102 protein-coding genes and 2 pseudogenes (2 of these 104 cut by a window edge) are annotated in these 115,343 nt (G+C 40.8%); 79 read left to right on the top strand and 25 right to left on the bottom strand.

Going from position 1 to position 115,343, the window contains the following annotated elements; all coding sequences use genetic code 11:
• The 5 genes from NAF01_RS15090 to NAF01_RS15070 all read left to right on the top strand — a co-directional run.
• Positions 1-1,078 carry the 3' portion of an aspartate aminotransferase family protein gene (locus NAF01_RS15090; RefSeq protein ID WP_250800728.1) on the top strand. Its footprint begins 284 nt before the window's first position, so only the last 1,078 of its 1,362 coding nucleotides appear in the window; its start codon lies beyond the left edge, outside the window; the stop codon is at positions 1,076-1,078.
• Between the two features lie 93 nt (positions 1,079-1,171).
• Positions 1,172-2,941, top strand: a complete 1,770-nt coding sequence (xsc, locus tag NAF01_RS15085) for a sulfoacetaldehyde acetyltransferase (RefSeq protein ID WP_250800727.1) — start codon at positions 1,172-1,174, stop codon at positions 2,939-2,941.
• Between the two features lie 258 nt (positions 2,942-3,199).
• A complete protein-coding gene (locus NAF01_RS15080) occupies positions 3,200-4,660 on the top strand; it encodes a sodium:solute symporter family protein (protein WP_250800726.1) in 1,461 nt (486 codons plus the stop codon).
• Between the two features lie 15 nt (positions 4,661-4,675).
• Positions 4,676-6,340, top strand: a complete 1,665-nt coding sequence (locus NAF01_RS15075) for an amidohydrolase (protein ID WP_163140853.1) — start codon at positions 4,676-4,678, stop codon at positions 6,338-6,340.
• Between the two features lie 145 nt (positions 6,341-6,485).
• A complete protein-coding gene (locus NAF01_RS15070) occupies positions 6,486-7,967 on the top strand; it encodes an APC family permease (RefSeq protein ID WP_250800725.1) in 1,482 nt (493 codons plus the stop codon).
• Between the two features lie 52 nt (positions 7,968-8,019).
• Here NAF01_RS15070 and NAF01_RS15065 read toward each other — a convergent pair whose 3' ends face one another.
• From NAF01_RS15065 to NAF01_RS15055, 3 genes are all read right to left on the bottom strand, one after another.
• Positions 8,020-8,907, bottom strand: coding sequence for a selenium metabolism-associated LysR family transcriptional regulator (locus NAF01_RS15065; protein WP_250800724.1), 888 nt, complete (start codon positions 8,905-8,907; stop codon positions 8,020-8,022).
• Between the two features lie 59 nt (positions 8,908-8,966).
• A complete protein-coding gene (locus tag NAF01_RS15060; protein WP_250800723.1) occupies positions 8,967-10,010 on the bottom strand; it encodes a YeiH family protein in 1,044 nt (347 codons plus the stop codon).
• A gap of 116 nt (positions 10,011-10,126) precedes the next feature.
• The gene (locus tag NAF01_RS15055) at positions 10,127-11,056 is read right to left on the bottom strand and encodes a DMT family transporter (protein ID WP_250800722.1); all 930 of its coding nucleotides are present in this window, start codon (positions 11,054-11,056) and stop codon (positions 10,127-10,129) included.
• A gap of 101 nt (positions 11,057-11,157) precedes the next feature.
• Here NAF01_RS15055 and NAF01_RS15050 point away from each other — a divergent pair, with 101 nt between their 5' ends.
• Complete coding sequence (locus NAF01_RS15050; RefSeq protein WP_250800721.1) at positions 11,158-12,549, top strand: MocR-like pyridoxine biosynthesis transcription factor PdxR; 1,392 nt, start codon at positions 11,158-11,160, stop codon at positions 12,547-12,549.
• A gap of 1,126 nt (positions 12,550-13,675) precedes the next feature.
• On the opposite strand, the gene NAF01_RS15045 is transcribed toward NAF01_RS15050, so the two are convergent.
• From NAF01_RS15045 to NAF01_RS15035, 3 genes are all read right to left on the bottom strand, one after another.
• Positions 13,676-14,866 (bottom strand): CynX/NimT family MFS transporter, encoded by a 1,191-nt coding sequence (locus NAF01_RS15045; RefSeq protein WP_250802487.1) that lies wholly within the window; start codon positions 14,864-14,866, stop codon positions 13,676-13,678.
• Between the two features lie 213 nt (positions 14,867-15,079).
• Positions 15,080-15,595 (bottom strand): PadR family transcriptional regulator, encoded by a 516-nt coding sequence (locus NAF01_RS15040; RefSeq protein WP_250800720.1) that lies wholly within the window; start codon positions 15,593-15,595, stop codon positions 15,080-15,082.
• A 185-nt stretch (positions 15,596-15,780) separates the two neighbouring features.
• A complete protein-coding gene (locus NAF01_RS15035; RefSeq protein ID WP_250800719.1) occupies positions 15,781-16,515 on the bottom strand; it encodes an SDR family NAD(P)-dependent oxidoreductase in 735 nt (244 codons plus the stop codon).
• Positions 16,516-16,708: 193 nt separating this feature from the next.
• Between NAF01_RS15035 and NAF01_RS15030 the strand changes: the two genes are divergently transcribed.
• From NAF01_RS15030 to NAF01_RS14975, 12 genes are all read left to right on the top strand, one after another.
• Positions 16,709-17,293, top strand: a complete 585-nt coding sequence (locus NAF01_RS15030) for a TetR/AcrR family transcriptional regulator (protein WP_250800718.1) — start codon at positions 16,709-16,711, stop codon at positions 17,291-17,293.
• Positions 17,294-17,368: 75 nt separating this feature from the next.
• A complete protein-coding gene (locus tag NAF01_RS15025) occupies positions 17,369-17,704 on the top strand; it encodes a DMT family transporter (RefSeq protein WP_250800717.1) in 336 nt (111 codons plus the stop codon).
• Positions 17,704-18,018 carry a DMT family transporter gene (locus NAF01_RS15020; protein WP_250800716.1) on the top strand — a complete coding sequence of 105 codons (315 nt, stop codon included), beginning with the start codon at positions 17,704-17,706 and terminating at the stop codon, positions 18,016-18,018. The genes NAF01_RS15025 and NAF01_RS15020 overlap by 1 nt, the downstream gene beginning before the upstream one ends.
• 123 nt (positions 18,019-18,141) lie before the next feature.
• A complete protein-coding gene (locus NAF01_RS15015) occupies positions 18,142-18,591 on the top strand; it encodes a MarR family winged helix-turn-helix transcriptional regulator (RefSeq protein WP_250800715.1) in 450 nt (149 codons plus the stop codon).
• Positions 18,592-18,667: 76 nt separating this feature from the next.
• Positions 18,668-20,044, top strand: a complete 1,377-nt coding sequence (locus tag NAF01_RS15010; protein WP_250800714.1) for an FAD-dependent oxidoreductase — start codon at positions 18,668-18,670, stop codon at positions 20,042-20,044.
• Positions 20,045-20,083: 39 nt separating this feature from the next.
• A complete protein-coding gene (locus NAF01_RS15005; RefSeq protein WP_250800713.1) occupies positions 20,084-20,299 on the top strand; it encodes a hypothetical protein in 216 nt (71 codons plus the stop codon).
• Positions 20,300-20,321: 22 nt separating this feature from the next.
• Positions 20,322-21,569, top strand: a complete 1,248-nt coding sequence (locus NAF01_RS15000) for an MFS transporter (RefSeq protein ID WP_250800712.1) — start codon at positions 20,322-20,324, stop codon at positions 21,567-21,569.
• 13 nt (positions 21,570-21,582) lie between these two features.
• Positions 21,583-22,080, top strand: coding sequence for an arsinothricin resistance N-acetyltransferase ArsN1 family A (locus NAF01_RS14995; protein WP_250800711.1), 498 nt, complete (start codon positions 21,583-21,585; stop codon positions 22,078-22,080).
• A 440-nt stretch (positions 22,081-22,520) separates the two neighbouring features.
• Positions 22,521-22,865 (top strand): ArsR/SmtB family transcription factor, encoded by a 345-nt coding sequence (locus NAF01_RS14990; protein WP_250800710.1) that lies wholly within the window; start codon positions 22,521-22,523, stop codon positions 22,863-22,865.
• Between the two features lie 14 nt (positions 22,866-22,879).
• Positions 22,880-24,175: an arsenic transporter gene (locus NAF01_RS14985; protein ID WP_284709485.1), complete on the top strand. Its 1,296-nt coding sequence runs from the start codon at positions 22,880-22,882 to the stop codon at positions 24,173-24,175.
• Between the two features lie 16 nt (positions 24,176-24,191).
• Positions 24,192-24,611 carry an arsenate reductase (thioredoxin) gene (gene arsC / locus NAF01_RS14980; RefSeq protein ID WP_250800709.1) on the top strand — a complete coding sequence of 140 codons (420 nt, stop codon included), beginning with the start codon at positions 24,192-24,194 and terminating at the stop codon, positions 24,609-24,611.
• A gap of 416 nt (positions 24,612-25,027) precedes the next feature.
• Positions 25,028-25,390, top strand: coding sequence for a DUF5661 family protein (locus NAF01_RS14975; RefSeq protein WP_250800708.1), 363 nt, complete (start codon positions 25,028-25,030; stop codon positions 25,388-25,390).
• A 154-nt stretch (positions 25,391-25,544) separates the two neighbouring features.
• On the opposite strand, the gene NAF01_RS14970 is transcribed toward NAF01_RS14975, so the two are convergent.
• The 4 genes from NAF01_RS14970 to NAF01_RS14955 are packed head-to-tail and all read right to left on the bottom strand — an operon-like array spanning position 25,545 to position 30,178.
• Positions 25,545-25,943, bottom strand: coding sequence for a hypothetical protein (locus NAF01_RS14970; RefSeq protein WP_197249497.1), 399 nt, complete (start codon positions 25,941-25,943; stop codon positions 25,545-25,547).
• Between the two features lie 5 nt (positions 25,944-25,948).
• Positions 25,949-27,343 (bottom strand): sensor histidine kinase, encoded by a 1,395-nt coding sequence (locus NAF01_RS14965; RefSeq protein WP_250800707.1) that lies wholly within the window; start codon positions 27,341-27,343, stop codon positions 25,949-25,951.
• Positions 27,340-28,011: a response regulator transcription factor gene (locus tag NAF01_RS14960; RefSeq protein ID WP_250800706.1), complete on the bottom strand. Its 672-nt coding sequence runs from the start codon at positions 28,009-28,011 to the stop codon at positions 27,340-27,342. The genes NAF01_RS14965 and NAF01_RS14960 overlap by 4 nt, the downstream gene beginning before the upstream one ends.
• Before the next feature lie 40 nt (positions 28,012-28,051).
• The gene (locus tag NAF01_RS14955; protein WP_250800705.1) at positions 28,052-30,178 is read right to left on the bottom strand and encodes an MMPL family transporter; all 2,127 of its coding nucleotides are present in this window, start codon (positions 30,176-30,178) and stop codon (positions 28,052-28,054) included.
• A 181-nt stretch (positions 30,179-30,359) separates the two neighbouring features.
• On the opposite strand from NAF01_RS14955, the gene NAF01_RS14950 reads away from it, so the two are divergent.
• The 4 genes from NAF01_RS14950 to NAF01_RS14935 all read left to right on the top strand — a co-directional run bounded on the left by NAF01_RS14950 (position 30,360) and on the right by NAF01_RS14935 (position 32,964).
• Positions 30,360-31,148, top strand: coding sequence for a hypothetical protein (locus tag NAF01_RS14950; protein WP_163140767.1), 789 nt, complete (start codon positions 30,360-30,362; stop codon positions 31,146-31,148).
• On the top strand, positions 31,149-31,601 hold the full coding sequence (locus tag NAF01_RS14945; RefSeq protein WP_163140764.1) for a hypothetical protein: 453 nt from the start codon (positions 31,149-31,151) through the stop codon (positions 31,599-31,601). It begins immediately after the preceding gene.
• A 24-nt stretch (positions 31,602-31,625) separates the two neighbouring features.
• Entirely contained in the window at positions 31,626-32,192 is a 567-nt protein-coding gene (locus tag NAF01_RS14940) for a cysteine hydrolase family protein (protein WP_250800704.1), read from the top strand.
• An 82-nt stretch (positions 32,193-32,274) separates the two neighbouring features.
• On the top strand, positions 32,275-32,964 hold the full coding sequence (locus NAF01_RS14935; RefSeq protein WP_250800703.1) for a YetF domain-containing protein: 690 nt from the start codon (positions 32,275-32,277) through the stop codon (positions 32,962-32,964).
• Between the two features lie 24 nt (positions 32,965-32,988).
• Here the strand turns inward: NAF01_RS14935 and NAF01_RS14930 are convergent, their stop codons facing one another.
• Positions 32,989-33,726: a YqcI/YcgG family protein gene (locus tag NAF01_RS14930; RefSeq protein WP_434964687.1), complete on the bottom strand. Its 738-nt coding sequence runs from the start codon at positions 33,724-33,726 to the stop codon at positions 32,989-32,991.
• A 99-nt stretch (positions 33,727-33,825) separates the two neighbouring features.
• Here NAF01_RS14930 and NAF01_RS14925 point away from each other — a divergent pair, with 99 nt between their 5' ends.
• From NAF01_RS14925 to NAF01_RS14915, 3 genes are all read left to right on the top strand, one after another.
• Positions 33,826-33,984: a hypothetical protein gene (locus NAF01_RS14925; protein ID WP_250800701.1), complete on the top strand. Its 159-nt coding sequence runs from the start codon at positions 33,826-33,828 to the stop codon at positions 33,982-33,984.
• A gap of 162 nt (positions 33,985-34,146) precedes the next feature.
• Positions 34,147-34,989 carry an STAS domain-containing protein gene (locus tag NAF01_RS14920; RefSeq protein ID WP_250800700.1) on the top strand — a complete coding sequence of 281 codons (843 nt, stop codon included), beginning with the start codon at positions 34,147-34,149 and terminating at the stop codon, positions 34,987-34,989.
• 175 nt (positions 34,990-35,164) lie between these two features.
• Positions 35,165-35,881, top strand: a complete 717-nt coding sequence (locus tag NAF01_RS14915) for a YwaF family protein (protein ID WP_250800699.1) — start codon at positions 35,165-35,167, stop codon at positions 35,879-35,881.
• Between the two features lie 423 nt (positions 35,882-36,304).
• Here the strand turns inward: NAF01_RS14915 and NAF01_RS14910 are convergent, their stop codons facing one another.
• Positions 36,305-36,463 carry a hypothetical protein gene (locus NAF01_RS14910; protein ID WP_250800698.1) on the bottom strand — a complete coding sequence of 53 codons (159 nt, stop codon included), beginning with the start codon at positions 36,461-36,463 and terminating at the stop codon, positions 36,305-36,307.
• Positions 36,464-37,072: 609 nt separating this feature from the next.
• Between NAF01_RS14910 and NAF01_RS14905 the strand changes: the two genes are divergently transcribed.
• The 11 genes from NAF01_RS14905 to NAF01_RS14855 all read left to right on the top strand — a co-directional run bounded on the left by NAF01_RS14905 (position 37,073) and on the right by NAF01_RS14855 (position 48,703).
• Positions 37,073-38,605: a glutathione ABC transporter substrate-binding protein gene (locus NAF01_RS14905; RefSeq protein ID WP_250802484.1), complete on the top strand. Its 1,533-nt coding sequence runs from the start codon at positions 37,073-37,075 to the stop codon at positions 38,603-38,605.
• 74 nt (positions 38,606-38,679) lie between these two features.
• Positions 38,680-39,603, top strand: a complete 924-nt coding sequence (gene gsiC, locus NAF01_RS14900) for a glutathione ABC transporter permease GsiC (protein WP_250800697.1) — start codon at positions 38,680-38,682, stop codon at positions 39,601-39,603.
• Between the two features lie 12 nt (positions 39,604-39,615).
• Complete coding sequence (locus NAF01_RS14895) at positions 39,616-40,512, top strand: ABC transporter permease (RefSeq protein ID WP_048007855.1); 897 nt, start codon at positions 39,616-39,618, stop codon at positions 40,510-40,512.
• 15 nt (positions 40,513-40,527) lie between these two features.
• Positions 40,528-41,517: an ABC transporter ATP-binding protein gene (locus NAF01_RS14890; protein WP_250800696.1), complete on the top strand. Its 990-nt coding sequence runs from the start codon at positions 40,528-40,530 to the stop codon at positions 41,515-41,517.
• Positions 41,510-42,478 carry an ABC transporter ATP-binding protein gene (locus NAF01_RS14885; protein ID WP_250800695.1) on the top strand — a complete coding sequence of 323 codons (969 nt, stop codon included), beginning with the start codon at positions 41,510-41,512 and terminating at the stop codon, positions 42,476-42,478. Before NAF01_RS14890 ends, NAF01_RS14885 begins: the two co-directional genes overlap by 8 nt.
• Before the next feature lie 210 nt (positions 42,479-42,688).
• Positions 42,689-43,597 (top strand): sugar phosphate isomerase/epimerase family protein, encoded by a 909-nt coding sequence (locus NAF01_RS14880; protein ID WP_250800694.1) that lies wholly within the window; start codon positions 42,689-42,691, stop codon positions 43,595-43,597.
• 5 nt (positions 43,598-43,602) lie between these two features.
• The gene (locus NAF01_RS14875) at positions 43,603-44,664 is read left to right on the top strand and encodes a Gfo/Idh/MocA family protein (RefSeq protein WP_250800693.1); all 1,062 of its coding nucleotides are present in this window, start codon (positions 43,603-43,605) and stop codon (positions 44,662-44,664) included.
• A gap of 1 nt (position 44,665) precedes the next feature.
• Positions 44,666-45,553 carry a sugar phosphate isomerase/epimerase family protein gene (locus NAF01_RS14870; protein WP_250800692.1) on the top strand — a complete coding sequence of 296 codons (888 nt, stop codon included), beginning with the start codon at positions 44,666-44,668 and terminating at the stop codon, positions 45,551-45,553.
• A gap of 230 nt (positions 45,554-45,783) precedes the next feature.
• Positions 45,784-46,938 (top strand): ROK family transcriptional regulator, encoded by a 1,155-nt coding sequence (locus NAF01_RS14865; protein ID WP_250800691.1) that lies wholly within the window; start codon positions 45,784-45,786, stop codon positions 46,936-46,938.
• Between the two features lie 28 nt (positions 46,939-46,966).
• Positions 46,967-47,983, top strand: a complete 1,017-nt coding sequence (locus tag NAF01_RS14860; protein WP_163140721.1) for an asparaginase — start codon at positions 46,967-46,969, stop codon at positions 47,981-47,983.
• Positions 47,984-48,016: 33 nt separating this feature from the next.
• Positions 48,017-48,703: a copper homeostasis protein CutC gene (locus tag NAF01_RS14855; protein WP_250800690.1), complete on the top strand. Its 687-nt coding sequence runs from the start codon at positions 48,017-48,019 to the stop codon at positions 48,701-48,703.
• Positions 48,704-48,829: 126 nt separating this feature from the next.
• Here the strand turns inward: NAF01_RS14855 and NAF01_RS14850 are convergent, their stop codons facing one another.
• The gene (locus tag NAF01_RS14850) at positions 48,830-49,618 is read right to left on the bottom strand and encodes an HAD family hydrolase (RefSeq protein WP_250800689.1); all 789 of its coding nucleotides are present in this window, start codon (positions 49,616-49,618) and stop codon (positions 48,830-48,832) included.
• A gap of 325 nt (positions 49,619-49,943) precedes the next feature.
• On the opposite strand from NAF01_RS14850, the gene NAF01_RS14845 reads away from it, so the two are divergent.
• Both NAF01_RS14845 and NAF01_RS14840 read left to right on the top strand, forming a co-directional pair.
• Positions 49,944-50,117, top strand: coding sequence for a hypothetical protein (locus tag NAF01_RS14845; protein WP_250800688.1), 174 nt, complete (start codon positions 49,944-49,946; stop codon positions 50,115-50,117).
• Between the two features lie 431 nt (positions 50,118-50,548).
• A complete protein-coding gene (locus NAF01_RS14840) occupies positions 50,549-52,453 on the top strand; it encodes an endonuclease MutS2 (RefSeq protein WP_250800687.1) in 1,905 nt (634 codons plus the stop codon).
• 752 nt (positions 52,454-53,205) lie between these two features.
• On the opposite strand, the gene NAF01_RS14835 is transcribed toward NAF01_RS14840, so the two are convergent.
• Positions 53,206-54,630: a Na+/H+ antiporter NhaC family protein gene (locus tag NAF01_RS14835; protein ID WP_250800686.1), complete on the bottom strand. Its 1,425-nt coding sequence runs from the start codon at positions 54,628-54,630 to the stop codon at positions 53,206-53,208.
• Between the two features lie 282 nt (positions 54,631-54,912).
• Here NAF01_RS14835 and NAF01_RS14830 point away from each other — a divergent pair, with 282 nt between their 5' ends.
• The 4 genes from NAF01_RS14830 to NAF01_RS14815 all read left to right on the top strand — a co-directional run bounded on the left by NAF01_RS14830 (position 54,913) and on the right by NAF01_RS14815 (position 60,841).
• Positions 54,913-55,236 (top strand): heterocycloanthracin/sonorensin family bacteriocin, encoded by a 324-nt coding sequence (locus tag NAF01_RS14830; RefSeq protein ID WP_350457439.1) that lies wholly within the window; start codon positions 54,913-54,915, stop codon positions 55,234-55,236.
• 147 nt (positions 55,237-55,383) lie between these two features.
• Positions 55,384-57,303, top strand: a complete 1,920-nt coding sequence (locus NAF01_RS14825; protein ID WP_250800685.1) for a putative thiazole-containing bacteriocin maturation protein — start codon at positions 55,384-55,386, stop codon at positions 57,301-57,303.
• Entirely contained in the window at positions 57,300-59,246 is a 1,947-nt protein-coding gene (locus NAF01_RS14820) for a TOMM precursor leader peptide-binding protein (RefSeq protein ID WP_250800684.1), read from the top strand. Before NAF01_RS14825 ends, NAF01_RS14820 begins: the two co-directional genes overlap by 4 nt.
• A gap of 23 nt (positions 59,247-59,269) precedes the next feature.
• Positions 59,270-60,841, top strand: coding sequence for a SagB family peptide dehydrogenase (locus NAF01_RS14815; RefSeq protein ID WP_250800683.1), 1,572 nt, complete (start codon positions 59,270-59,272; stop codon positions 60,839-60,841).
• Positions 60,842-61,119: 278 nt separating this feature from the next.
• Here NAF01_RS14815 and NAF01_RS14810 read toward each other — a convergent pair whose 3' ends face one another.
• From NAF01_RS14810 to shc, 3 genes are all read right to left on the bottom strand, one after another.
• The gene (locus NAF01_RS14810) at positions 61,120-61,692 is read right to left on the bottom strand and encodes a DUF4240 domain-containing protein (protein WP_250800682.1); all 573 of its coding nucleotides are present in this window, start codon (positions 61,690-61,692) and stop codon (positions 61,120-61,122) included.
• Positions 61,677-62,036 carry a hypothetical protein gene (locus NAF01_RS14805; RefSeq protein WP_250800681.1) on the bottom strand — a complete coding sequence of 120 codons (360 nt, stop codon included), beginning with the start codon at positions 62,034-62,036 and terminating at the stop codon, positions 61,677-61,679. The genes NAF01_RS14810 and NAF01_RS14805 overlap by 16 nt, the downstream gene beginning before the upstream one ends.
• 257 nt (positions 62,037-62,293) lie before the next feature.
• Positions 62,294-64,156, bottom strand: coding sequence for a squalene--hopene cyclase (shc, locus tag NAF01_RS14800; RefSeq protein ID WP_250800680.1), 1,863 nt, complete (start codon positions 64,154-64,156; stop codon positions 62,294-62,296).
• Positions 64,157-64,265: 109 nt separating this feature from the next.
• On the opposite strand from shc, the gene NAF01_RS14795 reads away from it, so the two are divergent.
• Both NAF01_RS14795 and NAF01_RS14790 read left to right on the top strand, forming a co-directional pair.
• Positions 64,266-65,348 carry a DUF2515 family protein gene (locus tag NAF01_RS14795; protein ID WP_250800679.1) on the top strand — a complete coding sequence of 361 codons (1,083 nt, stop codon included), beginning with the start codon at positions 64,266-64,268 and terminating at the stop codon, positions 65,346-65,348.
• A 7-nt stretch (positions 65,349-65,355) separates the two neighbouring features.
• A complete protein-coding gene (locus NAF01_RS14790) occupies positions 65,356-65,724 on the top strand; it encodes a CBO0543 family protein (RefSeq protein ID WP_250800678.1) in 369 nt (122 codons plus the stop codon).
• A 183-nt stretch (positions 65,725-65,907) separates the two neighbouring features.
• On the opposite strand, the gene NAF01_RS14785 is transcribed toward NAF01_RS14790, so the two are convergent.
• Complete coding sequence (locus NAF01_RS14785; RefSeq protein WP_250800677.1) at positions 65,908-66,708, bottom strand: cupin domain-containing protein; 801 nt, start codon at positions 66,706-66,708, stop codon at positions 65,908-65,910.
• 526 nt (positions 66,709-67,234) lie between these two features.
• Here NAF01_RS14785 and NAF01_RS14780 point away from each other — a divergent pair.
• From NAF01_RS14780 to NAF01_RS14765, 4 genes are all read left to right on the top strand, one after another.
• Positions 67,235-67,381: a hypothetical protein gene (locus NAF01_RS14780; RefSeq protein WP_250800676.1), complete on the top strand. Its 147-nt coding sequence runs from the start codon at positions 67,235-67,237 to the stop codon at positions 67,379-67,381.
• Positions 67,382-67,606: 225 nt separating this feature from the next.
• A complete protein-coding gene (locus NAF01_RS14775; RefSeq protein WP_250800675.1) occupies positions 67,607-68,362 on the top strand; it encodes a DUF2087 domain-containing protein in 756 nt (251 codons plus the stop codon).
• 18 nt (positions 68,363-68,380) lie between these two features.
• Complete coding sequence (locus NAF01_RS14770; RefSeq protein WP_250800674.1) at positions 68,381-68,731, top strand: GIY-YIG nuclease family protein; 351 nt, start codon at positions 68,381-68,383, stop codon at positions 68,729-68,731.
• A 200-nt stretch (positions 68,732-68,931) separates the two neighbouring features.
• Positions 68,932-69,576 carry a hypothetical protein gene (locus NAF01_RS14765; RefSeq protein ID WP_250800673.1) on the top strand — a complete coding sequence of 215 codons (645 nt, stop codon included), beginning with the start codon at positions 68,932-68,934 and terminating at the stop codon, positions 69,574-69,576.
• Between the two features lie 60 nt (positions 69,577-69,636).
• Here the strand turns inward: NAF01_RS14765 and NAF01_RS14760 are convergent, their stop codons facing one another.
• Positions 69,637-70,893, bottom strand: coding sequence for a dicarboxylate/amino acid:cation symporter (locus NAF01_RS14760; RefSeq protein WP_250800672.1), 1,257 nt, complete (start codon positions 70,891-70,893; stop codon positions 69,637-69,639).
• A gap of 240 nt (positions 70,894-71,133) precedes the next feature.
• Between NAF01_RS14760 and NAF01_RS14755 the strand changes: the two genes are divergently transcribed.
• The 12 genes from NAF01_RS14755 to NAF01_RS14700 all read left to right on the top strand — a co-directional run bounded on the left by NAF01_RS14755 (position 71,134) and on the right by NAF01_RS14700 (position 82,539).
• On the top strand, positions 71,134-71,949 hold the full coding sequence (locus tag NAF01_RS14755) for a lipase family protein (protein ID WP_250800671.1): 816 nt from the start codon (positions 71,134-71,136) through the stop codon (positions 71,947-71,949).
• Between the two features lie 42 nt (positions 71,950-71,991).
• Complete coding sequence (locus NAF01_RS14750; protein WP_250800670.1) at positions 71,992-72,837, top strand: lipase family protein; 846 nt, start codon at positions 71,992-71,994, stop codon at positions 72,835-72,837.
• 457 nt (positions 72,838-73,294) lie between these two features.
• The gene (locus NAF01_RS14745; protein WP_250800669.1) at positions 73,295-74,185 is read left to right on the top strand and encodes a Vgb family protein; all 891 of its coding nucleotides are present in this window, start codon (positions 73,295-73,297) and stop codon (positions 74,183-74,185) included.
• 171 nt (positions 74,186-74,356) lie between these two features.
• The gene (locus NAF01_RS14740) at positions 74,357-74,959 is read left to right on the top strand and encodes a TetR/AcrR family transcriptional regulator (RefSeq protein WP_048008510.1); all 603 of its coding nucleotides are present in this window, start codon (positions 74,357-74,359) and stop codon (positions 74,957-74,959) included.
• 14 nt (positions 74,960-74,973) lie between these two features.
• A complete protein-coding gene (locus NAF01_RS14735; protein ID WP_250800668.1) occupies positions 74,974-76,455 on the top strand; it encodes an o-succinylbenzoate--CoA ligase in 1,482 nt (493 codons plus the stop codon).
• A gap of 4 nt (positions 76,456-76,459) precedes the next feature.
• Positions 76,460-76,876 (top strand): MaoC family dehydratase, encoded by a 417-nt coding sequence (locus NAF01_RS14730; protein ID WP_197204539.1) that lies wholly within the window; start codon positions 76,460-76,462, stop codon positions 76,874-76,876.
• Positions 76,876-77,874 (top strand): 3-oxoacyl-ACP synthase, encoded by a 999-nt coding sequence (locus tag NAF01_RS14725; protein WP_250800667.1) that lies wholly within the window; start codon positions 76,876-76,878, stop codon positions 77,872-77,874. The genes NAF01_RS14730 and NAF01_RS14725 overlap by 1 nt, the downstream gene beginning before the upstream one ends.
• Positions 77,875-77,980: 106 nt before the next feature.
• On the top strand, positions 77,981-79,159 hold the full coding sequence (locus tag NAF01_RS14720; RefSeq protein ID WP_434964686.1) for a substrate-binding domain-containing protein: 1,179 nt from the start codon (positions 77,981-77,983) through the stop codon (positions 79,157-79,159).
• A gap of 39 nt (positions 79,160-79,198) precedes the next feature.
• Positions 79,199-79,972 (top strand): ABC transporter ATP-binding protein, encoded by a 774-nt coding sequence (locus NAF01_RS14715; RefSeq protein ID WP_250800665.1) that lies wholly within the window; start codon positions 79,199-79,201, stop codon positions 79,970-79,972.
• The gene (locus NAF01_RS14710) at positions 79,950-80,654 is read left to right on the top strand and encodes an ABC transporter ATP-binding protein (protein WP_048008516.1); all 705 of its coding nucleotides are present in this window, start codon (positions 79,950-79,952) and stop codon (positions 80,652-80,654) included. The genes NAF01_RS14715 and NAF01_RS14710 overlap by 23 nt, the downstream gene beginning before the upstream one ends.
• 20 nt (positions 80,655-80,674) lie before the next feature.
• On the top strand, positions 80,675-81,544 hold the full coding sequence (locus NAF01_RS14705; RefSeq protein WP_048008517.1) for a branched-chain amino acid ABC transporter permease: 870 nt from the start codon (positions 80,675-80,677) through the stop codon (positions 81,542-81,544).
• Between the two features lie 53 nt (positions 81,545-81,597).
• Entirely contained in the window at positions 81,598-82,539 is a 942-nt protein-coding gene (locus NAF01_RS14700; protein ID WP_434964685.1) for a branched-chain amino acid ABC transporter permease, read from the top strand.
• Positions 82,540-82,803: 264 nt separating this feature from the next.
• On the opposite strand, the pseudogene NAF01_RS14695 reads toward NAF01_RS14700, so the two are convergent.
• Positions 82,804-83,169: pseudogene (locus NAF01_RS14695) on the bottom strand (Rrf2 family transcriptional regulator); the annotation flags it as partial.
• A 131-nt stretch (positions 83,170-83,300) separates the two neighbouring features.
• On the opposite strand from NAF01_RS14695, the gene NAF01_RS14690 reads away from it, so the two are divergent.
• On the top strand, positions 83,301-83,765 hold the full coding sequence (locus NAF01_RS14690) for a hypothetical protein (RefSeq protein ID WP_048008518.1): 465 nt from the start codon (positions 83,301-83,303) through the stop codon (positions 83,763-83,765).
• Between the two features lie 69 nt (positions 83,766-83,834).
• Positions 83,835-84,524, top strand: a complete 690-nt coding sequence (locus NAF01_RS14685; RefSeq protein ID WP_250800664.1) for a DUF3231 family protein — start codon at positions 83,835-83,837, stop codon at positions 84,522-84,524.
• A gap of 126 nt (positions 84,525-84,650) precedes the next feature.
• On the opposite strand, the gene NAF01_RS14680 is transcribed toward NAF01_RS14685, so the two are convergent.
• Positions 84,651-85,490 carry an isocitrate lyase/PEP mutase family protein gene (locus tag NAF01_RS14680; protein ID WP_250800663.1) on the bottom strand — a complete coding sequence of 280 codons (840 nt, stop codon included), beginning with the start codon at positions 85,488-85,490 and terminating at the stop codon, positions 84,651-84,653.
• Positions 85,491-85,761: 271 nt separating this feature from the next.
• Positions 85,762-86,265: a DinB family protein gene (locus tag NAF01_RS14675; RefSeq protein ID WP_250800662.1), complete on the bottom strand. Its 504-nt coding sequence runs from the start codon at positions 86,263-86,265 to the stop codon at positions 85,762-85,764.
• Between the two features lie 187 nt (positions 86,266-86,452).
• Between NAF01_RS14675 and NAF01_RS14670 the strand changes: the two genes are divergently transcribed.
• Positions 86,453-87,505, top strand: coding sequence for a tetratricopeptide repeat protein (locus NAF01_RS14670; protein WP_250800661.1), 1,053 nt, complete (start codon positions 86,453-86,455; stop codon positions 87,503-87,505).
• A 68-nt stretch (positions 87,506-87,573) separates the two neighbouring features.
• Here NAF01_RS14670 and NAF01_RS14665 read toward each other — a convergent pair whose 3' ends face one another.
• The gene (locus NAF01_RS14665; RefSeq protein WP_250800660.1) at positions 87,574-88,155 is read right to left on the bottom strand and encodes a biotin transporter BioY; all 582 of its coding nucleotides are present in this window, start codon (positions 88,153-88,155) and stop codon (positions 87,574-87,576) included.
• Between the two features lie 110 nt (positions 88,156-88,265).
• Between NAF01_RS14665 and bioD the strand changes: the two genes are divergently transcribed.
• Both bioD and bioA read left to right on the top strand, forming a co-directional pair.
• A complete protein-coding gene (bioD, locus tag NAF01_RS14660) occupies positions 88,266-88,970 on the top strand; it encodes a dethiobiotin synthase (protein WP_350457438.1) in 705 nt (234 codons plus the stop codon).
• Complete coding sequence (gene bioA / locus NAF01_RS14655) at positions 88,963-90,324, top strand: adenosylmethionine--8-amino-7-oxononanoate transaminase (RefSeq protein WP_250800659.1); 1,362 nt, start codon at positions 88,963-88,965, stop codon at positions 90,322-90,324. Before bioD ends, bioA begins: the two co-directional genes overlap by 8 nt.
• Positions 90,325-90,339: 15 nt before the next feature.
• Here the strand turns inward: bioA and NAF01_RS14650 are convergent, their stop codons facing one another.
• Positions 90,340-91,383, bottom strand: coding sequence for a GIY-YIG nuclease family protein (locus NAF01_RS14650; RefSeq protein ID WP_250800658.1), 1,044 nt, complete (start codon positions 91,381-91,383; stop codon positions 90,340-90,342).
• 812 nt (positions 91,384-92,195) lie between these two features.
• Between NAF01_RS14650 and NAF01_RS14645 the strand changes: the two genes are divergently transcribed.
• The 4 genes and pseudogenes from NAF01_RS14645 (at position 92,196) to NAF01_RS14630 (ending at position 94,497) form a co-directional block, all read left to right on the top strand.
• Entirely contained in the window at positions 92,196-92,642 is a 447-nt protein-coding gene (locus tag NAF01_RS14645) for a YaiI/YqxD family protein (protein ID WP_250800657.1), read from the top strand.
• Positions 92,643-92,677: 35 nt separating this feature from the next.
• The gene (locus tag NAF01_RS14640; protein WP_048008527.1) at positions 92,678-92,869 is read left to right on the top strand and encodes a hypothetical protein; all 192 of its coding nucleotides are present in this window, start codon (positions 92,678-92,680) and stop codon (positions 92,867-92,869) included.
• Positions 92,870-92,985: 116 nt separating this feature from the next.
• Positions 92,986-93,588, top strand: a pseudogene (locus NAF01_RS14635) (glycoside hydrolase family 30 protein); the annotation flags it as partial.
• 429 nt (positions 93,589-94,017) lie between these two features.
• Complete coding sequence (locus tag NAF01_RS14630) at positions 94,018-94,497, top strand: hypothetical protein (RefSeq protein WP_250800656.1); 480 nt, start codon at positions 94,018-94,020, stop codon at positions 94,495-94,497.
• A gap of 336 nt (positions 94,498-94,833) precedes the next feature.
• Here NAF01_RS14630 and NAF01_RS14625 read toward each other — a convergent pair whose 3' ends face one another.
• Positions 94,834-95,514: an EcsC family protein gene (locus tag NAF01_RS14625; RefSeq protein WP_250800655.1), complete on the bottom strand. Its 681-nt coding sequence runs from the start codon at positions 95,512-95,514 to the stop codon at positions 94,834-94,836.
• A gap of 294 nt (positions 95,515-95,808) precedes the next feature.
• Between NAF01_RS14625 and NAF01_RS14620 the strand changes: the two genes are divergently transcribed.
• The 10 genes from NAF01_RS14620 to NAF01_RS14575 all read left to right on the top strand — a co-directional run.
• Positions 95,809-96,066, top strand: coding sequence for a hypothetical protein (locus NAF01_RS14620; protein WP_250800654.1), 258 nt, complete (start codon positions 95,809-95,811; stop codon positions 96,064-96,066).
• A gap of 189 nt (positions 96,067-96,255) precedes the next feature.
• Entirely contained in the window at positions 96,256-96,657 is a 402-nt protein-coding gene (locus NAF01_RS14615) for a (deoxy)nucleoside triphosphate pyrophosphohydrolase (RefSeq protein ID WP_250800652.1), read from the top strand.
• A 115-nt stretch (positions 96,658-96,772) separates the two neighbouring features.
• A complete protein-coding gene (locus NAF01_RS14610; RefSeq protein ID WP_250800651.1) occupies positions 96,773-99,670 on the top strand; it encodes a DEAD/DEAH box helicase in 2,898 nt (965 codons plus the stop codon).
• A gap of 310 nt (positions 99,671-99,980) precedes the next feature.
• Positions 99,981-101,660 (top strand): hypothetical protein, encoded by a 1,680-nt coding sequence (locus NAF01_RS14605; RefSeq protein WP_250800650.1) that lies wholly within the window; start codon positions 99,981-99,983, stop codon positions 101,658-101,660.
• Position 101,661: 1 nt separating this feature from the next.
• Complete coding sequence (locus NAF01_RS14600) at positions 101,662-103,251, top strand: hypothetical protein (protein WP_419761192.1); 1,590 nt, start codon at positions 101,662-101,664, stop codon at positions 103,249-103,251.
• Positions 103,248-108,317 (top strand): FtsK/SpoIIIE domain-containing protein, encoded by a 5,070-nt coding sequence (locus NAF01_RS14595; protein WP_250800649.1) that lies wholly within the window; start codon positions 103,248-103,250, stop codon positions 108,315-108,317. The genes NAF01_RS14600 and NAF01_RS14595 overlap by 4 nt, the downstream gene beginning before the upstream one ends.
• Positions 108,318-108,449: 132 nt before the next feature.
• Positions 108,450-109,328, top strand: coding sequence for a DUF4007 family protein (locus tag NAF01_RS14590; RefSeq protein ID WP_250800648.1), 879 nt, complete (start codon positions 108,450-108,452; stop codon positions 109,326-109,328).
• Positions 109,325-112,765 (top strand): hypothetical protein, encoded by a 3,441-nt coding sequence (locus tag NAF01_RS14585; protein WP_250800647.1) that lies wholly within the window; start codon positions 109,325-109,327, stop codon positions 112,763-112,765. Before NAF01_RS14590 ends, NAF01_RS14585 begins: the two co-directional genes overlap by 4 nt.
• Positions 112,766-112,777: 12 nt before the next feature.
• Entirely contained in the window at positions 112,778-113,620 is an 843-nt protein-coding gene (locus tag NAF01_RS14580; protein ID WP_231593947.1) for a phosphoadenosine phosphosulfate reductase domain-containing protein, read from the top strand.
• A 172-nt stretch (positions 113,621-113,792) separates the two neighbouring features.
• Positions 113,793-115,343, top strand: partial view of a hypothetical protein gene (locus tag NAF01_RS14575; protein ID WP_250800646.1) — the 5' portion only. The gene runs 45 nt beyond the window's last position; the window shows 1,551 of its 1,596 coding nt (coding positions 1-1,551); the start codon lies at positions 113,793-113,795; its stop codon lies beyond the right edge, outside the window.

Below are 115,343 nucleotides of genomic sequence, written 5' to 3'. Positions count from 1 at the left end.
CCAGTTATCTGCAAAAATTAGTGAATTGCTGGGGGACTCCTATAAAACCTTTTTCTCAAATAGCGGTTCGGAAGCAAATGAAACCGCATTCAAAATAGCGAGGCAGTATCATAATCAGAATGGCAATCCCGGTAAATACAAATTTATTTCGCGATACCGTGCCTACCACGGTTCAACTTTAGGAGCATTAAGTGCTACTGCACAGGCCAACAGGAGAGTGAAATACGATCCTGGCATGCCGGGATTCCTGCATGTTCCGCCTCCTTACAGCTATCGCTGTCCATTTGGGGAGGATGTGAAGGATTGCGATAAAGTTGCAGCTGACATGATCGACCAGGTCATCCAATGGGAAGGTGCCGAAACGGTTGCTGCGGTCATAATGGAGCCTTTCATTTCAGGCGGGGGGGTTATTATCCCAACTCCTGAATATCTGCAGAGGGTGGCACAAATCTGCAAAAAACATGATGTCCTGCTGATAATGGATGAGGTTGTATCCGGATTCGGGCGAACGGGCAAAATGTTTGGATTTATGCATTCGGATGGTGTTCAGCCCGATATCGTAACGATGGCTAAAGGGTTGACCAGCGGCTATCTTCCGCTTGGGGCTACGGCAGTTCATTCCAGAATTTATGAGAAGTTTAAGGAGCAGGGTACAGATAACCACTTCCGCCATGTATCAACCTATGGAGGACATCCGGCAAGCTGCGCAGTAGCATTGAAAAATATCGAAATCATAGAAAGAGAGAATATTGTCAGCAGGGTAGAGGTGCTGGGTGAAAGCATTTTAGGCAGCTTAAAAGAGCTGCAGTTTCATAAAAATGTAGGCGAAGTCAGAAGCGCCGGTTTCTTGTATGGCATTGAAATGGTTGAAGACAAGGAAACGAAGCAGCCGGCATCTGATCAATTAATGGCAAAGATCATTTCACTATGTAAAGAAAAAGGCCTGATTATTGGAAGAAACGGTGATACTGTGCCTGGTTTCAATAATGTCCTTATTATAGCTCCGCCGCTTTCATCTGCAGAAGAAGATTTAAGATTTGTTGTTGAGACTGTCGAAAGTGTATTTAAGGAACTTTAGACAAAAAGTTTAATCTGGATTAGGGCTCTTTAGACAGGGATCCTATCCATTTAAATATACGAAATTTCATTATTCGGAAAGGGAGTGCCCGTAATGGCAAAAGCAGAAAAAGAACTAGCAGAAATCAAAACAAGAAAGGTGAAAATGACACCAAGTGAGGCTATTGTAGAAACATTAGTCAAGGAAGGTGTCAAACATATTTCCGGAATTTTGGGGTCAGCTTTCATGGATCTATTAGACTTGCTTCCAACTGCCGGGATCCGATTCATCGGCGTGAGGCATGAGCAAAGCGCAGCCCACATGGAAGATGCCTATACCCGGGTAAGCGGAGTTGCCGGGGTAGTAATTGGCCAGAATGGGCCAGGAATCACGAATATGGTAACGTCTGTTGCAGCTGCAAATCAGGCTCATACACCTATGGTTGTCATTTCTCCTTCAGCAGGAACACCGACCGTCGGATGGGACGGTTTCCAGGAATGCGATCAGGTTTCAGTCTTTAAAGCGATTACAAAGGAAACCGTTCGGGTCACACATCCGGGACGGGTGGCGGATTGCCTGAGGACTGCCTTTAGAATTGCTTATGCAGAGAGAGGTCCAGTGTTATTTGATATTCCGCGGGACTATTTTTATGGGGAAGTGGAAGATGTAATCCTAGAACCTCATCAGTATCGTGTGGATAATAGGGGCTGCGGATCATTAGAACAGATTGATCAGGCTGTGGAATTGCTTGCATCTGCCAAAAATCCTGTGATCATTTCCGGCAGGGGGACAGTGGATTCAAATGGTATAGAGGCTGTGAAGGAAATTGCCAATCACTTGACGATTCCTGTAGCTGTTTCCTATATGCATAATGATGCTTTCCCGGCAAATGAACCTTTAGCGGTAGGACCTATTGGGTATATGGGGTCAAAAGCAGCTATGAACACATTAAAGGATGCAGATGTGGTGCTCGCTATCGGCACCAGATTATCTGTATTTGGAACATTGCCATGCTATGACATTGATTACTTTCCGAAAAACGCAAAGATTATTCAAATCGATATCAATCCCCGCAATATCGCGAGGACCCATCCAGTAGAGATCGGGATCATTGGAGATGCAAAAGCAGCTTCAGTTGAAATCGCCAAACGGCTAAAAGAAAAAGTGCCAAATAAGCAATTCAATTCTGAGAGAATGGCAAGAGTGGCAAATGAGAAAGAGCAATGGGAAAAAGAGCTTGTCGATCTGGCAATGGTGGATGGAAATCCTATCAATCCGCGCAGGGCACTCCTTGAGCTTACAAAGGTCCTTCCGGAAAACGCAATTGTAACTACAGATATCGGGAATGTATCTTCCACTGCAAATGCCTATTTAAAATTCAATTCCGGCCGCAAGCATGTTGCAGCCTTAACATTTGGGAATACAGGCTTTGCCTATCCGTCAGCATTAGGTGCAAAGCTTGCAAATCCGAATAGCCCTGTAGTAGCCATCGTAGGGGATGGTGCATGGGGAATGAGCCTGCATGAAGTAAGTACGGCGGTTGAGGAGAACATTCCAGTAGTTGCATGTGTTTTTAATAACAATGCCTGGTGTGCGGAGAAGAAAAACCAAGTAGATTTTTATAATAATCGCTTTGTAGGAGCGGATATCCAGAATCCTGACTTTGCAGAGGTTGCAAGGTCCATGGGGGCACAGGGAATTAGTGTGGATAAACCTGAGGATGTTGGGCCAGCTATTCGCCGTGCAATAGAATCCAATAAACCGACAGTTATTGATATTCAGGTGGATGGCACGCAATTGGCACCTCCTTTCCGCAAGGATGCGTTAAAGATGCCGACTCGTCTTCTGCCGAAATATGCTCACCTTGATCATAAAAACTGGTAGGTAAAATAGAAGGAGCTTAATTGATTTTTGATTAAGCTCCTTTTTAAAAGATAGTTGCGTTTTTTGGAGAATGGCAGTTTAGTGCTGATATGAGAAAATTGTTATGACGCGAACTGACCGCTATAGTGGAAAAGCAGCCGATAAAAATAAAAATTGACCAATAAATAGTAAAGTTGACCGATATATCGAATTGAGTTGAAGATGTTCAATGTATTGCTGTCAATAATTTACAGAATATTGAGAAAAAGGAGGCAGTCGATGAGCTGGTATTTTGGATATATTTTAGCGTATTTCATATTCATGTTCGCAATTGGAATCTATTATTTTACAAAAATTAAAACCTCTGACAGTTATTTGATTGCAGGCTGGAATATGGGTTTTTGGAATATTGTCGGAACCATCATCAGCACGAATTGCGGTGCTGCCGTTTTTATTGGCTGGATTGGAATGGGATTCACAATGGGCGTATCTGGATTTTTTAAATTTGCCTTACCAGCCATGCTTGTCAGTATGCTCTTGATCTTCTTTTTTAGCCGTCCATTAAGAAGACAGAGATTATATACACTTGCGGACCTTTTTAGTGAAAGGTTTGGATCAAAAACCGGTATCATTCCATCCGTGTTATCTGCTTTCATATATTCTGTTCCCACAACTGCCCTGCAGATTGTAGGGATGAGTACCGTATTCAGCATTGCTTTTAATATGAACGTGAAAACGGGAATTGTGCTTTCTTTCATTCTGATCCTCGGCTTTACGATTTTAAGCGGCTTAGTAGCGACAATTGTAACGGATGCCATTCAAAGCGTGATCCTAATTGTAGGGATTGTAATGCTCGCATATGCAGCCCTGCAATTTGGCGGAGGAATGGAGCACATTCTCAGTAGCACGCCGAAAAATTTTTTAACACCGCTTGGGGCGAATGGCCTTGGGGATGTACTGCTTTTTGCCCTTTCTGTGGCTCCGTTCTACTTAGTTTGGCAATCCACATGGCAGCGGATTTTTGCTTCTAAGACAGAAGATATTGCCATTAAAGCAGGCCTGACCGGTTATGCCATTACTTTATGCATTTCTGTGCTTCCATATAGTATAGGAATTATGGCAAGGCAATTTGTGCCAGCCGATATTCACCCAGATTTAATTTTCTCCTATGTAACCGTGGAAATGCTTCCTCCATATATTGGAGGCATTATTCTAATCGGACTCCTATCAGCACTTATGACAGGTGCAGACTCCTTCATTTTACAAGGAAGCTCTAATATTACTCAGGATTTGTATCACCGGCTATTAAATCCCAATGCAACAGAAAAGCAAATGATGTTTGTTTCCCGCTTGAGTGTAGTGATTATATCGGTATTATCACTGTTAGTCGCCTTTGCATTAACAGATATTGTCAGTATGTATCAATGGGCACTCAGGCTGTCAGCAACAACTCTTGTATTTCCGTTTCTGGCCATTATGTTCTGGAGGAGGACAACCAACACCGCTGTCATTTCGAGCATGCTCCTGGCCTGCTTCACGACCATTCTATGGCCTCTTCTCCATTCAGGAATCGATCAGACCATACCTGGCTTTATCATGTCCTTTTGTTCGCTTGTCATAATTAGTTTCTGGACAAAACATTCACCATCAGAAAATGTAAAGGCTGTTTACTGGGAAGACCTCCCTTCAGCAAAAAGAAAGATAAACGATATCAATTCAGCAGAAAACAAGGCTGTCTAATAAGGAGGGATAAGGGTGAGTATCCTTATCATAAAAAATGCAAATATTATTACGTTTGATCAACAAAACACTAAGGCAAAATCATTGCTTGTCAGGAATGGCATCATCGAAAAAATTTGGGATAAAACCGAACCGGACCGTTCGGAAATTCCAAATAGTCTTGATGTCGAGATCAAGGATTTAAAAGGAGCCACGCTGCTTCCGGGGTTTATTGACACACATAGTCATTTATTAATGTACGGGCAAATGCTGAATTATGTTGATTGCAGATCCCCGCGGAATAAAAACATTGGTGATATAAAGCGAGAGATAGCAGAAAGGGCGGGTAAAGCGAAACCTGGAGAATGGGTCATGGGGTGGGGGTATGATGATACCCTCCTGGAGGATAAAAGGCATCCGGACAGGTGTGATTTAGATCATGCAGCTCCGAACAATCCCGTTTTTATCCGGCATATTTCCGGACACTTTGGTGCTGCCAATTCCAAAGCTCTTGAAATGGCTGGAATCGATGAAAGCATTTCGAATCCGCATGGCGGGTACTTTACACGCGATAATAATGGAAGGCTGGACGGTGTCATTCACGAAATTCCCGCTCTGGAATTTATTTTTCCATTCCTGCCTTCCCCGTCAAGCGATGAACAAATTAAAAATATAGAGAATGCGGCAAAGGTGTACCTGTCTAAGGGGATCACCACATGTACAGATGCCGGCGTGGGCCTTGACAGAGGAATAGAAGAATTAAATGCGCATATAGCGGCCATTAATTCAGGGAAGAATCCGATGAATATGCGGCTAATGATCCTGCATCATCTTTTAAGAGATGGCAGTGCTTTTTCCGGTTATACTGCCGATCAGCTGGACCTTGAATTAAAGAGACGAACTAAAAACAGAGTTTCTCTGGATAGTGCTAAATTATTTCAGGATGGATCCATCCAGGGACTTACAGGTGCACTCCGCGAACCTTATCATTCTGATGAATCTGTATACGGTGAACTCTTGCATGATCAAAACAAATTTGCAGAAGAAATGCTGGATCTCCATAATAGAGGGTTTAGGATTGCGATTCATGGAAACGGAGATCGGGCAATCGAATCTATCCTTGAGGCCTTCGATTATGTTCTGTCAAAAAGTCCGATGGAAGACCACAGGCATCGCATTGAACATGTACAGACTGCAGGCAGTGATGACCTTGATGTCATGCAAAGATTAGGTGTGGCTGCTTCCTTTTTCATCAATCATGTTTATTTTTGGGGAGATCGGCACCGCAGGATATTCCTCGGTGAGAAGAGAGCGGCAAGAATTAATCCTTTGGCTGATGCAGTTGACCGCAATTTGCTGTTCACACTGCATTCTGATTGCCCAATTACTCCCATTTCGCCCCTGTTTTCCATATGGGCGGCTGTGAACCGCATCACTTTAGAAGGGGATGTTCTTGGTGCTGATCAGAAAATTGATGTTCTGGATGCTTTAAAAGCGATGACGTCTTACGGGGCAGCTCTGAACTTTGAAGAAGATTCCGCAGGCACCATTGAAGAAGGAAAAAGAGGAGATTTTGTTGTCCTGGATGCCGACCCTCTTACTTGTCCAGCAATGGAATTAAAGGATATTCCTATATTGGCGACCATTATTTCCGGTAAGGTTGTGTGGGAGAATACAGAAAAAGCTTACACTCATTCATAGAAAACCGCTATTCAAAAAATCCTCAATACTGAAGCAAAAGCAGGGGTCAGCTTTTTGCTCCAATTTAAGGATAAGGCATTAGCTCAACAAGATTAAGCAGTTCTTAATAGATTTTGAGAGAAGCCTTAATAATGGAGGGGAAAACATGGAAGAAAGGGTACAGCTGGAGAAAACGTTTAAACCGCAATGGGTGTGGGCTATCGCGCTCGGTTCTGCCATTGGCTGGGGAGCCTTTATTCTGCCGGCAGAATGGATGGGGAAAGCAGGGCCAATTGGTGCAGTGATCGGGTTAACCATTGGTGCATTACTAATGATGGTCATTGCTGTCAGCTACGGGGTTTTAATTGAAAAGTTTCCTGTTTCAGGGGGTGAGTTTGCTTATGCATATATTGGATTTGGGAGGAAACATGCCTTTATTTGCGGATGGTTTCTGACTCTTGGCTATATTTGTATTGTAGCTCTGAATGCGTCTGCATTGGCATTGCTCGGAAAGTTTATGCTTCCCTCGCTGACAAACATCGGACTGTTATATGAAATAGGCGGCTGGCAGGTATATTTGGGTGAAGTATTGATTGCGACTGCAGCACTTCTGATCTTTGCCTATTTTAATATAAAAGGTGCTTCCATTTCTGGCAGTCTACAATATATATTCTGTATTATCCTCGTTGCCGGTGTGTTTCTGCTCACCATCAGCATGATTTTAAGTCCATCTTCAGACCTGTCAAATCTTCAGCCTTTCTTTAAACCGGGGATTCCTGCCCTGACTGGAATTATCGCAATCATCGCGATTGCTCCATGGGCATATGTAGGGTTTGATAACATTCCGCAGGCCGCTGAAGAATTTAATTTTCCTCCTAAGAAGGCATTCAAGCTTATCATATATTCGTTAATTGTAGCTTGTGTCTTATACTCCTTCATGATTATTGCAACAGCAGTGGCAATGCCATGGCAAAACCTTGTTGCCGGAAAGCCGATTTGGGGGACAGGTGATGTCATCTCTGATACGTTAGGTGCCTTCGGAGTGCTTCTTCTCGCAATATCCCTTTGTATGGGTGTATTCACAGGCCTTAACGGATTCTATGTATCTTCCAGCCGTTTATTGTTTGCGATGGGGAGAGCTAAAGTAGTTCCTAAAGCATTTTCCAGGCTTCACCCGAAGCATGGCACCCCTTATGTAGGGATTCTGTTCACATGTGCCCTTTGCCTGTTTGCTCCATGGTTTGGGCGTCCAGTCCTATTATGGATTGTTGACATGTCAGCAACAGGAGTAACCATTGCCTACTTTTATACTTGTTACACAGCCTATAAGCTATTCAGCTGGACAGAAGCAGCCGATGGAAAAATGGTCTCGCCCGGCAAAAAACTGGTTGCTATGATAGGAGCGCTAAGCGGGCTTGCATTTCTTGGCTTGCTGCTCGTTCCCGGATCTCCCTCAGCACTAGGAGCACCTTCACTGATCGCCTTAATCGTTTGGTCAGTATTAGGATTAGCATTCTATTTATATAAAAGGAAAGAATACAATCAAATACCTAAAAGTACACTTGATTATTATATTTTAGGCAGTACAGATACAAATGGAATGGAAGATAAAACGGATAGCCAGGTTAATATTAAAATTGACGCTTAATTAACAAAAGCTCAGAGTCTGCGGCTCTGAGCTTTTATATGTCTTTAATCCCTCAATGTCTCGATGAGATATATTCCATCAGCTTCCTGCTGGTATGTTTCAGGGCTTCCTCATGATAGATCATGTAAAAGTCCCGCTGCATTGAAATTCCGTCTATATGTAATTGTTTTAAAGTTCCCAGCCGAAGTTCTTTTTTCACAGCGGATTTTGAGATGATGGAAATTCCTAATCCTGCTTCGACACATGTTTTTATGGCTTCGGTGTGCTTCAATTCCATAATGACATTCAATTTGGATGCATCTACATGGCATCTTCTAAAGGAATCCTCCATCACTTGCCGTGTTCCTGATCCTTTCTCACGGATAATAATAGGAACTGACAGGAGCTCCTCGATGGTTATATTGTCCGTCTTAATGAATTTATTTTCAGGGGAGGCTATGATAATCAGCTCATCTTTGGCAAAAGGAACTTGTTTTAAGGCTGGATAGGAGAGCATGGATTCAATGAACCCTAAGTTAATTTCATGATTTAATAGTTTCTCAACAATATGCCTGGAATTATATACATTTAAATGCAGGCTGACTTTTGGATAGAGACTCGAAAAATCGGCTAATAAAAAGGGGAGTACATGCTCCCCGATCGTTAAGCTGGCTCCGACCTTTAAGTCCCCATGTACACTTCCCTTTAATTCTTCCAGTTCATTTTCAGTTTCATTCATTAAAGCTATCAGCTTTTTGACTTTATGATAGAGGATTTCCCCTGCGGGTGTCAGCGAGATTTTTTTTGTTGTCCGTTCAAAGAGCTGACAGTCCCACTGTTCTTCGAGTTGTTTGATTTGAAGGCTGACACTTGATTGAGAGAGGTGAAGATCTTTGGCAGTCTGGGAAAAACTTTTATTATTTGCTGTGACATAAAATACTTTCAGATAGTCGAGGTTCATGGATATCCTCCTTCAAACATGTAACTTCCCTCTATCTATTGTAATCGATTAGGGGGCATTTAAAAAATTTTATATAGTAAGAGCAGCAGCGGGGTTATGGCAAGAAGACCCAGGAAGCCTGCAATGGCAACAGCAACAGGTTTAAAGCCAACTTTCACAAAGTCTTTCCATTTAATATTAAGCCCCAGCCCTGCCATACCCATTGCGAGGAGGTAGGTGCTCAGTAACAAAAAGATGCTGATGATGCTGCCGGGTATGGAGAACATAGTATTGATCAGGCTGGTAAGGAGAAATCCGAAAATAAACCATGGGATTGGCAGCTTCCCTATATTGCGGCTCTTACTGCTGTTTTTTCTGCTGTAAACAAAGCTTATGATAAGGGCAACTGGTATCAGCAGCAGCACTCTTCCCAGTTTTACAAGAATGGCAGAGTCACTGCTGACATCTCCGCCCGGAACCCCTGCCGCCACTACATGGGCAAGTTCGTGCAGTGTTGCCCCGGCTAAAACACCATATTCCTGCTCACTGATAGGCAGCAAGGGAAATAAAACAATATACAAAATCGCCCCAATGGTCCCTAAAACCGCTATGCATGATACTGCCACAGCGGTTTGCTCTTCCTTGCTTTTGACAATTGGGGCGATCGCAATTATGGCTGCCGCTCCGCAAATAGCAGTGCCTGCAGCAAGTAAAGCTGACAATTTCTTATTGATTCTGAACACTTTGCCCAAAAGCAGGATCAAACTCATGGTAAAAACGATGACTACTACATCGATGAGCATGATGGAAAAGCCTGCTGATATAATTTCCTGCAAATTCAGCCTAAAGCCCAATAAAATAATCCCTGCACGAAGCAATACCTTGCTTGAGAACTGTACACCTGAATGAGCGTCCACAGGAACAGAAAGCGTATTTCCCCAAATGCCTCCCAGCAGAATGGAGAGGATCATGATTCCGAGAATGGAGAAAAAGGGAAGATGGGCAATTTGTCCAGCCAGAACCGCAAGGAAAAGGGTCAGGGATAATCCTTTCGCAAACCCGATAGCCTTTTGTTTTTTTTTAGGTTCTTCTATTACATATTCTTGAATTTTTTGTGCTTCCATAGCGAGATCCCCTTTCGTTCATTTGATATCTTAACCGTATCATAGGAAAGGAGAACCGCTTCACCGATTGTTTAATAAGGCTTATTGGATTTCTTAATGATTCAAAATGGTATGGCTTAAGCCCCTTTTTGCTGCAAAATAATGATTTCCTCATCTTTTTCTTTCATTGATAGGAATAGTACTCCTGCCATGATGAAAACACCGCCAAGCAATTGATAGCTTCCGAAGGTTTCTTTTAGCCACAGGAAGGATACCAAAGCTGCCACAAGAGGCTCAATGCTGGATAACAGACTGGTTTCTGTGGGGGAAAGATACTTCAGACTCCCTATATAGAGCAAAAAGGAGAGAGTGCTGATCACTATGATGCTGATTAACATAGATAATTTACCAAAATTAAGGGCTCCTGCCAAGTTGGCAAAGCTGAATGATGGCATCAGCAAATATAGGACTATTCCTCCCAGAAGCATTCCCCAACCGATGATTGTCATCGTTCCCCAGGTTTTAATAAGAGAAACAGGCTGCAAGGTGTAAAAGGCAAATCCAAGCGCTGTTAGAAAACCAATCCATAAAGCCTTATTTGATAAAAGAATCTGGTCCAGAGATCCGTTGGTAATAAGCAGGAAAATTCCTGAAAGAGCTGTGACAATGGCAAGCAAATGGATCTTGGCTGGCCATCTTCGCGACTCAATTGCGACATAAATCGTGATCAGCACCGGGCCGGCAAATTGAAACAGGGTGGCTGTAACGGCATTGCTCACCTGTATGGTTTCAATAAAAGCATATTGCCCTCCAAGCATTCCCAAAACAGCAAAAAGAAGAAGCTGTATCCAGTGGCGGGGATATTTCCAAATCGCAAATACATTTACTTTCCGGCAGGATAGGAAAATGAGCGTGAAGATGCCTGCCGTAATTAATCTGATAACTAAATAATCGCTTGATGATAAGCGGGTTTCCTGAAAAAACCACTGGAGCATTGGACCAGATAATCCCCACAAAGAAGCTCCGCTTATGATCATGGCCAGTCCCAGCCTGCGTGAAATGCTCATGTTGTATATCTCCTTACTGTTTTTGTTATTATCATGTATTATAGATAATAACTGGTGTTGTTAGAAGGGTCAGATTATTAATATTAAAGGGGGTCAGATTAATGTCCGAGTTAACTCCAAATCTAGACTTTACCAGCAGTGAGCCACTATATGTGCAATTATATAAATATATTAAAAACGAAATTAAGACAGGCAATCTGACCGTAATGGCAAAGCTCCCTTCGAAAAGGAAATTTGCCAGATATCTTGAGGTCAGTGAGAACACAATTGAATCTGCGTATGAACAGCTTATGGCTGAAGGTTATATTGAATCGAAGGCGCGTAAAGGGTATTTCGTGTGTGCAGTTGAACAACCCGTCTTTTCTTCAGCAAATGAAGAGCCTCTCGCTGAAGAAAAGAAGCATATTGACGGTAAGTACCTATATCATTTTACTCATTCCGGAGTGGATATCAGGACGTTCCCATTTTCTGTGTTCCGGAAATTAACAAATCAAGTACTGGCAAAGGATAATGGTGAGGTTCTATTGCTTGGCCATCCTCAAGGAGAGCTGGAGCTGCGGAACGAGATTGCGAAGTATCTTTATAAATCCAGGGGAGTAAACTGTTCCCCCAGCCAAATCATTCTTGGTTCAGGAACACAATATCTAATGAAAAGTTTATTGCAGCTGCTTGAAGGAAGTATTTTTGCAGTCGAAAATCCGGGATATCACCGCAAGCTCGTCATCTTTGAAAAAGGAATGGAAAATGTGAGGGACATTCCACTGGATGAAGATGGACTTATTTTATCAAAGCTGAAAAAGTCAGGAGCAAATATCGTCTTTGTCACTCCATCGCACCAATTCCCATGCGGTATGATTATGCCTATTGCCAGAAGGATGCAGCTTTTACAATGGGCAAAGGGAAAGCCTGGCCGTTATATCATTGAAGATGATTATGACAGTGAATTCCGTTACACAGGCAAGCCGATTCCAGCTCTCCAGGGATTGGATAAGGATGAAAAAGTCATTTATATGGGCACATTCTCAAAAGCCCTGCTTCCCTCTTTAAGGATTAGTTATATGGTCCTTCCAAGGCCTTTGCTGAAAATTTATCAGGAAGATTATTTCTTTTATGCTCAAACTGTTTCCCGGATTGATCAGAAGATCTTGATAAAATTTCTTCAGGAGGGTTACTGGGATAAGCATATCCAGAAAATGAGGGTCGTGTATCGTAAAAAACGTGACAGTCTCATGACAGCAATTTCGAAGTATTTTCCTCCTTGTGCTGAAGTAATTGGACAGGATTCAGGCTTGCACATCCTAGTCCGTCCAAATAATGGGATGACCGAACAAGAACTTATTAAGAAAGCTGCTGATGCAGGGGTTAAAGTATACCCGGTATCGCAATTTGGTATGAATGAAGGACATACCATACTGCTGGGTTTTGCCCTGATGTCGGAGGAAGAGCTGGAAGTGGCCCTGCGGCATCTTTCGGAAGCCTGGTATAGCAATTGAAGTATTCCCTGCAGCAGGCAGCGCCCTATCAAAATAGTTATAAGCGGATACGGCGGAGCCAGCAGCAGGTTTGGACGAAATTAGTGTGCTTTAGTCAGAAACCGGTCCAGCTTCGGACACAAACAGCAGGAAAATCCGGACCAGAGTCAGAACCCGGGTCAACTTCGGACACAAACAGCAGGAAAACCTGGATCAGAGACCGAACCCGGGTCAACTTCGGACACAAACAGCAGGAAAACTTGGATCAGAGTCCGAACCCCAGTCAACTTCGGACACAAAAAGGAGAAAAACGTGGGTCAGAGTCCGAACCCCAGTCAACTTCGGACACAGAAAGGAGGAAAACCTGGATCAGAGTCCGAACCCGGGTCAACTTCGGACACAAAAAGGAGAAAAACGTGGGTCAGAGTCCGAACCCGAGTCAACTTCGGACACAGAAAGCAAAAAAACGGAGGTCTGAGTCAGAACCCGGTCCAGCTTCGGACACAGAAAGGAGGGAAACCTGGATCAGAGTCCGAACCCCGGTCAACTTCGGACACAAAAAGGAGAAAAACGTGGGTCAGAGTTCGAACCCGAGTCAACTTCGGACACAGAAAGGAGGAAAACCTGGATCAGAGTCCGAACCCGGGTCAACTTCGGACACAGAAAGCAGAAAAACGTAGATCTGAGTTCGAACATGGTCCAGCTTCGGACACAAAAAGGAGAAAAACGTGGGTCAGAGTCAGAACCCGGGTCAACTTCGGACACAAAAAGGAGGAAAACCTGGCTCAGAGTCAGAACTCCGGTCAACTTCGGACACAGAAAGGAGGAAAACCTGGATCAGAGTCAGAACCCGGGTCAACTTCGGACACAAACAGCAGGAAAACCTGGATCAGAGTCAGAATCCGGGTCAACTTCGGACACAAACAGCAGGAAACCCTGGATCAGAGTCCGAACCCGAGTCAACTTCGGACACAGAAAGCAGAAAAACGGAGATCTGAGTCAGAACCCGGTCCAACTTCGGACACAGAAAGGAGGAAACCCTGGATCAGAGTCCGAAACCGGTCAACTTCGGACACAGAAAGGAGGAAACCCTGGGTCAGAGTCAGAACCCGGTCCAGCTTCGAAACGAATTGAAAGATTACTAGTATTAAGCACTGGTTGAAGCGGTCTTTTTCTGTTTTTGGTCTCTTTCTTGCAAAACAAATTGATCACGCCCCGCTCCAATTCCGGATATTGTAAAGATTGCAGTTATTACCAAAAGCAAGGCCAGCGGAATGGTCCATGACTGGAACAGGTCATATAGTGAGCCAATGAGAATCGGTCCAGCTGCGGCGAGAAGATAGCCGACGGATTGCGCCATTCCTGAAAGACTGGCAGCCTGTTTTGCATTTTCAGCACGAAGGCCGATCAGGGTTAAGGAATGGCTGATCGCAGCGCCTAGCCCGATTCCGATTAGAACGATACTGATGTTAGTGATGATGCCATTAACATTTAAAAGCAGACCTGTAATGCCGGCAAAAGTGAAAATGCCGATGCCAAGGGCAATCCCTTTTTGGTTAGGAAGCCGATCGGCAAGAACAGGGATAATAAAATTAACAGGAAGTCCTGAAAACTGGAGAACCGTTACCATCCATCCAGCTGCGGCGATTTCCCGTCCCTGGCTATGAAGAATTTCAGGGAGCCAGGTAGTAGCGCTGAAATAGACCATTGATTGCAATCCCATAAACAATGTGACTTGCCAGGCGATGGGAGAGGTCCACATGGAAGACTTTGGTGCAGATACAGCAGATACTTCCGTTTTTTTCTTTTTCTTTTTTAGCTGAGGAAGCCAGACAATGATGGCAATTAAGATCAGGACAGCCCATGCTCCAAGCGAGAGCCTCCAGCCTACCCCAATACCCTCAGCAAGCGGGACACTGAAACCTGGGGCAAGTCCTGCACAAATTCCCATTGAAAATGTATAAATTCCTGTCAGCAGGCCAACCTTCTGCGGGAATTTTTCTTTGACCATTCCCGGAAGAAGGACATTGCAAAGACCTACCCCTAATCCTATTAAAATAGTTCCTATGTACAGCGGAGGCAGCATTCCTGCAGAACGGGCCGCAATGCCGGCTCCTAAAATCGTTAACCCCAAAAGAATGCTCCAATCACTGCCAAGCTTTTGGGCGATCCTCGGCACAAAAGGGGAGAGCAGAGCGAAGGCAACAAGCGGCAAGGTGGTCAGAAGACCTGCTGCACCATTGGAAATTCCAGTCTCATCCCGTATTGCCCCAATCAATGGCCCGACTGATGTAATAGCAGGGCGTAAATTAAAAGCTACAAAGATAATTCCAGCCATTAGTAAAAGGTTTTTTTTTGAATCCATTTTTGCTGTAGTTCTCAACTCAAGACACTCCCTATAGGTATTTCGAACATCCTTCGTTTTGCGAAAAAACAATATTCAGAATAGTATAAGTGCTTTCGAGTGAAAAGTACATAGCTTTTGGGGGAATTGGTAAAATTTTTACAGGGTGTTGGGTTGATATTAAAGAAGGTAAGTGGATATACCCCCTTACCTCTCATCCGGAGACTCTACTACTTGGAGAATCTTTGTCAGCCAGTTCATGTAAAATTCATTTAAGCCCTTATAATGTTCCTGTATCAGATTAGGGATGACCGCCTGGTAGTCATGCTTTACTTTGCTCTCTGCCTTCAAGTCGGAAATCCAGTTTTTTATATGTTCAGCTGCTTCGGGAACTTGGGCTGATTGAACAAACAATAGGGCCGGATAAAGGGAGCGCGGTTCAGGCATCCGCTTTTTAAACACCTCAATGATTTCATCTGAAAGCTGATTTTTTCCTTCTTCAGTAATTTGATAGACAGTCCGGTTTGGCCGGTTATTCACCTGTTCCTGCTTTTCCGCCTGGATCCACTTATGCTTTTCGAGTTTGCGGATGGCGTGATATAAATTGCCGTCCGTAACGGGGAATAGGTGATCCCATTTGTGTTCTAAAATGACTTTTTTCATTTCATATGGATGATATTTTTTCTCTTTTAACAGACCGAGAATGACAATTTGGATAGACATGATTGGTAACTCCTTTTTAGACAATACCTTTGCTCGAATACAGGATATCATACCCTAATGTCATTTTAATGCAAGCAGCATTGGATTACCAAGCGGAAGAACAGGAGGAAAAGCTGCTGTGTCATAACGTGGCAGATGAGGGAACACAAAAAAAACTGTCCCGCAGCGGGAACAGTTTTTTGTGTTTATTGTGCAGAGAAACCGCCATCAATAACAAGTTCTGCTCCTGTAATATAAGAAGCATCATCTGAAGCAAGGAACAATACAGCACGTGCTACGTCATCAGCCTCACCAAGTCTTTGAAGCGGAGTCGCCTGAATTAGTCTTTGCAGCACTTCACTGGATTCTGACAGATTTTCTGTCATCGGCGTTTTAATGACGCCAGGGAAAACGGCATTAACTCTGATCCCAAATCGGCCGAACTGTGTGCTTGCCGCTCTGGAGATGGCTCTGACAGCACCTTTTGAAGCAGTGTACGTGTTTGTTCCCATTCCCACCATGGCTGTGTAGCTGGAAATATTCACAACGGCACCGCTCTGCTGTTTGACCATTTGCGGCAAAACATGCTTCATACCTGCAAATGGCCCGAACCCATTGATCCGCATCATGAGATCCCAATCTTCAATTGTCACATCATTCATATGCTTCTCACTTGAAATGCCCGCATTATTGATAAGAACATCGATTCTTCCATGATCGGCAACAATTTCTTCCACTGCCTTTTTCCAATCATTCTCTGACATGACATTCAGCAATTTGCCTTCCACTGCCTCATTTTGGCTGACAACGTCCAAGAGCTCTTTATTAATGTCCGCTGCAATAACATATGCGCCTTCCTCAACTAAAAGCTCAGTCATGCGTTTTCCCATTCCTGATGCTCCGCCAGTAACTAATACAATTTTATTATCGAATTTACCCATGATAATGCCCCCTTGGATTATCTTTTTAAAATACGTTTACAAAACAAGTATAATCGATAATATACTTTGTGCAAAGTAATTAGTTCTGGAAAATTACCAAGCTTTAAGGGCTTTTTCATTATTCTTGATAGAAAGGAAAAAAATCGGTATAATGAATGACAGTCAGTCATTTTTGTGTAAGGAGGCTAAATTCATGCAGGATAGGCCAGATGATAAATACAGCAGAATACTGAGCGCTTCTATAGAGGTTATTTCTGAAAAGGGACTTGAAAAATCCTCGGTATCTGAGATCGTTAAAAAAGCAGGGATCGCTCAGGGAACGTTCTATTTATATTTTTCTTCAAAGAGTGATTTAGTTCCTGCGATCGCCAATTCACTCCTCACGAAGATTCTGGAACGGATGAAGAGGAAGGTGCAGGGTACAGAAAGCTTCTGGAGCACTTTAGATGCCGTAATTGATGAGACTTTTAAGGTTACCGATGAACATAAAGATATCATAGTACTTGTTTACTCAGGACTCGCTTTCAATCATTCCCTGGAAAAATGGGAAGAGGTATATCGGCCATATTACGAATGGCTTGAAATTGAAATCAGCAAGGCAGTTCAAATAGAAGAAATTTATCCGGACATTAATGTGAAATGGACCTCAAGGACCATCATTAACCTTATTGAAAATGCTGCTGAAAGATATTATATTGGCCTCGAGCAGGATGAGTCCCTGACGGTTTATAAAGAGGAGCTTTTTAAATTTATCAGGAAATCATTAGTCACGGACTAAAATTATTGGACTGCTTCCAATAATTTTTATTTAAAGAAAAATGACTGACTGTCATTCAGAGGGGGATGAGAATAAATGAAATGGATGTTAGTATTTACTGCCGGCATCCTCGAAGTGATGTGGGCTTCAGGTCTAAAATATGCAGATTCATTCCTGGATTGGACGATTACCACTATGCTGATTGCAGCAAGTTTCATATTATTGATCCGCTCATATAAGGTAATTCCTGTTGCAGCGGCTTATACCGTATTCGTCGGGATTGGAACAGTAGGCACCTATATTTTAGGTGTGTTAATGGGGGAGCCTTTTTCGGTAATTCAAGTATTCTTTCTGGTGATATTAGTGGCAGGAATTATGGGCATGAAGAATTTTACGAAACAGGAAAATACTGAAGCGGGAGGGGAATCTTAATGGCTTGGGGATTATTGGTCCTGGCGGGGATCGAAGAAGTAATCGCCACAATTGCCATGAAATATATGGATGGAACGAGAAAGAAATGGCCGATCGCTGTAATGACAGTTGGTTTTATTTTCTCTTTCTTCTGTTTATCTATGGCTATGCAAAGGATTCCAGCTGGTGTGGCTTATGCTATTTGGACTGGAGTGGGAAGCATTGGCATAACACTCGCCGGTTTGTTCTGGTTTAAAGAAAGATTCGGATATAAACAGTTTTTGGCCCTGGCTTTTATCTTAATTGGAGTAATTGGTCTGGGAATGACATCTTAAAAAGACTTTAAGCTATAGAAGAAGCAGACCTGAATGCTGGTCTGCTTTTTTGGTAAAAAATAAATAAAAATTAGTTGCAAATTACAAATAAAATACATATAATGTAACCAAGAGGTGAAAATAATGGAAAATCTTCGCAGTTTGTTTCAAGTAATGACTCGCCGTTTTGGCTTACTCAATAAAAATTGCTGCAGTGTAGGCGGATGCGATATTTCCCTCATTCAAAGCCATATTCTTTATGAGATTGACAATCAGCATTATCCGTCCATGCAGCAGATTGCAGATACCTTAGGGACGGATATTACAACTTTCAGCAGGCAGGTTCAATCTTTAGTGAAAATGAACTTAATTAAGAAAACGCCGGACCCTGAAGATAAGAGAATCAGTATTCTTTCGCTTACCGCTGAAGGCAGATTTATTGCAGGTTCAATTGATCAGCAGATGAATGCATTTTTACATGAAGTTTTTTCACAAATGAATGAGTTTGAAAAAGAAACAGTCATCCGCTCAATTCATTTGTTAAATAATGCGATGGCAAAGTCCAATGCATGCTGTAAGCCAATTCAGGGGTAAAAATTCCCCTGGATGTAATACTTGCATTTTGCAAGTAAAATCAATCAACCTAAATCTGAAGAAAAGAGGAGAAAGCATGACTAACCAAAATGATCTTGTAAAAGGATGCTGCACATCTAAGAAAAACGAATTAGAAAAGAATTCACAAAGCAAGGGGAAAGCTGAAGCGCTGCCTGTAGCAATAATTGGCGCCGGACCTGTTGGGCTGGCAGCTGCTGCACACCTGGCAAGCAGGGGGCAATCATTTATTTTGCTCGAAGCGGGCAAGCAAGCGGGAGCCAATATTAAAACCTGGGGACATGTTCGGTTATTCTCACCATGGCGATACAATATTGATAAAGCTGCAGCCAGTTTATTAAGCGCAAATGGCTGGGTACAGCCGCAATTGGAAGCTTTGCCTACCGGAGAGGAACTTGTTGAACACTATCTAAAGCCGCTGTCCAGCTTACCTGAAATAAAGCCTTTCATTCACCTTAATACGAAAGTTTTATCAGTTGGCAGAAAAGACACCGATAAAATGAAAACCGCAAACCGGGAAAACAGTCCCTTTGTTATCCATGCTGAGCAGAATGGAGAGTACAAAACATTCGAATCGAGAGCAGTAATTGATGCTGCAGGTACCTGGGGTAATCCAAATCCGGCTTCATCAAGCGGAATTTGGCTGGCTGATGAGAAGGAACTGAAGGAAAAGATATTTTATGGAATACCCGATGTATTAGGGAGTGAGCAGCAGCGCTATCGGAATAAGCGAGTTGCAGTTGTCGGCGGAGGTCATTCAGCGATTAATGCCTTGCTGGATTTAGCTGATTTGAAAGAGTCTTATCCCGAAACGGAGATTTTATGGATTATGAGAAGAAATCAGGTTGAGGATGCTTACGGAGGAGAAGAAAAAGATGCACTTGCAGCACGCGGGCGCCTCGGAAGCAGAATCCATCAATTGGTCGATAAAGGGCAAGTGAAGGCCGTTACCCCATTTCGTATCCAGCTGGTCAAAGAGTCGACGGAAAAGGGGATCGAGTTAATAGGCAGCCAAAACGGGAATATGAGAAGCCTGTATGGAATCGATGAAATGATTGTCAATACAGGAAACCGCCCGGATTTTTCTATCATAAGTGAACTTCGTACTTCCATCGATTCTGCAACTGAAAGTGCAGATGCATTGGCACCATTAATTGATCCTAATATTCATAGCTGCGGTACGGTTCGTCCCCATGGAGAAAAAGAATTAAGACAGCCTGAGAGAAATTTTTATATTGTGGGTTCAAAAAGTTATGGCCGTGCTCCAACCTTCTTGATGGCGACAGGCTATGAGCAGGTTAGGTCAGTGGCAGCTTATCTAAGCGGTGATATCGCTGCTGCAGAAAAAGTGGAGCTGGATCTGCCGGAAACTGGTGTATGCAGCGTTAATTTTAAAAGTTCCTTTGAAGAGTCTGCATCATCCTGCTGTAATTGATTCGCTGCTCCTTAAAATGTAATTGAAAAGGTGATTATAATGACCATAAATCATGCCGGAGCACTCAAGAAAGAATATTTTATTTCCTATATGAAATTAATTATGAATGCTTTCGGATGTTCTGTTGAGGAAGCAAAAGATAAAACGTTTGAAAGGCTGTTTCGATTGCAGGAGATTGAAATGGGGCAGGAAACGTATGAACAATTTATTTTGGCTTATCGGGATTTAATTAAACATTCGAATGATAAATTTTAATAACCGGAGAGGATGAATCCTGGTGACTATTAAAAATCACTTATCTTCACAGCCAATTATAATAGTCGCCTTCGTCACAGCATTAAGTCTCTTAGGTGATTCCATGCTGTATATTGCCTTGCCTATTTATTGGGAAACTGCTGGGCTTGAATCTATTTGGCAAGTGGGTGTGCTCCTTTCCATAAACCGTTTCATACGATTGCCTTTTAATCCAATTGCAGGCTGGATATATAAACACCTTTCATTAAAGGCCGGCCTGATCATTGCTGTCCTGTTAGGCGGATTCACAACGATAGGATATGGTGTTTTCGAAGGATTTGCGGCCTGGGTAATCCTCCGTGCTTTATGGGGAATTGCCTGGTCATTTTTTCGGATAGGAGGATTGTCGGTTGTTGCTGTTTATGCAGAAAACAATAAGCGTGGAAGTTCTATGGGTTTATATAACGGGCTCTACCGTACAGGAAGCCTGGTCGGAATGCTGGTTGGGGGCTTGCTCGTTCCGATTATAGGCTTGAGTACGGTTTCAATTGCATTTGGATTATTGTCCCTGTTGGGGCTTCCTCTAATGCTGAGTTCTAAAATTAATCAAGTTGAGGAGACACCCGGAAAGATTGATACAATGGCTGAAGAGAAGCCTTTCATTGGCAGGACAGCATATAAAGCAGCGATTATTGTATCAGGCTTTCTCCTTGCCATGCTATATCAGGGAATAGTGACATCCACAATGAGCTCCTTGATTGAACATTTTTACGGAGAGAGTATATCAATATGGAATGTGGTTGTCAGTGTTACTTTTTTATCTGGCCTAATCCAAGCGGTAAGGTGGACATGGGAACCCTTTCTGGGGAAAACAGTGGGGCACTGGTCTGATGGGGCGCCGGGGAGGCTGCCGATTTTTATTGTTTCGCTGATTTTTGCAGGGGGTGTCTTTGGCTTGGTATCTGCTAAACTTCCATTATGGCTTTGGATAGCAGTTACTCTTTTAGTGATGGCCGGTGCTACTATTTTATCAACCATTCTGGATACAATTGCCCTGGACACAGCAAAAACTGCAAACGTGGTTTCTTTCCTTACGGTATACACCATCTTTCAAGATGTAGGGGCAGCTTTAGGACCTTCAATTAGTTACATAGTAATCCAATTAGAAGCTGGTTTTACATTTTTATATTGGAGCGGTTCGTTCATACTGCTTATTTTAGCTGCGATTTGGACAGTTTTAGCCAAGAGGTTAAACACTTTCATAAAAAAAGAGATTTGTGAATCTTATTAGCGGGGGAACTGCAATGATCAGGGAGACTGTTGTTCGTTTAGCGAAGAAGACAGATTTGGAAGAGATTATGGAGATTTATAATCAGGGAATAAAAGACCGCATTGCTACATTGGAAACAGAGGAAAAAGATCTTTCCTATATGGCAGACTGGTTTGACCAGCATCAGGGACGATTTAGTGTGCTTGCCGCAGAAAAAGGGGGTCAAGTAATCGGCTGGGCTTCTCTGAATCGGTACAGTAACCGCTGTGCTTATAATGGAGTGGCAGATATCTCAGTCTATATTTCCAGGGAATTCAGAGGCAAAGGGGCAGGCGGGAAGCTGCTTTCTGCCCTCGAAAAGAAAGCAAGAGAAAACAAGTTCCATAAGCTGGTTTTGTTTACTTTTCCGTTTAATGGCCTGGGACAGGGACTCTATAAAAAAATGGGGTATCGCGAAGTTGGCATATTTCAAAATCAGGGTGTTTTGGATGGAGAATTTGTTGATGTGATGGCTATGGAAAAACTCCTTTAAATAGAAGTGCGGCTATTAGTATAGCCGTTTTTTTGTCGGGTTTTTCTATATGTTCGGTGGGCTGCCAGATTAGGATAACTCAGATTTCCGGATTGTTAGTCCGAAGCTGGACAAAGTTCGGACAGGAACACTAGGATTTCCGGATTGTCAGTCCGAAGATAAACAAGGTTCGAACAGGAACTCCCGGATATCTTCCTTCCCTGTCCGAATGAATGGAGAGTGGCCCCGCACCTCCCGTGAGCAGTCCCTGTCTGAAAGTGCATGAAGTAAGGCAGCCACACAAGTAAACTTCTCCTTTTTCAAAACAGGCAAACCAAACGAATACTGCTAAAATAAAAAAGCAAACTATATGTAAAGTTATTGTAAATATGAAAAAAACCATTTGCTTATATAAGCAAATCATTATATATTAATATGTGCAAAGCGGAGGTGATGAGATCATGATAGAATCCACAGTCGAAATCGGCAAGGCAGCATCCATTTTAAAATTATTAGGCGATAAAACACGGCTCACAATGGTGAAGCTATTAAATAACCATGATTGCTGTGTATGTGAATTTGTGGAGATTTTTAAAATGAGCCAGCCAGCCATTAGCCAGCATCTTCGGAAACTAAAAGATGCAGGTGTGGTCAGGGAAAACAGGAGGGGTCAGTGGATTATTTATTCATTGAATCAGGAAAGTGACTATTACCCGCTGGTTCAGAATGTGCTTGATCACCTTCCAAGCCAGGATTGTTTATTAACAGAATTGGAAGAGCAGGGATTGCGAAGTTCCTGTGAGTAAGAGGGGGGAACACATTGACTCAAATAATTTTAGCTTCGGTGATTTTCTTGGTCACCCTCATATTAGTCATTTGGCAGCCAAAAGGTCTGTCCATCGGCTGGTCCGCATGCGGCGGAGCTATCCTCGCTTTAATAGCCGGTGTGGTGGATTTCAATGATGTTATAGATGTTACATCCATTGTCTGGAATGCCACATTAACCTTTATTGCCATCATCATTATATCGCTGATTTTAGATGAAATCGGGTTTTTCGAATGGGCCGCTTTACATATGGCAAGAGCGGCTAAGGGCAGCGGAGTGAAGATGTTCATTTATGTTTCCATTTTGGGAGCGGTTGTCGCAGCATTCTTTGCGAATGATGGAGCGGCACTCATTCTCACGCCAATTGTCCTTGCGATGGTGAGAAACCTTCAATTTGAAGAAAAATTGGTTTTTCCGTTTATTATCGCAAGTGGATTTATTGCAGATACAACGTCTTTGCCATTGGTTGTCAGCAACCTGGTCAACATCGTTTCCGCTGATTTTTTTGGCATCGGCTTTGTGGAATATGCGTCCCGCATGATTATTCCGAACTTCTTTTCACTGGGTGCCAGCATTTTGGTTTTATTCTTATACTTTAGAAAAAGCATACCAAAGAATTATGATTTATCTCATTTGAAAAAACCAGCAGAAGCAGTTAAAGACAGCAAAATGTTCCGATTGTCCTGGCTTGTTTTAGGAATCTTATTAATAGGCTATTTTGCCAGTGAGTGGATTGGTGTCCCAGTCTCATTCATCGCAGGCATTGTAACGTTGTTCTTTCTGATCATGGCGCGGAGAAGCCCAGCCGTGAATACGCGCACGGTCATCAAGGGTGCACCTTGGGCTATCGTATTCTTTTCGATTGGCATGTATGTAGTGGTTTACGGACTTAGAAACGCTGGTCTTACAAATGTTTTGGAAGATTTAATTCAAATGACAGCTGACCAGGGACTATTTGCAGCAACAATCGGAATGGGATTCATTGCAGCCATCCTTTCTTCTGTCATGAACAATATGCCAACCGTTATGATTGACGCTTTGGCCATTGCTGAAACCGATACAAGCGGAATCATCCGTGAAGCCCTTATCTATGCGAACGTGATTGGATCGGATTTAGGCCCGAAGATCACGCCGATTGGATCCCTCGCAACTTTGCTGTGGCTTCATGTATTGTCCCTGAAGGGAGTTAAAATCTCATGGGGAACGTACTTTAAAACAGGGATCATACTAACGGTCCCAACACTGTTTATCACATTAACCGGATTGTACATTTGGCTAATGATTATCTAAAAAGGAGAATCTCAATATGACTAAAAAAACGATCTACTTTCTATGCACAGGCAACTCATGCCGCAGCCAGATGGCAGAAGGATGGGCAAAACAGCATTTAGGTGAAGAATGGAATGTTTATAGTGCAGGGATTGAAGCACATGGCTTGAATCCGAACGCTGTAAAAGCAATGAAGGAAGCTGGGATTGACATCTCCAAACAGACTTCTGATATCATTGATCCTGAAATCCTCAATAATGCCGATTTGGTTGTCACACTTTGCGGCGATGCAGCTGATAAATGCCCGATGACACCTCCACATGTAAAACGCGAGCATTGGGGATTTGATGACCCTGCGAAAGCAGAAGGAACAGAAGAAGAAAAATGGGCTTTCTTTCAGCGTGTACGGGATGAAATCGGCGCTCGGATTAAAACATTTGCCGAAACAGGAAAGTAAATAATATACTTGAAAACATCTAAAAGGGGGAACAGGCATGAAAATCACAGACAATGCGCGTGATGAATTAAGAAAAATGCTGGAAGAACAAAATGCCGGCAGCGTCCGCATCTTTTTTGAAGGCTATGGCTGAGGACAGCCAAGAATAGGACTGGCTCTGGATGAGCCGGAAGCAGATGATATTATTGTCACAATCAATGAAATCAAAGTAGCAATCGACCCGATTATTGAACCAAACACCGAAGATCTTGTTTTAGAGCGGAGCGGTAACGGAAGCGGGATCTCGATGATCGGTAATACAGGAAGATGCTGTTAGGAAAGGGCCTTTTGGGCCCTTTTTAATTTTGTTCAAGTCCATGCTCCTAAAAAAATCATTCACATACATTATGGTATCTGGCAATGAGAGGTGAAAGTTGTTGTATTACTCTTATAATCCTTACGGGTATCACTTAGGCAGAGGACATGTGAATCATCAGTCTTTTCCAAATACCAGCAGACAAATGGAAGGATTTTCCAAAGAAGAGGCCGCAGCCATTGCACTGCTATTGGGAATCGATTTTACGAAAACACAGTTTGATTTGAATGAATTCTGGATGGGTGTCAATACAGAACTGGAACATGGAAAACGATCAAGGGAGACTAATGTTACTGGAGATGATCCGCTTCTTACAGGGAAAATTGCACTGGCACATCTTAACGAGTTTCCTGACTATTATAAGAGATTAAAAGTTTTGGAAGCGGAAGCTAAAGCCTATTGGAATTCATTGCAGCAAGGCTGACTAAAGAAAAGCGCAAGCGCCTTGGTCACCTCCGACACCTCGAGGGGGGGCAGGCTGCTTGCGCTAGACAGTTCTCAAAGTTAAAATTTCTCCTTTCTTATCATTTTAAAAAAGCAATGCAGCCTCCAAAAGAGGATTGCATTGCTTTTATAATTTACTGTTCCGATGTTTTTTCAGTTAAAAAGGTAATCGCCACAAAAAGTGCAAAGGCAAACAACAGCAGGGTTCCGCCGACAATAAAGAAGACCAGAACAAAGGTATCTCCTAAATTAAACGGATTTAAAGTATACATCCACATGCCGATAGTCAGACCAAGTGCTCCTGCCATTCCAAGGATGCTGTGAATGGATACGAGCTTTTTATATTTTACGCGGTAGACTTTATAAAAGATTCCCCAGGCAAAGACGGAAAGCCATCCTACCAGCAGGATGTGGGCATGAATGGGCCTTAACGAATAATCCATCTGCCCGGACATATGCGACCCAAGGTAGGTTCCGATAATGCCAAAGATAGCTGCAAATCTTATTAATCTAATACTCCATTTTTGTTCCATAATGTTTATTCCTCCCGTTGTTTCTCCCTGAAAAATGTAATGGTAAAGGTGGTGCCTTCGCCAGCCTTGCTGTCTGCCTTGATTTCCCCATTATGCAGCTCAATGATTTGTTTTACAATCGATAGCCCGAGTCCTGTGCCATCTTTTTTCCTGGCCGAGTCCACCCGGTAAAAGCGCTCAAAAATCTGGCTGATCGCATTCTCTGATATTCCAATCCCGGTATCTTTAAAAACAGCTTCAATTGCTGTTTGGGTTTGAGACAGGCTGATCAGAATGCTGCCACCATGCGAGTTATATTTTATCGCATTTGTCAGAAGGTTGTCCCAGATATTCACCAAAAGCTCCGGGTCCCCCTTCAAACTGACGGGCGCGAGCTTGTAGGAGATCTCGATTTCTTTTTCCTCCAGCCGCCATTGATGTCTTCGGATGGTTTCCTTGATCTGTTCGTCCAGTTTCACCTCCGAAAGCTTCATCGGATAAGATTTCTGGTCAAGTGAAGTCAAAAGCAGAAGCTGTTTGGTCAGATTGGAAAGCCGCTTTGACTCCTGATCGATAATCTGTACATATTCGAAATGTTCTTCATCTGACAGTTTCTGTGTCTGCAAAAGTTCCGCATACCCTTGAATATTCATAAGAGGCGATTGAAAGTCATGGGACACATTGTTGATGAATGACTTGCGGGCCTCATCATTGTGCTGCAGCTGATCCTGCATGCGGCTGAAGCTTTCCGCGAGCTGTCCAATTTCATCCCTTCGTTCAATATTCAACGGGAAGTTGAAATTCTCCCGGGTAATTTCCTTGGTCGCCTCCGTCAGCTTCGTAATCGGCTTGATCAGATGCTTGGCGAACCAGATCACCCCGGTAATGCTGACAACGGCAATAGCGACAAAGAACCACGCGAAGATCATGTGAATGTCCGAGAAAAGCAGCTTATTATCGGGACGGAGAAATAGCCCGTAATTCTGGTTGTCCATGGTAAAAGGGACGCCGACCGTATTTTCAAGGTCGTTTGAAAAATGGCCCATCATCAGAAATTGGCCGGCAAAGCTATCCATCCCATGATACACTTTCTGATCAGTGAGTACCTTTTCAGCTTCTTCAGGCAGATCTGTTTTATTGAAAGGCTGCCCGAAGAATTCTCCATCTCCGGACTCACTCACGATATAGAGCTGATAGCCGAGCTTGCTCATCGAATTTAAGTACGTTTCATACGTGGAACCGGAGGAATGCATTTGTTCGAGGCCATTCGCGATTTCCTCTGCAATCACGACATTGTGTCTGTCGATTTTTCCTTTTGTAGAAGCCATATAGACCCAGTTGGTTAAAAAGAAGGAAAGCAGGATACTAATGGCTAAAATCACAAGTGTAGCTGCAATAAATTTCCGGTAGAGCGTCTTCATTTCGTTTCCTCAAGCTTATACCCGATGCCGCGGATGGTCTGAATCTCAACGGTTGCCCCGTATTTTTTCAACCGGTCCCGAATTCGGTTGATGTGGGTATTTAATGTCTGTTCGCTGCCTTCATAATCCGCACCCCATGCCTGTTCGATCAATGCGGCCCTCTGTGTTATTTTATTTTTGCGGGCCGAAAGCAGGCTCAGGAGCTCAAATTCCTTTAATGGAAAAAGGATGGTCTCCTGATTGATTTCCACTTCAAAGCTTTTTCTGTCAATGGTTAGATTACCGGCTTTAACGACTGTTTCCATCGCCCGCTCGGCTCTTCTTAACACCACGGCTACCCGGAAAAGCAGTTCCTTCACTTCAAACGGCTTGACGATATAATCTTCAGATCCGGATAGGAAGCCCTGTTCTTTATCACTGAGCTGTCCCTTTGCCGTCAGGAGAATAACAGGGATTCCGAAGTCGTCAGTCAAAACTCTGGTGAGTTCGAATCCATTCATGCCAGGCATCATGACATCGACAACAGCTAAATCTGCCGTCTGCTCTTCCAGGAGCGCCAATGCTTCTTGAGCATTATTTGCACGCAGAACCTGATAGCCTTCATGATTCAGATGAATCGTAACAAGCTTCTGTATATGAACATCATCATCTACGACTAGTATTTTCATAGCAGGGCCTCCTTAAAGGGAATAGGGAGGGACCCTCACTCTATTCCGAAATTTTTTCCCGGGAAGTTTCCTTATCTTTTTCGAAAAATAAGATTAATGCCGGAAGCAGCATCCCCCTCACAAGGAAGGTATCAATCAATATTCCCATGGCAACGATGAAGCCAAAGACGAATAAGTCCGCGATTGGCATGGTCATAAGGGCAGCAAAGGTAGCAGCCAGAATGAGGCCTGCGGAAGAAATAACGCCGCCTGTATTGCGGATGGAAATTTCAAGAGCGTCCTTCACCCGGTGTTTCTTCCTTTCCTCCATAAAACGCGAAACCAGGATGATGTTGTAATCAATCCCCAATGCTACAAGGAAAATAAATGAATAGACAGGAACACGCGAACTGATGGCTTCAAAGCCGAATAATACATCAACCAGGAAAATCCCAAGCCCTAAAGCCGAGACAAATGAGAGCAAAATAGTTGCCATCATATAGATCGGCATCCTGATGGATTTCGTTAGCGCAAATAACAGAGCAAGTATCAGGACCGTTTCAAGCAGGACAATTTTCATTATATCATCGCTGTTGACATCCTGTTCGTCCACTATTTTCGGAGTGACCCCGCTATAGTAGGACTCAGCTTCCACACCAATTTCTTCTAATAGCTCAGGTGTGTCGTCACGCAAATCTTTCATAAAGGATATGGCTTCATTTGAATATGGATTGATGGATAGGGCGACACTCATTTTTGCCGCCTTGCCGTCTTCTGATAGGGCAGACAGGCGGACAGAGGCAACTTCATCAAATTCCTGCAGCTTTTCACTTATCGCTGCTGTATCATTTTCAGCCAATTGCTGATCACTGACAACCAGAAGTGTCGAAGGAGCCAGCTCGCCTTTGTCATATCTGGCTTCGACTATTTCATAGCCGACCCGTGATGGCAGGTCCTCCGGGAATTTCTTGACGGTGTCGAATTCATAAACAAGGTTAAAAATATTAAACGCTGTGATGAGCATGAAAATGCCGACAATTCCTCCTGAGAGGCCGGGCTTGTTCACAACGAATCTGGCAATGGGTCCCCAGACACTATGTTTAACTTCTGTTTCAGCACCGTATTTAGGAACCTTCGGCCAGAACGCCTTGCGTCCGAACAGGGTGAATAAAGCTGGAACCAGTGTAACGGAAGCCAGCATGATAAAAAACATCGCTGTTCCAAAAATCGGGGCAAAGTTCTGATAATCACGGAAATCCGCGAAGAACAGAACCAGCATGGCAGCAAGAACCGTTCCACCCGCAAAGAAAACAGGTTCGCCGGTTGCCCGCATGGCATGTTTCATGGCTTCATATTTGTTTTCGAAATGGTTAAGCTCCTCACGGTAACGGGAGAAAACAAATAATGAATAATCAATCACGGCAGCAAACAGCAAAATGCTCATGATGGAGGTCGTCTGGTTATTGATCTCAAGTCCGCCGGCACCCATTAATGCAACACTCTGGTTCACGACCTGGTAGACGATCACTGTTGCGAGAAGCGGAATGATGGCTAGCAATGGTGAACGGTAAATGGCTATAAGCAGGACAAGAATGATGACAACAGTGGCAATCAGGAGTACAAAGTCCGCCTGTTCGAACAGCTTGACCGTATCTCCGGCAATACCGGCTGGACCTGTGATATAAAAGGAAGTGCTTTCGAGATCCTCCGCAATTTTATTGCCTGCTTTTGAGGCATGATCATTGATCTCTGCATACTGGTCATTGCCAAGGCCCTGTTCAAGCTCCATCGGAACAATCAAGGTAGTCTTGTCCTCAGAAATGAAAGAACCGAGGGCTTGCGGCGGAAGCTTGCTGATATCGATAATCGTCTTGACTCCATCGATGTCTTCTTTCATGATTCCTTCCAGAATCTGTTTAGCTTCGTCGATTTCAACCTCGCCATTTTCATTATGGAAAACCAGGATGCCCGGAGTTCCTTGTTTGTTTGGAAAATATTCTTCTGTTTTATTCTGGGCAATTATGGATTTCGCGTCATCAGGAAGCGACTGGAAATTATTTGTTTTATAATCTCCAAGCATCGGACCTGCACTTAAGCCGATCATCAGCACAAGCCAGCCGATAATCGTAATCCACATTCCCCGTTTGGTGGAAACCCAATCTGTAACCCCATGCAGCAGTTTTTTCACATAAATGCCTCCTAAAACTAATTTCAAGGATTATCTTACAAAATGAAAATAAACTTTATATCAACTTTCGTTTACAGTTTCATCAAATACAATGCTAAATGACTCTGAAAGATGTATGAAAAGATCCTTCTTGATGGAAAATACCAATAATGGTTTTTTCAGATAAAGCTGGGGTGGATTTATGCCATATACATACAAGAATCAAAAAGCGGTTCCTAAGCTTGCGTATTTAAGTATTTTTGGAACCTCACAAATTCATTTGAGAAATCCCTATGTAGTTGCTATGTGGTCTGCAGTATTTCCGGGCTACGGTCATCTGCTGTTAAATAAATATCTTAGGGGCTTTTCCCTGGTTATTTGGGAATTATTTATAAACCAAATGATTCATTTGAATTCAGCCATGGTTTATAGCTTCATCGGAGATATTCAAAAAGCAAAAGATGTAATAGATATCAGATACATGCATTTGTATATTCCTGTATATATTTTCGCCATCTGGGATAGTTACCGGACAACTGTAGACATGAATAAAATTTTTCTTCTGAACGAAAAAGACGCAAGCACCATAGAGAGATTAGTGATAAAACCATTCGAGATCAATTACCTGGATAAGAGAGACCCCATAGCCGCTATTTTATGGTCGTTGACCATCCCAAGCCTTGGCCAATTATACATTCATAGAATCTTTGGCGCCTTTTTTACATTGGTTATGACGGTTGTACTTGTCCATTTTTCTCATTTTATCGAAGCATTCCATTACCTCCTAATAGGAGAACTTAAGAAATCATCTCAAGTTTTAAATGCACAGTGGCTGCTTTATTTGCCATCATTTTATTTTTTTACACTTTATGATACCTATATGAACGTTGTTGAAAACAATAAATTATATGATACCGAGCAGAAGAAGTTCTTAAGAAAGTATTATCAAACAAATTCATTTCATTTACAGAAAGGCATTAAGGTGAAGTAAATGCAGGTATTTGCAACATTTGACCATTCACCCTATCTTGAACTTGCAATCAGGAAGCTGGAACAGCAGGGGATAACTGACATATATTCGGTCCCACTGGATAACCGGACGGAGGATCCGGGGATGTTTGACACAATTCACAAGTCAGATGGAGTATCACTTATAAATAAAGGGATGGTACTGGCGGTAATGTTCTCAGTTGTTGGAGCCAGCAGAGGATTTATATTGGAATGGGGACCAATTTATTGGGGATTGATTGGGGCTGCGGTTGGATTTCTGCTTGGCTTTGCAATTGATTTCACACTTATTAAGCTAAGAACTAGAAATAAGCGGCTGTTAAAAGGAGTAAAGTCTGAGGTTATTTTGATTATTGGCTGCCATGAAGAAGAAGGAAAACAGGTTGAAGCAATCCTCTGGGAGCATTTTGCAAACGGAGTCGCCAGAGTAAATTAACGATCCTTTTAGGAGGGAAGTGAAATGAATAGATTTCCTACTGCACCAGCATTGTTGGTTTTGGACATGCAAAAGGGATTTGACGACCCATACTGGGGGAAGCGGAACAATCCCCAGGCTGAAAACAATGCGTTTCGCCTGCTGACAGAATGGAGGAAGCGGAAGTGGCCTATTTTCTTTTCAAAGCATTTGTCGCTTGACCCGCAATCGCCTCTTTATCACAAAAATGAAGCGGGAATCCAATTTAAGGACCTGCTGGCTCCAAAATCAGGGGAACAGGTTTTCACAAAGAATGTGAACAGTGCCTTCATCGGCACAGAACTTGAAATCCAATTGCGGCAGCAGCAGATCAAATCTGTTTTTATCACAGGCCTGTCCACACAGCATTGTGTATCAACTACAACGAGAATGAGCGGAAATCTAGGGTTTATAACTTATTTGGTGTCAGATGCGGTTGCCGCTTTTGACATCACTGATCATAAGGGAGTTGTCCATTCGGCGGAGACTGTGCAGGAATTGGAGCTCGCGGCATTGCATAAAGAGTTTGCAGTGATTGTGACGGCTGATGAAGTGATAAAAATGTTGACTTAATATTGTAGATTGGCTGTATTGCTCCAGGGAGGTTATAAGGCTCTTTTAAAAAAGGTATATCTTGAAAGGTGTGTGGCTTAAAATGTCAGTCAATGAGACGATACTCCGTGTAACCATCTCGTTTTTGGTGTTATTTATGCTGGCACGGCTGATGGGGCGGAAGGAAATTGGGCAAATGACCTTTTTCAATTGGGCTTCAGCCATCGGAATCGGGTCTATCGCCGGAAACCTTGTCGTGGATGACAGTACCCCCATCAAAGATGGAGTAATCGCACTAATTGTTTGGACGGCCTACACCGTAGCATTGGATATCATCGACCTCAAATCGAAACAGGGAAGGTCAGTTACAACAGGTGACCCATTGATTGTTATAAAAGAAGGCAATATTATGGAAGCCGCTCTTAAAACAGCAAGGGTGGACCTGGATGAGCTTCAGGCGTTATTAAGGCAGAAGGATATATTCTCCTTTAAGGATGTCGATTGTGCCATCCTGGAGTCAAACGGAGATCTGTCTGTTTTGAAAAAAGAGAGTCAGCAGCCAGTTACGAAAATGGATTTAAACATTCAGAGCATAAAAAATGTTCTCTTTCCATTACCCACAGATGTTATTTCAGATGGAAAGATCAATTCAGAAAATCTGTCTAAATTACATTTAGAGAAAAGCTGGCTTGAAATGGAACTGCAAAAAGCAAATATCCTTTCAGCAGAAGATGTTTTCTTTGCACAAGTACAACGCGACGGTACTCTATATATCGATAGAAGAAACAAATAGAGAACAGAAGTCGCTTCTGTTCTCCTATTTATGCTTGAACGTCCCCAGCAGGCGATGAAAAGGGCATTTGGAAATGGTTGAATCATCATCGCGAAGAAAATATTGTTTCCATTCAAAATTATCTTCGGCGCCATAACTGTTCAGATCAGGATGGATGCTGATAGTGTCATATTTTTGGAGCCGTTTGCGAACCTGATTTCTAATGCGGGATGCAAATGTTTCCTTTTTCATGAACTCCTCCAAAACCCATCTTGGCGTAATGGCAAGCATCATTGTATCAAAATGGCGGCTCTGCCTATTTTTATGCGCAGGAGTGGCACAATACATAAAGTATTTTTCCCCATGAAAGCAGAACTCCCAAAGCGGATCGTGCGGGTCTATAGGGATTCCGTTTGGCCACTCCACTTCATCTATTTCAGACAGCCCAGTCAGCTGATCCCAAAAAAGCTGCTCATATTCCTCCACACTCAAATTATCCTTATGTTTATAAAAAATGATCAGTGAAGTGTAGCTTCCGTAATCTCTTGAGTGTTTTGTGAATTCTTTCAGGATGGATGCTGTCAGCTGGATGGTGGCCGAATCTCCTGGATCGTCCGCAAATCCATAACGAAGCTGATTTTTGGCAAACCCGATGGTTGCAGGGATGCAGGGGAAGGGTTTTTCTTTGTCGGTCATCTTGGTTTGAAATTTATCTAAGGCATTCAGCTGCCAATCTTCTAGACTCTTCAGGCTGGAGGAGCTGGCAGTATATAAATGGCTGATCTTAGTCACCCCCTCTAACTCCTACACTATATTCAGAGTGGGATAAGGCGGGTGAGTGTCCATGGTGAAAATGGGCGGACAGAGGTGGGGGGCAGGGATTTGCTTGAGATGGGGATGAGGGGGGAAGGAAGGATTTTGATAGTCATGGCGGTTTATGTTGACCAAAAAGCAGGTACGTGCAGGAAAATGGTAGTTAATCAAAAGGCAGGCGAAAAAGCAGGAGGGGATTACAAAATGGTAGTTAATCAGGAGGAATAACTTCAAGTACTCTTCCTATAGAAAAAGGAGCAGGTAATCATAAATAGTCCTAAAAAATTTATTCAAAGGTTTATTCTATAAAACAACCGGGTAAAGTGATGTGTTTAGGACGAAGCGGACTCAGTATTAAAGGATTAAATCCAGGTGCTATAGGGGGAGAACATGAACAATCAGATGCTTCTTTTAGGGGAAAAGCTTTTAAAAGAGAAGGACACAATAGCGAAAAAACTGCATAAGGATCGAATGAGCGACGTCGAAATGACAGAAACAGAGAGAGTACAGGCTGAGAATATGGAAACGCTCATTGTTCAGATTCGTGCTGAGTTTATTGAATTGTTCGGTGTAGCTTTGCTGAATCATGAGAACAAAGACGAAGCTATGGACAAGATTGAAAAATGGTGCAAGGAGACAGGCAAGTATTTCTTTAAGCTCGGAATCCCTTTGGATGAAGCTCTAAAGGATGCGGGATATTATCGGAAATATATCTGGAAAGAACTAGAGGAAACGATGATGGAGCATAAAATGACAGCATCAGAGGTTATAAAGGTTGTCTATTTGATAGACCCCCTTCTGGATCATTCCATTCATTGTTTCAGCATGGCTTATGTCCAATACCATCAGTTAACCCTCGAGAATGCAAAGCAGGCTTTCCTTGAGTTATCTGTCCCGGTTGTACCCCTATCTAAAGGGGTGGGCATCCTGCCGCTAATTGGCAATATTGATACAGAGAGAGCACGGCTTCTGATGGAAGAAACATTAAAACAATCTGCACACCTAAAGCTGACTCATTTAATTTTAGACCTTTCCGGTGTCATGATTGTCGATACCATGGTTGCAGATCAGCTGTTTAAAGTAATTGAAGCCTTATCGCTTGTCGGCGTTAGGACCATCATTACAGGAATCCGCCCGGAAGTAGCACAGACGATTGTTACGCTAGGCATTAATCTGAATGGCGTTCAGGTAAGGGCCAATGTGTATCAGGCATTTGAAGAATTGCATGGGTAAAATTGAACAAAGCAGAGGAATTCGGATTTGAATTTCCTTTGCTGTTTTTTTGTTGTAAACCTTTCTGCAGTGGTCATCAATTCAATTTTTCCGCATATGAACCGTGTTAATTTTCCCAGCCGTGAATACAATGAATCAAACAGCACTTCAATGAATATTGAGGGGTGATGACATCATGTTTTCGGTAACGGGAATGCAGGGTTTTGAAATATTTTCGCTTATGCATCTGGTTACGTTGTTTCTTTTCTTTTTTACGGCCTGGTGGCTGGTGTATTACAGGCAGGCGCTCAGGGCTTATCGGAAAATCATGAAATGGACGCTGTTTTTTACGCTGCTTGCCTGTGAAGTGACGTATCATGTATGGCTGGTCCTGACAAATCAGTGGGATGTGTCAAATCTGCCTCTCCAGTTATGTTCCCTGAGCACTTTTATTGCACTTTTCCTATTTTTAAAGCCTAATCAAAAGGCTTTTTGGCTGCTTTATTTTATTGGTACAATTCCTCCCATTTTAAGCATGGTGACACCTGATATGGTTTACCAATTTCCTCATTACCGCTACATCAAATACTTTCTTCATCATTCAGCTATTCCTTTGGCCGTACTATATTTTATTTTGTTTGAAGGATACAGGGTGCCGAAAAAAGCGGTGCTGACCGGCTTTTTAACACTCAATGTGATTGCGGTGCCAGTCTTCTTTTTAAATCTGCTGCTGGGGACCAATTTCTTCTATTTGGCGAGCCCGACAGAAACCAAAACCCTTCTGTCATTTTTTGGTAATGGTGTCTGGTATTATATAACGCTAGAAGCAGCTGCGCTATTTGTCTTTTTTATCACTTTTTTACCGATGCATTATTTGCAGAGAGCAGAACAAAAAAGAGTTCGGGACAATTAAAAGCTGTATCCTGCTGGCGGGCAGGATTACGGCTTTTTTTATCGCAGTCTAACGGGCAGTATGACCCCCACTTCAAGACTCAGAGGACTCAAAGGAGGATAAGCGGGGGTCAAACTGCCCAATCTAGCTGCAGCTCCTAGGGGCTCGAGGTCATAAGCCAATCAGCTGGTGGGAAGAAAGGCACTTCCCTCCAGCTGCTCGTCTTATGCTTGTCACCCCTGGGCAAGTCGCCTCGCTTTATAATGTAAAGGCCCGATTGGTGAGATACAGTGAAACTTGCCGACGCGCAGGCAGAGGCTTAGTTGAACCAATCGGGTTCGTAGTGTCGATTGATCGAAGCGCTAGCGGAGATCTTAGCGACACTAGAACGCGACTAACAATCATTGGGAGATAAGGAAAACCCCCACTGTTTGAAGTTTCACTTTATCGCTTATTCTGTTCCTTTTCTTTTTCATACTGCCGCTGCGGAGTCATTTTGGAAATGGCATCATCCACGACTTCCTGTGCTTTCTTCGCTTCCCGATCCTGTTTTTGTGCTTCCTCCTGAATGCGGTTTACATCCTGCGTGGTATTTTCGCTCATATTATATGCCTCCCTTTTTCCTATATGTTTTTAATGTTTCCTTTTTAAAAGGAAATAAACAATCCGGATAGAGATGAAAACGAAAACAAAGGTGCTCTGACAGTTACCCACATGGTTTTTGCAACGGATTATGGGATTGAAGCTGCAGCAAACGATGAAGCATTGACACTTTATCCGCAGGAGAGAAATAAATAGAACAAAGCTGCTTCATTAACTCTTAATAAATAGGAACAAAAGGCGATTCCATATTAGCGGCCTATTGTGTTGGTTTAGTTCGAAACAGAAGAAAAAGGCAGACTGAGATGGAAACAAATATTTTTATACTTTTCAGAATTTTATATTGTAATTATCGCATCTTGGTTTTATAATAAATTTAATTATTTTCATCAATGGAGAAAATAATTAATAAATACTTAAAAAATTTTATTTTTTACTTAATTTTCTCTGTATTTATTAACATGATGAAAATAATATAAAGAGATTTAATAATTCTTTATTTAAATCTCTTTTTTCATCCAGAGATAACTAGATAAAAAACTGGTTAAGAGGGGGAAAGGAATTGAGAAGATTACTAGGTTGGAAAATCTTTGTGTTCTTTTGATTTCATTAATGCTGATGGCTGGCTGTTCCAGCGAAGAAAGCGGCGGAACTTCGGAAAAGGAGAATTCGGGTAAATCAGCAAGCGGCAAGGATCAGGAGTTAGTCATTGCTGTTAATGAAAACTTCATTTCAATGGACCCGCATAATACGGGCGATACGAATTCAAATTCCGTCCAGACTGCCATGCTGGAGGGATTGCTGGGATCGGATGAAGAGGGACAAATCATTCCGCAGCTGGCTGAGGAATACAGTGTCAGTGATGATGCACTGGAATATACGTTCAAGCTTCGTCAGGGTGTTACCTTCCACGATGGAGAGCCGTTTAATGCAGAGGCGGTTAAAACCAGCTTTGAAAGGATTATGAAGGATGAAAGCCTTCGTTTAAACAGCCGCGGATTTAATCTTATTACCAGCATTGATGTAATGGATGAGTTTCAAATTAAAGTCACTTTAAAAGAACCCTATGCTGGTATGCTGACAAGATTTGTTTCCGCTAAAATCCTAAGCCCGAAGCTGATTAATGACTCTTCCAGCGATATCGGCAAAACACCAGTTGGCACCGGTCCATTCAAGTTTGTGGAATGGGTTCAGGGGGACCATTTAACAGTTGAAAGATTCGATGATTATTGGAATAAGGCCGATCGTGTGAAAAAGATTACGTACAAGCCTGTTCCGGAAAATGGCTCTCGTGTAGCTATGCTGAAAACAGGCGAAGCACATGTAATCTATCCGGCGCCAGTACAAAACTTAAAGGAATTGGAGAGCAATTCAGATGTTGAAATTCATAAAATTCCTTCGACGATTGCCCGATATGTATCCATTAATACGATGAAAGAACCGTATGATGACGTACGAATTCGCCAGGCCATTAACTATGCTGTGAATAAAGAGGCATTTATAAGTGTTGTCAATTCCGGCTACGGCTTGCCGCTGGACTCGATTATTCCAAACAAAACCCAGTTTTACGCCAAACAGGAAACCTATGATCACAACATTGAGAAAGCAAAAGAATTAATGAAAGAAGCTGGGTTTGAAGATGGCTTCAATGCTGAAATTTGGGGGAACACCAATTCAGACACATTGAAGGGAATGCAGTTTATCCAGCAGCAGTTAAAAGAAATTGGCATTACGGTAGAGATTAAATCAATGGAAGAAGGCACATTATCAGATGAGATTTATGGAGCTCAGACACCGGAAGAAGCAAAGGTGCAAATGTGGTATGTCAGCTGGTCTGCGTATCCATCCGACACCACTAATGCAACGAAGCCATTGTTCAGCAGCAGCTCATTCCCGCCGGATGGAGCAAATACGGCATACTACAAAAATGATGATGTAGATAAGTGGATTACAGAGGTAAATCAAACAGCAGATCCTGACAAGCAGGCAGAAATCTACAACAATATTCAATCAACCATCTACAAAGATGCACCTTGGATTTTCTTAGGTGTAGATGAGATCCTTGCAGGTTCAAGATCTAATGTAGAGGGTGTCTTCATTTCTCCAACAGGCGGAATCAATGTCACAGACGCGAATCTTAAGTAAAAGCAAGGCAAGCAGAAGAGGCAAAGGCAGGTAATCTCCAATGCCTCTTCCTTTCTAAGAAAGGGGTTTTCATTTTGCTTCAATATATCTTAAAGAGAATCCTGGAAATGATCCCGATCCTATTTATTGTTTCCATATTAATCTTTTTCTTCACTCATTTAATTCCTGGAGATCCTGCCAGATTAGTTGCCGGAAAGGATGCAACTCTTGAAGAGGTTACTATTATCAGAGCGGAGCTGGGGCTCGATAAACCGATTTGGGATCAATACATTACATACATGAGCAATTTGTTTCAAGGAGATTTGGGGACTTCCTTAAAGACAGGTCTTCCGGTTTCAGAAATGTTTGCTGACCGCTTTATGCCCTCCATCTATTTAACATTCATGAGTATGGGCTGGGCATTGGTGCTTGGTTTGTTAATAGGCACTTTATCAGCAGTATTCAAAAATAAATGGCCGGATTATCTCGGGATGGTCACAGCCGTTTCGGGTATTTCCATGCCGGGATTCTGGCTTGGTTTGATTCTTATTCAGATTTTTTCTGTCCAGCTCGGATGGTTTCCAACAGGTGGAGCAGAGAGCTGGAAAAGCTATATATTGCCTTCTATCACTTTAGGGGCGGGAATCATGTCCATGCTTGCCAGATTTACACGGTCATCTTTACTTGAGACGTTAAGAGCCGATTTTATCCGGACTGGAAGAGCAAAAGGATTAAAGGAATCTGTAGTTATTCCAAAGCATGCACTTAGAAACTCATTAATTCCTGTCGTAACCATTGCCGGGCTGCAGTTTGGCTTCCTGCTTGGGGGATCAGTGGTAGTAGAAACTGTATTTAGTTTTCCGGGGATGGGACGATTGCTGATTGACTCCATTGCCTTCAGGGACTATCCAGTCATCCAGGCCGAACTATTGCTTTTTTCCATTGAATTTATTCTCGTTAATTTAATAGTAGATATCATGTACAGTATGCTGAATCCGAAGATACGCTACGTTTCCTAGAGGAGGGGAATCATGGAAATCATAAAAGAAGTAAATGCCTATACCCCAGTGATTCCAAAGAAAAAATACTCACCTGTTAAAGAATTTTTTAAGAATTGGAAAAAGCAAAAAATGGCATTTGGGGCAAGCATTTTTATCCTGCTGCTAATCATCATCGCCATTATTGGACCCTATATTGCACCCTATGATCCGTATGAGCCCGATTATAATACGACGCTGCAGGGTCCAAGCAATGAACATTGGGCAGGCACGGATGAATACGGCCGCGATATTTTCAGCCGTTTGCTCGTCGGTGCAAGAATCTCGCTTGGTGTCAGTTTTCTGGCTGTTTTTTTAGGAGCGGCTGGAGGAATCATTCTTGGGCTAATGAGCGGTTATTTTGGCGGCTGGCTGGATCGGCTTATTATGCGCGGCAGTGATGTTATGTTTGCGTTTCCGGATCTGCTGCTGGCAATCGCCATTGTGGCCATTTTAGGACCGGGATTAACGAACGTGGTCATTGCCGTGTCCATTTTCAGTATCCCATCTTTTGCAAGACTGGTGAGGGGCTCGACTTTAGAGGGAAAAGAGACCGTCTTTGTGGAAGCAGCGAAATCAATGGGAGCCTCGCACCGGAGGATTATGTTCAAGCATATTTTCCCTGAAACTCTTGGAAGCTTAATCGTATTTATTACGATGAGAATTGGAACGGCAATCTTAGCGGCCTCCAGTTTGAGTTTCCTGGGTCTCGGTGCCAGTCCTGAAACACCGGATTGGGGTGCTATGCTCAGCCTTGGACGTGATTATTTAGGAACAGCTTCCCATGTTGTCATGATGCCGGGATTAGCGATCTTTTTGACAGTGCTTGCTTTCAATCTTGTCGGAGATGGGCTCCGGGATGTCCTGGACCCGAAAACGAAGAATGAGTAAGGGAGATTGAAAAAAATGGAGAAGCTATTGCAGGTAAGCGGGCTGGAGACGCAATTTACAAAGGATAAAGAAAAACTGAAAATTTTGAGGGGTGTCAGTTTCCATATCAATAAAGGAGAGGTACTCGGGCTCGTAGGAGAATCCGGCTGCGGCAAAAGTCTAACCTCCCTGTCAATCATGAAGTTATTTAAAGGCACAAGCGGAGAAATATCGGGCGGAAGTATTTCCTTCAAAGGCGAGGATCTTACTCATAAATCAGAGCGGGAAATGAGAAAAATCCGGGGGAAACAAATGGCCATGATCTTTCAGGAGCCGATGACTTCCTTAAATCCCGTCATGAAAATAGGCGAACAGCTGCTGGAGCCCATCCGGCTGCATCTTGATTTAAACGAAAAACAGGCCAAGGAGCATGTGATATTTATTTTAAAGAAAGTGGGGATTCCCCGGGCGGAAGAAATCGTTTATGAATTTCCCCATCAGCTTTCTGGAGGGATGCGGCAAAGGATTATGATTGCCATGGCCATGTCCTGCAATCCTCAGCTTCTAATAGCAGATGAACCGACGACGGCACTGGATGTAACAATTCAGGCGCAGATACTGGAATTGATGAAACAGCTGCAGCGTGAGGAAGGCATGTCCGTTCTATTAATTACCCATGATCTCGGTGTAGTGGCGGAAATGTGTGATCGGGTAGCCGTCATGTATGCAGGCCGGGTAGTAGAGGAAGCGAATGTATTCGATTTATTTGAAAGCCCGCAGCATCCTTATACGAAAGGACTGATAGGATCAGTTCCAAAAATAGGACAGAGAAAGGATAAACTGACATCCATTAAAGGGAATGTTCCCGACCCCGGCAATATGCCGAAGGGCTGCAAGTTTGCTCCGAGATGCAATGAAGCCAAATCCATTTGTTTAGAGGAAGAGCCGGCTGCAACCGACTTGGGAGATGGGAGAATGTGCAGCTGCTGGATGATTGAAGAAGGGAGGAAAAATGTATATGCCTGAGACTCTGCTGAAAATAAATGGGTTGAAAAAGTCCTTCACACTTCCGGGCGGCATGTTCGCCAAAAAGAGATCATTAAAGGCAGTTCATGATGTGTCGTTCCGCATTGAGCAGGGAACTACTTACAGTCTCGTTGGAGAAAGCGGGTGCGGCAAGTCTACAACAGGACGGCTGATCTCAAGGCTGCTGACTCCCAGCCACGGTGAAATCTGGATTGATGGCGAAGAAATTTCACAAAAGAAAGAATCACAGCTGAAATTGGTTCGAAAAAAGGTGCAGATGATCTTTCAGGACCCCTATGCATCTCTTAATCCAAGAATGAAAGTAAGAGAGATTATAGCCGAACCGCTTGTGATTCATACGAAACTATCAAAAGCCGAACGGAATAGATTAGTCAGCGAAATGCTGGAAACCGTTGGACTGACAGAACATCATGCAGACAGGTATGCCCATGAATTCAGCGGCGGCCAGCGCCAGCGGATCGGCATAGCCAGGGCGCTGATTATGAAACCTAAGCTCATTATAGCTGATGAACCCGTATCCGCTCTTGATGTTTCGATTCAATCTCAAATCCTGAACTTACTAAAGGATTTGCAGACTGAATTTAATCTTACGTATCTCTTTATTTCACATGATTTAAGTGTAGTCGAACACATCAGCGACAGCATCGGGGTCATGTATCTTGGCACCATAGTAGAATCAGGCCCGAAGGATGTCATCTTCTCAAATCCGCAGCATCCTTATACAAAAGCACTGCTATCTTCTGTGCCAGTCCCGGATCCGAGGCTGAGAAGGGAGCGGATAGTCCTGCAGGGAGACTTGCCGAGTCCGGTTAACCCTCCTTCCGGGTGCCGTTTTCATACGAGGTGTCCTGCCTGTATGGATATTTGCAGAACAGTGGAACCAGAGGTGAAAAAAGGGCTGGCGGAAGATCATTTTGTTGCATGTCATTTAATGGATTAGCAGAACGTGCCGATTCAATGAGTTTTTCCTAAGGATTTTACACTCTGACAGGAATTTATCGGTCACATGCCCTGTTTATCTCTCAACTTTTCATAGTATCGATCAGAATTTAATTTTACAGGTCACATTTTTGATTTATGGGTCAATTGGCGGAATATCTGCGTTCCTGCAAATTCACTATAAAAATACAAGAAATAGGAGAGGATTTTCATGAAGGTTGGACTTAGCACGTACAGTTTAGTAAGAGAATTAAGAGATGGCAATATGACGGTTTTGGATGTGATTGACTGGATTGCCGAAAATGGCGGGGAGCACATGGAGATCGTCCCTTATGGTTTTTCAGTTGTGGATAATGCGGAGCTTGCACATCAAATTAAGAAGAGAGCAGAAGCAGCCGGGATTGAACTTTCTGCCTATTCCCTGCCGGCCAATTTTGTCCAGCCGACACAGGAAGCATTCGAACAAGAAGTGGAGCGGCTGAAAGAGCATGTGGACATCGTTAATCTCATGGGCATTAAGATTATGCGCCATGATGTAACAGCATTTCAGCTGAAGCCGGAAGAAATGACGATTCACTACTTTGAAGAGCATTTTGATACGCTAGTAGAAGGAAGCCGTCAAATCGCAGATTACGCAGCACAATACGGCATTACAACTACCATTGAAAACCACGGATTCAACGTCCAATCGAGCGACCGCGTTCAGCGGGTCATTCATGAGGTGGACCGTCCTAACTTCAAAACAACTCTCGATGTCGGCAACTTCCTTTGCATAGATGAGGATCCGCTCGTTGGAGTAAAAAAGAATCTAAAATACGCAGCAACGGTCCATTTAAAAGATTTCTATATTCGCCCATATTTTGAAAATCCGGGTGATGGAGTCTGGTTCAGGACAGTAAATGAAAACTATCTCCGCGGAGCCATCGTTGGCCACGGAGATTTAAATATACGCGAGATTATTAGATTGATAAAGGGCTCCGGTTATGACGGTTATTTGACAGTGGAATTTGAAGGTATGGAAGATTGCAGGACTGGTTCCAAAATTGGCATGGATAATGTAAGAAGATTATGGAATGAAGTGCAGGCAGTGAATGAATCTAAGCCGGTTTTGAAAGGGTGAAGAAAGTGGAGCCTTTAAGAGTCTGTATTATAGGAGCCGGATCTATATCTGATATGCATTTCAAGTCCTTTGCCGGCAATTCTGATGCTGTCCTGTGCGGGGTGTTTGATTATTCTGCGGAAAGAGCGGAAGCGAAAGCGCTGGAGTATGGTATCAGCCGTGTATATAAAAATATAGAAGAAGTATATAGTGATCCGAATGTCGATGCAGTAAGCATTTGCACCTGGAATAATAGCCATGCGGAATTATCTGTTGGGGCATTAAACGCTGGAAAACATGTTCTGGTAGAAAAGCCTTTAGCCATGAATGTGGAAGAGGCGTTAAAAGTGCAAGCAGCTGTAAGGAATAGCGGGAAAACCCTGCAGGTAGGATTCGTCAGGAGGTTTGCTACAAACACAAAAGTGCTGAAGGCTTTTGTTGACAACGGTACTTTAGGCGACATTTACTATGCAAAAGCATCATGCCTGCGCCGTCTCGGAAATCCGGGGGGCTGGTTTGCAGACAAAGATCGCTCTGGGGGAGGTCCGTTAATTGACCTGGGTGTCCATGTCATCGATGTGTGCTGGTACCTGATGGGCCGCCCTAAAGTGAAGTCGATTTCCGGAAATGTGTACAGCAAGCTGGGGAACAGAGGGAATGTTGAGAATTTACGCTTTTATAAAGCGGCAGATTATCAAAAAGATCGTAACACAGTTGAGGATTTGGCGAATGCACTGATTACGTTCGAAAATGGCGCATCTTTATTTGTCGATGTATCCTTTACACTTCATGCAAAACAAGATGAAATTGGAGTCAAATTATATGGCACAAAAGGCGGGGCAGAACTGGAGCCTGAGTTGGCCATTGTAAGTGAAGAGAATAACACCATTTTAAATATTCACCCGCAGATGGATCATTTAACATTTGATTTTGCCAATGCCTTTCAGAATCAGATCGATTCCTTTGTTTCGAGCTGTATAAAAGGAACAAATCCTTTGGCGCCCGTTGAAGATGGGGTGGAAATGATGAAGATCCTCGCTGGCATTTATGAAGCGGCAGATAAGAAAAGTGAGGTGACCTTTGTTTAAAATGGAGACTGTAAAACTCTCAAATAAAATTGGTGTGATGGTGGATAGCCTCAGGCTGCCATTGTACGAAGGACTTAAAGTCTGCAAAGATATGGGAGCTGATGGTGTACAAATATATGCGGTTGAAGGAGAAATGGCTCCTGAAAATATGGATCAGAACTCCCGGAAACAACTTAAAAGCTATTTGGAATCCATTGGCCTTGAAATATCGGCACTTTGCGGTGACCTTGGAGGACATGGGTTTCAGGATATTGAACAAAATCCTGTTAAGATTGAAAAATCAAAACGCATTTTGGATCTCGCTGCAGAATTGGGAACAAATATTGTGACGACGCATATTGGCATTATCCCTGAGGAGCAGAACAGCCCCATCTATGAAGCCATGCAGGCAGCTTGTGAGGAACTGGCTCTTTATGCAAGAAGCATGAATGCCTACTTTGCCATTGAGACAGGACCTGAACCATCCGCCAGGCTCAGAAACTTTCTGGATACGCTGAGCACGAATGGGGTATCAGTAAATTTTGATCCTGCGAATATGGTGATGGTGACAGGAGATGACCCGGCAAATGGTGTCAGGCTTCTAAAGGATTATATTGTCCATACACATGTGAAGGATGGAAAGAGGCTTAAACCTGCTGATCCCCGTGATGTATACGGGTTCCTTGGATATGGAGGCGGCACAGATCATGAGAAGATTGCTGAAATGGTTGCCTCAGGTGAATATTTTAGGGAGATGCCGCTCGGAAAAGGAGCCGTTGATTTTGAGGCTTACTTCAATGCTTTGAACGAAATTAATTATCAGGGGTATTTGACGATTGAAAGAGAAGTGAATCAAAATCCAATAAGTGATATCTCAGAAGCGGTAGGATTCATTAAAAGCTTTAGGTAAATGGATTCATGCTTTGAACAAAGTGTATAATGAGATGGGGATTTCCAATGGAAGCTTCCAAAATGGAATAGGCATTTCTCTTTTGGAAGTTTTACCGGACTTGCACAGAAATGTGATCAAGTTTAATGGATTTTGTTGGATTTTACTATGAAGGCGAGAGTCACTACGATTCTATAAATGCACCTTCAGAGTTGGAAGTCTAAATCTGCAGTCATAAAGAAGGTAGGATAATGGAGAAACAAGATCAGCTTTTAATGAAAAGACAAAATAAAAATCTTGTTCTTGATATTTTAAAGACTAAGTCCCCTATATCAAGGATTGATATTGCGAAAATAACGGGGATGAGCCCGACTTCTATAACACGAATTGTCAATGAACTTCAGCTGCAGGGCTACCTGAGGGAAACAGAGGCAGTTGCGTCAGGGGTCGGGAGAAAAGCTACCTTGCTGGAGGTTCGCGGCGATGTACTTTATACAGTTGGTATTGAAATTGATAAATCTCTGCTAAAGGTCGGAATTGTCAATTATATTGGAGAAATGGTTTCATTACTTAAGAGTAAAAGAAATGAATCAGAGAGTTATATGGAAACGCTCCATAAAATAAATATGGCTATTCGAAAGATCATGGATGAAAACGAAATTCCTGCTGCTAAAATAATGGGACTCGCTGTCGGTTTACCTGGATATATTGATTATAAAAACGGGATTGTAAAGGTATCGGATCAGTTAAAGTGGAAAGATGCAAACTTAGCTGAAGATCTGCAAAAGCTTACCTCCTTTAACGTCATTGTTGATAATGAATTAAAAATGAAGATTGTCGCAGAGAGCTTTACAGGGAAAGCAAAGAATTCACAGAATTCCATCTTAATAGGCATTGGATCAGGAATTGGTTCTTCAATCATGCTTAATGGAGAAATTTACAGAGGGGAAACCAATAATGCCGGGGAAATCGGGCATACAGTAATTGACCCTACAGGCAATGTCTGCAATTGCGGCAAAATAGGCTGTCTCGCAACTTATATTTCTGAAGGGGCAATCCTTGCAGACAGCAGGAAAGTGAAGGATATATCTTCTATAGAAGATGTGTTCCAGTCCTACCGGGACCGTGAGCCCTGGGCATTAAATATCATGGATAGAGCCTCCACTTATATTGCTTTGGCCATCAGCAATCTCCTCTGCCTTTATAATCCTGAAGTCATTATTTTGAGCGGCAATACGATTGAGAAACTGCCTGAAATGAAGGAAGCTATTGAGCAAAAATGCGAGTTATATATTTGGGAGCCATTGAAGCAAACGGTGAGAATCGTCTATTCGGAATTAAGTGATAACGGAGTTGTTCTTGGGGCGGCCATACAGGCACAAAATCTTATGCTGGAACTTGAGTAGCTAAGCCAATTTTAAGGAGAGAACTGAAGTGAAATATACTGCATTAGTAGAGGAAGTCAGGGGAGGACTGGTTGAGAATATTCATACAGGTATCATTTGTGGAGTGGATGATCAATTAGAATCTTTTTATCAGGTTGGTGATGAAGAGCATTACACATACTTTCGCTCCGCATCTAAGCCAATCCAGGCCCTGCCGGTCTTTCTGACTGACATAATTGAGAAATACGGTTTAACAGAGCAGGAAGCAGCATTGTTTACAGCTTCCCATCGGGGAGAACCCTACCATATTAAGGCTCTGGAATCCATGCTGGCAAAACTTCCTGTAAAGGAAGAAGAGCTTTATTGCCCTCCTTCTTATCCTTTAAATATACAGCCAAGAGAAGAGATGATCAGACAAGGGGTTCAGAAAAGAAAGCTTTATCACAATTGTGCAGGCAAACATATGGGATTTATTACCGTATGCCGTGAATGGGGATTTCCGGTGGAGGGATACTGGAAAGAAGACCATCCTCTGCAAAAGCATATATTGGAAATTCTTTCTCATTTATCAGGCATCCCGGTCTCTGCAATTCATATTGGTATTGATGGCTGCGGAGCTCCTGTTTTTGCCATACCCTTAAAAAAGATGTCCGAGGTATACCTTAAGCTGGCTTGTCCCGATTTGATTCAAGATCTCCAGCTGCAGCAGGCAGTCATTAACATGACCGCCACTATGAATAACCAGTTCAATATGGTTGCCTCACAGCATTTTATCTGTTCGATTTTATTGGAAGACAAGAATATTGTTGCTAAAGGCGGAGCCCAGGGTGTGTATTGCTTCGGACTTAAAAAAGAACGTGCTGGATTTGCCCTCAAAGTGTTAAATGGATCTGAGGATGTCTGGCCAAACATTGTAGCATCTATTCTTGAACAAATACACTACAGCAATCATGACACCATAAATAAGCTGAGAAGCCTGAGACCTTCCGTTATTCGAAATAATGCTGGAATGGAAGTGGGATCTATAAAGGAAATCTTCCAGTCAGAGAAATTGCCATTAAATTAAGTAAATTCCAGCACTATTAAAGGAGATACATAAATGTTAATAGAAGTGATCGCAGATACACTAAGTGATGCGCTAATTGCCCAGGAAGCCGGCGCAGGCAGAATTGAACTGGTAACCGGGCTCGCAGAGGGGGGGCTGACACCAGGCTGTGGCGTCATTGAAAGAGTGTGCAGGGAATTAAGGATTCCCGTGAATGTGATGATACGTCCGCACAGCCGCGGGTTTTGCTATTCGGAAGAAGACATTGAAATTATGATTCAGGATATTAAAATGTGCAATAAATCAGGAGCGGCAGGTGTAGTGTTTGGCGTACTTACACCTGACCATCAAGTACATAACGATCATTTAAAGCGGTTAATCGATGCAGCAGGTGGTTTGGATATAACTTTCCACAGGGCATTTGATGAGGCTGATGATCAATTTGCGGCTTTGGAAGTGATCAAGGAGTATCCGCAGATTTCGAGAATCCTTACATCAGGCGGCCAGAGTAGTGCTGCCGATGCATCAGAAAGGCTGAAACGCCTGCATGAGCTTACCGCTGATAGTCATTTAAAAATTATGGCTGGTGCAGGTCTGTCAGTTGATAATATTAAAGTATTTTTGGATGAAGTGCCTGTCACTGAAGTTCATTTCGGCACCGGGGTCCGTGTGGAATCCAGCTATGAGTATGCCATTAATGCTGAGAGAGTGCAGGCGTTAAAGAAGATGATCGGTGCCTAATGTGAAAAAGGGCTTAAGCGGGTTGTGTGCAGGAGTTGTTTTCACTATTAACCTTAGAATATTGCTATCAAAAAAGACAGGTAGTTCACCTGTCTTTAAATAATGCCGAAAGACCAGTAAAATACATTAAATCGCATAAGATTTAATAAGATAACGTTCTATAAACTCAGCTAATCCATCATTTTCGTGGTGTCCTGTAATAAAGTCAGCTGCGGCTTTAACCTTTTCGCTGGCATTCCCCATTGCCACACCAGTACCGGCATGACGAAGCATCTCTATATCATTCGGTCCGTCTCCAATGGCTGCGACTTCACTTGGACTGATTCGAAATTTGTCCAGCAAGCTTTTAATAGCAGCCCATTTGGATACATCAGGAGCAACCAGCTCAAACCCGTCATTCCAATCGATGACCCCTGCTTCTGTTTTAAATATAGCGGATAATTCAGGACTTGGGGAACCTGTTCGAACACTATATTTAAGAACATCCTGATAAGTTGCCAGTCTTAAATCACCGATATACTGCGGTGGAATTTGCCCAACTTGAGTCCAATAATCGATTTCTTCATTGGTTTCCTTACAATATAGCCCAGTTGATGTATGGATCAAAACATTACATTGACTTTCTGCCGTCAGATGGTGAAAGCGTTCCTCGTTCACTCGTACGGTTTTTATTTGAGTAGCCATTCCTGTCTGGGCATCATGAATAGAGGCCCCATTCAAACAAATCATCGGAGTTTGTAACCCAAGTTCTTTATGGTAGGGAGCGGTTACTTCATAATGACGGCCTGTAGCTAGAAACACCATGACTCCCTGATCTATGAGCCGATAAATGGCTTCCATGTTTCGGCGGGAAATGTTATTTGAGGCCTTCAGGAGTGTACCATCCATATCAATAAATACTGCACGCATATTCATTTATTTTGCCTCCTCATTCGTTGATAAACCAATCATATCCTCTGAATATTAAGGTCAGGTAAACTCAGTGTATAGATTACGTGATTTTTTTTGAACTAGAAGAGCTTCTGCAGATTACTAAGGATAACTTAGATCATGAATTCGAATCTATTAATTTGTGAAGGGCTTTTAGTCCCGGTGTACGAAAAAGCTATGTTTTATTTTCATAAACTTTCTTAAAAGAAGGTTAAGGTATGTAAAATAATGGATTATGACCTTCTATTTCCGTTCGGATTCTTCTATGATTACTACTGTAACAAATATAGCAGCCAAGGAGGAAATGAAAATGAAAAAATGGGTTTTAGCTTTGATGGCAGCTTTAATGATTACAGGTGTGGCGACAGGCTGCAGCAATGAGGAAGACACCGACGAGACGAACACAGAAGAAACTGAAGATACGGGAACAGAAGAAGGCACTGAAGAAGACAGCGAAGATGGAACTGAAGAAGAAACTGAGTAAACACTATATCAAAAGAAAGTGCACCTGCTGCAGTTAGGTGTGCTTTTCTTTTGTCATAAATTCATATTTTCAAATGCGGATTGACTGGACTTGCAGTTCCGTGCTACATTAATTTTATATTATAAAAAGGTGTGGTGAAGTATGTCGATTGCAGGTGTCAACTAATTATTTAGTTGAATAAGGTGCTAATTTTCTGGTTTTTGCCAGTTTATTAAGAATGCCTTTTTTTCAAACAATACATGTTTGAATGCCTGCTATCAGACTGCTTCCATTTCTATATATTCGTGTAGCTTTAGACACTATGCCTGTTTTAGGGTTTAGTTTGTTTATGCCTGTTCGAAAAGTAGAACGCCCGCGGAAGCTTCTGCCCAATTCACATTGGAGCGGGGAAGGCTTTCGCGGGCTATTTTATTTGGAATGAGGCAAAGAGAATGAATGAAATGACATTTGAAAAATTACAATACCAAGAATTAAAAAATAAAGTGAAACAGCATTGCGTCAGCAGTTTAGGGAAAGTGCTGATCGATAAGCTCGAGCCGAGCTCAAATATAAAAGCCGTCCGCAATCGCTTAAACGAAACAAGCGAGGCCAGAAGGCTACTGGATGCCGAAAAGCACCTGCCATTAACCGGCATTTCCAATATCACCAGTATTATTGAAAAGGTGGAAAAAGGAATCATATTAACTCCATCAGAGTTAAACGCTGTATCCGATTTTCTAAGAGGCTGCCGAAAAATCAAAAAGTTTATGGCAGATAAAGAATTTTTTGCGCCAGTTCTCTACACGTATGCATTATCTATGACGGAATTCAGACAGATCGAAGAAGAGATCTTATATGCAATCAAAGGAAACATGGTTGACTCAGGTGCCAGCAAAGAGCTGAGACGGATTAGAAACCATGTTGCCAAAACCGAAGAGAAAATTGAAGAACGATTGAATAAGTTCTTGCGGAGCAGTGCTAATAAGGAATACATTCAAGAATTTTATATAAGTAAGAAGGATGACCTTTTTACGATTCCGATTAAAGCATCCTTTAAAAATCAGGTAGCAGGAACAGTAGTTGAAACATCTTCAAAAGGGTCGACTGTTTTTATGGAGCCTGATGCCGTTTCAAAGCTCAATGTGGAATTGGCCATGCTGAAATCGGAGGAGTCAGTAGAGGAATATCAAATACTGGCCACACTTTCAGGCGCGATTCTCGAAGCCATTCATGAGATCCGCATCAATATTGAGTGCATCAGTCAGTATGATATGATTTTCGCAAAAGCGAAGTACAGCAAAAGTACTGACGGCATTGAACCGGCGATTAATAATCATGGGTATATCAAATTAGTAAACAGTAAACATCCTTTATTAGAAGGAAACGTTGTCCCGCTGGATTTTGAAATCGGGAAGGACTATAGAAGCTTAGTCATAACAGGCCCAAATGCAGGCGGGAAAACCGTCGTCCTAAAGACAATCGGAATTCTAACTCTGGCTGTCATGTCCGGATTTCATATTAAGGCGAAGCCGGGGAGTGAAATAGCCATCTTTGACCATGTCTTTGTTGATATTGGCGATAATCAGAGCATAGAGAACGCGCTAAGCACGTTTTCTTCCCATATGAAAAATATTTCCGAAATCCTTAGTGCTTCCACTAATAATACGCTGCTTTTATTCGATGAGATTGGCAGCGGAACAGAGCCGAATGAAGGGGCTGCATTGGCCATTGCCATTCTGGAAGAGTTTTATCATATGGGATGCATCACGATTGCCACTACTCACTATGGTGAGATTAAACGTTATTCTGAAATGCATGATGATTTTATGAATGCAGCAATGTTATTCGATAGCGCGGAATTGAAGCCGATGTATAAGCTGTTAATAGGTGAATCAGGAGAGAGCAATGCCCTTTGGATTTCCAGAAAGATGAATATCCGCGAACATGTCCTGAAGCGCGCGCAAAAGTATATTGAAAACAAGGATTATAATCTGGAAGCAGTAAGAGAGAACAAAATAAGGAAGCCAGTGATTGAAGTGAAGCAGAACATAGACGAACATCCTTATGAAATCGGTGACAGGGTAAAATGGATCAGCCAGGATGACTACGCTATTGTTTATGAGCCATTAGATAAATTTAATAACATTAAGCTGTTCTATAAAAATGAAATAGTGGAAGTGAATAGCAAGCGGATTGAATTGAACATTAAAGCAAGCGAGCTATATCCGGAAGGGTATGACAGGAATACCTTATTTACCAGTTACCATGAACGGAAACTGCAGCATGACATGGAGAGAGGGTCGAAAAAGGCGCTGCGAAAGGTTGAAAAGGAGATTAGGAATAGGAAGGAGGAATAGAATGAGGCGATTCTCCGCGTGGAGGATCGCCTTTTAACTGTGTATTTTTGTCTGAAGCTGCTCGGGTTCGGACTCAGATCAGCGGTTTTTTGCATTCTGAGTCCGAAGTTGGCTCGGGTTCGGACACAGAACCGCGGTTTTCTGCTTTCTGAGTCAGAAGTTGGCTCGGGTTCGGACACAGAACCGCGGTTTCCGGCATTCTGAGTCCGAAGTTGGCTCGGGTTCAGACTCATCAGCGGTTTCCGGTATTCTGAGTCCGAAGTTGGCTCGGGTTCCGACATAGAACCGCGGTTTTCTGCTTTCTGAGTCCGAAGTTGGCTCGGGTTCGGACACAGAACCGCGGTTTCCGGCATTCAGAGTCCGAAGTTGGCTCGGGTTCGGACACAGAACCGCGGTTTCCAGTATTCTGAGTCAGAAGTTGGCTCGGGTTCGGACACAGAACCGCGGTTTTCTGCTTTCTGAGTCCGAAGTTGGCTCGGGTTCGGACACAGAACCGCGGTTTTCTGCTTTCTGAGTCCGAAGTTGATTTGGGTTCAGGCACAGAACCGCGGTTTTCTGCTTTCTGAGTCCGAAGTAGCCTCGGGTTCCGACACAAAACCCGGTTTTCCTGCTTTCCGAGTCAGAAGTAGCCCCGGGTTCGACTCTGTCACCTGGATTTCCCCTTATTGTGTCTAAAGTTGCTCCCTATTCTAACGCTCCTAATTGAGCGCAACATTTTATTACCTAAGTTTTAAGCAAAAAGAACAGACTGTCTATGAAATCAACAACCCTGCCGCAATAAATAGTGCGGCTGCAAGCACAGCCCCAATGGCTGAAACCTTCAATTTATACCGTGCATAATCCACAAGGTCCATATCCAGGATCGAAGCAGTGGTAATGGTGGTATCTCCAAGCGGTGAGGTCAGCGCTCCGAATGCCCCGCTTGCAAACACGGCTCCAACGGTAAGCGGAATGGAGGCGCCGGTTGAAACCGCGAGGGTAATTCCGAGCGGCATGAACAGACCCCATGTTCCCCATGAGCTCCCAATAAAGTAGCCGACCACTGATCCTAGCACAAAGATGGCCGCCGGTGTCAAAAAGGCTGGCAGAAAGCTTCCGAGTGAGCTCCCGATAAAGTCGGAAAAACCAAGATCCTCCGCTGCCAGGGTGAGCGCCCAAATCAGGATGAGCAGGCTGATCGCCTCCATCATCTGATTGCCTCCATCGTAAAAATGATAAAGAATTTCGTTCATTTTCTCCCGTCTGAGTATGTAAAAAATAAAGGTTAAGACGAGGGTGATAAATACAGCCAGCAGCATCACAAATGTTGCATCGGCCATGGAAAAGGCCTCAAATAGTGTTTTTGCACCCTGTGACATTCCATCCTGCCACAACAAGAACAGAGAAAAGGCAAGCAATAATACCACCGGGAATATCAAATGCCATGGCTGGGCTTTTACAAGCGATAATTCCTTTTTAATTCCCATCCGGTGGAATTCATGCTCTTTTTCTTCTAAATCGGTGTGGTGTTCCCCGTTCTGCTCTCCCGTCTTTTTTCGCCGCCAAAATGTCTGCACAATACCGATCAGCAGCATAATGATCGCGTAAAAATTAAACAGAATACTTAATAAAAAAATCTCATATGCGGACATGTCCAGATCCAGCCCGCTGATGCCGCCTTCAACAAGGGATACCATGAAGCCCACAAAAGCTGTTGCAACCGGAAGCAGCACAATTACTGATTCGGTTGAAATATCGAGAGTCATGCCGACTTTCTGTTTGGAGAGATTCATTTTTTTAATCAAAGATTTGATAATGGGCCCGATCATCATAATCCTGAACATTGGCATCATGAAAGTGAAGGGGAGGGTGATCCAGATAAACACAAGAAGACCTCGTTCTGACCGGATCCGTCTTCCCGCCCATTCCGAAAAGCCCTTAATGCCGCCCGCAATATTCATCATTCCGACAAGCCCGCCGAACAGATATAAAAATCCAACTATCTTGATATTCGTTTCATCGGAAAGCGTGGTAACAATATATGCGACCGACTGTTCCGTGCCAGAAAGCAGGTCTGCTGAAACGATAATGGAGCCAACAAGGATGCCTGCCACCAAACCCGGCAGAATGTTCTTCAGCCAGATGGACATGCCTATCACGATTAGGAAAGGTATTAGGGAAAGCCAGGTGTTATTCAAGTTTGTGCCCTCCAATAAAATGCAGTTACTAATGTAGTATTACCAGGCAGGAGAGGTAAAATCCTGAAAATTGACCGCAAACAATGGCACGTCCACTCTTATGGTGAAGGGTACTGAAAGCTATTAGTGGTACAACCTTTTTTGCTTTAATACATAGACACATTGAATATGGGTGTATGATTCAGTAACAATCCCCCAACGGGACACATATTTTGTGAAGAGAGTATCCGAAGAACTGACAATTTCATAATTGATTTTGGATGTTCTTCATTATGACCATTGATGCTGCTTGCACATCTTATAAATAAATATGGAGGTATGAACATGAATGATTTCCAAAACGAACTGCAAATGCTGAATGTTGGTGATTTCCATGCGAACGAGGCGGTTCCATGGGATCAAAATCAGGTCTATAGTGATCAGTCACGGTTATGCGCTGGTTTTGGTATTGGCTTTGGCTTTAGCTGCTTTTTCTTTAATTGCTTCAATTGTTTTAATTGCTTTAGCTGTTTTAATTGTTTCCGCTGCTCTAACTGTTTTAGATGCGGAGGCCGCTGTGGCGGACGCTGCGGAGGCCGTTGTGGAGGCCGTTGCGGCGGACGCTAGGCTTATCAATATGAGAAAAGGGAAGCCCCTCAGTATGCAGGGGCTTTTCATTTGAGGGTCAGACATATGAGACAAATCCCAATACATAGAATGAGAGAGGAAGTATGTTTCATAAATAGGCATAGTTTACGGGTAAGGAGGAGCGATATGAAAAATTTGACCCCTTCTGTGCGTCTGAAGGTGAAAAGGGATACGTTTTTTATCCCTGATCCAGCCAAAGGTGTGTATTTTCGGAATAATGTAAGCTCCTTCCGCATGGAAGGCAGTATGATTGATCAGTGGGTTCAAAAGCTGATGCCGATGTTTAATGGTGAATATTCGCTGGGGGAATTGACGTCCGGCTTGCCGGGCCCGCATAGGGACCGGGTGTTTGAGATTGCGGAAGTGCTGTACCGTAACGGCTTTGTGCGGGATGTTAGCGGGGATCATCCACATCAATTGGAAGAGCATGTTCTTAAAAAGTATTCATCCCAGATCGAATTTTTGGAAAGCTTCGGTGATTCGGGTGCATATCATTTCCAGGCATACCGACAGGCAAAAGTGCTGGCAGCAGGTTCAGGCCCATTTTTTGTTTCGCTGGTTTCTGCGCTGATTGAGTCCGGATTGCCTAAGGTTCATATGGTCATTACGGACCCTGAATCGACTAACACAAAGAGGCTGAAGGAGATTGTCGCACATGCCCGGCAAACAGACCCTGAAGTTTCTGCAGAGGAGGTATCACGACCGAGTGATGAAGGTTATTCCTGGGAGGAATTGATCCAGCCATATGATTCAATTTTATATATCTCGGAAGCGGGGAATGTGGAGGAACTGCAAGTTATACACGCCGCTTGCCGAAAGGAGAAGAAGATATTTCTTCCTGCCATTATCTATAAACAGGCTGGTATGGCAGGTCCTCTCGTGCATCCGGAATCAGAAGGATGCTGGGAGACTGCCTGGCACCGCGTACATCAATCCGTTTTTTGCAAAGACAAGCAATTGCATGCCGCCTCTTCCACGGCAGGAGCCATGCTCGCTAATTTGATTGTGTTTGAATTGTTTAAAGAGGTTACTGGATTGACCAGTGCTGAACAGAGAAATCAGTTTTTCCTCCTTAATCTGGAGACGCTTGAAAGTAATTGGCATTCCTACCTGCCTCATCCGCTTTTGGCCGGAAATCCAGCAGTGGAATGGGTTCAAGATGTTGAACATAGGATCGGGCAGGGTTCCGAAAGAACTAAACCGGACAGTTTGTTTCTCTTTTTCAGCCAATTGACTTCCAAAGAGTCAGGGATTTTTCATAAATGGGAGGAGGGAGATTTAAAGCAGCTTCCGTTAGCGCAATGCGAGGTTCAGGCAGTCGATCCGTTGTCCAAGGGCCCGGCAGAGCTGCTGCCAAACATAGTCTGCACCGATTTGAGCCATACGGAGGCACGCCGGGAAGCGGGATTGACCGGGATAGAAGTATATGTGTCAAGGATGGCTGGGCGGCTTGAACCGAATTTAGATTTATATGGAATTGGAGCAGGGGAAACTTTCGCAGAGGGCGTACAACGCGGTCTGGATAGGTGTTTGGAAGAGAAGTTGGCTAAAAGTCAAGCAGTCCAGAGAACAGTTACACCTTTGTATTTGAATGCAGTAGAAGACGAACGATGCAGGTTTTATTTAGACGCGTTGATAACCATGAAGGGAGCACCAAAAATCTGTGAGAGTGAAAGAGTTTCCGGCTTCCCTGTGGTCTGGGTCGGCACGGACAATCGCTGGTTTGGCAGTGTTGGCATTAATATGACATTAGCTCTGAGGAAAGCGCTGCAGCATGCGATTGCACAGGCGCAAAACCAAAGGGGGAGACATAAAGCAACTGCAGTGGTGGCATCATCTGTGTTTATGGAGGAAAGGGATCCGCAGTCTCTGGTCATTCCTCCTTGTAATGAGAAGGAACAATCCCAGCTATTGCAGTCTGCTATAAAGGTTCTGGAAGAGAACAACAAGCAGCTCTTAGTGTGTGAATTTTCATTCGAGCCATTTTTGAAAGAGAGTCTGGCAGGGGTGTATGGGGTGTTCATACGAGAGGAGGGATCTGAGTGAGTGCTGTCGTGGTAGTTGTCGGAGAGGGACTGCTGGCGGACAGCGTATGCAAAGAACTGCCTGCCGAATATAAGGTAGTCCGTCAAATGAATTTCGAGCCTGAACTGCCGGAGGGGACAAATTTGATTCTGGTGCTGCACGATACCTGGATGCCTTCAGTCCATAAAAAGGCGGAAGAGGTATCCCGATCATCAGGTATTCCCTGGCTGCGGGGGTTTGTATCATTTGGAGAAGGTGTGATCGGACCAATCGTCCACCCGTCTGCACCGGGATGCTCACAATGTGCGGAAACGCGGAAACTCCTAGCAGGGCGTGACCGGGAAGAGATGTGGAAACTGCAGCAGCAATTCGAAGGGAACAGCGGATTAGATAGTGACGCCTGGGCATCACGCACAGGGCTTTTACAGATGTCACACCTGCTTGCATCAGAGGTGCGAAAGGTCCTGGAGTGCAGCCTGGCGGACCTGGAAGGACGAATGTATCTCGTCAGTCTGAAAACATTGAAAACCTCTCGCCACCTCATTTTGCCGGATTCATTGTGCCCCGTGTGCAGCTCCCTCCCTGAAGATTCACAGGAAGCTGCAAGAATAAACCTTAACCCAAGCTTGAAAGTTAGTGCAGATAGTTACCGCTGCCGATCATTGGAGGATTTAGATCAAACGCTCGTCAGAAATTATCTGGATCAGCGGACTGGTTTATTAAATGGGAAAATGTATGATTTCACACCGCCTTTTGCGGATGTAGTCGTAAACCTTCCGTTGTTTGGAGGGGACGAAGGCGTGGCAGGCCGCACTCATTCTTATCAGGTGAGCGAGCTGACAGCCATTCTGGAGGGGCTTGAGCGTTCCTGCGGCATATCGCCCCGTGGAAAGAGGACAGCAGTCTATGACAATTACCGCAACCTGGAAGACCGGGCTTTTAATCCTCTAAAAGCAGGTTTGCATGCAGATGAACAGTATACACGGCCGAACTTTCCTTTTAATAAATTTAATCCTGATATCCCAATGAATTGGGTATGGGGTTATTCGTTTTTGCAGGAGCGCCCGATTTTGGTTCCTGAGCTGCTTGCTTATTACAGCCTGGGCTGCGGGAATGGATTTGTCTATGAAACGTCCAACGGATGCGCACTGGGCGGCAGCCTGGAAGAAGCAATTTTTTACGGTATTTTAGAGGTGGTAGAGCGTGATTCATTCCTGATGGCCTGGTACGGACAGCTGGCCCTTCCGCGTCTTGATCCCTCTTCCTCCAATGACCGGGAATTGCAGCTGATGATTGACCGGGTGAGGACGGTGGCGGGATATGATCTTCTGCTGTATAACGCGACAATGGAGCACGGAATACCAAGTGTTTGGGCGATGGCGAAAAACAGGAAGAATAAAGGGCTGAATATCATTTGTGCGGCTGGAGCCCATCCTGATCCGATCCGTGCGGTAAAAAGCGCAGTTCATGAGTTAGCTGGAATGATGGGGACAATGGACGATGATTTTGAAGCGAACAAGACGAAATTACGGCACATGCTGCAGGATTCCTCCCTCGTCGGCAAAATGGATGACCATGGGATGCTTTACGGTTTGCCGGAAGCGGAGGAGAGGCTTGCGTTTTTGCTGGATGAAAACCGTCCGCTCCGAACGTTTTCCAAGGAGTTCAAGCGGGGGGGAAGGAGACATGCAGACCTGACAGATGATCTGCAAGACCTTCTTCAGGCCTTACACAGGCAAAATCTTGATGTCATAGTGATAGATCAGACAACACCAGAAATAAAGAGGAGCGGATTGCATTGTGTCAAAGTGCTGATCCCGGGGATGCTGCCCATGACATTTGGTCACCACCTGACACGTGTAACAGGACTGGAAAGAGTGCTGGAGGTTCCAATGAAACTCGGATATGTCAAGGAGCCGCTTACAGTTGAACAGCTGAATCCACATCCCCATCCATTTCCATAAGCCCTTGCTGGGAGGTGAAAAAGATGAATCCAGATACATTTCTGCACAATTTGCATTTTGATATTGATAAAATTACCCCGCCGGATTGGGAAGTGGATTGGGAAGATGCACCGCTTGCCTATAAGCTTTATCGGGGCTTGCCAGTTTTCCCTCTGTCACTGGAGGTTCCCCTTTCTCTTGAAGAATGGGAGGCACCGGCAAAGCCTGATCTTAGGAGAATCGGGGATTTTCTCTGGTGCACATTCGGCCTGAATCAATTTTCCGAGTCTGTCTCTCCAATGGGTTCGGATGAGCAAGGGGATTTTATGCAGTCGTTCCGCCGCTCTGTGCCTTCTGGCGGAGCGCTGTATCCTAACGAACTATACATGTTTCTGAAATTGGAAGATTTGCCGGAGGGGATCTACCACTATGATGTGCTGCACCACCGCTTAGTGCTGCTGCGCAAGGGTAATTTCGATTCCTATATAGCCCGTGCTCTTGGCAGCCGCTGTGATGTGTCAACTTGTTTTGGGACTGTGTTCGTGACGACCATGTTCTGGAAAAATTACTATAAATACAATAACTTTGCATATCGTCTGCAGGGCTTGGATGCAGGGGGAGTGATTGGTCAGTTATTGGAGGTTACAAAGAGATTTGGTTTTGCAGCTGGAGTTTACTTCCAATTTCTTGATCGTGGCCTCAACCATCTACTTGTACTGTCTGAAGAGGAGGAGAGCGTATATGCTGTGATCCCGCTGTCAGTTGAAACGACAAGCTGGGCTGCAAACAGAACCAGCAGGAACGGAGTAGCCTCTGCCTCCGAATTGTGCGAAGAAATAATCCCGATTCAGACTAATAACTGGGTCAGATCCAACAAAATAAAAGAATTTCCGATGTTAACCAGAATCAATAAAGCGTCCATGCAGGAATCCACTAATTCGTTTCGCCAAATCATTCCTCAAGAGACCCACTGTGAGGGCCGGCCTGTAACTCTTCCTCGTGTAAACAGGATATCGTATGATTTGGCGGCAGTCTGCCGGGAGCGTTTTTCACCGGACATGGATTTCACTTCAGGAAAAGTCAGCCAAGAGAAGCTTGCTGCCCTGCTTCAGGAGGCAACCGAATCCTGCCTGTATCGCAGCGATTTAGATTTGGCACTTGATAAGCGCGCGTCACGTGTAACTTTATATGTGTGTTTGAATAATGTCGTAGGGATTCCGGATGGAGCCTATTATTACGACAGCGATGCTCATTCACTACGGGAGATTAATCCAGGAGACCATCGGGTTGCGCTTCAATCCGGAATGCCTGCAGGCAATGTGAATCTGTTTCAAGTCCCGCTCTGCTTTCATATAGCAGGGGATAAAGATTACCACAAAACGGAAGTGGGCTGCAGAGGCTATCGCATTCAGCAAATGGAAGCAGGAATGCTTATGCAGCGAATACTAATAGCAGCGACAGCGCTTGGAATGGGCGGACATCCGCTTCTCGGATTTGATGCGAAGATGAGTGATGAAATCTACCGCATCGAAGCACAGGGAAAAACCAGCCTCATCCAAATCCCCATTGGCTTCTACCGGGCACGTCCATGGCTGCGGGGGAATTTAATTAGCTAGATTAGATATGCAAATGTTTGAAGTTAAGGAATGGCTGGGCGATTAGTGACGAGAATGAGGAGAGGAGAAGTAATAACTTCGTTAATAGAGTTGATTAGCTCCCAAAAATCAGGACGCAGAGTTAAAAAAAGCGATAAACTAAAAACAAAAGTGGTGAAAATCTAACACTGGTACAAAGACTGGGCATAACCGATAAATACTTGAACTGAAAAAGTTTTCTATATGCAATAAAAGAGCGGTAAATTGATGATTTACCGCTTTTTTATTGATTCAAGCCTTTATGAGTTCCATCCCGCAGCATTTGAGAATGTTTCATAATCACAACCTGGGATGTATTCAAACTCTTTTCCAGTTCTCCTTGTATATGCTTCGGATGCTATAGACAGTAACGGTTCAAAAGAGTTGTCCTTTGGCATATTTTGAGGATTATTGAGACAATCATCAAAATATTCTTTTCCCTCAGCAATCACGGAACACCTAATATATAAGAATAAATCTGCAGAGAAATGCTCTTGTGTTATTTCATTATATGAATATTCTCCTATGTTTTTGGCGTGTTCTTTAGTGTCTAATAAATATAGTTTATAAGACAATGCTTCTTCAAACTCTTTAATGTCCTTTACTCTCATTTTTGCTAGTGCATTAACAGCAGGTTCTATTATTTTTTCTTCATCATTTTCATAAAAATCAAGTAAAAAAATAATTGACCAGAAGGTTTCATCCTTCATCATTTTTTTATGTTTTTGTGGTTTATTATGATATTCTTCTTGTATTCTTTTTTCTTCTTCCCGGATTTCCTTCTCAAAGTTTTCTCTATCATGTTCCCATCTCCACTCTAAAAAAACTTCCATTCCAACAGAATCGTCCCATTTCCCGCCGAATGAGCTACAAAATATTTTTCTTTTATTATCGGAAAATGGAATATTCCCGATGTAAATAACCTCTTTAGGTACCTTCCCTTCAACCCAAAGCAAAGCACGGCTATTATCGAAAAAAATCGATTTTGAATAAGAATATCACCTAAAACCTCGTTTTCAATAGCTGGGATTTCTGTACCTATATATGGTGTTGTGATAATAAGATAGGATTTATCTATTTGGTCAGCAACTCTTATTGCCCCGTATCGGCCATCTGGTAAACTTACCGCAAAAACATCTCCTATTGATACTGTTTTTTTAAATTTTCCTTTAGCCACTTTGACTCCTCCTGGAATATAAACTACCTTAATAATTATTAATTAATAGTACTTTATGAACTATACCCACCGTTAGATGTGTAAGACTCTTACTGATTTTACTATATTTTTCTAAGAAAAAACGCTAAAAAGCAGTGCGATTTCCGTTGTGAAATACACTGCTTTTATACTTGCTTTTATATTTGCTTTTTCCTATGCGGGTACTCCAAAAGAGAACGGCTTACTGTTATTAAGCCGGCGCCTTTTTTGCCTTTTATTCATTCCCCAAACTTCCCGCGATAATGAGCCAAAGCCATAAGAGGGAAGATATAACGGTAGCTATGATAATGAATATAAAAGCTTCCGGCCAGGGCCTGCCCTTTTGGATAGACAGTCGTCCAATCCTCTTTATCAATTGAGTTCAGCAGGTACTGAATTCCTTTTTGGATCTGTTCAGTTGGCTGGTCTTCCGCTGCAATTAGAGCATCAACCGCCCACGCTGTGTCTGTAAGGGTACTTGCGTTCAAGGGAACATAAGATTTTTGACTGTCGCTCAGGCAGGATTCTCCCCAGCCGCCATCCTCGTTTTGGATTTTCTTCAGCCAGTCACAAGCCTTCCTGACAGAAGGATGGTTGGAATGGCCCGCCGCAGCAAGTCCTGTGACTGCTGCCCATGTGCCGTAAATATAGCAAATGCCCCATCTGCCATACCAGGAGCCATCCTGCTCCTGGTTTTCTACCAGCCAGTTTACCGCGTTTTTTATCAAAGATTCAGCAACTGGCAGATTCGTATAGTTCCCCAAAAACTCCAGCGTTCTCCCGGTCAGGTCGGCTGAAGCTGGGTCTCCAAACATATATTCACCCTTTTCAATAGGAAAAAAGGTGAGCCATGGATTTTCGGTATTTCTTTCAAAGGAAGGCCATCCGCCATCATCATTCTGCATGGATACCAGCCACTGAATGCCGCGATCCCAGGCATCCTGATATTCTGAACTGCCCTCGACACTTCTGGCGATCGCCCGTAATGAAGCAGTGGTATCATCGACATCCGGGTTGAGGGTGTTGATATCAGAGAATCCCCATCCTCCCGGCTTTGCATGGGGGTTATGGATTGCCCAGTCCCCCAGCTGATCATGCTGGCGCTTCAGCAAATAGGTGTTTGCTTTCTTTACTGCAGGGTCATTCGAAGAAACACCCGCTAATTGGAGGGCTGTGTTTATGAGAGAAGTATTCCATATACTGGCGTTTGCGTATTGTATATGAGGGAGGCCGTCTATATCTGTCCGGAGCGATTTAAGCCCCTCAACCGCATTCTTTATAACGGGCTCATCCTTGGAATAGCCAAGAGACAGGAGCGCAAAAATCATTAAAAAGGTTGAGCTGAAATAACTATAGAAGGTCCCATCCGGCTCAATCCGTTCCAGCATATAATCCTTCGCCCGGTCCATTGCCGTTGAGTGAAGCTGTTCTGGCAGACCCAAAAGCTCTTCAACACCTTCTTTGAGGGATGACAATAATGATCGGTATTCAGGCTGTATTTCCCACCGAGTTCTTGTAGTTAGCAAGTCAGAAAGGTCAGGGCTGTTTTTTGTTTTGATGCTGAACTTTTTTTCTGAAAGAATTAGAATCGGAGACAGATTCACACGCCCATACACCGAAAACTGATAAAAGTTGAAAGGGAAGGACAGGGGCAGAAGCATAATCTCAACGGGAATCGGAAAGGATTCCGGCCATGGATATTGTCCTGTAGAAGCTAACATAATTTTGGTGAAAACATTTGCGTTCTCCATTCCGCCATGCTCCAGTATAAATTTTCTCGCAGCTTTCATCCTGGCGTCTTCCTTCTCAATATAGCCCGAATAAAGAAGTCCATAATAGGCCTCCAGTGTGGCATTTGCATTTCCATCCGGTTCATCCGGGAAAAGCTTCCAGGCTCCATTTTCTTCCTGCTTGCTTAGGATTCTTGCGGCCAGTCCCTTAATTAATTTTTCATCATGTATCTCCAGTGTCCTTAATAAAATGATCATATAAGCGTCTGTTGAAATGCCGGTTTCAAAAGGATAATTCCATGAACCATCAGGGGATTGGTCTTTTCTTAATACGGCAATGAGACGTTTCATGCCAGCAGCGGTTTTGGTCATGTCATGCACATTCCTCTCCGGTTAAATTGCTCCTATAAATACATATTCATATCACAGAGAGAGAATTCATGGAGGAGGTCTGCTTATCTTTTTTCAAAAGAAACACCCAATGAACTGGTTAAAAGAAGAATTAAAGAAAAGAGTTCAAAAGCAGATAAACCTTTCAGATGAAGAAAAGAGGATTCTGAGCGAGGTTAAAAGGGAGACAACAAAATGGAATCTAAATAATGTCACCCGGACAAAAGCGTATCTTGATTTCTACCGGCAGCACCCTGAAATCCATTGGGCCTTTTTGGGGCATATGGTTTCCCGCAATGGAGGCTGGAATATGACCGATTTAAAAGGAGAGCTCCTGTCCCGGTTATTATCACATCGCGAAAAACAATCCTTCTTTTCTTTTTTGGAAAGAGGGAACTGGCTCATTTTTCAGGATGCGTATCCTCAATTTTTGATTTACAGCGAAAGCCTGAAGCGAAACAAGCCCTTATTTTTTCTATTCCCATTCCTTAATATTTCCGTTTTTATGGAAACAGTGTGGAGCTGTTTTTGGAGGAAGCCTGATCCCTATATGCTCACCATTGCCCTTATCATCAATGAACAAAGCTATTTAGAAAAAAGGGTGATACAAAATCCGCAATATAAGCTCGAGGTTTTTCAAAAGCTCGAATTTAAGCTGCAGGAGCTGCTGTCCTTGAATCATATCCTTTTTCCTTATGAGAAGAAGGGTGTTCTCAATCTGAAAGGCCAGACACTGAATCATTTTGAATCGCTGCACGAGCGTATCACATTAGGGAAAAGGCTGTACAATGTTCTGTTTAAGGACAAAGAGGTGCTTGCACTCACGGAACAGTGGGCGAATGCACACCCACATACCGGCTCAAGGAAGGATTATTGGCCGCATATTTTCAATGATGTCCATGAAGGGGTGCCGGGTGAGCAATATCAATTTCAGCTAAAGTCATGCCAGCTCCGGCCGGGGGGAAGAAGGATTTATAGCCCAAGTCTTGAAATCGCCTGGAAAAATATAAGCCAGCCTGAAGCAGAATTAGGAGATTGGTATAAAAGTGATCACGTATTGGAGTATTTTTTGGAGTCAGACGATATGATTAATGGGGAGATCCGGCATGCATACTGTCAAACACTTGAAAGACTCGAGCTCGCAGCCCTTGCTAAAAAGGCCGTCTGGAATTAAAAGCTATATGCCTGCTATGCTGCTGGCATCGCTGTTAGGCACCTATTTAGATTTGTATTTTACCGGGAAGGGGATGTACGCTTTCCCATTGCGTCCTTTCTCAGACATCTTTACGATCAATATCTTATTCACCCTGGCAGTCCTTCCTGTCTTCATGATTTCTTTATTAAAAATAATGGAAAACTTAACGGGCTGGTTCCGGGGGATGTTTGTATTGGCCATCAGTATAGCGATGGCAGCTGCAGAAAAAATGGCAGAGAGTTTCGGAATGTTTGTTCATGCCGAAAACTGGCATCATCTTTATACCTTCATAGGCTACTTCTTATTTATTGGATTGATCGCTGCATTTCATGGATGGATGAATGGAAATCGCTAAAAAGCCTATTTCAATGGAGTAAAGGGCTCCGTTTGCTTTATTGAAAACTGGCATTAAGAATGACGTGTGATTGGCACACGTCATTTTCCTTAAAAAACAAAGAAACTCGTCACGTCATGACCGGCGAGTTTTAAATGCAAGCAGGATATTCAAAAAAGGATCTGATGTTGAATTACGCATGCCCTACATATTTTTGCTTTCCTGAAGAAGTTTTGATTTTCCTGTGCGTTCCCATTCTTCTACTGTTTCATATGCTTTTTCAGGGGAATATCCCTTCCCTACAAGAACTCCCATTAGAATAAACTCTTGAAGAATGTGTGTCATATTAATTCCTCTTTTAACGTCCTCCAAGCCTTCTTTTACCAAAAACTCCGTATGTCTTACCCATTCATCTGGAGTCTTTCCGAAAGTTGCTGTTTTCCCATTTCCATTAGCCAAACCTTCTTCCATTGCCATTGCATCTGCCTTCGTTTTATGAACGGTACCAAATGGATGGTTTGGCGGGGCATATATGGAGTATAATTTCAACGGCCCATTTCCTGTATTTGTGACATTGTGCCACATTCCAGCCGGGATCATAATAGCAGAGTCATCGAAGATTCTCCATTGAAAACTTAAATTATCTTTACTTTTGCCCATTTGAACAATCCCCTGGCCTTGTTCAATACGTAAGAATTGATCCACATCAGGGTGAATTTCCAATCCGATATCTTCACCAGCATTAAGACTCATTAAAGTAACCTGCAAATGATTTCCTGTCCATAGTGCAGTACGATACGTGCTGTTTTGTTTGGCGGCCTCATTGATATTTATAACAAATGGGTTAGAACCATAATCTTTTAAGATTTCTCTGCTATTACCATAAAATGAAGAATTGAATGCCAAATCATTAGGATAAGCCCAATAACCAGCAGCACTTCCGTAAGTATGCGCTGGTACATTTGCATAATAAGGATTTTGATGCGTATAGGGCGTATAATACATTTTCCTCAATCCCTTCATATTAGCTATTATCAATAAATTATCTTATGTACATAGAAGAGGAAGGTACTTATTAATTTTAAATGGCCTTTTCGCTGTTGGAAAATTCATTTCCTATTTTGCATTTATAAAACAAAGATGTCCTTTATTAAAGAAAGTTAACACTCTATTTACAAATCGGTAAAGCTCCAATTGTTCGACATTTTTTTAATAATCACTTGATATAATGACATTATTTTAAAAGGAAGGGAGATGAATACAGGTCAGACCTTAGCAGCGAGTATAAACCTATCTAAAAAATATAACAAAATCATTGGGGGAGGAATCATGACGGAGGTTTTGCTTTATGTCGGTACATATATTTCCCTTACTTTTGCTCTTGGCTGGCTGATTACGGTCGCTTTTAATCTATTTTTAAAATGAAAACCTTTGTAAAAAAGCTATTAAAGTCCTTTTCCTCTGCATGCACTCAGGACGCTGCGGCTCGTGCTCATCTTTAAGGAATCTTATATCCAGGGAGGAATTAGATATGTGGATTTTAACACTATTTTTACAGGACAGGATTCAAAGGTTTGAGTATGAGAACAGGGAAGAAGCAAGAATTGAGCTAAAGAAAGCAAAAGGATGCAAAATTCTATCTGAGATCATTCACTTTAGGGGTTTTGAAAATAAATAAAATTCTCTTGGACAGCCGGAATACTAATCTGGGAAAAGACCTTCTTCCATTGAAGGTCTTAATTTTTTTAGTAGATAAACAGCTGCCTATTATGTTTAGAAATAAGAAAACAAAGATAAAATTCGTTTAAGAATTATTGACTAATATCAAACGTTGGTTTAATATGTTTATTATAAAACAAACAAATTTTGATTTTGTTTAGAAAGATTAGGGTGGGTTTAACCGATGGAATATTCAAATCAATTCTGGGACGCTTCTTTAGAGGAGCTTAAGCAGGGTTACATGGAAGAAAAAGAGACATACACTTGCCTGTTATGCGGGGAAAAGACGGAAAAAGGGATTGTCTACCCATATAAAGATCGATTTTACGAAGCGGAGCGGTATATGCGCATTCATATTGAAACGGAGCATATCTCGGTTTTTGACTATTTGCTTTCGATGGATAAGAAGCTGACAGGGCTTACGGATCATCAGAAAAGTCTTTTGCAGCTTTTTTATCAGGGGAAAAGCGATAAGGATATTCAGAAGGAGCTGGACATGGGGAGTACCTCGACCATTCGCCATCACCGTTTTGCCTTAAAAGAAAAGGAACGTCAGGCGAAGACCTTCCTGGCGATTATGGAATTGCTGAAGGAAAAGGATGAGCACGCACCAGCGTTCCTGCCTGTCCATAAAACCGCCACAATGGTGGATGACCGCTACAACATTACAGAGGGGGAACAGGAGAAAATCCTAAAGAAATACTTTCCCGAGGGTGCCGATAAACCCCTTGCAAAGTTTCCGCCTAGAGAGAAGCAAAGGCTGATAGTCCTGCGGGAAATTGCCGGCTGGCTTAAGGCCGAACACAAATACGGCGAGAAAGAGTTAAACGACACACTGAAGGCCATTTATGAGGATTATGCGCTGATCAGAAGGTATTTGATTGATTATGGATTCCTGGACAGAAAGCCCGATGGCAGCGAGTATTGGCTTAAAAATTAGAAAAAACGGGGGATTAACATGGAACGAAAAAGAGAATTAAAGCAGCAGTTTAAAGAAACGCCCATTGAAGCCGGGGTTTATCAAATTAAAAACACAGTGAACAATAAAATCTTCATTGGCAGCACAAATAATTTAAAAAGCCTGAACGGAGTCAGATTTTCACTCGAAACAAACGGCTATATGCCTAATCGGGGGCTGCAGGAGGAATGGAATCAGTTTGGTAAAGAGGCTTTTGAAATCAGTGTTCTGGAGAAGCTGAAGAAGAAGGATGATCCGTATTTTAACGAGAAGGAAGCCCTGGGGAAGCTGGAGGAAAAGTGGCTGGAGGAGCTGCAGCCATTTGGCCATAAAGGTTATAACCAGGAATAATACCAACAATAAGAAACAGTTGAAGTCTGGTTCCCTTATGAATCGGACTTTATTTTTGTGGTGCAGCCTGATTTTGAAGGAATACTAGAAATCTGTGTCGATCTGGGATTTTTTATGAAAATTTTTGGTTATCTTTGTTAAAATTAAAGGCGGGAAGTTAACTTAATTTAAGATATTTTATGAAAGGAATAAATTAACGAATGAAAAAGCCAACAAAGATTCTTTCTATTTATGCAATTGCAATGGTGATGGCAGGAATGCTCGCGGGATGCGGAGACAAAACAAATGATGGGGCCAATGATGACGATTTGAAAAACAATTCATCGTTAGAATCTGCTGCTGAAGAGACAGCAGGTGAGTCAGAGGCTAAGGATGGAAAAGACACCTCGACAGAAGGGTCTGCTCATAGTGAACCAGATAGTATGGCTTCTGAAAATAGTGCAGGGGATAAAGAAGACAATAAAACATTATCCCAGTATTCCAGTCAGCAAATCGAATACGCAAGAGTTTGGCTGCAGCTTGGACCGAATCAGGATCTCGATGAATTGTATGTCAGGCACATTCCTGCCGGTACACCACTTAATCCGGAAGATGAGACAAGTGCAGGCTATCCGGAAGATGTAATCCAGTTAGCAGGTTCACGCCTTGCAGATGGTTCCGTTACTTATAGTGGAAATGGGGACGGGACGATTAATGTTTACAATGTTCCTTTGCGCTGGGACGGCCAATACCCTGCAGGAGAAAAATTTTACAGTGATATAATTGAAGATACAAAGCAAGTGTCCATTAAACCCGGTAAGGATGAAAAGGTTATTGAATTAATAGAAAAGCTAATCGAAGAATAAATAGTATGAATTGAAAAAAGCTGGAGTGACTAAGTCAATTCCAGCTCTTTACACACAACCTTATTTTAAAGCAAATGATTCCTTCAGCCAATTCTTCCCCTCAACAATCCGGCTGACCATCATGGCCGATACCGTGTTGCCGGCTGAATTCAGAAGGGTAGCCGGTGCATCAATGACCGTAGATATAACAGCGATAACCGGCAGCACCTCAGGCGGGAAGCCGAATACACTCAGGATCAGCATTTCGCCTATCATCCCGCCGCCAGGAATGGCACCCATCACGGCTCCAACCAGGAACGAAATAACAAGGATAGTAAGGATGCTTGTCATGCTCGACATGTCTTTTCCAAACAAGCTGAACAGGAAGACGATCTTAAATACTCCGCCAATAACAGAACCATCTTTATGCGTGTTTGCGCCAAGCGGGATCATCGTCTCCGCAATGTCCTGGGGAACGCCCATCTTTCTGACAGCCGCAAGGTTAATTGGGATACATGCTGCACTCGAGCATGTGGCAATCGCACTGACAGAAGGAGTGATCGCATTTTTCCAGAACACCTTGACGCCATCTTTTCCGCCAGCCGCAAAGGCATACAGCGTAAAGAAACCAAAGAAGTAGATTAGCGTTAATACCAGATAAAGAACAAACACACGTACATATCCACCGAGAATCTGCGGGCCAAGCTCCCCAATGATCGTCGCGAAGTAACAGCCAAGACCGATTGGTGCATAGTACATCACAAATCCAACAATTTTCATCATGACGGCTGAGCCGGATGAAAGAAGGTTGGCAATCGGCTTGCCTTTTTCACCGGACATCGCTGTTGCCAGTCCGAATAAAATCGAGAACACAATCAGCTGCAGCATGTTGTTCTTTGAGAACAGCATCTGGAAATCAGGAACCGTGAACGCCTGAACCAGCTGCCCTAGGAACGTGACTTCTTCTGCCTCAGGATCTATGGCCGCCTCCGTCATGATGCTTTTAATAGCAGAGACGTCTGTATTTTTCAAGGGATCCACAATGGAAATCCCGATGAATCCCAGGATCGCGGAAATGACAGCCGTAATAAAAAACACGGTGAAAATCCCGGCCATGATCTTCCCAAGCCTTTTCATTCCGCCCATATTCGCAAGGCTCGACGCTATGCTAAAAAAGACAAGCGGCACAATGATCATAAATAATAAATTTAAAAATAAATCCCCAAACGGCTTCACAACCGCAGTCTTCGGGCCAAAAACCACTCCGGCAACTCCGCCGATCAGGATGGAGAGGAGCAGGAAGATGGTTAATTTGTAATTTGCAAAAATCTTTTTCATGATGTCTCAACCTTTCTAAGTAATTCAACACTCTATTATATAATTATATTGTGGCTCAAAAGAAGGCCGCTGGAATATTTCTTTTTATTCTGATTAGGATGGTCATCCAGCAGAACAGGTAAGCAGGTAATACGGAAGGAAACCCCTACATAAATATAAAACAATATAATGATTTTTCATCTGAGGGTAATTTTTTGCGTTGAGCATCGCATTTCAGCTCTTCAGAAAGGAATTAAGCACATGAAGAAAATTATTAACAGTGAAGCCGCCATCCTGCTTGCAGCTTTTAGCTATCAGACCTATCCGCTTTATTTAAATGGAAGTTTGACTCTGCCTAAAGGATATGAACTGCGGTATATTATTCGTGCCTTTGCTGATGTGGAGAATCCGGCCGAAAATATTTATGGATTTTTAGCAGAGTCAAAGGACAAAATTATCATTGCGTTCAGAGGATACGCTGCCTATCCTTCCGATCTATTAGCATCCTATGACATCTTCCAAATTCCATATCCCTATGTTCCAGATGGAGGAAAAACTTCCCGTGGATTTACATGCTTATATCAATCAGCAAGAAATAATTTAATGGAACAATTAAACAAGCTATCCTCCTCTAAAAAGCTGTTTGTTACCGGCCATAACTACGGTGGGGCATTATCTGTATTAGCTGCTTTGGATATGGCAGTGAACTCAAAATTTAAAAAGCCATTCGTCTATACGTACGGCAGCCCTCGAATCGGAGATCCCGAATTTGTCATGAAATTCGATCAAAAGGTAAAAAACAGCATACGAGTGGTTAATATACATGACTCTTTCCCAACATTCCCCGAAGTAAGATATCCGCCTCCGTTTACAGAGGAAGGAATAAATTATCAGCATGTCAAAACAGAATACCGGCTCTCTTTCCAGTTAAACAATACACCCCGAAATGACAGCATTAACTGTTATTTTAAATCATTAAGAAGTTTGAATCCCAACTTTGCAGATATACTATGTTCCGAAAACCCTGGTTTTTGCCCAGATACAGAAGTGTGTGTTCCTTTTCAGAGAACATGTTAAACATAGAAAATCGAATAGTAAAAATGAAAAAGGAGTCCATCCATGAATAACTCAGTCTTTAAGGAAAAGTTCAGCACGGAAGAGGCCATTTTGCTTGCGGGCATGATTCATCAGGCATATCAGCTTTTTGAAACGGGAACACTTTCCCTGCCAAGGGGCTTCAGGCTTCGCCATATTATCCGCGCTCTTGCAGGGGTTGAAGAGCCGGAAGAAGAAGTATTTGGCTTTATCGCAGAATCCGCGGAAGACATCGTGGTAACTTTTCGAGGCACCCGGACATTTAAGGACAATGAGTCGGACCAGGACTTATATCAAGTACCCTATCCTTATGTCAGGGATGCGGGATTCACACACCGTGGTTTTACCTGTATTTACTCCTCGACCCGCAACGAATTAATCAGGGAATTAAACAGGCTTTCCACTGGAAAAAGAGTATTGATTGCAGGCCACAGTTTAGGCGGCAGTTTGGCGGTGCTTGCTGCGCTGGATATCGAAGTGAATACCAGGTTTAAAGATCCAATCATCTATACGTACGGCAGCCCGCGAACTGGTGATCCACTCTTTGCTTCCTTCTTCAGTCAAACGGTACAGAATAGCATACGAATAGTTAATATTCATGACATCATCCCTACTTTACCAGCTCGAGTTTACCCGCCTCCGTTTACAAAGGATGGGTTATACTATCGGCATGTGAATAGAAAATATCCGGTTTCCTTTCAGCTGAACAGCTTGCCTGTCCGCAATCATGAGATTGTCTGCTATTTTCATAATCTCAGTATGCAGAATCCTTATTATACCAGAACTTTATGTGCCGGCAGCCAAGGCTTTTGCCCGGATACGGTAATGTGTGTTCCGTTTATCGGGGGATGCAGCGGGGAAATTCCATGAGACGGTTTCACCTCATAAATTTATATTTGGAAGGCAATAGGCCATTTGATATTTAATATTGGTTCAGCAGTAATTTCTAAAATGATTAGCTTGTATGAAATTGAAAATCACTAATTCCTTAGGAGGACCAGCATCATTTGACTTCGATCAGTATATATCTTACAGTGAATTTATCCAAAAGTTGAAAGGGTGAAGAAAAGCACATGATCCTATAATCCTGGCTTTAGAGAAAATCGATAATACAGCCTCTGGTTCAGTACCAAAAACGTGTTGGAATGGGCTTTAGTTATCGATTGTTTTTCGAGACAGGATTAATGTGTGTGCTTTTGACTTGAAAAGGGGCTGCTCTAATCGAATAGCCTGTTTAAGTCTATGTAACGCACTGCCTCCTGTCTCGAAAAGTCGAGATAGGAGGCTTTTTGTTTGTGTGAAAATTTTGGTGTGCGGAGGGAACGGTATGCAAATTAAATTACAGGAAATGAATCTTGCCAGTAAAAATACAGGTCCATACGGTATCGCTGTTTCAGAGAAGGGAGAGGTCTGGTTTACACAGCATAAAGCCAATCAGATCAGCTGTGTCGGATTGGACGGGGAAATGACAGAGTATCCGCTTCCGACACCGGATGCAAAGGTCATGTGTGTAATGGTGTCGTCAAAAGGAGAGGTCTGGTTTACCGAGAATGCAGCAAACAGGATTGGGAGAATAACGAAGGAAGGCACTATTCAAGAATATCCCTTGCCCAATCCAGATTCAGCACCCTATGGGATTACTGAAGGTCCGAATGGAGATATCTGGTTTACCGAAATGAATGGAAACCGTATTGGGCGGATTAAGGATGATGGTTCTATCACTGAATACAATCTTCCGGCTCAAGGTTCGTACCCGGCATTTATAACGCTGGGATCTGATGATGCTCTATGGTTCACAGAAAACCAAAATAATGCCATCGGAAGAATTACCGAAAATGGAGAAGTGACAGAATTTAAAATTCCTACACCTGCTTCCGGGCCGGTTGGAATTACGAAAGGAAACGATGGTGCACTCTGGTTTGTGGAGATTATCGGCAATAAAATAGGACGTATCAGCGCAGCGGGAGAAATAACTGAATTTGAAATTCCAACCGCGAACGCCCGCCCGCATGCCATCACAGCAGGGGCAGGCAATGATTTATGGTTCACAGAGTGGGGAGCAAATAAGATTGGAAGAATTACAGACAACGGGATGATTGAGGAGTATACAATTGAAACTCCAAATGCTGAACCACATGGGATTTCTAGCAGCGATGGGAAGAACATCTGGTTTGCATTGGAGTGTGACAGGATTGGGAAAATCACGTTGATCGAATAATAGAAGGCCTATTTTGATGAGAACTAATAGATTATTTAACCCCGTCATATAGTCTGGACGGGGTTATTTTAACTCCGTTCTAATAGAATAAAATATTTTCCTGTAATTTTAAATAATTTATTGTTGTAATTTTAAGAATATTATTTATAATTAAGTTGAGAGGTGATTCAGGTGTCAGTTAAAAATATTAGTGAGGAAAAAGCACTTACTCCAAGAGGAATTGAAACGCGTGAAAAATTGTTAAGAGCAGCTGAAGAGGTGTTTGGGCAGAAAGGGTATTTTGAAACTTCCATCGTCAATATTTCACAGGAAGCTAAAGTGGCCCAGGGAACATTCTATAACTATTTTCCTTCAAAGAAAGATATCTATGATGAGCTGATTCGAACCTACAGCCGGGATTTGCGCATTGCAATTAAGGAAGGTATGGCAGGAAGCTCTTCATTTGAGGAGGCACAGCGAAATGGCTTCTTCGCTTTCTTCAGTTGGGTCAAAAATCATCCGAATTTATACAGCATTGTCCAGCAGGCTGTTGTGGTGGACCAGGAGCTATTCCGCTGGTATTACGGGAAGCTGGCAAACGGATTTTTAAAGAGTCTGTCTCAAGGGATCGAAGCGGGAGAGTTTAAGGACCTGGACCAGGAGACAGTTGCTTACTGCTTAATGTCGATTGGACAGTTCCTCGGCATGAGATGGGTGTATTGGGAAAAGAAAGAAGTTCCTGAAGAAGCATTTGATGCGGCGATGACACTTATCTTTCAGGGATTAAAAAAGTAAAGAGGGGGAGTTCGATGAAAGGCATTGCCTATTGGATTCAGAAATGGGCATTTACACATCCAGATCGGACAGCAGTCATAACAGATAACGACAAGGTATCCTACAGGCAGCTGGATAAAATGATCGATTCAGCTGCTGTGAAAATTAATGAAAAGCTGCAGGGAAGAAAAGGAGAACGCATCGCCATTCTGTCGAACAACCGGATTGAATACATAGTCCTTCTATTTGCCATTGCAAAGGCAGAATGTGTGGCCGTCCCGCTCAATATTCGGCTAAGTGCAAAGGAACTGGTTTTCCAGCTCAACGACAGCGGCTCAAAGCTGATTTTTGCCGAAAAAGAGAATGCAGAGTTTGCGTCTTCTCTTGTTGAACAAAGCGAATTAGAATCTATGGAGTTTATGGAGGATTTATGCGAGGTTACCCAAACGAGCATTACTAATGAGAATCCAATTGACGAGGAAGCTCCATACATTATCTGCTACACCTCCGGGACCACCGGAAAACCGAAAGGGGCCGTACTGACACAGAGCAATATGTTCTGGAATGCCGTGAATAACAAGCTTGCGATTGATTTAACGTCAAAGGATCGCTGTATCGTGCTGCTTCCGCTGTTTCATATAGGGGGAATCGGGCTGTTTGCCTTTCCGTCCTTATTTTCAGGCGGAACCATTGTGATCCCAGGAAAGTTTGAGCCTGAAAAAGCGCTCGCGATGATTGAAAAACATAAGGTGTCCATTGTGATGGGAGTTCCGACCATTCATCAGGCACTGCTGACAAGCCCATCATTCAAAACGGCTGATTTAAGCACGGTCCGCTGGTTCTATAATGGAGGAGCCCCATGTCCGCGTGAATTAATAGATTCCTATTTTGATAGAGGATTCCTCTTTGGACAGGGCTTTGGAATGACGGAGACATCTCCTACTCTATTTATGCTCACAAAAGAAGACGCACCGCGGAAGAGAGGGTCCATCGGAAAGCCTGTGTTATTTTCTGAATATAAGCTGATCGATTCAAAGGGCAAAGCTGCTGCAAAAGGTGAAGTTGGCGAGCTTGCAGTGAGAGGGCCAAATATCATGAAGGAATATTGGAACCGGCCAGATGCCACTGAGGATGCACTGAAAGATGGATGGCTCCTGACGGGGGATTTAGCCAAATCAGATGAAGAAGGGTTCCTGTTCATTGTAGGCCGAAAGAAAGAAATGATTATTTCCGGCGGGGAAAATATCTATCCGCTGGAAGTGGAGCAAGTGATCAGTCAATTAAGAGATGTAGCCGAGGTTGCGGTGGTTGGAAATGCTAATCCACTTTGGGGTGAAGTGCCAGAAGCGTTCATAGTAAAAGTAAATGGAAGCGCTTTAACTGAAGATGATGTTGTTCAACACTGTCACGGGAATCTTGCAAAATATAAGATTCCAAAGAAGGTAACATTTTTAAACGAGCTCCCGAAAAATGCCACGGGAAAAATACAGAAAACACAACTTTTAGTAAGAAGGTGAAAAGGTGATCAGTTATAGTGTCGGCCAGCAGGCATCCTGCAGCAAAACCATTACAGAAACAGATTTTGTAATGTTTGCAGGAATTAGCGGAGATTTTAACCCGGTCCACATAGACGGGGAATACGCCAAAAAAACGAGATTTAAAAAGCGCATAGCACATGGTCTCTTAACATCCAGTCTATTATCCCAGCTATTGGGTGTGCATCTGCCCGGAAAAGGATCCATTTATGTTGAACAGACCATCCGGTTCAAGGCGCCCGTTTTTATAGGCGATACAATTACCGCACAAGGAACGGTTCAGGAGATTGACAGCAAAAGGCGAATACTGACTTTGCTGACCGAGTGCTTCAATCAGGATGGAACAAAAGTTTTGACAGGCACGGCCAAGATGATGGTGCCTGAGGATGGAGGGGTAATCTGATGGGAATTGGCATTAAAGCAACAGGAGTATTTTTCCCTCCTGGAATCGAAACGGCAGCCGATCTCGCAGTAAAGACAGGCATACCTGAAGAGGTGATTATCGAAAAGTTCGGTTTGGTACAGAAGCATGTTGCAGATGATAGCCTCCATGCCTCCGACTTGGCCATTGCTGCGGGAAGGCAGGCGATCGAAGGGATTGACCCGCTGTCCATCGATGTCGTGATTTATTTTGGCAGTCCTCATAAGGATTATTATGTCTGGTCCAGTGCTCCGAAAATCCAGCATGAATTAGGGGCGAAAAATGCCTATGCGTTTGAAATCATGAATGTCAGCTCCTGCTTTCCGATTGCTTTGAAGGTAGCAAAAGACATGATTGCTTCAGATCAATCAATCCAAAATATCCTGCTGGTTGGGGGCTGCAAGGAATCACAAATTATCGATTATGCGAACCCGCGCTCGCGCTTCATGTTCAACTTTGCAGATGGCGGAACGGCTGCACTGATCACAAGGGATTCCTCGCATAGTGAAATACTCGAAAGTGCCATCCTGACAGACGGATCCTTCCATGATGATGTCCGAACACCTGCAGGTGGGTCTAAGCATTATGCCAGCCGCGAAACAGTTGAAAAAAACCTTCATTATATTGATGTGAAGGATCCGCAATCCATGAAAGAAAGACTCGATCCTGTATCGATTGCAAATTTTGATCATGTAGTTCGCGAAGCACTCCATAGAAGCGGTTATTCTCCTCAAGATATGAAACTCCTATTGCCATTGCACACCAAACGTTCCATGTTCAAAGAACTCTTACAATCACTCGAACTTCCGGAAGAAAAAGCAATTTACTTAAATCACCATGGCCACATGTCTTCACTTGACCCATGCATTGGGCTGCATTTTGCCCAGGAACGGGGACTTTTGAATCCCGGGGATATTGCCGTAGCTGTCAGTGCGGGAACTGGGTATACGTGGGCTGCGACGGTTGTGCAGTGGAAATGAATTAGAAGGATTCATAGATAAGCAGCAAGATTTTACATGGCCTAAGAAAATGAAAATAGGGGGAATGGCTATGAAATTCAAGTTAAACGGCTTTAAATCACTATTAATGCTTGGAATTGCACTCACTCTTATCATTACTTCCGGATGTTCCGGAGACACAGCAAGTTCAGATGTAGAAACGGTTAAAATTGGTGTTCTAGCTTCCTTAACCGGTCCACTCGAGACGTACGGAAAGCAGACGGTTGCCGGATTTGAACTGGGGCTCGATTATGCAACCGAGGGATCCAAGGAAGTAGCGGGCAAAAAGGTCGAGTTCATTGTGGAAGATACGGAAACAAAACCTGATGTCGCCGTAAGAAAAGCAACCAAGCTTCTGGAAGAGGATGAAGTAGATTTCTTAGTGGGTTCATCAAGCAGTGGCGACACACTGGCCGTTTTGCCGCTTGCTGAAGAATACGAAAAGATCATGGTGGTGGAGCCTGCGGTTGCTGATAGCATAACCGGTCAGAACTGGAACAAGTATATCTTCAGGACTGGAAGAAATTCATCTCAGGATGCCGTTGCCGGTGCAGCTGCAATCGCTGAAAAAGATGTGAAAATCGCGACCTTCGCACAGGATAATGCGTATGGACGGGAAGGAATCGCTGCTTTTAAAGAAGGAGCGGAGAAGCTTGGAGCCACTATTGTGAATGAACAGTTTGCAGACCCGAATTCCACTGATTTCACAGCGAATATTCAAAGCATCATAAATGAAAAGCCTGATTACCTTTATATCGTCTGGGCAGGATCCAATGCCCCATGGAAACAGTTAAAGGATATGCAGCTGGAAGAGCAGGGAATTAAAATTTCCACTGCGGCGCAGGATATTGCTTCCTTAAAGACGATGGATTCTCTAATTGGCATGAGAGGCTTTTCCATTTACTATCACACCCTGCCGGATAATGAAGTGAACGACTGGTTGGTGGAAGAGCATAAGAAAAAATTTGACGGTGAGATTCCTGACCTGTTTACAGCCGGCGGAATGACAGCTGCCATCTCCATTGTGGAGGCCCTGAAGAAAACAGAAGGTGATAAAGATGTGGACGGCCTGATCACCACAATGGAAAACATGGAGTTTGAGACACCGAAAGGAACGATGAAGTTCCGGGCTGAGGATCATCAGGCATTGCAGTCCCTGTACGCTGTAACCCTGGAGGAACAGGATGGTGTGGATCATCCGGTGCCGGTCCTGATCAGGGAATTGAATATGGAAGAAACCGAGCCGCCAATCCGAAATGACAAATAAAAATTCAGAATAGTTAGATATACAGGAGGGTGCGTCAAGTTGGAAAATATTCTGGAAACCAAAAGCCTATCTGTTTACTTTGGCGAGCATGATGTCATAAAAGATGTGAACATGGAAATAGAGCGAGGGAAGCTGACTTCGATCATCGGTCCAAATGGGGCCGGCAAGACCACTCTCTTTAACCTGCTGAGCGGCCAGATTGCTCCAACAAAGGGAGAGATTTATTTTAAGAAAGACAATATAACTAAGCTCTCTGTACCCTTACGGGCGAGAAGAGGCATTGGACGTTCCTTCCAGCTCACCAATATTTTTCCGGAACTGACGGTGCTCGAAAATATCAGACTGGCCATCCAATCATCAAGTAAAGATTACTACTCAATCTTTCCAAGGCTTTCGTACATGAACCGCCAGCAGGATGAAGCAAAAGCGGCCATGGAGAGGTGCATGTTAAGCGGGAAGGAAGATGTGCTGGCACAGGATCTGGCACATGGGGAAAAACGAAAACTGGAGCTGGCCATGCTGCTGGCTCTAAAAACAGAACTGCTTCTTCTCGATGAACCGACAGCAGGCATATCGATTGAAGAGATCCCTGCCATTCTGGAAGTGATTGAGAAAATTAAGAAGGAAGGCCTGTACACGATTGTCTTAATCGAACACAAAATGGAAATGGTCATGCACCTGTCCGATACTCTTGTGGTGCTATTCAATGGAGAGCTCCTGGCCAGCGGCAATCCGAAGGAAATTATTAAGGATCAAAGAGTTCAGACGGCATATTTAGGAGGTTTCCACCGTGAGTCTATTAAAACTGGATAATCTGGAGACCTATTTGGGTCAATATCACATTCTTCAGGGTGTGTCCATGTCTGTGGAAGAGGGAAGCATCACCGTTCTCTTCGGGAGAAATGGCGCAGGCAAAACGACAACACTGCGCACCATCATGGGCTTTAACCCATCCACCACGGGTTCCGTGCATTATCACGATCAGAAGATCAGCGGAATCCCTACCCACCTGATCTCCAGAAAAGGAATCGGCTATGTGCCGGAAAATCAGGGAATGTTCAGTGCGCTGACAGTAGAAGAAACCCTGAATCTGGCCAAGGCAAAGAGCACAGGTGAGACAGAGGAAAAAATGGAGTGGATGCTGGAGCTCTTCCCGGATTTGAAGAAGTTCTGGAGCAAAAAAAGCGGTTTGCTTTCCGGCGGTCAAAAACAGATGCTGGCGATTGCCAGGGCGTATATCAATGGAGATGGACTGCTTCTGATTGATGAGCCAAGCAAAGGATTATCGCCGATCATGGTTGAAAAGCTGATGGAATCGATTCTGAAAATGAAGGAAAAAACCACGATTCTGCTTGTGGAGCAGAATTTCCTGATGGCGAGTGAAATCGGCGATTACTTTTACATTATGGACGACGGAAAAATAGTCCATGATGGCTTGATGCAGGATCTTAAGGAGGACAAGGAAACCTGTCAGAAATACTTGGGCATCGCGTAAGCAGTGAAGGGGGGCTGGAAATGGAAGTCTTTATTAATTTATTGGTCAATGGGGTTTCAACTGGGCTTTTGATATTCCTTCTGGCTGCTGGACTTACCTTAATCTTTGGACTGATGAGTGTATTGAACTTCGCCCATGGCGGATTATTCGTCTGGGGCGCTTTCTCAGGAGCATGGTTTTTTAAAGAAACAAACAGTTTTCTATTAGCGATAGCGGGTGCAGTTGCTGTCGGAATGGTCTTGGGCTGGGTATTGGAGAGATTCCTGATCCGTCCTGTCTATGGTAATCATGTGAGACAGCTGCTGATTACATTAGGCGGGATGCTGGTATTATCGGAAAGCATCAAAATCTTCTGGGGGCCAAACCCGATAAGGGTAAACCTGCCAGCGTGGCTTGAAGGGAGTTATCAGTTTGATGGAATCATCATCATAAAATACCGTGTGTTTGTGATTGTGGTTGGACTGCTGCTGTATCTGGCATTATGGCTTTTGCTCAGCCGTACGCAGATTGGACTTATGATCAGGGCTGGAGTGCTGGATAAGGAAATGGTTCAGGCGCTCGGAATCAATGTAAAAGGACTTTTTACATTCGTATTTCTGCTCGGTGCCGGATTGGCTGCTTTAGGCGGAGCGCTATTAGCGCCGTATTCTGGAGTCGTTTTTGCGGAAATGGGCATGCAGTATGCCATCCTGGCTTTCATTGTTGTCATCATTGGCGGAATGGGAAGCCTGCAGGGATCTGCACTGGCTTCCCTGATCGTAGGAGTAGCGGGAGCGTTTATGGCTTATTATATGCCTGATTTGTCACTAGCATTGAATATGCTCCTATTGGCTATCGTATTATTGGTGAAACCAACAGGGCTGCTGGGAGAAAAGGGGAGTGCTGTATGAGAGGTGTATTTCATAAAGTGCCGCTGTACTGGGGGCTTGCGATTCTGCTTTTCATGCTTCTGTTTCCCTTTGTTAACGACTCCCGAAGCACACTGATTTTACTTACTCAAATTTTCATTTTTGCCATATTTGCGATGAGCTTTGATATTCTGTTAGGGTATACCGGCATTGTTTCCTTTGGTCATTGCATGTTCTTTGGAATCGGCGCTTACAGCACGGCTCTCATTTTTAATAAGCTGGATGCAACTCTGCCAAACTTTTTAATTGGATTGGTTATAGGCATCATCCTATCCGCTCTGGTTAGCTATATCATTGGTTTATTATCACTAAGGCTCAAAAGCCACTTTTATGCGATGCTGACACTGGCAGTATCACAGCTCTTTCTTGTACTGGCAGAGAAATGGAGGGGACTGACGCATGGCGGAGACGGTTTTACCTTCAGTGTGCCTGACGTATTCAAAGACCGTACTTCTTTCTATTACATTACACTCATTAGTGTAGCCGTTGTTTTCATCCTGCTGAAGCTTTTTACAGAATCGTCCACTGGAAAGGTGCTAAAAGCCATTTCCCAGAATGAATATCGTGCAGAAGCACTGGGGTATCAAACACTTCATTATAAACTGATTGCCAGCGTGACGGCTGGAGTGGCAGCTTCCTTAAGCGGCGCACTTTATGCAGTGTCACTACGGTTCATTAATACCAATGTCTTTTCAATTGAAGTTACCCTTGATGCTCTCTTAATGACGATGATCGGGGGAATGGGAACCCTGGCTGGTGCCGTAGCAGGAGCGGGGATCATCGAATTTTTAAGACATTATCTTTCTGAGCTTGCGATGACTTTCCCCATCTTTGAACGATGGACGATTATCCTCGGATTCTTATATATAGTGGTGCTCCTTGGGTTCCCTTCCGGTTTGGCAGGAGTTATTAAAAAGTTCACCTTGAAAAAGGGGAGGAGGGAGAAGAAGAAAAGGAATATGGAGAGGGCTGCATAGTGTGGGATAAGATGATTCTGGAAACCTTGCCATCATGGGTAAGGTTTTTTATTAATTGCAAAAACACTTATTTTTTCGGGATATTGAAAGTGGGGTTAATATCAAAACTATTATCTTTAATGTTGTGAAAAAACGTTCTTAAGCTGATGAGAGCTAATAAGCCCAATGCGGATCAGGCTATTGAAGCGGTCATTGTTATCATCAGAACATAGAAAAAGAATAAACCTCTCCATCAAAATCAAGGGATTTCAGGAGAGGCTGGTATTATAGGCTGCTCTTAGAAAAATATTTCCGGGTTTCTTCACGTGTTTGATTTGGCAAGACACGATCCAGCTCTTCATTTAACCATGAAAGTGATTTACTGCGCAGGAAATCACGCATTTTTTCTTCGGCTGAGAGCATAACTAAATTGATGGTACAAGTGGAGGTACCTGAAGAGCAGATATTTTCTCTATACAAATAACCATTATCTTTAATGTTTTTACATTGAAAAATTGGCTTGGGACCTTCAACTGCTTCAATTACATCCCAAAAAGATATTTCTTCTGGAGATTTAGCGAGTTTATAACCACCCTTAACTCCAGGGACTGAACTAACAATTTCGTTCTTAGATAATTTACTGAATATCTTTAGTTTGAGAAGTGTGCTTACATACTAATAAGTGTGGTACTGAGTTATAGTGAATGTTAACTTCAGTCAATTAATAGATGTATGCTCTTAAAAGGACACATATAAGAGACATGGCAAGGAGCTTGAATAGAATGGAGACATCTATAGAAAGGCTATTATGGAGTATTGCACTTCCTGGTTTTGGGCAATTTTTAAATGGAAAATTGATAAAGGGAATGGTTATTGTATTTTTAGAGTTCCTTATAAATGTACAAGCGAATTTCAATGGGGTCATTATTTCAAGTTTTCATGGAGATATTGAAAAGGCAATTGCAGAAACCGATTATTTGTGGCTGATGTTTTACCCTTGTTTGTATTTTTTTGCTATGTGGGATTCCTTTAAAGATGCGGGAGGAGGAAAAAATAGTTATTCTTTTCTTCCGTTTGTGTCTTCAGCTTACTTTGTTACAGTGGGGTGTATGTATTCCTCTACCTTTAAGCTTTTTGGAGTACTATTAGGACCTATTTGGCTTCCGATATTGTGCGTTATACCAGGTGTCAGTGTGGGCGTTATTTTAATGAAGATAATAAGAAAAAAACACTTCGAACCATTTTAACCAGGGCAGCCATCTTATTGTTAAGCACTTTAAGTAAGCTGTTTAGTCACTGTATAATGAATAATTACCATGTTCATTTACAAACTAAGAAAAGAAAATAATTTTCAATATACAGACTTAACCGTCCCAAAGGTTAAGAATTTCTTTAAAGAAATTCTCAATAAGTTAATGCAAATGGATATTTCTATTTTAAATTTGCTGGAGCAAAAGGGTTTACTCCAAAACAGGCCTTTTTCATACAAAAATGCTGAAGACAGAGAGAGCAAGCTATTCAAAGTGGCATCAACCCAGCAGAGGCCGCTTAATGCTGTTGAATTAGCAAGTATGTTTGGTTCCTTTCAATGTAATAATGTTGGTTTAGCTTTATGTACTGCTTTTTCGGATGTCGCAAAGGATGAAGATACAAAGAGTTTTTTAGAGGATGGAACCAAATTGTCATACCATCAAGTTGATGTTTTATCAGAAATATACAGAGAAAACGGAGTGCCGACAACCACTGGACTGGAGGCTCACGTTTATAAGGTGAATAAATCCCCATTTTCAGATAAACTAATGGCTAACTTAATCATGTTCTTGAACCCCATCGGAATAGGCAATCTGCAAACTGCTGTGGTTTCAAGTTATAAAAAAAGTCACGTGAAAAGACTAAAGGAATTAATTGACCAGGTGGAAAGCTATTCAGCGCAAGGGTTTAAGTTATTGGTGCGGAAAGACTGGCTTAATGAGCCGCCTGTAGCCAATAGGTCAATTGATAGTTAATAATTTGAGTCAAACAGCCTAAAACATCCCCGAAAAGTTATGAGAGTGAACAAAAAGCCGATTTCATGATAATAGGAAAATCGGCTTCTTAACATTCATCATTTTGTTGTTGGGTATTACAAGTTCTTATTGAATGAATTCAGTTAACCTCCTATAAGAAAGAACATCGCCATTTGTCATTTGATGAAAGGTCTGGTTGTTTACAATCTCTTCACCGATAGACCGTAAATAGGTTAAGGTCGCTCTAAATGGGCCGGATCCACAGCTAAGCCTTTCGATTCCGATTTCAGATAGCTCTGATATAGTAGGCATCTCTGGGTCAACCAATAAGTTGATAGGACAAGAAACTTCCTCTCTAATTTTTTTAATACTCTTCCTATCAGTTAAGCCAGGAATGAAAATGCAATCAGCCCCTGCATCCTGATAGGCTTTTGCCCGTTTTACAGCTTCTCGTAAACGCGTTGAAGAATCCCCTGCATTTAACCAATATAGATCTGTTCGTGCATTAATAAATAACCGCATATTGCTGGATTCTGAAAGTTCTTTGATAGCTGTTATTTTTTCCTCTTGAGATGAAATATCAAATATTGGACTGTCAGGATCACCTGTACCGTCCTCCAGATTTATCCCGATAGCTCCAGCAGCAGCGACTGCTTTTACCGTCTCCAATACTTCTTCAACAGTCACTCCATAACCTGCCTCAATGTCTGCGCTCACAGGAACATTTACTGATTTAGCGATATTTTCAATCGTTTCAACCATTTTGTTAAGAGGTATACTTTGCCCATCCAAGTACCCCAAAGAAGCAGCAATACCAGCACTTGTTGTTCCAATCGCTTTAAAGCCGCATTCTTCAAACATCTTTGCACTGATTACATCCCATGCGTTTGGCAAAACAAAGGTGGATGATTGCTGATGTAAGCGGTGAAAGGTATTTGCCTTTAATGATTGTTCTTTGCTACTCATAGAATTAAGCTCCTTTTCCTGTTTTGGTTAAAGAATTTATTGCTTCATTTTCTATAGTAAAGGCTAAATAATTCAATATCATCGAAATATGAAATGCATATTGATTTCTCAATTGAAACCGCAGTGGATGCCCTCTTAAGTAGATGTTCGGAGGGCTTGAAAACTCTGGATGATCCCTAAGATCTCACTTTGAAAAAAGGGAAGTAGAGAGCGCTGCTTAGATAGCCATTTATCCAGAAACCAAGAAAAACGCTCGGCAATCTCGAGCGTATTATTGCGGCGGATTTGCAACGCCTAAATTAACCCAATTCTCTTTTGACGGACCATAAACCCCAAAAGGCTTTAACCCTGCCTGGCGGATGAGAATGGTCAATTGGCCGCGATGATGCACAATGTGTTTAATTAAGCCCATCAAAATTTGAGCATTGGTTTCCTCTCTTCCAAATGCCTTCTGTGTCTGGCTCAATGAGTCATCTGTCCATTGCTGTTCGATCGCCAGTTCCGCTTCCTCACTCAGCTTTTTAAATGTATCCGCAATTTCTTTGGCAGAAGAGGGGACATTTTCTTCATTTTCAGCTCTCTGCATTTTTACTCCGAAATGAGATAAATAATCAGGAATATTCGTGGTGAAATGCCAGGCAATACGCCCTAAGGTGCGTCCTTCAGGATAGACCTGCTGCTTTAAAGAGTCATCTGTTAAACCGTCCAGTACCTTTTGCGTCAGCATTGCTTCTCTGTTCCATTCTTTAATAAAATCTGTGACTGTAACGTACATAAAGCATTCCTCCGTTCATTGGATAAATTATAAAACGTTTGTTCGTATTTTTCAAGATGTTCATCTTCTTAATAGGCTTATAATTGATACAAAATTTTCACAATTCATTCGACAATCTTCGCGCGAAACGGGCCGCTTATTTCTATATAGTGAAAAGTGTCAGGTTTTAAAAGATAGGGGTGTAAAGATGAGAACTTTAAAGATAAAAGACTTAACCCTCGACGCTCTGGAAGAGCTGGAACACGATCTGCATGAAAATGGGGAAAAAAGCGATTACGGCTATTACATGCAGCTGGTGATCCTCTATGAAACGATGTATAAAAAGCTTACAAATCTCGCCAGAAATAATGGCCCCTATTATGACAACGCCCTTCAGCAAACGAAAAAACTGCTGATATCCCATCTAATTAAATATGGAACCTACTTAAAAATGAATCACTTCAGAGATGACGGGGATGCTGTAGAGTCACTCCTCAAGGCAATTAGAGTGGAACAAAAGCTTCCAATAGCGTATTACCGTCTTGGCTGCCTCGCCTATAAACACGGCAAATACGGTTCAGCTGTCCGCTATTTCCAGCAGTCCCTAAGTCAGCAGCTCTCAGGTGACCCAAGATACAGCCTCAATCAGCAGCAGGAACTCCACGCCCATATGTATTTGGCCAACAGCGGGCTGCATGTTGCGGGCGAGACCTATGAAACGGTGGGAAAACTCCCATATCTGGATCAGCTCCCGAACGCAGAGCTGTCCCCATTATTTGAAGCAATATCAGCCAATGAAACCTACCTGCATAACCACGCCTTCTACAAAATGACCAAAAATAAAACGGAAACCTGTTCAAAGGATGCTTGTGAACACCTCTTTGAAAACAATGAAGCAGGTGAGCTGGTCCTGTACTTTAACGACCGTGAAAATATACTATTACTTAATGGTCAGGATGCCATCATCACTCCAACCGATGCGAATATGGTCAGACATTTCATGCTGTGCTCCAGCAAAGAAAATCCAAGTACGAGAATTACTATGCGGAACTTCTTCGGAAGAACGGGGCGTGATGGAGAGGTAAAAAAGAGCACCTTCACCAAATCCATAGAAAGACTCAGGGCAAAATTACGGGATATGCCTGAGATGATTGATGTAACGGAACACAGGGGAGAGACTGCTTATTATTATAATGGAACCCATCCATTTACCGTTCTCTTCAGGGTGGATGATGCTTTTGCGAATGAGTATGTGAACTGAAAATGCATGAATGAGGAGCCTAATGAGCGGTAATTTAAAACCGCTCATTAGGCTTTTTTTAAGGACTGTCACATCTCGGTGTTAAGATGATGTGTCCTTCTAAGTGCTTGTTTTAGTTTTGGAACAAGGAAGAAGGACAAAGCTGTTACAGCCAGGTCGAGAGGAAAATAGGCAAGCATCCAGCCCCAGGCCATACCGTAGCTAAATCCTGCCGGTGCATCTGCCCAAAGTAGAAGAGCAAAATACATCCAATTGGTTCCAATTATGTAGTTGCAAAAAAGGCTTAAAGTTCCTGCCATAAAATAAAGCTTTGGTTTAATCAGCTGAGAATCCCCAACCCATTTTCCAGCAACATAGGCAACAGCAACAAAAGACAGCACAAAGCCAAAGGTCGGGCTTAATAACTGGGCAGGCCCTCCTTTAAACTGTGCAAAAACAGGTGCACCTATTAAACCGACAAACACATAGACCAGCATAGCAATGGATCCTTTTCTGCTCCCTAACACTGCCCCGGCTAAAATAGCAAAGAGAAGCTGCAAAGTAATAGGAACACTCCCGATCATGAGAAATGGGGATAGATTTGCGCCCACACCCATCAAAGCCGCAAAAAGACCGCAAAGAACCAAATCTTGAGTCTTTAAACCTTTCATATGAACCTCCTTTTATGTTAACCAAAAATATTTTAGGTTAACAATAAGTTGAATATAATATTCTCATATGTTAACTTATTTGTAAATATGGTTAACATTTAAAAGGAGGAATAGTTATTAGAAGTCTCTTTATTACAGGCACAGATACTGACGCAGGAAAAACGACAGCTGCCGCTCTTCTTTTAGCGTATTTAAAAAAGAAAGACATCCAGGCGGCTGCATATAAGCCCGTGCAAAGTGGTGCTGAAATCATTGATGGCGTGCTTTGCGCACCTGATGTGGAGTTTTATAAACTGGCCAATCCGGAATTAGCCGCTTCCACTACATATATATTAAAAAAACCATGTTCCCCGCATTTGGCCGCAAGGGAAGAGGAAATAGAAATCGAGATTGATAAGATCATTGAGCATTATCAGCGGCTGTCAAGGGATAATGAATTTGTATTAATAGAAGGCGCTGGCGGAGTCTTCGTTCCTTTAAGGGACGATGGATACAGCATGCTTGATTTAATGAAAGAACTGTCTGCTCCAGTTGTGATTGTGGCAAGGACCGGGGTAGGCACAATCAACCACACCGTTCTGACCGCTGAAAGGTTAAAACAAGAAGGGATACATGTGATCGGCGTTATCATGAATCAGATGACAATAGTGGATACAAAGGTTGAGCAGGACAACATACGAATGATTGAGCTTATGACCAGGGTTCCTGTTTTAGGGATGATCCCCTATTTAGAAAATCCATTATCCGCCTTTGGTGATTCAGAAATGCTTGACCATCTATTTTCAAAGCTGATGGAGGTGGACAGTAATGAATGAACAGGCAAATCTGTTAGAAAGCAGCATGAAGCATCTATGGCTTCCGTTTACACAAATGACTGATTATGAGAGGGATCCGCTGATCATTGAAAGCGGGGAAGGGATCATTCTGAAGGATATTGATGGGAAAGAATATTTGGATGGCTACTCCTCACTTTGGCTAAATGTGCACGGCCACCGGAAAACGGAATTGAATGAGGCAATAATGGAGCAGCTTGATTTAATCGCTCATTCCACACTTTTAGGAGCAGTGAATGTACCTGCCATCCGTCTTGCTGAGAAGCTTATCGAGATTACACCGGAAAATTTGCAGCGGGTATTCTATTCTGATTCCGGGGCAACATCCGCAGAAATCGCCATTAAAATGGCCTATCAATATTGGCAAAATAAAGGGAAACAAAAGAAAAAGAAATTCGTCACGCTCACGAACAATTATCATGGAGATACCATTGGAGCCATTAGTATCGGGAATGTTGATTTATTCCACCGCGTGTATGGATCCTTAATGTTTCCAACCTTAAAAGCTCCTTTTCCTCTCCAATACCGGAGTCCCTATTCAGGTGAAGCAGAAGTTAAAGACAGGGCATTAACAGAGCTGAGAGCCATTTTTCGTGAAAATCATGAAGAAATTGCAGCCATAACACTCGAACCGCTTATCCAGGGAGCAGGCGGCATGAATGTCATGCCTGCTGGCTATCTTAAAGGGGTAGAAGAGCTATGCCGTGAATTTAATATCCTTTTAATTGCGGATGAGGTAGCGACAGGCTTTGGCCGGACAGGAAAGATGTTTGCAGTTGAGCATGAAAGCGTTCAGCCGGATATCATGACCGTTGCGAAAGGGATCACAGGCGGTTATCTTCCGCTTGCTGCCACACTTACGACAGAGGAAATTTATCATGAGTTTTACGGGGAATATGAAGAAATGAAAACCTTCTTCCATGGGCATTCCTATACAGGCAATCAGCTCGGATGTGCAGTCGCCTTGGCTAACCTGGAAATCTATGAAAAAGAAAACCTGGTAGAACAGGCTGCAAGAAAAGCAGAAGTCATTCAATCTGAATTAGCTGCATTAAAAAGCCTCAAACATGTGGGAGACATCCGCCAAGTGGGACTGATGTGCGGCATTGAGCTGGTTCAGGATAAAGAAACAGGGAAGCCTTTCCCATGGGAAAGCCGAATGGGGTATCATTCAACACTGGAAATGAGAAAAAGAGGCATGCTGACTAGACCGCTTGGGGATGTAATCGTCTTTATGCCGCCTCTGGCAAGTACTGATGATCAAATCAGGAAAATGATACAAATCATGAAAGATTCAATTGTAGCCGTGACTGAAAAAGAAAAGTCGTTTGTTTGATTGGAAACAGCCCCCTTATTCATTTAATATAGGGGGCTGTAAGTGTTGAGGGCTATTTAGTAAATCCTCCAGTGCCAGATCCAGGGTGGAATGATTCTCAGATTCCAGCCAGCTTTCTGGAATAATGAGATAAGAGCAGCTGCCGCTGTGTAAATAACGGTAAATAATATGCGCTGCATCGATTTCATGTCTGCTAATGTCTTCGGTAGCATTTGCTTCATCTTTTTTAAAATAAGCTAAAATGTTCGTTTTTATTATTTCCTCCATGCTGTGTGCTGCTGCAAAGCTGTGGCTGAACAGAATCTCCGTCCTTTTTATAAGGAAAAGTTTAATCACTGAATCTGTTAATCTTTCGATCGCAGCGATATTATGATTTTCTTCAGTGAATTCGATCACTTTTTCTTTTTTTAACAGGGAGCTTACTGCCTGTATATGATCCCGATAGGCGGAGGCGGCTTCAAAATTAAATGCTTCAGAGGCATTCAGCATCATCTGATTCATGTCCTCCAGGATACTCATGTCAGTGCCTTTCAGAAAACCGATAAACCTCTCCAGGATGACATTGTACTGCTGTTCTGCAGGCCCGCCAAGACACCGGCCAAGGCAGGAGCCTAAGGAATAATTCAGGCAGGTGGAGTTCGTTCCATTGGGATTGCTGCAGTTCAGCTTAAAGCAGTCCTTTAACCCCCGGAGAGCTCGTTCCACATTTCTTCGGCTCGTAAAAGGGCCAAAATAAACCTTGCCGTCATTTTCAATAGGATTAAAGGTTATATCAATTTTACGGTGATTGCCGGAAAGGCTGATCGAGATATAAATGAATGACTGCGGACTCTTCATCATTCGATTATAGAGCGGCTTAATGTTTTTAATTAATTGGCATTCAAGCATAAAAGCCTCGAATTCAGTATCTGTCAGGATATAGTCAAAATCCCTTAAGTGTTTGACCAACTTTTTAATCTTGGGAGAATGATTGTTGGAGGCCCTGAAATAAGACTGAACCCGGTTCTTTAGATTTTTCGCCTTCCCTACATACAGAATTTGACCCTGCGAATCCTTCATCAGATATACGCCTGGAGTTAAGGGCAGGTTTTTCACCTTGTCAGGGAGATTAATAGCCATTCATTCCTTTACTAGAATATATATTTAGTATTTTATCATGGGATGGGATTTCATAGCTATTTCTCTGATTTTGGTGTTGCCCATAATATTGCCTTTTAATAAAAACAAGCCTAAATCCTTCATTTGTCTAGCGAAGAATTAGGCTTGTTTTTTGTGACAACATTACTTTTAAAGTGAGAGGTAGTGTTAGTTCGTGAAAAAATAATAACTATAATAAAAACAAATGAAAGCGAGAATAAAGATCAAAGTTTTAGCGACTTTATACGGCAAAAGTCTTAATATAAATGCACCTATAGTAATCACTATTACACCGATAATTGAATCGGCATCCGGCACAATATCCATATTCTCGTGCTTTTTTCTGGTATAAACGAATCCAACGTATAAAAATACTAAACCAATCAAAAGAGGTATTACCCCTATTACACCCATTTGTTCACCTCATTAAAAATTAGAGATGTTGAAGTAACATTTATTGTAAGCACTAATAAGTTAAGTTATACCTTCCGGAAACAAGAGGACGGTTCGCACGTTTATACATTGAAAGAGAAACAAGAGAACCGTCCCTGCGTTTTTTGTAGGCCATTGAACGACCATTTGCCAACAAAATTCTATAAAGTATAATATGAGGATAGAAAAATACAGCAAAAGGAAGAACTCTTGATTATTTTTAAACAAATGTCACCAGCCTCTTTTATAGTTGAAAAAGATTAAGTTAAATAGTAAGTCGAACTTTTTAACAGGAGGGAAAGATGAAAATTTATGTGGATGCAGATGCTTGTCCGGTGAAAGATATTATTATTACAGAAGCAAGGGATTTTGAAATTCCGGTTATCCTTGTTACAAGCTTTTCTCATTTTTCTAATGCAGAACAGCCATCAGGAGTGAAAACCATTTATGTTGATTCTGGAGCAGATGCTGCAGATTATCGGATTGTGAAGTTAGTGGAAAAAGGAGATATTATCGTGACGCAAGATTATGGTCTTGCGTCACTAGGTTTAGCAAAAGGAATTATCGTCCTCCACCATAAAGGATTTAAATATACAAATGAAAATATTGACCAATTATTACAAACACGTTATTTAAGTGCAATGGCTAGAAAAAGCGGACAGCGAACAAAGGGACCAAAGCCTTTTACAGCAGAAGACCGGGAGCAATTTAGGGATCTTTTTAAACAGGTTATTTCACGTAAAATTTAAGCTAAACTTAGAGATTCAGAAAGGAGCTAAATATTTTGAAGTATTTAAAATCGCAAATGCAACAACTAATAAAGGAAAATAAAGAACTCCATACACGCTTTAAAGAACTGAAGGCTGAGCATGGTCTTGAGAAAAACAATGCCCTCAAGGCCTTGTACCATTCAGAAGTTGCGGATGGAGGAAAGTATCAGGTAGCTTACCAAGCACTTGATCAGCCCAAAAAGTAGACTCTTATATCTAATGATACTTACTAAAAATTCTGTTATAAATGCTGGATGGTTATAAGTGGATTAAGTTAGTGACCAAATTATGAAGTGGGTTGCTACGCAGTACAACGATACTGCGTAATGTCATTTTCGAGAGAGCCCAAGCCGTCCTGTCCGATCCAGATGCAGCTAAATATGTGTGGGGAACTGGAGTCCATTGGTATGTGTCTGAGGAATTTGAGAATCTCTCTAAGGTGCACAATGCTTTCCCTGACAAGCACTTAATATTCACAGAAGGGTGCATCGAAGGCGGTCTTCAGCCAGGTGAATGGCATACGGGAGAAAGGTATGGCCGAAACATCATCGGAGACTTGAACAATCACCTTGAAGCATGGATTGACTGGAATCTCGTGCTGAATGAAGAAGGCGGACCGAATCATGTGGGGAACTATTGCGATGCGCCGGTGATTGTGGATACGAAGAAGGATGAGGTGCACTATAACAGCTCCTACTATTATATTGGGCATTTCAGCAAGTTCATTAAGCCTGGAGCCAGGCGAATTGGCAGCCAGGCATCGAAAAACCGCCTATTGGCCACCGCCTTTGAAAATATCAATGGTGAAACGGTTGCGGTATTGATGAATGAGAATGACAGTAGAGAAGAAGTATCTATATCCCTTGGGGGTAAAAGTATGATGCTTGTTCTTCGGGAGCATTCTGTAGAGACGGTTATCGAATGAAAGGGCCTGATCCCGGGGGATTTAAAAGCGGACAGGGCCCCTTTTCTTTAAAGTAAAAAAAGAAATTCCACTTTAGAAGATATGGTAATACACACTTTAAACAGCTAGTAAAGTAGTGTCACTAGAGAATACAAAATTGAGTGAGCTGAGACAAGCAAAAGATAGTTTGATAAAAAATGTGCCTTCAGCTAGGAAAATGCCTTATACAAAACATAGATATTTGCATTAAATAATAAGAAGAATAACAGAAAAAGAGATAACGATTATTTCTGGTGTTGGAATTTAATTTAGGAATTATTACTCCTTAGCAGCATTTGATCAATAAACTAGAAGGACATAAATTGGTAGAACAAAAATACAGTCCTCGAGTAATCACAAATCAAAAAATAATCAATAGTTTATTATTTAAATGAAAAGAAGGAATGTAAAATGCTTAGCTGCGAAAATCGGAAAGGACTAACTGTAAGTTATGGTCCGATTCATATCCCTGCTTTAAATCAAGGGAACCTTGTGAATGACAGAATTGTCATTACTATTAAAAATCACTCCAATCAATCGTTTCAAGCGAGCGTTATTGTTGAAGAATGCAGACCTGATTTAACCACCACAATTATGCTTCCGTCCGCTAGTAATATTAAGGAAAAAACGTTAGCTTCTTTTCCTAAAGAAACGATTCCTGGTAATAAGTGCAGAGTATATAATGTAGCAATAACAGTTAATTTGTTTCCCTTTATAAAAGTGAGTTCGAAGGGTGACTATGAAGCAATTGAAGGAAGACCAGCAGGTGGCAAACTGGAGATTAGCGTAGTTGCCGGCACCGGAAGAACGCTTACAGATATTCCTCCACATGGACTGCGAATTGCTGATGCAGCCACATTTGTACCATATGGAAGCTGGTTTATTGAATAAGTAAAAATAATTCTTCTCTCTTAATTTTTGTGAAATTTGTGGGGAGGTCCTGTTTACAAAAATGAGAGAAAAGTTTAATTTTAAGTTCCACCGGATGGTAAGAGAAAGGACATAATTAGTGCTGCCAAGGTGCCAGGTATAATGGTAGAGAAGTTAGATAACATTGTATTAGTAGTAGACTCTGAGATTAGATCTAAGATAACTAATATAATAAAATTAAGCAGCCTTTGAAAATTTTTGTGGGGCTGTTTCTTTATGTTCTTTATTAAGGTGACATAGTAGCAGAGGGACGGTTCTAGTGTTCATAGTGAAACGCCAGAACAGAACCCACCCCTTCTATAACATATCAATAATATCGGGTTCGTCATTGCTTTGATAGCTTTGCTCTTTAATAAACAGTTTGAAAGCTACATTTCCTATAGTATTTGTAGCAACAGCATCTACGGTACCGCCAATAATTCCTCCTGCTAAAGGAACCATTTTACCTAAGTTTATTACTCCTTTTTCTCCAAATTTTGTTAGTAAACGAAAGCCTACAGCTTGGTTGATTTTTTTAATTACTTCGAATGGGATTTTTTTAATACCGGTAACAGCAAGTTTTTTCCCTATCTGGACACCTGCATTTTTAAGAAGATCTTTTGCACCATTGCCAGCTAAACAGGCATACACAAATGATTTAACTTGATCATCTTTCACATCATAACCACCCATATGTGCAATTGCAGCAACCATTCTCATTTGAACTAAAATAACACTAGTTATATTAGTGGGTACAGCAACAGGTAATGTAATAAGTCCTCCTAAACCTGTTAAAAATCCACTAGTAGCACTTTTGGTGTTTTGCCATAGAATTAAACTTTTAACTTTTTCATCTAAGTTCCCACTCTTTTGTAAGTAACTATCAGCTAATTCTATGGCTGTGTCCATTCCAGGTACACCACCATTAATTGCTTTATCATAAGACCAATCTAATGCTTTCATTATTGCGTCGTGTGTTAAGGATTTGGTTTTAGACAAATTTACTCACCTTTCCCTTATGAAAGTTATGGTAATATTATACTATAAAACTATTTGTGAAAATTACTTTTTTTTCGGATGAATACTATTACATAGTAGGAATTAAACAAATTATTTGTTGGAGCTAGAATAGATTGAATGATACTAAAAAGTGGATATTTCAGAATGAGTACTGTAATAGGTACTTGTTAATATTTACGAGATGTTACATTTAAGGTTAATTAAACCGGGGAAAAAAGGTCAGAGAACATAATACTGATGAATTAAAAAAATAAAAAATGGGCAGGTGTCAATATGGAGAGGAAAAAACCTATAATGCAAAACAAAGTTGAAATTCCTGTAAATATTTTCAAAGGAGAAGAATTAATCGCTGAATGTCCTAGTATTCAGGAAGCAGCAAAGTTTTTCAAAAAAGAAACAAATTCTAAGCGGTTCAATTGGTCTGCTATTAATAAGGGAATCTGGTACGGTAAATCATATTCTAAAGATGGAAATACTTATTTCTTTACCACGGATATAGAAGCTGTAAAAAGAAAACTAGATACGATGTAGTCTAAACCAGAAAAGATAATGATACAGATTACTGATGGGAAAATGAATTTGTGACTAGTGGAAGATATTATGGTGTTTAGAGGGGTTGTAATATAACCCACCGAGCTCCCACAATTGGCCAATTTGAGTTATACTATACAATATCAATATCAAGTTTATAGTAAGTCTGTTTATTTTTATGGAGGATTTATGAAAAAGAACATTCATGTAGTTGGTGCAGTTATTATTGAGAATGGTAATATTCTATGTGCTCAAAGGGGTCCATCGAAAGCTCTTCCTTACAAATGGGAATTTCCTGGAGGGAAAATTGAGAGTGGGGAAACGCCGCAACAAGCCCTGATTCGGGAAATTAACGAAGAAATGAGTTGCAAAATAGAAATAGGTGAACAAGTCGAACATACTGTATATGAATATGATTTTGGTATTGTTCATTTAACCACCTTTTATTGTAAACTCATTAAGGGTAAACCAATATTAACCGAGCATGTATCGATTAAATGGCTTTCGCCTTCAGATCTTGAAACTTTGGACTGGGCTCCCGCTGATATTCCGGCCATCAATAAAATTTCAAAAACGCTATCCTTAAAATGATTATTTGCAAAAGCTATTTACACACAGTAGATAGCTTTTTTATATGGAAATTTATTGAATTGACTATACTCTATGTTTAAAATAGATATAACAACTGGTAAGGAATGGAGTAGAAATGAGTAATTTAATTCGTAATTTAGAAGCTTCTTTGCATAGAGGATTTATTAATCAGCAGCATCAGGATTCAGGGAATTATAAACCAAAGTTATTAATCAACAATGCCAAAAAAAGTGAAAATGTTTTATCGACATTAATTGATGAGCTAGAAAGCTGTAAGTCTTTTATTTTTTCAGTGGCGTTTATAACAGAAAGCGGTCTAGCGGCTCTTAAATCATATCTTTATGATCTCCATCAAAAAGGTATTAAAGGTCGAATACTTACATCGACTTTCCTAAACTTTAATCAACCAAAAGTCTTTAGAGAATTAATGAAGTTAACTAATGTGGAAGTAAGGCTAGCAGATCTTAAAGGTTTTCATTCGAAGGGATATATTTTTAATAAGGACACTCACTACTCACTTATTGTAGGGAGTTCAAACTTAACTGCCCAAGCCTTAAAAGTGAATTATGAGTGGAATGTGAAGTTAACATCTCATGAAAATGGAGAATTAGTTCATCATTTCAAAAATCAATTTGAAGAAGTATGGGAGAAGTCTAGCATATTGACTGAAGAATGGATTGCTGAATATGAAAAGACATATGTTGATGTCAACAGCCATGTTGTTCAAAATATTCTAGAAATGCCTAGTCAATATCAAACCAATTCTCTCGAAGAAGCAATTAAAATTGTGCCAAACAAAATGCAACGAGCAGCCATAGAGCAAATTCAATCCCTTAGAGAAGCTGGAAATGATAAGGGTTTAATTATTTCAGCAACCGGAACTGGAAAAACATATCTATCAGCTTTTGATGTTAGAAGATTTAATCCTAATCGCATGCTATTTATAGTCCACCGCGAGCAAATCTTAAAGAAAGCAAAATCAGATTTTAAAAAATTATTTGGTGGATTAGAAGAAGACTTTGGAATTTTATCAGGCTCTCAAAAACGGACAAATGCAAGGTATCTGTTTGCTACTATTCAAACTATTTCTAAGGATGATGTCTTGTCCAGATTTAGTGAAGATGAATTTGACTATATTCTTGTTGATGAAGTACATAAAGCAGGAGCGAGTTCTTACCAGAAGGTAATGAATTATTTTACACCAACATTCTTATTAGGCATGACTGCAACACCTGAGCGGACGGATGACTTTAATATATATGGGTTGTTTGATTACAACATTGCATATGAAATTAGATTACAAGAAGCACTTGAAGAGGACATGCTCTGTCCATTCCATTATTTCGGTGTCACAGACATTGAATATAATGGAAAACTTATCGATGATTCCGCAGTTCTTTCTCATTTGATTACAGAAGAACGGGTAAATCATATTATTGAGAAGATAAATTATTATGGGTTTTCCGGAGAAAGTGTTAAAGGATTAATTTTCTGCAGTCGAAAAGAGGAGGCTGGAAAGCTATCAGCAGTTCTAAATGAAAGAGGATTCAGAACAGTAGCTTTAACAGGTGATCATACACAAGAAGAAAGAGAAATGAGAGTTAATCAACTTGAAAATGGAATCCTAGATTACATTTTGACAGTTGATATTTTTAATGAGGGTATAGATATACCATGTATTAATCAAGTTGTCATGCTAAGACAAACTCAATCCAGTATTATATTTATTCAACAGCTGGGCAGGGGCTTACGTAAACACACATCAAAAGACTATGTCACAATAATAGACTTTATTGGTAACTATAAAAACAATTATCTAATCCCAATTGCTCTTTCAGGTGATAAATCCCAAAACAAGGACAATATCAGACGCCGTACCAAAGATACAAGCTATATTAAAGGAGTTTCTACAGTTAATTTTGAAGAGATTGCAAAGAAACAAATCTTTAAAGCAATTAATAATAGTAGACTTACAGAATTGAGACTAATAAGGGAAGCCTTTGTTGAGTTAGAAAATAAGATTGGAAAAACACCTTACTTGCATGACTTTATTTTAAACCATTCGATTGACCCTGCGGTATTAGTGGATGGCAGTAAAACATACAAACTTAACTATCATCAGTTTTTGTTAAAAATGAATAAAGAAGTTTCTCCGTTAACTGATTATGAAAATAAAGTCTTAACCCTGGTCACACAAGAAATTTTAGAGGGAAAACGCAAGCATGAAATCATTTTACTAGAGCAACTAATGAATCACAAAAAGGTGAGCTATGAAGATTATATTAGCCAATTACAATTATCAAATTGCATTATAGATGATAAGACATTAAATTCTATACAAAGGATCTTTAATTTGTCTTTCTTTAATCAGGTTAGCCGCGAAAAGTATGGTCAAAAACCCATCATAAATCTTGATGCAGGATATTTCACATACAATAAAGATATTGAAAAAAGTTTGGAGAATAATAAATACTTCAAGTTTTTAATAATGGATGTTATCAAGTGTGCAAATGAAAAGAACAAAAAATATTCTTGTGATAGAGAACTTACATTATACGAAAAATATTCTAGGAAGGATGTATGTAAACTATTAAACTGGGACAATGATGAAACAAGTACAATGTTTGGATATAAGACCAAGCATCAAACTTGTCCAATCTTTATTACCTACCATAAAAATGATGAAATTGAATCTAGTGTAAAGTACGGTGATGAATTTTTAAGTCAAGAGATCATCAAATGGTTTACTCGAAGCAACCGAACATTAAGTTCTCAGGAAGTTAAAATAATTATACAGGCTAGAAAAAATAACATCGACCTTCATTTTTTTGTAAAAAAAGATGATGATGAAGGAACGGAATTTTATTACTTGGGTAAGGGTTTACCAGATGAAGACTCTGTTAAACAGAGCTCGATGGAGGACGGTAAACCTGTAGTTTATATGAATATGATTATGGAAGACGCTATTGATAGTAAATTATATAATTATATTATTAATGGGAATGTTGAATGAAATAGTTGGTGTCAGCCTCAATAATTATGTTGATTGGGGCTGTCATCGCGATCTTTGAGAATAAAGCTAAATTTTCGAAAGGGAGATGGTGTTATTAAAATAACCTGAATGATTTTTTTAGACAGAATATTTCTGTCTTTTTTTTATAGGAACCCAGGTGATTTTTTAACAACCTCCCCTGATAAAATTAAATAAAGTTGTAATAAAAGTAATGGTAATTTAATCTATCCATTTTCCTTCCAATTAACTATGGTATAATTATTAATTGTTTAAATGAAAATATTATTTATAGGAAGAAAGGAGACTTTTTATGAATTCCTTTATAAATTATCTAGATCAATTTAACGTTCTTTCTCCTAATCATTCGAAAATATATGACGAGTATACATATGATGAAGGTGAAAAGTCTTACTCTTTTAAAATTGATACTAAAATTGAAAACTATCTTATAGAAATTTTTAATAGTAATGCTCATAGTGTAATTTTAACTGGTAATGCAGGTGATGGAAAAACTAGACTATGTAGATCGATTTATAATTATTTTAGTGAAACTGAATTATCGACATGGCCAAATTCTGGAGTTATTGAAGTACCTTTTAAACACGGAAGAATTAGAATCGTAAAGGATCTATCTGAACTAAAGGATGAGGTAATTTTCCAGGAATTATCCAAACTACAATTATCAATACAATCTAATCATTCTGACAAATTCTATTATCTTATAGCAGCTAATGAAGGAAAGTTAACTAAGTTCCTTTCACAAAATGAAAATTTAAAGCTTTTGAAAGAAGAAGTTTCGGTGAGGTTTAAAGATTATAAAAATAATAATCAATCACTCAGTATTTTAAACCTTTTAGATGTTACCTCATCGATATATGTGGAAAAAGTATTAAATGAATGGAATCAGGAAGAGAATTGGTCCCCTTGTAATAGTTGTGCAAAAAATAATACATGCATAATATATTTAAATCACCAAAGAACTTCAACAGAACATGTTAAAAATAGATTAGTAGAACAGTATAGAACATTAGATTATTTAGGGTCACATATCACAATGCGTGAAATGTTAATTCATATTAGCTATCTCCTTACAGGTGGCTTAAACTGTACCGACATAAAAAATGCTGATTACGAAGACCTGAAAAATCAAATTGAAAAGCCATATTATCAAAATTTTTATGGCCATAACATTGAGCATGAGGCTTTTTCCGAAATGCGAGCTTTAAAACTGTTTAGAGAGTTAGATCCAGGTAACTATTCTATTTCAAATATTGATGACTTTATTTTAAATGGAGATATTTGTGGAATTGAACAATTAGAGTCTCTGCATAATGAAATTTTTAATGAAGACTTAGACCTCTACCTTGGTTATTTTAAGAAAAGGCTAGATATGTACAGAGATCATAATAAAGATAGTAATGATAAATTAATCGAGGAATGGATCAACAAACTTAGAAGAAAATTTTTCTTTGAGTTTCCAAATGATGACATATTTAATAGGAATAGTTTAATTCCGTTTCAATTTTTGAAGGAATTTGGAGATATGTTTGATAATCCTATGAAAAGAATTCAAAGCAGGAAGGATTTAGTAAATGGATTAAATAGAGCTTTTTCAAAAAGGTTAGTAGCATCAAGTTCACAATTATATGCGACAACTGAAAACTTAATGGTTCATTCAATTGTTTCAAATAATCAGGTGATAATTAATGAAGAAGAGAGCAGAGCAGATATTGACCATTTACCTTCTAAGTTTATTTTATTAGTTAACCATAAAATAGATTTACCAATTGATTTACATGTTTTTGAATATCTAATGAGGCTTAATGCAGGAACAACACACAACATCCTAAGAGAGGATGTCGAGATACTATTGGACACGTTTAAAAATGAAATAATAAAGAACAGTGAAACAAATGACTATACGCTGAATATCTTAAGGCTCGATAGAGATAAAGGACTATATATTCAAGATGAAATTTTTATAGATTGAGGTGATTAACTTGGCTAAAAATATAAAAAATAATGTAGAAGAATTCTCCTCCCAACTCTCTGCTAAAATATGGGGACATCGATTTAAGGATGGGCAGAGGGGCCCAGAGTATGTGTTAGAATTTTTAAATGTAATGTTCGGAACAGAGTATTGCTTAGATTCAGATTGTTACTTTAGAAATAAAGCTGTTAACCTTAGAAAATTTATCTTTGAAGGTGTTAAAGAGGGCAGTAAGAGGGACATTGCTCAATTAAAGGAAGAACAAAAAATTAGTTTGTATGAGAAAATTCAGGACGAAGAAAAGGTAGAAGTAATTAGAGAATTCTTTAGAAATCTGGAAGTTCCATTGGTTGATGGAAGAGGTCGTGAAGCCGATCGCTCTTGGTACGCTAGATCGTTATATCCATTACATGAAAGTTTATTATTTTTTGAAATTCGAAAAAAGGGACAGGGCATCTCCTATGAGAGAAACTTCTTTGCACGTGGTGGGGAATTGTATTATTTGATGCTTTCCTATGGGACTACTAATTACCCAGATATAAGAGAATCAATTCAAAATAGAATCAAAACTCTTCTAAGAAAGAATAATTCAGTAGAGAGGATTATTGATTCAATACAAGATGCACTAGGGGACAATGAAATCGATATCAAAAAGGATACTTACCCTTTAAAAGAAAATAATGATAACAAAGAATATCCTCAATTACCTGTTACAGAACATTATATCTTTGATGAATTTGCTAAAGAGATGAATAACCTCCTGAACATCAATATTGATGTTTATGAAATGTTTAAACTTTTGACTAGTCTTATTAGCTTCCAATTAATGAGATATATGTATGAAAGGGCCAAGGTTAATGAAGGAGATAGAATTGAGTTCTTTTTTGATTGCTTAGATGGACAAAATAGTCAGATATTAAAAACCTCTTCAGGCACTTTTAGTAATAATGAACTCTTAATAAAAAATAAATTTGAGGACTATTTTGGGAATCATTTCTATTCCATCATAGGGGACGAAGAACATGTTATAGAAGAATTGCCTAAATGGAAAGAAAATCCAAACGAAACATTTATTACCCTTATGGGCTTAAATAAACTCCAATCAAGAAAGAAACGTGTTATAAACACCTTAATGAGTTGTAACAATTATAAAGATGTGACCACTAAACTTTTTAACACAGTTAAGGAAGTTATATCCGATCAATTAAAAAGGCACCAGCTATCAATTATTCGAACTCTTGCCAGAGATGGCGGGATTGGTAACTTCAAAACAGGTACTAATTATAGATACACTATGACAGATACATTTTTACAAACCCTTGTATTTGTCAATGTAAAGCCTAACGATTCTATAGAGTTTAGTGAGTTCTTAAATCTCCTTTATCAAAAATATGGATTTGTAATTGGGGAAGTACAGGCGAGAAAAAGTGGCTTATACGAAAGATCAAAGTTAAATATTAGCTATTACCAAAAGAATGAAAATTCCCTGCGTACTAAGCTTAAGAAAAATGGATTGTTGGTTGAGTTTTCAGATGCAACAGCCATGATTAGAAACCCTTACGATGTAGCGGAAGGTGTGACAATTAAATGAATGGAAATAAATTATTAGCATTATGGATTAATAGGCTATTATTAGATCATTTTAAGAAGCAGAAAAATGATCATACTGAAAAATTATTCGTTAAAATATCAGGACTTACCATATCTAATATAGAAGCATTATTAAATCAATTACGAACGGATTTATCAGTTTATAAAACGTTCTATGACCCAATAATAAGAACGGTTAAAGAGCAGCCAGGTTTTGAAGAATTTTCTTATCAAGACTATGAGACTAGTACATGGTTGCGAAATAACACTAAAAATAATCAAGCATTAATATTAATTATTAATGAAATTACACCAGAGGCACAAAGTTTAGAGAACCTATTTACTATCGACGAATCATATCTCTTAACGGAGGATGGATTGAGCTCTTTATATAATGTGCTATCAGAGACTGGTTTAATCGCAACTGATGAAATAAAATTTATTAAAACATTTCTTGATATGTACAAAACTATTTCAGAGCCACAACTTCGCAATATTGTTAATTTTATTTCAGAGATTTTGAGTGATCAAAGTCCATCAGTAATTGATAAAATCCAACGTAAATTACCTTATTTGAACTTATTTATGGACAGTAAATTAAAAATAAATTTGGAAGATAAAGGTCGACTTAAAAAGAACTTTCAACTAGCAAACCTGGAGATCAAAGAAAAAGAACGAGAAAATATCCAGAATAACCTTTATTCATTTATTGAACAAGAAGAAGTTAACGGTTGGAGTGATGAAATCTGGGATACAAAATCTGTAGACCAGCTCACTAAAGAAGTTGTTGAATTTGTAACACAGAGTTCAAATTCATTTTTATTTAATGATTTTGAGTTTGTAAAAAAAATCACAGATTTTAAGATTAAATCACCCTCAATTAAAGAAGAAGTAGAAGAGGTCCTAAATAAATATAAAGAAGAGCTAAGTGCAGACAAAATTAAAGAATATGAATCTGGTATTGATGAATTAGTAAGCGGTAATGATGCTGAAGCTATACAAGATTTTATCGAAGAATTTGAGGATTATTTAGATTTTCAACCAGGTTTAGTTAAGAAATTAAATCGTACTGTTGAAAAACTCAGAAATCCTTCTGTTTACGATGACTTGACTCAAGCCTTTATAAAAGAAATTTTTTCATTTATTGAGGATGAGAGAAATAATGAAAATATTGATTTATCAAAATTTATTTTGGAAATCGAAACGAGTAAAACCAATGAAAATATCCAGGAATTATTAAAGCTATTTTTAACTAATATTCAGATAGTAATACCCAGAATTCAATTTATTCAAAATACACTACCCAGTGTAGATGAGAATGCAAAAGAAACTGAAGTTACATTTAAACTTTCTCATTGTATTGGAGAAAAACTTATTAAAAATAAAAAGTTTAAGGTAACTAGATTTAATGATTTAGAGACATATTCTTTTTTTGAAAAAATAGAAGATGGAATAATTCCATATACAAGAAATTATGCTGAAAATGAAATTGAGCAAATAGATATTATCACTTGGACTAGAGATAAGGTGAAAAATTATCTCACATTAAATCAATTAGATGTAAAAGAACATGTGCAGAAATTTGAAGAGTACCTAAGTAACTATATAAAGAAAATTCAGTATGCACGAAATTATGGTGTGTATTCATTAGATAGTAAGCAATTAGAAACTGACTTAGAGAATCTTCTAGAAAATATTTATAGTTCCTCACAAGTTTCACAACATATCTATCAAAATATTAATTTGATTGGTGCAGTAGACTATTTTGATAATAAAAAAGAAGAATCAGGTATTCCTATAACTAGAACCTTAACAGTTTTTAATCCTATCAGATTGGTCGCATTTATCAGGAGATGTGAAGAGATTTCAAACCAAATTGAACATTGGGTTCACTTCGCAACAGAAGGATCCTTAGAGATTGAAAAACTTGAAGAGTATGTTGAGTATGCAAGAACAAAAACTTCTAACCTTGCTCCAAGATATTTTGCTAGTTATGGTGATCCATCCTATTTAATTGAAAATGCCGAGGTATTTGGTGAAGGTACTTTTGTTCTTAGTAGTAAAGCTCCGAATAATAATGATTATTTGGCAAACGAACTTTCAGAAGAAATCGTTAAGGTAACAAAGAATTATTTAGAGGTATATCCATATGCCAAAGATGGTATGGATATCTGTATGCTTTACTGCCAAAGTTCAGAAGTAGTAAAAAAGTGTGTGGAGTCCATTTTCTCTAAGACAAAGGTTAAGAAATTGCGTTTTACTGTGCATAGTGAAAATGCTTCTAAGCTTCATTATCAACTAAATAAATGGTTAGAACAAAAAGAAGATTTTACAAAGCCTGAGTACGAAAGCAAGTTTCCAAAGGTGGAAATAAATGTGATATCAGGTAAAACGGTTAACGAAATCTTTTCTCAAGTGGAAAAAATGATGATTGATGCTGATTTAGTTGTTCTAGCTGATTACTTTAGTCAAGGAAATCAAATTAGTTATCAACTTGAAAGAGTTAAACCAAAAGAGACTACATTCTGGTTTGAGACCATATATAAAGAGCCTTTAAAAAGTGATGAGGCCGTAAAAAGGATTAGTTTTGTTAGTGAGCATTTACCAAATACTCTACAAAGCTTTTATCAATTACAATATATTATTCAATCTAGCGCAATGCCATCAAAAGATGAATTAAATGTCTTAAAAAACATCATTTCAATAAACAATATCAATCATAATTCTTTGATTGATATGATGCATAGAAAATTTAACTGGACTATGATTTTAGACCGTTACTTAGACAAGACATTATTAACCAAAACTTCAAGCCAGGCAAATATCATTCAATATAAACCAAAAGCAGGGAAAAACAACCAGTATAAATTAATTGTTTCTTCTTCTGAATATATTAGGAAACTTAGTCAGCAAACAACAGATTATGCTTACTATGACAGATTGCATAGGAAGCTAGTATCTATAATGAAAAACGAAAAAATCTCTCGAGACAGCATTGTTGATGCTGTAAACAAGGTTAAGGACGTATCAGGTGGCTTAGTCCTTAAAACAATTGGGCGTGGTAAGTTTGCACATGAAATGCTTGCAACCTATCTCTCAACTAATAATGAAGAAGAGACATATAATAAGCTTCGAGTATGGGCTGTTTGTGATGATCTTCCTTGGTTTTCAAGTAATAAACGTCGACCGGATTTGGTTTTGACTACAATTGAAAAGATAGATGATACTTTAGAATTGAGTTTTGAGCTAGTTGAATTAAAGTTTGTAAATCACAATATCTTTGATAAAGAGCGTTTTGATGCCCTTAAGCAAATAAAAACTGGGATGAGTCTCTATAATAAGTTGTTTAATTTTGAGAAAAAACAACTTGATAGTGATTACTGGAGAGATGAATTAATCCAATATTTCATTGAGAGAAGTGCTTATTCTCCTGAAAATGTCCAATTATTGAAGGAGTTTCAACATATTAATGGAGACAAAATTAAAGTTAGTATTGAAGGAAGAGTAGATGTTTATTGCTATACTTCAAACCTTACTGAATTTAATTTTGAGAAAGTTGATGAATGTATATTCGTTGACCAATTAGATTCAAATATAAAAAACTATATTTATACAAGAGCATATATCCTAGAACAGTTAAAAGCCAGTGAGGCTGAAATACCTGCTTACGAAGAGTTGGTAATAGCTGAAAGTGAAAAAGAAATATTACAGTTAACATTAGAAGATGATAATTCTAATGTTGAAAGAGAAAAGTTAGGAGATACAATCGAAAAAGACAGTTCTGAAGACATGACTGAACCTGAAGAAACAATATCTGATACTGGTAGGCAAGAAGTTACTTCTGATAATGAAGAGTCTGATGTACCAAGTGGATCTGAGGCTCATGAATCAAGTGAGGAAGTAACACCTAACTTATTACCTGAAGACCAACAATATCCTGAAGTAAAAGCTTTAGAAGGCATCACGCTTGAGTATGAAATTGAAGATAGCAATATTGATCAGTTAAAAGACCAATATATCAGAAAGTTAAAGCACAATTTCAACCAGAATGGGATACATCTAAATATAAAAGAAGCTATAATTGGCTCTTCCGTAATAAGGTTTGAATTAGATTTACCAGCTGACCTCCCTGCTAATAAAATTTTGTCTCGTTCAAAGGACATTCAAATTTGGCTAGGGCTCTCTACAGAACCTCATATATTTATAAATAAAGGTATGAAAATAGATATTATTCGTGATGAACCTGAAACCATTTATTTCGAAAAGTTTATGGCTTTAACTAGGCACCAACTAAGTAGTAAAATTAATTCTACAAATTTAGTTGCTCCTTTAGGGTTAGATCCACTTAATAATGTTTTATTTATGGATTTCTCGAATTCGATGTCTCCACACTTGTTGACGGGCGGTACTACGGGAAGTGGTAAAAGTGTTACTCTGAATTCTATAATTCTAGGTATGATGTGTTTATATAGTCCAGAACAAGTTCAGTTTATGTTCATTGATCCTAAAAAAGTTGAGTTTACTATTTACGAAGGCAAGCAGCATACACGTGATGTAATTACAGATTTAGGAGAAGCTGTCAACGTACTGCAATATTTAGTAAATGAAATGGAAGATAGATATACCAAGTTTGCAAAGGAAGGCGTAACTAACTTAGACGAGTATATTACAGAAGTAAATGAAAGAATGCCTAGAATTGTATTGGTTTTTGATGAATTTGCTGATTTTATGACTCAAGATGCTGATATGAAAAAGCAAGTGGAAAATGCGATAATGAGATTGGGTCAGAAAGCACGTGCAGCAGGAATTCATTTGATTATTTGTACTCAAAATCCTAAAGCAGATATTATTAACACCAATATACGAAATAACTTAGGTGCAAGATTAGCCTTAAGAGCATCTGATGCGACTGCTTCAAATATAATTCTTGATGAGTCAGGTGCTGAAAAACTTGCCGGGAAAGGCGATTTTTTGGCAAAATTATATGGTAATATAGAAAGAGGAAAGAGTCCTTTCTTAACTCCAAAAGTAAGAAGAGCTCTACTTAAATACTTCAATAAAGAATAAGAATCTGAAAAACAGGTGGCTGAAAAAATTTTCAGCCCCTCCTCTTTAGCATCTAGTAGATCTAGGTGCCTTCTTTAACGATTAAAAAGCTACTGGAGGATTTCCTCCAGTGAAATAGAAAGGGATTTACTTATGGGTTACGGTCAACATCAAAGCTTTTATCTAAGGGATAGATGGTTAAATAAAGGAATTAGAAACATTAAAGAAGATTCAAGGTTTTTTTATGATAAAGAAGCATTCGAAAAAATTGGCTTAGGTAAAAACATGGTTCAATCATTAAGATATTGGGTTTTAGCAACAAGGGTTGCTGAGGAGCAATTTAATTCTGAGCGAAAAAAAGTATATAATATTACACATTTTGGTGAGATATTATATAAATTTGATAGGTTTATTCAATTTAGTGATTCAGCTTCAATCATACACTATCACCTGTCATCGAGTAAGGAGCCGAGTACTGCTTGGTATTGGTTCTTTAATATTCTAAATCAAACAGTTATTTCTAAGGATGAAGTGCTAATAGAATTTATCAAGTGGGTTAACAGTAATGAAGAAAAGAAGATCTCAGATAAATCTCTAAAAAGAGATATAGATTGTCTTATAAAACTTTATACTGCTGGGCATGCAGAGAATGATCCTGAAGAAGTTATTCAAAGCCCCTTGTATAAGCTCGATTTAATCAAAGAATCTAAAGGACAAGTTTATAAAAATAATGGAAAACCAGAGGTAATTGGACTTTCTGCTTTGATGTATGTTTTGCTGAAATACAAAGAAATACATAATGTCGATACAATTTCAGTTGAAGAGATCATATCAAATGAAGCGCTATGGGGAAAGGTATTTAATTTGCAGAGGGCGACGGTTATAAATGTATTAGAAAATCTAACTCATCATCCTGCATTTCCAATTACTTTCACAAGAACAAATAATCTAGATACAATACGTATACCTAAAATAGATCCATTAGAGTTTCTCGAATATGAATATGCTAGAAAGGTAGAGGCATTAAAATGATAACAAAAACAACAAATTTCAAATCAAGTGTAAACGTTAAGTTTGATCTTGATAACATAGAGATTTTAAGGAAATATATGCCTACACCTTCTCATGCAGAGTCCTTGAACGGTATCCTGGGTGGTTTTAATACGACAGGTGCTAGAAGATCACATATTATCATTGGCCCTTATGGTACTGGGAAATCAATGCTTAGTACTTTACTGGCCTCAATAGTTACTAAAAGTATTAGTAATAATGACTTCACTCTAATAAGCCAAAAATTTTCATCTTTAGATGATGAGATTTATAATGGTTTACTCAAATCACGAGATTTAGATAAAAAATATTATCCTGTTGTTCTTAATGGGTACGAAGGAAAATTTAAACATAGCATCCTTTCAGCAATATTAAAAACATTATCATCAAATGGAATTGAGTTAATAGTCCCTGGTGTAATGACAAAAATACTAGAAACAGTTGAAAACTGGCAAAAGAATTATCCTAAGGCATATAAACAATTTAAAGCTTTATTAAAGGAACGAAACAAGTCTATAGACATATGGCGATTAGAAATTCTTAGCCAAGACAAATTTGAAATAGAGTGGTTCAAGAATGAGTTTCCCAAACTGACGTCTGGTGCAGAATTTTTGGTTGATTTAAATGAAGATTTTATAGATCAGATGAAATATATAATTGATGAGATAGAAAAGTTAAATATTGGTTTATTTATTGTTTATGATGAATTCGGAAGATATTTGCAGAGTATTGAAAGAAATGAAATAAACGAGACTATGCAAAATCTACAAGACTTAGCTGAGTTGACTGATCACTATAATGACAATATTCATCTTTTGTTTATTACCCATAAACATTTACGGCACTACTTTTCAAGCTTTGATAAAGAACTTCAGAATGAGTTTCAAAGAATTGAGAAACGTTTTAGATTATATTATATAGACAGTGACTCTGCTACCTTCTATAGGATCGCTGAAAACGTTATTAATAGTATTGATAGAGATAGTATTACCGATGAGAAAAAAAATCTCACTACTCAGCAGCTAAGGAAATATGCAATGTTTCCTCAACTAAACCAAGTCGAAATTGAAAATCTAATCGTAAAGCACTCATATCCAGTTCATCCGGTTGCTTTATTTTTATTGCCATTCCTATCAAGTCACTATGGACAAAATGAACGAACACTTTTTACGTTTCTAGAAAGTGCAGATACATTTGGATTAATTGATCATATAAATAATGACATTGGTTACTACCTACCTTATAAGCTTTTTAATTTCTTTTTCCCAAATTTTGAAGAGCAGAGTTTTGAAGCAAATGATAAATCAGCGGATCTTTATAAAAAATTGATTCAAAGGATCCCTGAACTTACTAGTGATGAGTTAAAGTTAAAAATTGTACAAACAATTACTCTTTGGGAATTATGCGGTTTACAAGGACGAATCAAACTTTCTACAGAATTGCTATCCTTTGCGCTAGATACTGAACAAAAAGTAATTGCTAAGTCTCTTTCAGAATTAGAGAGATTAAAAGGAATTAGATACAATAGAGTTTTAGGGTACTGGGAATTGTTTGAGGGTAGTGCATACAATATTGATGAATTAATTAATGAGAATGCAGCAAATTACAGAATAAGTAAAACCAAAAAAATTGAGATTTTAGAAGGAGCCCTTACTAAAAAGTATTTTCTCGCTAGAGAATATAATGATGTGAAAAGCATCACCCGTTTTGCTTCGATTAACATTGTGACTAGTGGAGAAATATTAGAAAGAAATTTTAATCCAGTGTTGATAAGAGAACAAAAAAGTCCTGATGCAATAATTTACTTTGTGTTACTAGAAGACTCAAATCAATATGATTCTATTATCAAAAGTATAGAAAATTACCAAGACGCTGCTTCGATATTTTGTATTAGTCCAATTGCCTTTGGATCAATAGAAGAAAAAGTAACCACTAAGTACATTGTGCAACAATTAATAAATGATCCAGATGTAATTAACAATGACAAAAAATTAAAACAAGAACTACTGTTACACTTGGAAGATCTAACCTATGATATAAAAAAATACTTAGATGCATATCTAAACTTTTCACAAAACCTGACCTGGATTGTAAAAGGGAAGACTTATCAGATTAATAATGAAATAAAACTAGAAGAGATATTGTCACAACTAATGTTTGAACTATACCCATTAACACCAGAAGTACGAAACGATGGATATAATAGGAGGAAAATTAACAATGTTCAATTAAAGGCTGGTTACAAGTTAATTGAACATATTTTGCATAATCCTTTTGAGAAGGACTTGGGAATTGAAGGAAATGGTCCCGAATATTTAATCTATGCTACAGTCTTTAAAAATAATGGTTTAAACTTAAACTCTCTTGAGTCAATAGCCTCAAAGGAGTTAATGGAGTTAAGAAGCGCTTTACTTTTTGAATTAAATAAAGGTTCAGAGGGATCACTAGATAAGCTTGTCAATGTAATGAATAAAGAGCCTTTTGGAATTAGAAAACCGTTAATTCCAGTCTTGCTTGTTGCTTTGCTTCGTGATAAGTGGGATCAACTTTTATTCTATAGAAACGGAATGTTTATTTCCCAATTAAACGGAGAACACATTTATACAATGGTGAGTGAACCGGATCAATATCAATATGTCTTTATGCATTTTAAAGATGAAATGAATAGCTTTGTGGGGTATTTACAAGATATTTTTAGAAATTATATTGATCCCGAAAACCGAGGGTTAAATAAACCTCTTTTAGTGATATCTGCAATGTTAAACTGGCTCCGTGATCTACCAAGATACGTACAAATTACTCGCACTATCGATAGTAATTTGGTAGCATTAAAGGATAGTATAAGACTAGCTGAGATAGATCCTAAGGAAGGGTTAGAAAAGGTATATGAACAGTTTAAAGATCAACCAGTCCTGTTGAAGGACCTGGTTGATAAGTTAAACACTGTTTATTTAGACCTAGAAGATGAGGTCGAAAATATTATTTGCAATAAGATCGGCGTAAGTAATTATAGCGAACTCAAATTCTGGGTTGAAAATCAGCAACCATCGGTATTAAAGGATAATCAGCTTGCTAAGTCACTAAAAAACAACATTAATTCTAAGGAATGGGTTAAAAACGTTTCTTATGATCTTGTTGGAGTGGAGTTGCAAAACTGGTCAGATAAGACAAAAGAAATGTTTTTTAATCAATTAAATTATGAGTTTAGTAAAATCAACATGCAAACTCAAACTCCATCTGATTCTGTACAAATTCAGATGGATGATGGAGTGAAAGTAATACGGAAATCAAATCTTTCCACTAAGTCTCAAACATTGCACACTAATGTTGCAAGAATCTTGAAGAATGGTGGAAGAAATGTCCCTAAGGAAGAGATAGAGAATATCGTATTGCTATTAATTAAAGAGTTTGTAGAATAGGAAGTGATTACCTTGGCACGTAAACCAGTGCATATTGCCATGTTTAGTGGAGGGGCTTCTAGCGCCTACGTATCCTATAACATGGTCCAAAAATATGGTCGTGAAAATTGTATTTTGTTTTTTACTAATACATTATGGGAAGACGAAGATAACTATAGATTTATGGATGAAGTTGCAGATTATATAGGTCTTGATATAACTGAACGGGTTGATGGAAGGACCCCTGAAGAAGTATTTTACGATTATAGATTTTTAGGAAATTCACGTCTAGCTAAATGTTCTGAAGAATTGAAAGTATATCAAACCATTACTTTTTTAGAAGAACTTAGAGATGAACAAAACCTTGAGCCAATTTTGTATTTTGGAATTGGACCACACGAAAAACACCGTGCAGACAACTTAACGGAGTTTTATAAACACCACCCGCTAGAACCAATTGAAACAAGATTTCCAATGATTGATACCTTTACTGAAGATATTGATATAAAGGGGATTATTGAGAATGAATGGGGCATCCAGCTGCCTAGGATGTATAACATTACAAGTGAAGTTCGACCAGATCTTGCTGCTAAAGGGATCAAAGGTTTTTCTCATGCTAATTGCGGAGGAAGATGTGTTCGAGGCGGATATCAACACTACGCATTACTTTATGCGATTTGGCCAGATAGATATAAGGAACAAGAAGAAATGGAAGAACGTTTTAGAGAGCATTTTGAAAAGGATGTATCTATTTTGAAAAAAGACGGCGGTCCTTTCACTTTAAAACAATATAGAGAACAATTGGAACAAGATGGTGTGGAGAAGTACCTTAATATTAAGGACGATGCTGTACCTTGTGTTTGTTCGTATTCTTAAAATGTGAATGAAGGGAAGGACCACTGGTTCTTCCCTTTTCTGTATAAGATAATTTTTTAAGCTAAGCATATTAGGTATTTTTTTAAAAGAGAAGTACTAATTTTTCTTCGTTTGATTGATTTTCTTTTTTTATTTACCATAAATTATTTAAAGTATTTTTGGGGGGAGTATTTTGATTGCGGCTAAAGAGAGAATATTGAGACTACTGGAGGGTGAAATAAGTAAGTTGCTTCATCCATATGAACAACAAATTAATACATTAGAGAAAGAAAAAACACAACTAGCAGATAAAATTCAGTCACTTGAGAAGGAGAACAGTAACTTAAGGACTCTTATTGCCAAAGCAGAATCTAGTGTTCAGCTTCAGAGTAATTTTAATGATTTGTTACCACATTTTATTGAGCGATTAAGCGGTGGAATTACATATGATGCAATCGATGAATGGTTCCTATCTAGTTCCTCCCATGATGCAATTTTATTGTTAACAGTCTGTGAAAAATTATATAGAGACAAAAACTTTGAGATGTTAAATTACATACTAGATCTGCTTTGTCATAACCAGCACCTAATCATTAATCAAAATGGAGAAATATTTAAGAGATTACTTGCTCTAATAAAGATGATTGTTCTTGGAGAAGAAGAAGCAGCCACTGATGAGAAATATGACAATATGATAAAGAGTATCTATGATATATTAGTTGGACTTAGGTCATCTAATCTTCATGATGCCATTTATAATTTCTTAAAAGAAAATCACGAAAAAATGTTCGATTTCGTACTTCTTTTAAATGAGCCTGTTATCATAACGAAATATTTGCGTTTACTATTTTCATATAGATTGGAAGATGAGGTTAAATCAGCGTTAAATCATATTTTGGATGTTGAATGGGGCTTTCTTGATAGTTCTTTAACTCGTGATGATTTCACTTTTTTTCTTTGGTATTGTTTCTTGTTTAATTTGGACGGAGATCTTATCGATGTTGGTGGTGATAGTTTAAGGTGGTTTGATGAACAATCAAAAGGTATTTCACTGTATTATTATATTTCGGATGAAGGACAGGATGGCCAAGCTGGTTTACAAGACGAGATTTTACAATTCACACAAGCCGTCACACTATTAGACTTTGAGAAGGAATCCATTATCAATAAAGTGAAAGCTATAAAGAACCAGCCCGAACCTCTGAAGTTTCTAAATGATTTATACAGTGTAGATTCAACACTAATTACTTATTTGACTGAAAAGTACAAACTGAAGAAAAGATATTGTTCTTTGCCTCTCTTTAAATATCGAAGTGACCAGATGATTGAGCGTTATGTGGAGTCAGATTTATATGTAAGTTCTAACAGGAGAAAGGCATTTATCGAAAAAGATAAAATGAAGTGCAAGTCTTACCAAGAAATAGTGCCAGGTGCTGTTACCTCCATAAGCACAAGTTCATTTGTCTGGCCAAGTACAGAAGTTAAAGACAATAAATCAACAGTAGTAGAATCTGATGAGAAAGTACTAAATGAAGAAAGTGATTTAAAAATGATGGGATACCAAATTAGCGGATTAACGAGAGCTAGAAGATGGGAAATCCTTGACAAGGCAGTACCAAAGCTAGGACTGAAGAAAATTGCCTATACCATCGCATATAATGTTAAATTGAGGAAAGGCCAAAAGAATGGCTTAAATAAATTTCATCATGCCATAACAGAATGGGAACACGATTTAGCGAAACTT

Origin of the sequence: Cytobacillus firmus (genome assembly GCF_023657595.1) — a bacterium.
Classification (GTDB): domain Bacteria; phylum Bacillota; class Bacilli; order Bacillales; family Cytobacillaceae; genus Cytobacillus; species Cytobacillus firmus_B.
This window is presented reverse-complemented; position numbering and strand designations above follow the sequence as displayed.

Excerpts from the sequence above, each read along its gene's own strand:
- xsc (WP_250800727.1), top strand. The coding sequence starts at position 1,172 with ATGGCAAAAGCAGAAAAAGAACTAGCAGAAATCAAAACAAGAAAGGTG.
- NAF01_RS15080 (WP_250800726.1), top strand. The coding sequence starts at position 3,200 with ATGAGCTGGTATTTTGGATATATTTTAGCGTATTTCATATTCATGTTC.
- NAF01_RS15070 (WP_250800725.1), top strand. The coding sequence starts at position 6,486 with ATGGAAGAAAGGGTACAGCTGGAGAAAACGTTTAAACCGCAATGGGTG.
- NAF01_RS15065 (WP_250800724.1), bottom strand. The coding sequence starts at position 8,907 with ATGAACCTCGACTATCTGAAAGTATTTTATGTCACAGCAAATAATAAA.
- NAF01_RS15060 (WP_250800723.1), bottom strand. The coding sequence starts at position 10,010 with ATGGAAGCACAAAAAATTCAAGAATATGTAATAGAAGAACCTAAAAAA.
- NAF01_RS15055 (WP_250800722.1), bottom strand. The coding sequence starts at position 11,056 with ATGAGCATTTCACGCAGGCTGGGACTGGCCATGATCATAAGCGGAGCT.
- NAF01_RS15050 (WP_250800721.1), top strand. The coding sequence starts at position 11,158 with ATGTCCGAGTTAACTCCAAATCTAGACTTTACCAGCAGTGAGCCACTA.
- NAF01_RS15045 (WP_250802487.1), bottom strand. The coding sequence starts at position 14,866 with ATGGCTGGAATTATCTTTGTAGCTTTTAATTTACGCCCTGCTATTACA.
- NAF01_RS15040 (WP_250800720.1), bottom strand. The coding sequence starts at position 15,595 with ATGTCTATCCAAATTGTCATTCTCGGTCTGTTAAAAGAGAAAAAATAT.
- NAF01_RS15035 (WP_250800719.1), bottom strand. The coding sequence starts at position 16,515 with ATGGGTAAATTCGATAATAAAATTGTATTAGTTACTGGCGGAGCATCA.
- NAF01_RS15030 (WP_250800718.1), top strand. The coding sequence starts at position 16,709 with ATGCAGGATAGGCCAGATGATAAATACAGCAGAATACTGAGCGCTTCT.
- NAF01_RS15025 (WP_250800717.1), top strand. The coding sequence starts at position 17,369 with ATGAAATGGATGTTAGTATTTACTGCCGGCATCCTCGAAGTGATGTGG.
- NAF01_RS15020 (WP_250800716.1), top strand. The coding sequence starts at position 17,704 with ATGGCTTGGGGATTATTGGTCCTGGCGGGGATCGAAGAAGTAATCGCC.
- NAF01_RS15015 (WP_250800715.1), top strand. The coding sequence starts at position 18,142 with ATGGAAAATCTTCGCAGTTTGTTTCAAGTAATGACTCGCCGTTTTGGC.
- NAF01_RS15010 (WP_250800714.1), top strand. The coding sequence starts at position 18,668 with ATGACTAACCAAAATGATCTTGTAAAAGGATGCTGCACATCTAAGAAA.
- NAF01_RS15005 (WP_250800713.1), top strand. The coding sequence starts at position 20,084 with ATGACCATAAATCATGCCGGAGCACTCAAGAAAGAATATTTTATTTCC.
- NAF01_RS14995 (WP_250800711.1), top strand. The coding sequence starts at position 21,583 with ATGATCAGGGAGACTGTTGTTCGTTTAGCGAAGAAGACAGATTTGGAA.
- NAF01_RS14990 (WP_250800710.1), top strand. The coding sequence starts at position 22,521 with ATGATAGAATCCACAGTCGAAATCGGCAAGGCAGCATCCATTTTAAAA.
- arsC (WP_250800709.1), top strand. The coding sequence starts at position 24,192 with ATGACTAAAAAAACGATCTACTTTCTATGCACAGGCAACTCATGCCGC.
- NAF01_RS14970 (WP_197249497.1), bottom strand. The coding sequence starts at position 25,943 with ATGGAACAAAAATGGAGTATTAGATTAATAAGATTTGCAGCTATCTTT.
- NAF01_RS14965 (WP_250800707.1), bottom strand. The coding sequence starts at position 27,343 with ATGAAGACGCTCTACCGGAAATTTATTGCAGCTACACTTGTGATTTTA.
- NAF01_RS14960 (WP_250800706.1), bottom strand. The coding sequence starts at position 28,011 with ATGAAAATACTAGTCGTAGATGATGATGTTCATATACAGAAGCTTGTT.
- NAF01_RS14950 (WP_163140767.1), top strand. The coding sequence starts at position 30,360 with ATGCCATATACATACAAGAATCAAAAAGCGGTTCCTAAGCTTGCGTAT.
- NAF01_RS14945 (WP_163140764.1), top strand. The coding sequence starts at position 31,149 with ATGCAGGTATTTGCAACATTTGACCATTCACCCTATCTTGAACTTGCA.
- NAF01_RS14940 (WP_250800704.1), top strand. The coding sequence starts at position 31,626 with ATGAATAGATTTCCTACTGCACCAGCATTGTTGGTTTTGGACATGCAA.
- NAF01_RS14935 (WP_250800703.1), top strand. The coding sequence starts at position 32,275 with ATGTCAGTCAATGAGACGATACTCCGTGTAACCATCTCGTTTTTGGTG.
- NAF01_RS14920 (WP_250800700.1), top strand. The coding sequence starts at position 34,147 with ATGAACAATCAGATGCTTCTTTTAGGGGAAAAGCTTTTAAAAGAGAAG.
- NAF01_RS14915 (WP_250800699.1), top strand. The coding sequence starts at position 35,165 with ATGTTTTCGGTAACGGGAATGCAGGGTTTTGAAATATTTTCGCTTATG.
- NAF01_RS14910 (WP_250800698.1), bottom strand. The coding sequence starts at position 36,463 with ATGAGCGAAAATACCACGCAGGATGTAAACCGCATTCAGGAGGAAGCA.
- NAF01_RS14905 (WP_250802484.1), top strand. The coding sequence starts at position 37,073 with ATGCTGATGGCTGGCTGTTCCAGCGAAGAAAGCGGCGGAACTTCGGAA.
- NAF01_RS14895 (WP_048007855.1), top strand. The coding sequence starts at position 39,616 with ATGGAAATCATAAAAGAAGTAAATGCCTATACCCCAGTGATTCCAAAG.
- NAF01_RS14890 (WP_250800696.1), top strand. The coding sequence starts at position 40,528 with ATGGAGAAGCTATTGCAGGTAAGCGGGCTGGAGACGCAATTTACAAAG.
- NAF01_RS14885 (WP_250800695.1), top strand. The coding sequence starts at position 41,510 with ATGCCTGAGACTCTGCTGAAAATAAATGGGTTGAAAAAGTCCTTCACA.
- NAF01_RS14880 (WP_250800694.1), top strand. The coding sequence starts at position 42,689 with ATGAAGGTTGGACTTAGCACGTACAGTTTAGTAAGAGAATTAAGAGAT.
- NAF01_RS14870 (WP_250800692.1), top strand. The coding sequence starts at position 44,666 with ATGGAGACTGTAAAACTCTCAAATAAAATTGGTGTGATGGTGGATAGC.
- NAF01_RS14865 (WP_250800691.1), top strand. The coding sequence starts at position 45,784 with ATGGAGAAACAAGATCAGCTTTTAATGAAAAGACAAAATAAAAATCTT.
- NAF01_RS14855 (WP_250800690.1), top strand. The coding sequence starts at position 48,017 with ATGTTAATAGAAGTGATCGCAGATACACTAAGTGATGCGCTAATTGCC.
- NAF01_RS14850 (WP_250800689.1), bottom strand. The coding sequence starts at position 49,618 with ATGAATATGCGTGCAGTATTTATTGATATGGATGGTACACTCCTGAAG.
- NAF01_RS14845 (WP_250800688.1), top strand. The coding sequence starts at position 49,944 with ATGAAAAAATGGGTTTTAGCTTTGATGGCAGCTTTAATGATTACAGGT.
- NAF01_RS14840 (WP_250800687.1), top strand. The coding sequence starts at position 50,549 with ATGAATGAAATGACATTTGAAAAATTACAATACCAAGAATTAAAAAAT.
- NAF01_RS14830 (WP_350457439.1), top strand. The coding sequence starts at position 54,913 with ATGCTGCTTGCACATCTTATAAATAAATATGGAGGTATGAACATGAAT.
- NAF01_RS14825 (WP_250800685.1), top strand. The coding sequence starts at position 55,384 with ATGAAAAATTTGACCCCTTCTGTGCGTCTGAAGGTGAAAAGGGATACG.
- NAF01_RS14815 (WP_250800683.1), top strand. The coding sequence starts at position 59,270 with ATGAATCCAGATACATTTCTGCACAATTTGCATTTTGATATTGATAAA.
- NAF01_RS14810 (WP_250800682.1), bottom strand. The coding sequence starts at position 61,692 with ATGGAAGTTTTTTTAGAGTGGAGATGGGAACATGATAGAGAAAACTTT.
- shc (WP_250800680.1), bottom strand. The coding sequence starts at position 64,156 with ATGACCAAAACCGCTGCTGGCATGAAACGTCTCATTGCCGTATTAAGA.
- NAF01_RS14795 (WP_250800679.1), top strand. The coding sequence starts at position 64,266 with ATGAACTGGTTAAAAGAAGAATTAAAGAAAAGAGTTCAAAAGCAGATA.
- NAF01_RS14790 (WP_250800678.1), top strand. The coding sequence starts at position 65,356 with ATGCCTGCTATGCTGCTGGCATCGCTGTTAGGCACCTATTTAGATTTG.
- NAF01_RS14785 (WP_250800677.1), bottom strand. The coding sequence starts at position 66,708 with ATGTATTATACGCCCTATACGCATCAAAATCCTTATTATGCAAATGTA.
- NAF01_RS14780 (WP_250800676.1), top strand. The coding sequence starts at position 67,235 with ATGTGGATTTTAACACTATTTTTACAGGACAGGATTCAAAGGTTTGAG.
- NAF01_RS14775 (WP_250800675.1), top strand. The coding sequence starts at position 67,607 with ATGGAATATTCAAATCAATTCTGGGACGCTTCTTTAGAGGAGCTTAAG.
- NAF01_RS14770 (WP_250800674.1), top strand. The coding sequence starts at position 68,381 with ATGGAACGAAAAAGAGAATTAAAGCAGCAGTTTAAAGAAACGCCCATT.
- NAF01_RS14765 (WP_250800673.1), top strand. The coding sequence starts at position 68,932 with ATGAAAAAGCCAACAAAGATTCTTTCTATTTATGCAATTGCAATGGTG.
- NAF01_RS14760 (WP_250800672.1), bottom strand. The coding sequence starts at position 70,893 with ATGAAAAAGATTTTTGCAAATTACAAATTAACCATCTTCCTGCTCCTC.
- NAF01_RS14755 (WP_250800671.1), top strand. The coding sequence starts at position 71,134 with ATGAAGAAAATTATTAACAGTGAAGCCGCCATCCTGCTTGCAGCTTTT.
- NAF01_RS14750 (WP_250800670.1), top strand. The coding sequence starts at position 71,992 with ATGAATAACTCAGTCTTTAAGGAAAAGTTCAGCACGGAAGAGGCCATT.
- NAF01_RS14745 (WP_250800669.1), top strand. The coding sequence starts at position 73,295 with ATGCAAATTAAATTACAGGAAATGAATCTTGCCAGTAAAAATACAGGT.
- NAF01_RS14735 (WP_250800668.1), top strand. The coding sequence starts at position 74,974 with ATGAAAGGCATTGCCTATTGGATTCAGAAATGGGCATTTACACATCCA.
- NAF01_RS14725 (WP_250800667.1), top strand. The coding sequence starts at position 76,876 with ATGGGAATTGGCATTAAAGCAACAGGAGTATTTTTCCCTCCTGGAATC.
- NAF01_RS14720 (WP_434964686.1), top strand. The coding sequence starts at position 77,981 with ATGCTTGGAATTGCACTCACTCTTATCATTACTTCCGGATGTTCCGGA.
- NAF01_RS14705 (WP_048008517.1), top strand. The coding sequence starts at position 80,675 with ATGGAAGTCTTTATTAATTTATTGGTCAATGGGGTTTCAACTGGGCTT.
- NAF01_RS14700 (WP_434964685.1), top strand. The coding sequence starts at position 81,598 with ATGCTTCTGTTTCCCTTTGTTAACGACTCCCGAAGCACACTGATTTTA.
- NAF01_RS14690 (WP_048008518.1), top strand. The coding sequence starts at position 83,301 with ATGGAGACATCTATAGAAAGGCTATTATGGAGTATTGCACTTCCTGGT.
- NAF01_RS14685 (WP_250800664.1), top strand. The coding sequence starts at position 83,835 with ATGTTCATTTACAAACTAAGAAAAGAAAATAATTTTCAATATACAGAC.
- NAF01_RS14680 (WP_250800663.1), bottom strand. The coding sequence starts at position 85,490 with ATGAGTAGCAAAGAACAATCATTAAAGGCAAATACCTTTCACCGCTTA.
- NAF01_RS14675 (WP_250800662.1), bottom strand. The coding sequence starts at position 86,265 with ATGTACGTTACAGTCACAGATTTTATTAAAGAATGGAACAGAGAAGCA.
- NAF01_RS14670 (WP_250800661.1), top strand. The coding sequence starts at position 86,453 with ATGAGAACTTTAAAGATAAAAGACTTAACCCTCGACGCTCTGGAAGAG.
- NAF01_RS14665 (WP_250800660.1), bottom strand. The coding sequence starts at position 88,155 with ATGAAAGGTTTAAAGACTCAAGATTTGGTTCTTTGCGGTCTTTTTGCG.
- bioA (WP_250800659.1), top strand. The coding sequence starts at position 88,963 with ATGAATGAACAGGCAAATCTGTTAGAAAGCAGCATGAAGCATCTATGG.
- NAF01_RS14650 (WP_250800658.1), bottom strand. The coding sequence starts at position 91,383 with ATGAAGGATTCGCAGGGTCAAATTCTGTATGTAGGGAAGGCGAAAAAT.
- NAF01_RS14645 (WP_250800657.1), top strand. The coding sequence starts at position 92,196 with ATGAAAATTTATGTGGATGCAGATGCTTGTCCGGTGAAAGATATTATT.
- NAF01_RS14630 (WP_250800656.1), top strand. The coding sequence starts at position 94,018 with ATGCTTAGCTGCGAAAATCGGAAAGGACTAACTGTAAGTTATGGTCCG.
- NAF01_RS14620 (WP_250800654.1), top strand. The coding sequence starts at position 95,809 with ATGGAGAGGAAAAAACCTATAATGCAAAACAAAGTTGAAATTCCTGTA.
- NAF01_RS14615 (WP_250800652.1), top strand. The coding sequence starts at position 96,256 with ATGAAAAAGAACATTCATGTAGTTGGTGCAGTTATTATTGAGAATGGT.
- NAF01_RS14610 (WP_250800651.1), top strand. The coding sequence starts at position 96,773 with ATGAGTAATTTAATTCGTAATTTAGAAGCTTCTTTGCATAGAGGATTT.
- NAF01_RS14605 (WP_250800650.1), top strand. The coding sequence starts at position 99,981 with ATGAATTCCTTTATAAATTATCTAGATCAATTTAACGTTCTTTCTCCT.
- NAF01_RS14595 (WP_250800649.1), top strand. The coding sequence starts at position 103,248 with ATGAATGGAAATAAATTATTAGCATTATGGATTAATAGGCTATTATTA.
- NAF01_RS14590 (WP_250800648.1), top strand. The coding sequence starts at position 108,450 with ATGGGTTACGGTCAACATCAAAGCTTTTATCTAAGGGATAGATGGTTA.
- NAF01_RS14585 (WP_250800647.1), top strand. The coding sequence starts at position 109,325 with ATGATAACAAAAACAACAAATTTCAAATCAAGTGTAAACGTTAAGTTT.